The organism is Pseudobutyrivibrio sp. JW11 (assembly GCF_900115355.1).
Taxonomy (GTDB): domain Bacteria; phylum Bacillota; class Clostridia; order Lachnospirales; family Lachnospiraceae; genus Pseudobutyrivibrio; species Pseudobutyrivibrio ruminis.
Genome location: NZ_FOWB01000009.1, coordinates 1 through 115,343 on the forward strand (window position 1 = coordinate 1; position 115,343 = coordinate 115,343).

At 39.5% G+C, this 115,343-nt stretch carries 102 protein-coding genes, 1 tRNA gene, 1 pseudogene and 2 riboswitches (1 of these 106 running past the window's edge); of the genes and pseudogenes, 91 read left to right on the forward strand and 13 right to left on the reverse strand.

Going from position 1 to position 115,343, the window contains the following annotated elements; translation table 11 throughout:
• Positions 1-350 precede the first annotated feature (350 nt).
• The 3 genes from BM102_RS09020 to BM102_RS09030 all read left to right on the forward strand — a co-directional run bounded on the left by BM102_RS09020 (position 351) and on the right by BM102_RS09030 (position 3,459).
• The gene (locus BM102_RS09020; RefSeq protein ID WP_090481191.1) at positions 351-1,598 is read left to right on the forward strand and encodes a 3-isopropylmalate dehydratase large subunit; all 1,248 of its coding nucleotides are present in this window, start codon (positions 351-353) and stop codon (positions 1,596-1,598) included.
• Between the two features lie 114 nt (positions 1,599-1,712).
• Complete coding sequence (locus BM102_RS09025) at positions 1,713-2,207, forward strand: LeuD/DmdB family oxidoreductase small subunit (protein ID WP_090395500.1); 495 nt, start codon at positions 1,713-1,715, stop codon at positions 2,205-2,207.
• Positions 2,208-2,217: 10 nt separating this feature from the next.
• Entirely contained in the window at positions 2,218-3,459 is a 1,242-nt protein-coding gene (locus BM102_RS09030) for a 3-isopropylmalate dehydratase large subunit (RefSeq protein WP_090395508.1), read from the forward strand.
• On the opposite strand, the gene BM102_RS09035 is transcribed toward BM102_RS09030, so the two are convergent.
• Positions 3,456-4,394, reverse strand: coding sequence for a CobW family GTP-binding protein (locus tag BM102_RS09035; protein WP_090481194.1), 939 nt, complete (start codon positions 4,392-4,394; stop codon positions 3,456-3,458). The genes BM102_RS09030 and BM102_RS09035 overlap by 4 nt on opposite strands.
• A 134-nt stretch (positions 4,395-4,528) precedes the next feature.
• Here BM102_RS09035 and BM102_RS09040 point away from each other — a divergent pair, with 134 nt between their 5' ends.
• The 13 genes from BM102_RS09040 (at position 4,529) to BM102_RS14335 (ending at position 15,194) form a co-directional block, all read left to right on the forward strand.
• Complete coding sequence (locus BM102_RS09040) at positions 4,529-5,449, forward strand: carbohydrate kinase family protein (protein WP_090395501.1); 921 nt, start codon at positions 4,529-4,531, stop codon at positions 5,447-5,449.
• 45 nt (positions 5,450-5,494) lie between these two features.
• On the forward strand, positions 5,495-5,668 hold the full coding sequence (locus BM102_RS14330; protein ID WP_155952487.1) for a hypothetical protein: 174 nt from the start codon (positions 5,495-5,497) through the stop codon (positions 5,666-5,668).
• A gap of 48 nt (positions 5,669-5,716) precedes the next feature.
• Complete coding sequence (locus tag BM102_RS09045) at positions 5,717-6,331, forward strand: cyclodeaminase/cyclohydrolase family protein (RefSeq protein ID WP_090481196.1); 615 nt, start codon at positions 5,717-5,719, stop codon at positions 6,329-6,331.
• A gap of 12 nt (positions 6,332-6,343) precedes the next feature.
• Positions 6,344-7,198 carry a bifunctional 5,10-methylenetetrahydrofolate dehydrogenase/5,10-methenyltetrahydrofolate cyclohydrolase gene (locus BM102_RS09050; RefSeq protein ID WP_090481199.1) on the forward strand — a complete coding sequence of 285 codons (855 nt, stop codon included), beginning with the start codon at positions 6,344-6,346 and terminating at the stop codon, positions 7,196-7,198.
• 84 nt (positions 7,199-7,282) lie between these two features.
• Complete coding sequence (locus tag BM102_RS09055; RefSeq protein ID WP_090481202.1) at positions 7,283-7,936, forward strand: PilZ domain-containing protein; 654 nt, start codon at positions 7,283-7,285, stop codon at positions 7,934-7,936.
• A gap of 17 nt (positions 7,937-7,953) precedes the next feature.
• Complete coding sequence (locus BM102_RS09060) at positions 7,954-8,856, forward strand: hypothetical protein (RefSeq protein WP_143085481.1); 903 nt, start codon at positions 7,954-7,956, stop codon at positions 8,854-8,856.
• 100 nt (positions 8,857-8,956) lie between these two features.
• Positions 8,957-9,415 (forward strand): HD domain-containing protein, encoded by a 459-nt coding sequence (locus BM102_RS09065; RefSeq protein ID WP_090481208.1) that lies wholly within the window; start codon positions 8,957-8,959, stop codon positions 9,413-9,415.
• A 121-nt stretch (positions 9,416-9,536) separates the two neighbouring features.
• Positions 9,537-10,733 (forward strand): efflux RND transporter periplasmic adaptor subunit, encoded by a 1,197-nt coding sequence (locus tag BM102_RS09070; protein WP_044937644.1) that lies wholly within the window; start codon positions 9,537-9,539, stop codon positions 10,731-10,733.
• A 2-nt stretch (positions 10,734-10,735) separates the two neighbouring features.
• Positions 10,736-11,428, forward strand: coding sequence for an ABC transporter ATP-binding protein (locus tag BM102_RS09075; RefSeq protein WP_033154381.1), 693 nt, complete (start codon positions 10,736-10,738; stop codon positions 11,426-11,428).
• Positions 11,425-12,936: an HlyD family efflux transporter periplasmic adaptor subunit gene (locus BM102_RS09080; protein ID WP_090481211.1), complete on the forward strand. Its 1,512-nt coding sequence runs from the start codon at positions 11,425-11,427 to the stop codon at positions 12,934-12,936. The genes BM102_RS09075 and BM102_RS09080 overlap by 4 nt, the downstream gene beginning before the upstream one ends.
• 10 nt (positions 12,937-12,946) lie before the next feature.
• Positions 12,947-14,200 (forward strand): ABC transporter permease, encoded by a 1,254-nt coding sequence (locus BM102_RS09085; RefSeq protein WP_090481214.1) that lies wholly within the window; start codon positions 12,947-12,949, stop codon positions 14,198-14,200.
• Positions 14,201-14,217: 17 nt separating this feature from the next.
• On the forward strand, positions 14,218-14,973 hold the full coding sequence (locus BM102_RS09090) for an exodeoxyribonuclease III (protein WP_090481217.1): 756 nt from the start codon (positions 14,218-14,220) through the stop codon (positions 14,971-14,973).
• A 53-nt stretch (positions 14,974-15,026) separates the two neighbouring features.
• Positions 15,027-15,194: a hypothetical protein gene (locus BM102_RS14335; RefSeq protein ID WP_167541227.1), complete on the forward strand. Its 168-nt coding sequence runs from the start codon at positions 15,027-15,029 to the stop codon at positions 15,192-15,194.
• 34 nt (positions 15,195-15,228) lie between these two features.
• On the opposite strand, the gene BM102_RS09095 is transcribed toward BM102_RS14335, so the two are convergent.
• The 5 genes from BM102_RS09095 to BM102_RS09115 form a co-directional block, all read right to left on the reverse strand.
• Positions 15,229-15,606: a thioesterase family protein gene (locus BM102_RS09095; protein WP_033154376.1), complete on the reverse strand. Its 378-nt coding sequence runs from the start codon at positions 15,604-15,606 to the stop codon at positions 15,229-15,231.
• Between the two features lie 760 nt (positions 15,607-16,366).
• Positions 16,367-17,173, reverse strand: coding sequence for an ABC transporter ATP-binding protein (locus tag BM102_RS09100; RefSeq protein ID WP_090481220.1), 807 nt, complete (start codon positions 17,171-17,173; stop codon positions 16,367-16,369).
• Complete coding sequence (locus BM102_RS09105; RefSeq protein WP_090481223.1) at positions 17,173-18,165, reverse strand: FecCD family ABC transporter permease; 993 nt, start codon at positions 18,163-18,165, stop codon at positions 17,173-17,175. Before BM102_RS09105 ends, BM102_RS09100 begins: the two co-directional genes overlap by 1 nt.
• A complete protein-coding gene (locus tag BM102_RS09110) occupies positions 18,162-19,160 on the reverse strand; it encodes a FecCD family ABC transporter permease (protein ID WP_090393712.1) in 999 nt (332 codons plus the stop codon). Before BM102_RS09110 ends, BM102_RS09105 begins: the two co-directional genes overlap by 4 nt.
• Positions 19,153-20,211, reverse strand: a complete 1,059-nt coding sequence (locus BM102_RS09115) for an iron-siderophore ABC transporter substrate-binding protein (RefSeq protein ID WP_090481226.1) — start codon at positions 20,209-20,211, stop codon at positions 19,153-19,155. Before BM102_RS09115 ends, BM102_RS09110 begins: the two co-directional genes overlap by 8 nt.
• A gap of 207 nt (positions 20,212-20,418) precedes the next feature.
• On the opposite strand from BM102_RS09115, the gene argS reads away from it, so the two are divergent.
• The 24 genes from argS (at position 20,419) to BM102_RS09235 (ending at position 49,028) form a co-directional block, all read left to right on the forward strand.
• The gene (gene argS / locus BM102_RS09120; RefSeq protein WP_044937660.1) at positions 20,419-22,179 is read left to right on the forward strand and encodes an arginine--tRNA ligase; all 1,761 of its coding nucleotides are present in this window, start codon (positions 20,419-20,421) and stop codon (positions 22,177-22,179) included.
• Positions 22,179-23,513 carry an RsmB/NOP family class I SAM-dependent RNA methyltransferase gene (locus BM102_RS09125; protein ID WP_090481229.1) on the forward strand — a complete coding sequence of 445 codons (1,335 nt, stop codon included), beginning with the start codon at positions 22,179-22,181 and terminating at the stop codon, positions 23,511-23,513. The genes argS and BM102_RS09125 overlap by 1 nt, the downstream gene beginning before the upstream one ends.
• Entirely contained in the window at positions 23,503-24,369 is an 867-nt protein-coding gene (locus tag BM102_RS09130) for a YitT family protein (protein WP_090393715.1), read from the forward strand. The genes BM102_RS09125 and BM102_RS09130 overlap by 11 nt, the downstream gene beginning before the upstream one ends.
• The gene (locus BM102_RS09135) at positions 24,369-26,933 is read left to right on the forward strand and encodes a translation factor GTPase family protein (protein WP_090481231.1); all 2,565 of its coding nucleotides are present in this window, start codon (positions 24,369-24,371) and stop codon (positions 26,931-26,933) included. The genes BM102_RS09130 and BM102_RS09135 overlap by 1 nt, the downstream gene beginning before the upstream one ends.
• A 112-nt stretch (positions 26,934-27,045) precedes the next feature.
• Positions 27,046-29,205 (forward strand): EAL domain-containing protein, encoded by a 2,160-nt coding sequence (locus tag BM102_RS09140; protein WP_177194946.1) that lies wholly within the window; start codon positions 27,046-27,048, stop codon positions 29,203-29,205.
• A 50-nt stretch (positions 29,206-29,255) separates the two neighbouring features.
• Positions 29,256-29,441: riboswitch (cobalamin riboswitch) on the forward strand.
• A gap of 145 nt (positions 29,442-29,586) precedes the next feature.
• Positions 29,587-31,182: a sirohydrochlorin cobaltochelatase gene (locus BM102_RS09145; RefSeq protein ID WP_090481237.1), complete on the forward strand. Its 1,596-nt coding sequence runs from the start codon at positions 29,587-29,589 to the stop codon at positions 31,180-31,182.
• Positions 31,183-31,188: 6 nt separating this feature from the next.
• Positions 31,189-32,721 (forward strand): ABC transporter substrate-binding protein, encoded by a 1,533-nt coding sequence (locus BM102_RS09150; RefSeq protein ID WP_090481240.1) that lies wholly within the window; start codon positions 31,189-31,191, stop codon positions 32,719-32,721.
• A gap of 2 nt (positions 32,722-32,723) precedes the next feature.
• Complete coding sequence (locus BM102_RS09155; protein ID WP_090481243.1) at positions 32,724-33,740, forward strand: FecCD family ABC transporter permease; 1,017 nt, start codon at positions 32,724-32,726, stop codon at positions 33,738-33,740.
• Entirely contained in the window at positions 33,733-34,536 is an 804-nt protein-coding gene (locus BM102_RS09160; RefSeq protein ID WP_090481247.1) for an ABC transporter ATP-binding protein, read from the forward strand. Before BM102_RS09155 ends, BM102_RS09160 begins: the two co-directional genes overlap by 8 nt.
• Positions 34,524-36,065, forward strand: coding sequence for a cobyric acid synthase (locus tag BM102_RS09165; protein ID WP_090481250.1), 1,542 nt, complete (start codon positions 34,524-34,526; stop codon positions 36,063-36,065). The genes BM102_RS09160 and BM102_RS09165 overlap by 13 nt, the downstream gene beginning before the upstream one ends.
• Positions 36,066-36,078: 13 nt before the next feature.
• Entirely contained in the window at positions 36,079-36,711 is a 633-nt protein-coding gene (locus BM102_RS09170) for a precorrin-8X methylmutase (RefSeq protein ID WP_090481253.1), read from the forward strand.
• A gap of 16 nt (positions 36,712-36,727) precedes the next feature.
• On the forward strand, positions 36,728-37,846 hold the full coding sequence (cbiD, locus tag BM102_RS09175; protein ID WP_090481258.1) for a cobalt-precorrin-5B (C(1))-methyltransferase CbiD: 1,119 nt from the start codon (positions 36,728-36,730) through the stop codon (positions 37,844-37,846).
• A complete protein-coding gene (gene cobM, locus BM102_RS09180) occupies positions 37,843-38,601 on the forward strand; it encodes a precorrin-4 C(11)-methyltransferase (protein WP_090481261.1) in 759 nt (252 codons plus the stop codon). Before cbiD ends, cobM begins: the two co-directional genes overlap by 4 nt.
• Position 38,602: 1 nt before the next feature.
• Positions 38,603-39,604, forward strand: a complete 1,002-nt coding sequence (locus BM102_RS09185) for a cobalt-precorrin 5A hydrolase (protein ID WP_177194947.1) — start codon at positions 38,603-38,605, stop codon at positions 39,602-39,604.
• A 12-nt stretch (positions 39,605-39,616) separates the two neighbouring features.
• Positions 39,617-40,366: a precorrin-3B C(17)-methyltransferase gene (gene cobJ, locus BM102_RS09190; RefSeq protein WP_090481268.1), complete on the forward strand. Its 750-nt coding sequence runs from the start codon at positions 39,617-39,619 to the stop codon at positions 40,364-40,366.
• Positions 40,366-42,408: a precorrin-6A reductase gene (gene cobK, locus BM102_RS09195; RefSeq protein ID WP_090481271.1), complete on the forward strand. Its 2,043-nt coding sequence runs from the start codon at positions 40,366-40,368 to the stop codon at positions 42,406-42,408. Before cobJ ends, cobK begins: the two co-directional genes overlap by 1 nt.
• Positions 42,409-42,422: 14 nt before the next feature.
• A complete protein-coding gene (locus BM102_RS09200) occupies positions 42,423-43,772 on the forward strand; it encodes a cobyrinate a,c-diamide synthase (RefSeq protein ID WP_090481274.1) in 1,350 nt (449 codons plus the stop codon).
• A complete protein-coding gene (locus BM102_RS09205; RefSeq protein ID WP_090481277.1) occupies positions 43,759-44,844 on the forward strand; it encodes a nicotinate-nucleotide--dimethylbenzimidazole phosphoribosyltransferase in 1,086 nt (361 codons plus the stop codon). The genes BM102_RS09200 and BM102_RS09205 overlap by 14 nt, the downstream gene beginning before the upstream one ends.
• Positions 44,841-45,401 (forward strand): bifunctional adenosylcobinamide kinase/adenosylcobinamide-phosphate guanylyltransferase, encoded by a 561-nt coding sequence (locus tag BM102_RS09210; protein WP_090481280.1) that lies wholly within the window; start codon positions 44,841-44,843, stop codon positions 45,399-45,401. The genes BM102_RS09205 and BM102_RS09210 overlap by 4 nt, the downstream gene beginning before the upstream one ends.
• Positions 45,398-46,159, forward strand: coding sequence for an adenosylcobinamide-GDP ribazoletransferase (locus BM102_RS09215; RefSeq protein WP_090481283.1), 762 nt, complete (start codon positions 45,398-45,400; stop codon positions 46,157-46,159). Before BM102_RS09210 ends, BM102_RS09215 begins: the two co-directional genes overlap by 4 nt.
• 4 nt (positions 46,160-46,163) lie before the next feature.
• A complete protein-coding gene (locus BM102_RS09220; RefSeq protein WP_090481286.1) occupies positions 46,164-46,496 on the forward strand; it encodes a bifunctional adenosylcobinamide kinase/adenosylcobinamide-phosphate guanylyltransferase in 333 nt (110 codons plus the stop codon).
• A complete protein-coding gene (locus BM102_RS09225) occupies positions 46,493-47,071 on the forward strand; it encodes a histidine phosphatase family protein (protein WP_242942922.1) in 579 nt (192 codons plus the stop codon). The genes BM102_RS09220 and BM102_RS09225 overlap by 4 nt, the downstream gene beginning before the upstream one ends.
• Positions 47,013-47,975 carry an adenosylcobinamide-phosphate synthase CbiB gene (gene cbiB, locus BM102_RS09230; protein ID WP_044937694.1) on the forward strand — a complete coding sequence of 321 codons (963 nt, stop codon included), beginning with the start codon at positions 47,013-47,015 and terminating at the stop codon, positions 47,973-47,975. Before BM102_RS09225 ends, cbiB begins: the two co-directional genes overlap by 59 nt.
• A gap of 12 nt (positions 47,976-47,987) precedes the next feature.
• Complete coding sequence (locus BM102_RS09235) at positions 47,988-49,028, forward strand: pyridoxal phosphate-dependent aminotransferase (protein WP_090481291.1); 1,041 nt, start codon at positions 47,988-47,990, stop codon at positions 49,026-49,028.
• On the opposite strand, the gene BM102_RS09240 is transcribed toward BM102_RS09235, so the two are convergent.
• Complete coding sequence (locus BM102_RS09240) at positions 49,025-49,933, reverse strand: tRNA modification radical SAM protein MnmL/YtqA (protein WP_090481295.1); 909 nt, start codon at positions 49,931-49,933, stop codon at positions 49,025-49,027. The genes BM102_RS09235 and BM102_RS09240 overlap by 4 nt on opposite strands.
• Positions 49,934-50,251: 318 nt before the next feature.
• Between BM102_RS09240 and BM102_RS09245 the strand changes: the two genes are divergently transcribed.
• The 6 genes from BM102_RS09245 to gltA all read left to right on the forward strand — a co-directional run bounded on the left by BM102_RS09245 (position 50,252) and on the right by gltA (position 57,962).
• Complete coding sequence (locus tag BM102_RS09245; protein ID WP_033154356.1) at positions 50,252-52,372, forward strand: PTS sugar transporter subunit IIABC; 2,121 nt, start codon at positions 50,252-50,254, stop codon at positions 52,370-52,372.
• Between the two features lie 18 nt (positions 52,373-52,390).
• Positions 52,391-53,224 carry a PRD domain-containing protein gene (locus BM102_RS09250; RefSeq protein WP_044937940.1) on the forward strand — a complete coding sequence of 278 codons (834 nt, stop codon included), beginning with the start codon at positions 52,391-52,393 and terminating at the stop codon, positions 53,222-53,224.
• 175 nt (positions 53,225-53,399) lie between these two features.
• On the forward strand, positions 53,400-54,497 hold the full coding sequence (locus tag BM102_RS09255) for a CobW family GTP-binding protein (protein ID WP_090481299.1): 1,098 nt from the start codon (positions 53,400-53,402) through the stop codon (positions 54,495-54,497).
• A 36-nt stretch (positions 54,498-54,533) separates the two neighbouring features.
• On the forward strand, positions 54,534-55,490 hold the full coding sequence (locus BM102_RS09260) for a TIGR03943 family putative permease subunit (RefSeq protein ID WP_090481302.1): 957 nt from the start codon (positions 54,534-54,536) through the stop codon (positions 55,488-55,490).
• Between the two features lie 196 nt (positions 55,491-55,686).
• Positions 55,687-56,577 carry a sulfide/dihydroorotate dehydrogenase-like FAD/NAD-binding protein gene (locus BM102_RS09265; protein ID WP_090481305.1) on the forward strand — a complete coding sequence of 297 codons (891 nt, stop codon included), beginning with the start codon at positions 55,687-55,689 and terminating at the stop codon, positions 56,575-56,577.
• Positions 56,577-57,962: an NADPH-dependent glutamate synthase gene (gltA, locus tag BM102_RS09270; RefSeq protein WP_090481308.1), complete on the forward strand. Its 1,386-nt coding sequence runs from the start codon at positions 56,577-56,579 to the stop codon at positions 57,960-57,962. The genes BM102_RS09265 and gltA overlap by 1 nt, the downstream gene beginning before the upstream one ends.
• A 344-nt stretch (positions 57,963-58,306) precedes the next feature.
• Here gltA and BM102_RS14590 read toward each other — a convergent pair whose 3' ends face one another.
• Entirely contained in the window at positions 58,307-58,435 is a 129-nt protein-coding gene (locus BM102_RS14590; protein ID WP_256377539.1) for a hypothetical protein, read from the reverse strand.
• Between the two features lie 199 nt (positions 58,436-58,634).
• On the opposite strand from BM102_RS14590, the gene BM102_RS09275 reads away from it, so the two are divergent.
• The 6 genes and pseudogenes from BM102_RS09275 (at position 58,635) to BM102_RS09300 (ending at position 67,395) form a co-directional block, all read left to right on the forward strand.
• A complete protein-coding gene (locus BM102_RS09275) occupies positions 58,635-59,195 on the forward strand; it encodes a TetR/AcrR family transcriptional regulator (protein ID WP_177194948.1) in 561 nt (186 codons plus the stop codon).
• A 3-nt stretch (positions 59,196-59,198) separates the two neighbouring features.
• On the forward strand, positions 59,199-61,658 hold the full coding sequence (locus tag BM102_RS09280; RefSeq protein WP_090481314.1) for a glycoside hydrolase family 2 protein: 2,460 nt from the start codon (positions 59,199-59,201) through the stop codon (positions 61,656-61,658).
• 11 nt (positions 61,659-61,669) lie between these two features.
• Positions 61,670-63,136, forward strand: a complete 1,467-nt coding sequence (locus BM102_RS09285; protein WP_090481316.1) for a DUF6937 domain-containing protein — start codon at positions 61,670-61,672, stop codon at positions 63,134-63,136.
• A gap of 16 nt (positions 63,137-63,152) precedes the next feature.
• Positions 63,153-63,680, forward strand: a pseudogene (locus BM102_RS14705) (MFS transporter); the annotation flags it as partial.
• A complete protein-coding gene (locus BM102_RS09295) occupies positions 63,660-65,000 on the forward strand; it encodes an MFS transporter (protein ID WP_143085484.1) in 1,341 nt (446 codons plus the stop codon). The pseudogene BM102_RS14705 and the gene BM102_RS09295, both read left to right, overlap by 21 nt.
• A gap of 52 nt (positions 65,001-65,052) precedes the next feature.
• Positions 65,053-67,395 carry an alpha-galactosidase gene (locus BM102_RS09300; protein ID WP_090481320.1) on the forward strand — a complete coding sequence of 781 codons (2,343 nt, stop codon included), beginning with the start codon at positions 65,053-65,055 and terminating at the stop codon, positions 67,393-67,395.
• 111 nt (positions 67,396-67,506) lie between these two features.
• On the opposite strand, the gene BM102_RS09305 is transcribed toward BM102_RS09300, so the two are convergent.
• Both BM102_RS09305 and BM102_RS09310 read right to left on the reverse strand, forming a co-directional pair.
• A complete protein-coding gene (locus BM102_RS09305; protein ID WP_090481323.1) occupies positions 67,507-69,231 on the reverse strand; it encodes a methyl-accepting chemotaxis protein in 1,725 nt (574 codons plus the stop codon).
• A 101-nt stretch (positions 69,232-69,332) separates the two neighbouring features.
• Positions 69,333-69,408, reverse strand: a riboswitch (cyclic di-GMP riboswitch).
• A 138-nt stretch (positions 69,409-69,546) separates the two neighbouring features.
• Positions 69,547-70,824 (reverse strand): chloride channel protein, encoded by a 1,278-nt coding sequence (locus tag BM102_RS09310; protein ID WP_242942924.1) that lies wholly within the window; start codon positions 70,822-70,824, stop codon positions 69,547-69,549.
• Between the two features lie 104 nt (positions 70,825-70,928).
• On the opposite strand from BM102_RS09310, the gene BM102_RS09315 reads away from it, so the two are divergent.
• The 19 genes from BM102_RS09315 (at position 70,929) to BM102_RS09400 (ending at position 91,996) form a co-directional block, all read left to right on the forward strand.
• Positions 70,929-71,870 carry a diacylglycerol/lipid kinase family protein gene (locus BM102_RS09315; protein WP_090481326.1) on the forward strand — a complete coding sequence of 314 codons (942 nt, stop codon included), beginning with the start codon at positions 70,929-70,931 and terminating at the stop codon, positions 71,868-71,870.
• Positions 71,871-72,010: 140 nt separating this feature from the next.
• A complete protein-coding gene (locus BM102_RS09320) occupies positions 72,011-73,123 on the forward strand; it encodes a DUF5692 family protein (RefSeq protein ID WP_090393745.1) in 1,113 nt (370 codons plus the stop codon).
• Between the two features lie 150 nt (positions 73,124-73,273).
• Positions 73,274-74,035 (forward strand): MBL fold metallo-hydrolase, encoded by a 762-nt coding sequence (locus BM102_RS09325; RefSeq protein ID WP_090481328.1) that lies wholly within the window; start codon positions 73,274-73,276, stop codon positions 74,033-74,035.
• Position 74,036: 1 nt separating this feature from the next.
• Positions 74,037-74,873 (forward strand): DNA-3-methyladenine glycosylase 2, encoded by an 837-nt coding sequence (locus BM102_RS09330; protein ID WP_090481331.1) that lies wholly within the window; start codon positions 74,037-74,039, stop codon positions 74,871-74,873.
• A gap of 3 nt (positions 74,874-74,876) precedes the next feature.
• Positions 74,877-75,806 (forward strand): cobalamin biosynthesis protein CobD/CbiB, encoded by a 930-nt coding sequence (locus BM102_RS09335; RefSeq protein ID WP_090481334.1) that lies wholly within the window; start codon positions 74,877-74,879, stop codon positions 75,804-75,806.
• Positions 75,807-75,904: 98 nt separating this feature from the next.
• A complete protein-coding gene (locus BM102_RS14345) occupies positions 75,905-76,066 on the forward strand; it encodes a hypothetical protein (protein WP_177175544.1) in 162 nt (53 codons plus the stop codon).
• 19 nt (positions 76,067-76,085) lie between these two features.
• On the forward strand, positions 76,086-78,737 hold the full coding sequence (gene alaS, locus BM102_RS09340) for an alanine--tRNA ligase (RefSeq protein WP_330388606.1): 2,652 nt from the start codon (positions 76,086-76,088) through the stop codon (positions 78,735-78,737).
• 252 nt (positions 78,738-78,989) lie between these two features.
• Positions 78,990-79,163 carry a 30S ribosomal protein S21 gene (rpsU, locus tag BM102_RS09345; RefSeq protein WP_028236498.1) on the forward strand — a complete coding sequence of 58 codons (174 nt, stop codon included), beginning with the start codon at positions 78,990-78,992 and terminating at the stop codon, positions 79,161-79,163.
• Positions 79,164-79,263: 100 nt separating this feature from the next.
• Positions 79,264-80,853 (forward strand): peptide chain release factor 3, encoded by a 1,590-nt coding sequence (locus tag BM102_RS09350; protein WP_090481340.1) that lies wholly within the window; start codon positions 79,264-79,266, stop codon positions 80,851-80,853.
• On the forward strand, positions 80,853-81,911 hold the full coding sequence (locus tag BM102_RS09355; RefSeq protein WP_090481343.1) for an acyltransferase family protein: 1,059 nt from the start codon (positions 80,853-80,855) through the stop codon (positions 81,909-81,911). Before BM102_RS09350 ends, BM102_RS09355 begins: the two co-directional genes overlap by 1 nt.
• Before the next feature lie 168 nt (positions 81,912-82,079).
• A complete protein-coding gene (gene recA / locus BM102_RS09360) occupies positions 82,080-83,138 on the forward strand; it encodes a recombinase RecA (RefSeq protein WP_044937726.1) in 1,059 nt (352 codons plus the stop codon).
• A 2-nt stretch (positions 83,139-83,140) separates the two neighbouring features.
• Positions 83,141-83,734: a regulatory protein RecX gene (locus BM102_RS09365; RefSeq protein ID WP_090481347.1), complete on the forward strand. Its 594-nt coding sequence runs from the start codon at positions 83,141-83,143 to the stop codon at positions 83,732-83,734.
• A gap of 160 nt (positions 83,735-83,894) precedes the next feature.
• A complete protein-coding gene (gene rny / locus BM102_RS09370) occupies positions 83,895-85,433 on the forward strand; it encodes a ribonuclease Y (RefSeq protein ID WP_044937730.1) in 1,539 nt (512 codons plus the stop codon).
• Between the two features lie 130 nt (positions 85,434-85,563).
• Positions 85,564-86,370, forward strand: a complete 807-nt coding sequence (locus BM102_RS09375; RefSeq protein WP_143085482.1) for a hypothetical protein — start codon at positions 85,564-85,566, stop codon at positions 86,368-86,370.
• Positions 86,371-86,373: 3 nt separating this feature from the next.
• The gene (locus tag BM102_RS09380; RefSeq protein WP_090481353.1) at positions 86,374-87,099 is read left to right on the forward strand and encodes a hypothetical protein; all 726 of its coding nucleotides are present in this window, start codon (positions 86,374-86,376) and stop codon (positions 87,097-87,099) included.
• Between the two features lie 24 nt (positions 87,100-87,123).
• The gene (locus BM102_RS09385) at positions 87,124-87,663 is read left to right on the forward strand and encodes an NUDIX hydrolase (protein WP_090481356.1); all 540 of its coding nucleotides are present in this window, start codon (positions 87,124-87,126) and stop codon (positions 87,661-87,663) included.
• 57 nt (positions 87,664-87,720) lie between these two features.
• A complete protein-coding gene (locus tag BM102_RS09390; RefSeq protein ID WP_090481360.1) occupies positions 87,721-88,776 on the forward strand; it encodes a hypothetical protein in 1,056 nt (351 codons plus the stop codon).
• A 346-nt stretch (positions 88,777-89,122) separates the two neighbouring features.
• Entirely contained in the window at positions 89,123-89,812 is a 690-nt protein-coding gene (locus BM102_RS09395) for a hypothetical protein (protein ID WP_090481363.1), read from the forward strand.
• A gap of 39 nt (positions 89,813-89,851) precedes the next feature.
• A complete protein-coding gene (locus tag BM102_RS09400) occupies positions 89,852-91,996 on the forward strand; it encodes a bZIP transcription factor (protein WP_090481365.1) in 2,145 nt (714 codons plus the stop codon).
• Between the two features lie 43 nt (positions 91,997-92,039).
• Here BM102_RS09400 and BM102_RS09405 read toward each other — a convergent pair whose 3' ends face one another.
• A complete protein-coding gene (locus BM102_RS09405; RefSeq protein WP_090481368.1) occupies positions 92,040-93,071 on the reverse strand; it encodes a 3-deoxy-7-phosphoheptulonate synthase in 1,032 nt (343 codons plus the stop codon).
• Positions 93,072-93,095: 24 nt separating this feature from the next.
• Positions 93,096-93,950: a shikimate dehydrogenase gene (locus BM102_RS09410; protein WP_090481371.1), complete on the reverse strand. Its 855-nt coding sequence runs from the start codon at positions 93,948-93,950 to the stop codon at positions 93,096-93,098.
• 128 nt (positions 93,951-94,078) lie between these two features.
• Here BM102_RS09410 and BM102_RS09415 point away from each other — a divergent pair.
• From BM102_RS09415 to BM102_RS09470, 12 genes are all read left to right on the forward strand, one after another.
• Positions 94,079-94,152, forward strand: a tRNA-Arg gene (locus tag BM102_RS09415).
• Positions 94,153-94,187: 35 nt separating this feature from the next.
• Entirely contained in the window at positions 94,188-95,453 is a 1,266-nt protein-coding gene (locus BM102_RS09420; RefSeq protein WP_090481374.1) for an SH3 domain-containing protein, read from the forward strand.
• Positions 95,454-95,528: 75 nt separating this feature from the next.
• Complete coding sequence (locus tag BM102_RS09425; RefSeq protein WP_330388608.1) at positions 95,529-96,251, forward strand: pseudouridine synthase; 723 nt, start codon at positions 95,529-95,531, stop codon at positions 96,249-96,251.
• A 17-nt stretch (positions 96,252-96,268) separates the two neighbouring features.
• Positions 96,269-98,272: an NAD-dependent DNA ligase LigA gene (ligA, locus tag BM102_RS09430; protein WP_090481378.1), complete on the forward strand. Its 2,004-nt coding sequence runs from the start codon at positions 96,269-96,271 to the stop codon at positions 98,270-98,272.
• A 52-nt stretch (positions 98,273-98,324) separates the two neighbouring features.
• On the forward strand, positions 98,325-100,040 hold the full coding sequence (locus BM102_RS09435; RefSeq protein WP_090481381.1) for a GGDEF domain-containing protein: 1,716 nt from the start codon (positions 98,325-98,327) through the stop codon (positions 100,038-100,040).
• The gene (locus BM102_RS09440) at positions 100,033-101,712 is read left to right on the forward strand and encodes a GGDEF domain-containing protein (protein ID WP_090481382.1); all 1,680 of its coding nucleotides are present in this window, start codon (positions 100,033-100,035) and stop codon (positions 101,710-101,712) included. Before BM102_RS09435 ends, BM102_RS09440 begins: the two co-directional genes overlap by 8 nt.
• A gap of 68 nt (positions 101,713-101,780) precedes the next feature.
• Positions 101,781-102,704 (forward strand): homoserine O-acetyltransferase MetA, encoded by a 924-nt coding sequence (gene metA / locus BM102_RS09445; RefSeq protein WP_090481385.1) that lies wholly within the window; start codon positions 101,781-101,783, stop codon positions 102,702-102,704.
• Positions 102,705-103,005: 301 nt separating this feature from the next.
• Positions 103,006-103,242 carry a helix-turn-helix domain-containing protein gene (locus tag BM102_RS09450; RefSeq protein WP_090481387.1) on the forward strand — a complete coding sequence of 79 codons (237 nt, stop codon included), beginning with the start codon at positions 103,006-103,008 and terminating at the stop codon, positions 103,240-103,242.
• Entirely contained in the window at positions 103,235-104,347 is a 1,113-nt protein-coding gene (locus BM102_RS09455) for a PDDEXK nuclease domain-containing protein (protein ID WP_330388612.1), read from the forward strand. Before BM102_RS09450 ends, BM102_RS09455 begins: the two co-directional genes overlap by 8 nt.
• A 573-nt stretch (positions 104,348-104,920) precedes the next feature.
• Positions 104,921-105,547: a hypothetical protein gene (locus tag BM102_RS09460; RefSeq protein ID WP_090481393.1), complete on the forward strand. Its 627-nt coding sequence runs from the start codon at positions 104,921-104,923 to the stop codon at positions 105,545-105,547.
• Complete coding sequence (locus tag BM102_RS09465) at positions 105,528-105,851, forward strand: hypothetical protein (RefSeq protein WP_090481396.1); 324 nt, start codon at positions 105,528-105,530, stop codon at positions 105,849-105,851. The genes BM102_RS09460 and BM102_RS09465 overlap by 20 nt, the downstream gene beginning before the upstream one ends.
• Positions 105,852-105,896: 45 nt before the next feature.
• On the forward strand, positions 105,897-106,424 hold the full coding sequence (locus tag BM102_RS09470) for a hypothetical protein (protein WP_090481399.1): 528 nt from the start codon (positions 105,897-105,899) through the stop codon (positions 106,422-106,424).
• A 506-nt stretch (positions 106,425-106,930) separates the two neighbouring features.
• Here BM102_RS09470 and BM102_RS09475 read toward each other — a convergent pair.
• The gene (locus BM102_RS09475; RefSeq protein ID WP_090481401.1) at positions 106,931-107,656 is read right to left on the reverse strand and encodes a MerR family transcriptional regulator; all 726 of its coding nucleotides are present in this window, start codon (positions 107,654-107,656) and stop codon (positions 106,931-106,933) included.
• A 175-nt stretch (positions 107,657-107,831) separates the two neighbouring features.
• Between BM102_RS09475 and BM102_RS09480 the strand changes: the two genes are divergently transcribed.
• From BM102_RS09480 to BM102_RS09515, 8 genes are all read left to right on the forward strand, one after another.
• Entirely contained in the window at positions 107,832-108,143 is a 312-nt protein-coding gene (locus BM102_RS09480; protein WP_090481404.1) for a glutaredoxin-related protein, read from the forward strand.
• Between the two features lie 41 nt (positions 108,144-108,184).
• Positions 108,185-108,823: a hypothetical protein gene (locus BM102_RS09485; protein WP_090481407.1), complete on the forward strand. Its 639-nt coding sequence runs from the start codon at positions 108,185-108,187 to the stop codon at positions 108,821-108,823.
• 88 nt (positions 108,824-108,911) lie between these two features.
• Positions 108,912-109,535, forward strand: coding sequence for a hypothetical protein (locus BM102_RS09490; RefSeq protein ID WP_090481409.1), 624 nt, complete (start codon positions 108,912-108,914; stop codon positions 109,533-109,535).
• Positions 109,536-109,626: 91 nt separating this feature from the next.
• Positions 109,627-110,556 (forward strand): AEC family transporter, encoded by a 930-nt coding sequence (locus BM102_RS09495; RefSeq protein ID WP_143085483.1) that lies wholly within the window; start codon positions 109,627-109,629, stop codon positions 110,554-110,556.
• A gap of 209 nt (positions 110,557-110,765) precedes the next feature.
• On the forward strand, positions 110,766-111,839 hold the full coding sequence (locus BM102_RS09500; protein ID WP_090481413.1) for a LacI family DNA-binding transcriptional regulator: 1,074 nt from the start codon (positions 110,766-110,768) through the stop codon (positions 111,837-111,839).
• A gap of 242 nt (positions 111,840-112,081) precedes the next feature.
• Complete coding sequence (locus tag BM102_RS09505) at positions 112,082-113,698, forward strand: ABC transporter substrate-binding protein (RefSeq protein WP_090481415.1); 1,617 nt, start codon at positions 112,082-112,084, stop codon at positions 113,696-113,698.
• Positions 113,699-113,758: 60 nt separating this feature from the next.
• Positions 113,759-114,703 carry an ABC transporter permease gene (locus tag BM102_RS09510; protein WP_242942925.1) on the forward strand — a complete coding sequence of 315 codons (945 nt, stop codon included), beginning with the start codon at positions 113,759-113,761 and terminating at the stop codon, positions 114,701-114,703.
• Between the two features lie 13 nt (positions 114,704-114,716).
• Positions 114,717-115,343, forward strand: partial view of a carbohydrate ABC transporter permease gene (locus BM102_RS09515; RefSeq protein ID WP_090481418.1) — the 5' portion only. 264 nt of this gene lie beyond the right edge of the window; the window shows 627 of its 891 coding nt (coding positions 1-627); the start codon lies at positions 114,717-114,719; its stop codon lies beyond the right edge, outside the window.

The following is a 115,343-nucleotide window of genomic DNA, read 5'->3' on the forward strand; positions in this document are numbered from 1 at the left end:
ATTAAGATATTAAAGTGTTCAATCGGCTTGGTAAAACCCATGATCATGGAGCATCGACACCCTCGCATATAAGAATCCAGCTTAAGATGGACAGATGCGAAACCACACTGCTAGATGGTAGTCCATGTACTTAAGCAAACAGCCAGCCGGTTTGAAGTTAACTTCCATGTCAGGGGAACAGACTTATTATGAAGTAACCATTTCTGGTTCAACAGGGGGAAATAGAACTATTACCTGATTGACACTGGGACAATTATATCATGGGCTTAACTAAGCCTATTGAACAGATATTTATTAAGTTATCAAGGTACATTTAATGTATCTAAAATATTATACGAGGAGGATTAGATATGGGAATGACAATGGCAGAAAAGATTATCGCTGCAGCTGCAGGCAAAGAGAGCTGCAAGGCTGGTGATATCGAGACAGTTACACTTGATAGATTGATGAGTAATGATGGAACTACTCATCTGACAATAGACATGTATAACAACCTTAAGCATCCACGTATTGCGGATGTGGATAAGCTTGTGTGGGTTATTGATCACAATATTCCTGCTGATAGCCCTAAAACAGCAGCAAGTCATAAAAAGATGAGAGACTTTGCCAGAGAGCATGGAATTACTTTTTATGAGGGAGAAGGAGTGTGCCATCAGGTTATGATGGAGAAACACGTACGTCCAGGAGAGTTGATTTTTGGCGCAGATTCCCATACATGTGCTTACGGTGCATTAGGCGCTTTTGGTACGGGTGTTGGTTGTACAGATTATCTGTACGCTATGGTTACTGGAACTTCATGGTTATTGGTTCCAGAGACAATTCGCTTTAATCTTCATGGAAAGCTTAATAAGGGGGTATACGCAAGGGATTTAATTCTTACCATCATTGGTAGAATCTCTGCTAATGGAGCCAACTATAAAGCAATGGAATTTGCAGGAGAGGGATTGCATGACCTTTCAATTGCTGACAGAATTTCAATCTGCAATCTGTGTGTTGAGGCAGGTGCAAAGACTGCTCTTATGGAGGTTGATGATGTTGCAATGGAGTATTTAAAGGCCCATAGACGTGAGCCCAAAGCACTGTTCTCATCAGATGAAGATGCAGTGTTTGCGAAAGTTTTTGATATTGATTTATCTGAGATTCAGCCAATAGTTGCAAAGCCTCATTTTGTAGATAGCGTTGTACCAGCATCTGAATGTGAAGGTACAAAGATTAACGAGGCATTTCTTGGTAGCTGCAACAACGGACGTATCGAGGATTTAAGAGTTGGTGCAGAAGTAATCAAAGGAAAGCATGTTGCAGAGGGAGTTAGATTTTTAGTGGTACCTGCCAGTCGAGAAGTGTACAAGCAGGCTCTTAAGGAAGGGCTTCTCGATATATTTATGGCAGCTGGAGCAATGGTTATGAATCCTAATTGTTCAGTATGCTGGGGCGCATGCCAGGGTGTCATCGGTGAAGGTGAAACACTTATTTCTACAGGCACTCGTAACTTTAAGGGGCGTGCAGGTCACAAGGATTCATTTGTATATCTTTCATCAGCGGCAACCGTAACTGCATCCGCGGTAAAAGGATTTATAACTACTGCAGATAAACTATAGATCATAATCTAATTAACAATCTATTTGCTCTCTGTATGAGACATGTAGTCGAAGGAAGAGAGTTAATGATTGTTAATGTAAGATTATGTGCATAGACTAGATTGGAGAGAATTTATGAGTGATAAATTTACGGCGAAAATATGGGTCCTTGGGGATGACATAGATACAGATATAATCTTACCTACAGAGTATTTGGCGTTTAAGACGGTGGAGGAAATGAAGCCTTACGCCTTTAGTCCACTTAGGCCTGATTTGGCATCACAGATTCAGCCAGGAGATATGATTGTAGCTGGCAACAATTTTGGATGCGGCTCTTCAAGAGAACAGGCTCCAGAGGTTGTAAAGGCCCTTGGGGTATCCTGTGTAGTTGCAAAATCTTATGCAAGAATCTTTTTCAGAAATGCCATTAACAATGGTCTGCTATTAATTGAAAATCAGGATTTGTATGATGAGGTTAAAGAGGGAGATATTGCTGAGGTTACACCAGGCAAGGAAATCGTTGTAAATGGTAAATCCTACGAAATAGCCTCACTTCCAGATAATCTTCTGGAAATACTCGAAGCAGGCGGCTTGGTAAAAGCTATGAGAAAGCGTAATGGATTGGATTAATGGTGAAAAAATGGGAAAGACATTAGTAGAGAAAATAATTGGAAATAAAGTAGGACACGATGTAAAACCTGGAGACATTGTCACTGTAGATGTTGACTGGTGCATGATAGATGACATCATGGTTCCATTTGCTGTTCAGAAGTTTGAGGAGATGGGCTTTTCAAAAGTTAAAAATCCTGACAGCGTTGTTCTTATATATGATCATTTCCTTCCTGCTACTCAGGTAGATGACACTCGTCATTTCAGAGAAGGTGATGAATTTGCGAAGAAATATGGCATCAAAAATGTCCACAGAACAGATGGAATATGTCATCAGCTTATGACAGAGGCTGGATACGTAAAGCCAGGTGATATTGCTTTTGGAACAGACAGCCATACAGTTACATATGGTTGCGTTGGCGCCTTCTCAACAGGTATCGGATATACGGAGATGGCAGGCATACTTGGAACAGGTCAGCTTTGGATAAAAGTTCCTGAGACAATCAAAATAGAAATTGATGGTACGCTACCTGGAAATGTTACATCAAAGGATATCATTCTTAGAATTATTGGTGATTTGACTGCCTCTGGAGCTACATATCAGGCTATTGAATTTACTGGAAGCACAGTAGAGGCTATGAGTGTAGCCAGCAGAATGACTATGTCTAATATGGCGGTGGAAGCTGGGGCAAAATGCGGTTTGTTTGTTCCAGACGACAAGACATGTGATTACTGCAAAATACAATATGACGATAGTATCAAGGCACTGAAGCCAGATAATGATGCCAAATATTCAAGAATACTCAGATATAGAGCAGAGGATATGGTTCCTGTTTTGGCTTGTCCATCTTTGGTGGATAACATTCATCCGGTTTCTGAGCTTAAGGGGACAAAGGTAGATCAGGTATTCCTTGGCTCATGTACAAATGGCAGATTAGAAGATCTTAGAACAGCAGCTACAATTTTAAAAGGAAAGCATGTTGCACCATTTGTGAAAATGATTGTCACTCCTGCTAGCCGCAAGATTTATAGAGAAGCCTTAGCAGATGGCACCCTTGAAATTCTTTCTGACGCTGGCGCAATTATAACTACTCCAGGTTGTGGTTTGTGCTGTGGAAGAGGTGGAGGAATTCTTTCGGATAACGAAGTGGTGGTTGCCACAAACAATAGAAATTTCCTTGGAAGAATGGGAACTAGCAAGGTTCAGATATATCTTGCCAGCCCTGCAACAGCTGCAGCTACAGCAATTGCAGGCAAGATTACAGAAGCTTAATTATTTGCTTCCATGAATTCACGGATTTTACTTTCATTAAGGTTTTCACCAATGACAATGAAGACCTGCTGACCTACGGACATTGGTGTTAGTTCAAATTCATTTTTAGTGGCGTTGAACTGATACCAAGTGTCATCTTCATTAAAGAAGCCCTTTGCTCGAAGAATCTGGCCAAAGGATGAATCGGTCATAAGAGTATTAATCTTTTCCTTTAGATGTTCCTTCTTTAATGGAAGCTCAAGAAAATAAACTGTTTTATAACCACTGTCATCAGTGGTTAATTTTTTTATGTAAGATCTTGTAGCATAGCTACTATTTGAAATCATCTCAAAATCCCCGTCATCAAAATCTTCCCAGTTTTTATCGAGGACAAGAGAATCTACATTTATATTTAAGTTGGCTTTTTCTGCTGCAGCTTTTAAGTGGGACTTCGTATTTGCAATATGATCTAAATCAGTAAGCTGAGTTCTACTAAGAATTATTCGGCCGGCGTTTGCTATCTGGCTGGCTAAGAAGAAATCGGAATCCTCAGAAAGATTGTCCTCAAGTCTTGCATCAACGATAGTTAGAACTGTACCGATTTCATACCATCTATCAAGGGGCTCATCTCTTAGAACATCAAAAAACTCGTCCACATCAAAAATACCAGATGGCTCAATGATGATTCTGTCATAACCGCTCATAGCCATGGCAATAAGTTTTGTTTTGAAACGGCGTTTATGACAATCAGCGTCACATCCACCGGCTACCATTTCAAGCTCACAATTGTCTCCACGCAAATCATTTAGAAGAAGCATATCAACATTAACTGCGCCGTAATCGTTCTCTAATATTCCAATGCGTTTGCCCTGAGAAATGAAGTAATTTGCATATTTTTTAAGAAAGGTAGTTTTGCCGCTACCCAAGAATCCTGTAATTAAGTCTACTTTAATCATGGTATACCTCGTATCATAGTTATGTAACAATTTAGGTATATTATAAAGGACAACACATTGGTAGTAAATTATTGTTTAAAATTCTAAAAGCATGTGATAGTATTTATACATTGTTTAAAAAGGAGTAATTAATAATGGGAATTGTAGTACTAGGAGCAGTTTTTATTGATATTAAAGGTCACTCTACAGCAAGCTATATTCCAGCAGGTAGAAATGTTGGTACTGTAGAGGAAGTTCACGGTGGTGTTAGCCGTAATGTAGTAGAGGACATTGCAAATGTTGAGCTTCGTCCTACATTTGTTAGCCTTGTAGATGAAAGTGGTATTGGTACAGGCGTACTTGAGAAGCTTAATAATCACAAGGTCGATACAAGATTTGTTCGCCGTACTCCTGATGGAATGGGAAAATGGCTTGCAGTTTTTGATAATCACGGAGACGTAGTTGCATCTATTTCAAAACGTCCTGATCTTTCTGTAATCAATGATATTCTTGATGAAGAAGGAGATGAAATCTTCAAAGATGCAGATAGTATTGCTCTTGAGATTGATATGGAAAAGGATTCAATCAAAAGAGTATTCAAATATGCAGAGAAATATAACCTAAAGGTTTATGCAGCTGTATCAAACATGAGTATTGCTGTTGAACGCAGAGATTTCTTAAAGAATGTAGAGTGCTTTGTATGCAATCAGCAGGAAGCGGGCATCCTTTTCATGGATGATTATTCAGAGAAAACACCTCAGGAGATGGAAGAAATCCTTGCAAAGAAAATCCAGGGTGCACAGATCAAAAAGATGATTGTAACTCTTGGTGGTCAGGGAGCTGTTTACGCAGACATTGATGGAAATACAGGATTTGTACCTGCTAGAAAGGTAGATGTAAAAGATACTACAGGTGCAGGAGATTCATTCTTCGCCGGTGTAACAATTGGTCTTACATATGGCAAAACAATAGAAGAGGCTTGTGAAATCGGATCTACTTTAGCAGCATCTGTTATTGTTACTTCAGATAATGTATGTCCACGATTTTTACCTAGTGAGTTCGGCTTAGAAGTATGATAGAATAGTCATGAATAATTTAGGATAATTGATTGGGCTAGAGTAATGTTAGAAAATGATAATCTAAAATACAGACAGATGTATTTTGATATGGATGGTGTTATCAAGCAAGAGACATACGTATATCACAGAGAATTAACACCAGAGGAGCAGGAGAACTACGACAATTTAGTAGCTGATTCTGACCAAATGACTATTTTTGACTTTATTACTGATTAGACCTTGGATTACCAAGGTCTTTTTTGCATTATATAAAAGGAGAATACTATGAGTTTAACTAATTCAACATTACAGGAATTCACAGAGAAGCTTGCTTCAAAGACATCCGTACCAGGTGGAGGCGGTGCAAGCGCTATGGTTGCAAGCATTGGAATCGCTCTTGGAGATATGGTTGGCGAGTTCACTGTTGGAAAAAAGAAATACGCAGATGTGGAGCCAGAAATAAAGGATTTAATGGAAAAGGCTCAGGACATTAGAGTTAAACTCTTAAAATGCATCGATGATGATGCTATTGCCTTTGAACCACTTTCTAAGGCTTACTCTATTCCAAAGGAAGATCCTTCCAGAGATGAAATAATGGAAAAGTGCTTGAAAGATGCTGCACAGGTTCCATTTCAGATTCTTCAGCTTGCCTGTGAAGCAGTGGATTTACAAAGAGAATTTGCAGATAAAGGCTCAGTGCTTATGATTAGTGATGCAGCCACAGGTGTTGCAATGCTTCAGGGTGCAATCAAAGGGGCAGCTGTCAATGTAAAGATAAACACCAAATCTATGAAGGATAGAGAGTATGCTTCAGATTTAGATTCTAAAGTGGAAGCATTAGTTGATGAGTATGTAAGCAAAGCTGATGAAATATACAAAAGCGTTATGGAAAGATTATAAACTGGAGGTATCATGGCAAAGTTATTAAAAGGTAAAGAAGTAGTTGATGCATTAAATATAAAAATGGCTAATCAGGTGGAAGCTCTCAAAGAAAAGGGAGTTAATCCTACACTTGCTATCCTTAGAGTTGGAGAGAGAGCAGATGATCTTTCTTATGAAAGAGGCGCAATAAAACGCTGTCAGCAGGTTGGAGTGGAAGTACAGGTTGAGGCTCTTGAGGAGGATGTTTCAGAAGAAGCCTTTTTTGAGAAGCTTACTGAGTTAAACGAGGATGACTCTGTTCATGGAATTCTTATGTTTAGACCACTTCCAAAGCATATCGATGGTGAGAAAGCAAGAAATATGCTGAAGGCTGAAAAGGATGTGGATGGATGCACTGATTTATCTCTTGCCGGTGTATTTACAAACACAAATCTTGGTTTTGCACCATGTACAGCTGAGGCGGCAATGGAAATACTTAAGCATTACGAAATCCCTCTTTCTGGTAAGAAAGTAGCAGTTATTGGCCGTTCACTTGTTATTGGTAGGCCAGTTGCAATGATGCTTATGCACGAAAACGCAACTGTTACAATTTGCCATACAAGAACAGTTGATATTCCTTCTATTACAAAGGATGCAGATATTGTAGTGGTAGCTTCTGGTCAGATGGAAAGCATTGGAAAGGAATATTTGAGAGAAGGCCAGACTGTAATTGATGTTGGTATTAGCTGGAATGATGAAAAAGGCAAGCTTTGCGGCGATGTTAAGTTTGACGAAGCTGAACTAATTGTAGATGCTATAACACCAGTTCCAGGAGGCGTTGGTGGTGTTACCACAAGCATTCTTGTAAAGCATGTTGTTGAAGCGGCAGCAAAAAAGACTGTTTAATTTTCAAAATGTATGAATTTTTTATACAAAAACTCCGATTAATTATGTAGAATAGTTGTTATAAGGGGTTAAGGGAGACGAATTATGATTATTGAGCAGCTAAGGGCAGGACAGGAGGTCACACTAGAAGTACTAATTGGTGGCTCATCATTTGAATTGAAGACAGAGGTGGTTGGAACTAATGCTGAAACAGGAGCATTGGTTAAGCCATACGTGTATAACGGACAGGTTGTGGATTTTACAAATGGATCTCCACAGAGCATGACATTCTCACTTCATTGCATAGATCCACACACTGGCGGTAGAGTTGTGTGGAAAAATGTAGCTGTTAACGTTATCAAATTCAGAGGTGTGGATTACTATGCCATAGATGCCAAGGCTTTTGGTAAAATCGCAGCATCCAGTGAACGAAGAGAGGATGTTAGAGTGCATGTGAAAAAGCCAGGCTCTGCTCTTATGGAAGATGGTCGACGTTTCTCCATCTCAGTTTTGGATATTAGCGACAGTGGAGTTTCCTTTATTGGTAATGCTAATAGAGTCACAATAGGTGACGTTGTAGAGGTTAACTTTGCTGATAATGCTCATAATTCAGATTTTAGCTTGGCAGTAAAGGCTCGTGTAAATAGAGCTGAAGCTGAAAACAATGGCATATTGTACGCTGGTAAAATTTTAGAGAGAGATAATAAGCTTTTAGCATATCTATGCTTTAAAGGCATGGACGAAAAGTTAGATAGATAGCGATAGGGACGAATTATATGGCAGACGATAAGTTACGACAAGAGCTACTATATATGGTTCGACTTACTTCTAAATACGATTTCAGTCGTATGGAGGTTGTTGAAGGTATACTGAGGCTAGAAAATGAAAGACAAATTCTAGGCTCTGTTTTTGGTAAGAGATTCAAAACAAGAATATTTGATATAGCAGCTGGCCAAGCCGTAGATGAGAATTGTGTTATTTGCGGACAGCATGCTGATAATAAAGTAATATGCCAGCATTGTCTTTCAACAATAGGTGAAAGCGATTATGCTAAAAATAAAATCAAGAATAAAGAAAATAATAAAAAGCTTAGAATTCCGGATTTTAAGAAGCTAATAGATAAAATAAAGTCTATTAGCAAACAAGATAAAACAAAAGAAGAAATTAAAGAAAAAGTTCATGACAGGATTAGTCTTGGAAGAGTAAAACGTTATGTACAAGGTGTTTTGGTATTTTGTTTAACCTTGATTTTATTTATCCAGATTTGGATATTGGGATTATGGTTCACTATTCCAGACTATAATCCGACTGAAGAGGCTAGGGTTTCTTCAAATCAAGTGGTCCCTGTGGAGTCCGCAGATGATGCTTATGCTCAGCTACTATTGGATTTTCCTGAGGAGGAGGGATACACGGTTACATATTCCAGAGAGGATGCAGATTATGTGGGAAGGTTTTTGCTTAATCCTGGAGACTGTTGTTTGGAAATAGAAGATAATCTTACTGATGAAGAAAGATACGATTATTTCTTTAAAGAAGATGTTTACGTTTTCTATATTTCATTTTTAGAGGAGAATACAGGAAAGGTGGGGATTGCCGAGGTAAACCATGCAGGTTCTATCTTGATAGAAGGTTCGTTTAACGATGGACGACGTACGGATTCCTTCTACAAATTCAGATAGAATTATCATATTCTACATATTACATTCACAGCCTGGACATAATTCTTTGGTACTATTTCAACTGCGATTTGTAATGAATATGGTTATCTCGGAGGTTTTTATGAGACTTAGACCAGATGAAGAGGCAAGATTAAATAGTATCTTGGCGCCAATTAGAAGTGACTTGAGAGTTCAAAAAATGAAGAACTTCATTCAACATGGGAGAATAACAACTTTTGATCATGTGGAAAGTGTCACTAGACTTAGTTTTTGGATTAATAAAAGACTTCATATAGGAGCAGATGATAGAGTTCTTACAATAGGAGCTTTTTTACACGACTATTATTTATATGATTGGCATGTTACTGATGATGGACATGGACTTCACGGTTTTTCTCATTCAAACACTGCAAAAGAAAATGCCATTAACGACTTTGGGATAGGAAAAAGGACTCAAGATGTTATAGAAAGCCATATGTGGCCACTTAATATCACCAAGGTTCCCAAAAGTAGAGCAGCATGGATTGTATGTATTGCCGATAAATGCGTATCAACCCGAGAAACACTGCTTTGCAGATGAAAATTAAATCAAGAATATATTATGCTAGGGCCATTGTATTTGCTTGCAATGGCCCTATATTAATGCTATAACTGTATTAAGGGAAATAGAACAGTTAATGTTCATCGAAAGGACGAATGATATGAAAAAAAAGGTTATAGCTATTGTGCTTGCAGCGATAATTGCGGCTGCAGGAATTTTCGTGTGGAAATCAGGAATTATATCAGGAGGTGCAACTGGTTCTGATGATTCAGCGGAGGTATACGTTATGTCTTTGTCTGATATCATGGGAACTAACAGTGGATATTCTACTAATGTCTTTATGGGCGTTGTGGAAGGTCAGGAGTCTACAGGTATCACAAAAAGTTCTGACAGAGAGTTAGATCAGCTTTTTGTATCTGAGGGCGACACTGTTACAGTTGGAACACCTCTTTTTTCGTATAAAACAGATTCTCTGGTATCAGAGAATACTCAGTATGGCTTTGAAATTGAAGGCTACAACCTTAGTATTGCTGATTACAACAACGATATAACCAAGACTCAGGCAGAGCTTGATAAAATCAAGGGCAACACAGATGAGGATAAAACTAAAAAGGAAGAGCTTACCAATCAGATTAATTCATTAAATACAGATATTGCCATTGCTCAGAATAATATCGAGATGGTAAATGCAAAGATTGAAGCTAACAACAATAAAATAGCAAATTCTACTGTTACTTCTACAGTTGATGGCACAATCACAAAGATTGCAGATGATACAAATCCATACACAACAGACGGTTCTTTTATCACAATTCTTGCATCTAAGGAGATGAGAGTTAAGGGACAAATCAACGAGCAAAACGTATGGGCAATCAATGTGGATGAGCCTGTAACACTTCGTTCTCGTGTGGACAGTAGTCAGACATGGAAAGGAACAATTACCAAGATTGATACTGAATCAAAGCAGGAAAACAATGATTCGTCATATTATGGTGGTGGTTCTTCTGATTCTAGTTCCACAAAATATCCTTTTTACATTACACTTGAGGATAGTGAAGGCCTAATGATGGGGCAGCATCTATACATCGAACTTGGACAGACAGATGCACCAGAGATGGACTTTACAGATGGCACATATTTATATGATTACTATATTGCCTATGATGAAGAGGGCAATCCATTTGTATGGGCAGACAACAAGGGACGTTTAACAAAGGTTCCTATCGAGCTTGGAGATTATTATGAGGAGCAGATGGTATATTCTGTTTCTGGTATTGATAATGACACATTAATCGCTTTCCCAATGGAGGATTACTCTGAGGGAATGAAGACTGTTAGCGAATACGAGGGAGAATAAGAATGATTGTAAAACTTGAAAACATTTACAAGGTTTACGGTGAATCTGGCACAGAAACCTCGGTTCCAGCTTTGAACGATGTGTCACTTACTGTAAACGAAGGTGAATACGTGGCAATCATGGGGCCATCAGGTTCTGGAAAGAGTACTTTGATGAATGTTATTGGTTGCCTGGATAAACCTACATCTGGTGTCTATTATTTTGAAGATAAGGATGTTCTAAAGCTTAAAGATAGGCAGATGTCTGATTTAAGACTTCACTCTATTGGGTTTGTTTTCCAAAGCTTTTATCTTATGAACGAGGAGAATGCAATTGAAAATGTAGCCCTACCTCTTTCATATGCAGGAGTTCCTAAAAAAGAAAGAGAAAGAAGAGCGATTGAAGCTCTTACAAGGGTTGGCCTTGCGGATAGAGTAAAATTCCGTCCTGATCAGCTTTCTGGAGGTCAAAAGCAAAGAGTTGCCATAGCTAGAGCCATTGTTAATAATCCAAAGGTTCTTTTGGCGGATGAGCCTACAGGTGCCCTTGATCAAAAGTCTGGCGCCGCTATCATGGACCTTTTCGAAAAGCTCAATGAAGAAGGCACAACCATTATAATGATTACTCACGATGCCAATATTGCCAGCCATGCGAAAAAGACATACAGAATTGTCGACGGCAAGCTTTACCATGGATTAGAGGAGGATAAGGAATGAAAAAGATAATTAAACCTATCCTCATAATAGTTATTATTCTGGCCTTGGCTGGTGGCGGTTTGTATGGAGGATACAGATACAGCCAAAGCAAAAAGACTGCTGAGGTTGTTGCCGTAAGCATGTATGCCATGGATGGATACTGGGGTGATTCAATAACTAGTTACGGAGATGTAACCTCAGATAAGTCTCAGACCACTTACCTTTCATCAGGAACAGAGATATTATCTGTTAATGTTCAGCCAGGCGACCATGTTAACGAAGGCGATGTGCTAATGACAGTCAAGAAAGAAACACAGGACATTAAAGGCAAAGAGCTTGAGGTAGAAAAAGCTAGACAAGCTTACGTTGCTGATACAGTTACACTTGAAAGACTTCAGAATACAACACCTATTCCTGAATACATTTCAAGCTCACCAGATACCAGAACCAGAGAGCTTCTTGTTAGTAAAGAGTATAGATTAAAGGTGGGCTCTACCTTCGGTGAATACAAGGAAGACCATCTTGTTTATGAGGAATTCTATGATCAGTCTGGAAATCTTACATCTACTCTCTATTATGATGAAAAGGGTAATTCCCTGGATGAAACTGATGATTCAGACAAGATTAATGCTATCGTAAATGCGGACCATTCTCTTTTCGAATGTTACGATAATTATGAAACAACAGAAGTTACTGTAGGTACCTTCTACTACAATGCAGAAACAGGAGAGATGATTGGTCATGAAGGTGTTGATGGAGAAGGAAATGTTGTAGAACGATACAATGCTCCAGAAGGTTATACACCTACTCAGCTTAAAGATAAAATAGAAGAGGTTTCCAACACCCTCAAGAAACATGATCTTGATCTTAGAAAGAAGGAAAATGAGCTTGAGGTTATGAAGAACACCAATGACAATGGTGAGATTCTGGCAAAGGTTTCAGGTACAGTTTCCAAGGTTCAGAACAAGGACAATTACAATAACACTCAACCATTCATGATAGTTACCGCTACTGATGAGTACTATATTTCAGGCAGCATCGGAGAGTTTTATCTTGATAGTGTTAATGTTGGAGATACAGTTACTATTACTTCCTACGATACTGGACTTACAGCAGATGCTGTTATTACTTATATCAGTGATACTCCAAATACAGATAACAACAATTTCTATTCTGGAGATGGAAACACAAACAGCAGTAACTATGAATTTAAGGCTAGTTTCGATAGAAGCAGTGGTATTGAAATTGGCTCTGGGGTAGATATTACAATTACCCCGGCTGGACAGGAAGATACCGGACTTTATATTTCTACATATTTTGTTCGTAAGGATGCCAGCGGTAATTATGTTATGAAAATGGGCTCTGACAATAAGCTTGAAAAGGTTTATGTAAAGGTTGGAAAAAGCCTTTGGGGTTCAATGATTGAGATAAAAAGCGGTGTCACTATGGATGATTACCTTGCATTCCCATATGGAAATGGAGCAGTGGAAGGTATGAATTGCAAAATAGTGGATTCTTTTGCGTATTAAGGGAGGACTTATGTTAGAAAATTTACGATTGGCCTTTAGAGGCATATGGACACATAAGCTTAGATCCTTTTTGACAATGCTGGGTATCATTATTGGTATTGCGGCTATTATCGCCATAGTATCTACTATCGAAGGAACCAACCAGCAGATTAAAGAAAATCTTATTGGATCTGGCTCTAACACAGTTGATATTCAGCTTTATCAAAATGATTGGCCACTTGATTTAAGCTATAGCGAGGCACCATTTGGAGTTCCTCAGGTAAGCGATGATGCTTTATCTGAAATCAGAGACTTGGATGAGGTCAAATCTGCAAGTAAATATGCCAACAGACAGATTTATGATGGAGTTTATTACTTGAACAATTCAATGAATGGTGGATACGTAAAAGGCGTTGAAACAGATTATTTTTCAACAGCCAACCTTACAGTTAAAGAAGGTAGACTTTTCACAGTAGATGAGTTAAAAGATTATAAAAAGGTTTGTGTAATTGATGATGGCGTTGTGGAAGATCTTCTTCACAATGATGAGCCTATTGGAAAAATCCTTGAGATTCAGGGAGATTCATATGTGGTAATCGGAGTTGTTGCATCACGTTCAAACTTTGAGCCTACAATCAACTCAATCTCTGACTATGAAACATACATGCAGGATGAATCTGGAACAGTTTATATCCCCCTTTCAACCTGGCCTATAAGCTACAAATATGACGAGCCAGAAAATGTTTTAGTTAGAGCTAATTCTACTGATGATATGACAGCTGCAGGAAAGAAGACTGCAGATATTATGAATTCATACATCAATCCAACTGATGACACGATCAAGTATCAATCAAAGGATTTGCTGGAGCAGGCACAGCAGCTTCAGCAGCTTTCATCATCAACAAATTCAATGCTTATTTGGATTGCAGCAATCTCTCTTTTAGTTGGTGGTATCGGTGTAATGAACATTATGCTAGTATCAGTTACAGAGCGTACTGCAGAGATAGGTCTGAAGAAAGCCATTGGAGCAAGAAAAGGAAAAATCATGGGACAGTTCCTTACAGAAGCTGCCGTACTTACTTCTATGGGCGGTGTTCTGGGTGTTGCCAGTGGTATTGGACTTGCTCAAATCATTTCAATTATGAGTGGCACACCTGTTGCAATATCATGGCCAGCCGCTTTTATTGCGGTGATATTTTCAATGGTAATCGGTATTGTATTTGGTATTTTACCAAGTCATCAGGCTGCAAATCTTAATCCTATTGATGCATTAAGAACTAACTAATTTGACCCGGAGGTTATATGAGCAAATTTATTTCATGGAATGTAAACGGCCTTAGAGCAGTGGTAGGAAAAGGCTTTTGGGAATACTTTGATGAGGTGAATGCAGATATCTTTTGCCTTCAGGAAATCAAGCTTTCTGAGGGACAGTTTGATTCCGAAAAAGAAGGATATCACGTCTACTGGAATTATGCAGAAAAGAAAGGCTATTCAGGCACAGCTATTTTTACTAAGAAAGAGCCTATTTCTGTAAGCTACGGTATCGGAATAGAAGAGCATGACCACGAAGGAAGAGTTATTACTCTCGAGTTCGATGACTATTACTTTATCACATGCTATACACCTAATTCTCAGAATGAGCTTAAGCGTCTGGACTACAGAATGACATGGGAAGACGATTTCAGAGCTTACATGTGCGAGCTTAACAAGAAAAAGGGCGTAATACTATGTGGCGATTTAAATGTTGCCCATGAGGAAATTGATATCAAGAATCCTAAGACAAATCGTCACAATGCAGGCTTCACTGACGAGGAGCGTGGCAAGATGACAGAGCTATTGGATGCTGGATTTGTAGACAGCTTCAGACACTTTTATCCAGACCAGGCCGAAATCTATTCATGGTGGTCATATCGATTCCATGCAAGAGAGAAGAATGCAGGTTGGCGCATAGACTATTTCATAGTTTCAGAGGATATAAAAGATAGAATGAAGGATGCCAAGATACATACAGAAGTTATGGGATCAGATCATTGTCCAATAGAATTAGATTTTGAATAGGCATTAGGCAGGCAATATGCTATCATAGAGTATATCAGTGGGAGGTGCTTATTATGGCAGATAAAAAAGAAGGTACATTTGTAGTACATGTTAATAAATGCGAAAACGACACATGGCAGGGCCAGGTCACATGGGCTGACCGGGACGAAAAGCTTAGCTTCCGCAGTGCCATGGAATTAATGTCAATCATTGATGCTGCTTTAAATGCAGACGAAGAATAAAACTAACGGCTAGCCATTTGGCTAGCCGTTTTTATTACTTATTTGCCTTTGCAAGGAACTTTTCGTTATTGATGATAAATCTCTCATGAGTACCCATTCCAACAACACCGCTTTCATCTGAACATACAACCTCAAAAGAAAGCTTACGGCCATCAATCTCAATAAGAGTAGCCTCACAAATAATAGTTTTTCCAATAGCTGAAGGAGCCATATGACTAACATCTACCTTTGTTCCTACAGTACCTAGGCCTTCCTCAAGCTCTGGCTGAACCATCTTCCAGCAAGTCTCCTCCATAAGAGCAATCATTGCAGGCGTTGCAAACACCTCAAGAGCCCCACTAGTAAAAGCCTTCGCTGTATTATCAATTGTAACAACCGTCTCAGCGGTATTCTTCATCCCAATTTCCAACATAGTATAAGTCCTTTCCCAACAAATATAATTTCGCGACCTCCACTATAATACCACACATCACGCCCCGCAAACCTACTATTTACACATTTTTATAGTTTTTGTGTAGGGTCTGCCCTTCTAGATTTGTCCCGGCCCGCCCCGCCCGCAGCGCTGCCGCCCTCACTCTAGGGGGTACGTCACAGATTTTGGATTATCTAAATGTGTAGTCGCCCATATTTATTAGTAGGTGTTCTTACAAAGTTTTACAATTCTATCGGTAAGGTATGGGTGGAGACGGACAAACACTACACTAAGTAATCATCAGTCTTAAACTAGCTTTGTATTAATTACTATTTGCTTTGGAATGAACTTAGAAAAACAAAAAGAGATATTTGATATGGATTGGCAGCTGCCGCTAGGACGGCGGCAGCAGTGGTCACTTGAAACAGGACGTTGAATGTGCCACGGTGCCAATACATACAAATATCTCTTTTTAAATTTTACTTAGTAAACGGAGTAGCAAAAGTAATAATACAAAGACTAGTTAAGACTAGATGATTATATAAACTACATTGTCCGTCCCACCCATACATTACCTTCGAATAGTAAAAGCTTCGTAAGTACACCTACATATGGGCGACTTTACACATTAAGGTAATCCAAAAATCTGCTCCAATGATACCCCTAGAGTGAGGGCGGCAGCGCTGCGGGCGGGGCGGGCCAGGGGGGCTGAGAGGGGCAGACCCTACTACTATGTACGGTAAATGTGTAAATAGTAGGTTTAGGATCTCTGTAGGTTGTCGTGGGCGCTTATTGGGATTACGAAGGGGCTTAGGGACATTGGGTCTTCGATTACCACGCTGTCGATGCCGTATATTTGCTTGACGGAATCGGTGGTGATGATTTCGTTTGGGGTGCCTTCAGCTAAAAGCTTTCCGTTTTTCATTGCGAAAATGTAGTCGGCATATTTTGAGGATAGGTTTATGTCGTGGAGAACCATTACGATGGTGGTTTTCTTTGTGCGGTTAAGCTCCTTTAGAAGGTCCAGGATTTCTATTTGGTAGGCGATGTCTAGGTATGTGGTAGGTTCGTCTAGAAATAGAATGTCGGTTTGCTGGGCTAAGGCAAGGGCGATGAATACGCGTTGGCGTTGGCCACCGGATAGTTCATCTACAGTTCTGTCTGCAAGCTCGGTAATTTTCATTGCTGCCATGGCTTCGTCGATTGCTTCGTAGTCCTGGCAAGTAAGTGGCGCCATGAACTTGCGATGAGGATAGCGGCCTCTGGATACTAGCTCGGCTACTTTGATTCCTTCTGGAGCGATTAGTGACTGTGGTAGAAGACCGATTGTTTTGGCTATATCTTTGGTTTTTATGCAGAGAAGAGAGGTATCGTTTAATGTGACACTTCCACTGTTTGGTATTAAGAGTCTACAGAAAGTCTTTAAAAGAGTTGATTTTCCGCTTCCGTTTGATCCGAGGATAACGCTTATTTTGTTTTCTGGGATATGGATGCTGACATCGTTTAGAATGTTGCCATTTCCATATCCAACCTTTATATTGTTGGCTTTTAAAGTGTTGTGTTCCATTAAATGTTTCCTTTCTTATTCTGAGAAATAAGCAAATATATTAGATATGGCGCACCTAGAATGCCGGTGATTACACCAACGGGATATCTTGTGTTTAGCAAGTTTTGTCCTATAAAATCTCCACCAAGTACAAGTATTGCTCCCACAAGTCCAGAGGAGATGATGTTGGATTGATTTCTGCCGCAAATTTTTGCTGCTATAGGGCCTGATAAAAATGCAATTGATGCGATTGGTCCGGAAATAGATGTAGCAAAGGCGATTAAAAGCACGGAGCAGATTATTAATGTTGTGCGTACTAAATTGATACGTACTCCAAGGATAATTGCTACCTGGTCACCTAACGCCAGTGACTTCATGCCGTGGCGAAGAGCTATTATTGATAGAAGACAAACTACAACTACTATAAATAATAGTGGAAGAGAGTCCGTTACTATTCCGTTGAGATTTCCTGTCATCCATCTCATTGCTGTAGGCACGTCGTATTCAGCAGCTTTCATTACCATCCAATTAACTATGGCTGTAAAAAAGGCCTGAAATCCTATTCCTACAAGAACAAGTCTGCTAGTTGAAAAGCTTCCTACGTAAGAGATTCTGTAAATCAATATGGCCACCAATATTCCCGCAAATACTGAAATGATAGAAACGATATTTCTATTTAAATTAAGGAAAAGAATGCAGTATACTGCGGCGGCTGTGGAACCTGATGAAACTCCGATGATATCTGGGCTTGCCAATGGATTGTTTAATAGAGTTTGGAAAATATTTCCTGCAACGCCAAAAGCAATTCCGCAAAGTATGGCGGTAATTGTTCTAGGTAATCTCAGTTTTGCAATAATATATGAACCTTCTTCACTGAGTCCAAGGATAGTTTTTATTACCTGATCTAGAGAATAATTCTTTTCACCAATGGATAGATTACAAAAGGCTAGTACCAATGTAATGGCAAATAGAATACAAAGGATAAATATGTATTTTCTTCGTCGCTTTATCATAGACTTTGTACCTTGGCCTTTCTGATAATAAATATGAAAACAGGGGCACCGATTAATGCAGTCATAATTCCAGATTCCAGTTCTCCTGGACGACCGAGAATTCTTCCAAGCACGTCTGAAATGATGAGAACAGAACTACCGTAAATGCCACTGCATATAATAAGTGGAATATGATTACTTCCTACAATCATGCGAATAAAATGGGGAACCATTAAACCTATAAAGCTTATTGGGCCGGCCAATGCTGTGGTAGTTGCACATAAAAGAACACCACAAATAGCGGCAATCGCTCGGGTTCTATTAACATTGAGGCCAAGGGCGATAGCCGTTTCCTCTGATAAAAGAAGAGTATTTAAATTGCCGGAAAAGCATAAGCTTACTATTATTGCAAGAATGGTGATAGGAAGAATAAGTTTGATGTCATCATAATTAGTTCCACCTATGCTTCCTATTTGCCAAAATCTGTATGTAGTCATTACGCTGGAATCTGGCATAACTATTAAACTGATAATGGAAGATAGGGCGATGCTTGTTGCTGAGCCTGAGATTGCAAGCTTTATAGGGGTTGGTCCACCATAGCCTACAGATGCAAGCTTGTACACTATTAGGGCTGTAAGCATTGCACCAGCAAAGGAAAGTCCAATGTAGGAAATCTTTGACTGGATGTTAAAAAATGCGATGCCTGCAACTATAAATAAAGACGCACCTGCATTTACGCCTAAAATACTAGGGTCTGCTATAGGATTTCTTGTAATAGACTGCATTAATACTCCGGAAATGCTTAAAGAAGCTCCAGCAATTATTCCAAATAGAGTTCTAGGAATTCGCGTTTGAACAATATTTACTTCGTATACATCGGTATTGCGTCCTAAAACTGCATCCCAAACATGGGATAAACCTACGGACTTTGTGCCGTAGGTTATAGAAAGTGCTATCGCAATAAATAGGATTACAATACCTAAAACAGTTATTGATATAGCTTTATTTTTATTCATTAATATTATTTGCTGCCTCACTTAATAATGAAAGATAATCATCGATTGCATATGGTATAGAAAGAATTGATGGAGTAGTTGCTGCTGCAAGAGCGCTATTTGAATCAAGTAATACAACAGCACCATTTTTTACTGCTGGAATCTGACTCATAAGAGCGTCAGCCTGCATTGCCTCAAGAAGACCTTCATCTCCATAAACAATCATAATATCTACATCGTTCAATAAATCGCTGTTCTCGCGTGAGATAGTTACAGAAAAGTCTTCACTTGTCTCAGCAAGAGAAAGGATACTTTCAGGTGTTTCTAAGCCTAAGTCGTTAAGATATGCTGCTCTAGGATCATTTGGAAGATAAGCATAGAATGTACTCATATCATCCTGTGAAATCCAGAAGAAGCCTGCTGTTTTTCCTTCAAGCTCTGGATACTGCTCAAGCTTTTCTGAAATTAAAGCATCTGTTTCTTCAACAAGCTTTTCACCCTCAGCCTTCATGCCGATAGCTGTTGCATTTACAATAGTTTGATCTCTCCAGTTTGTTTTCCATGCAGTTTCGATGTAAGGAACTACAGGGGCAATCTCTGAAAGGAGATTGTATTCTTCCTCAGTAAAGCCTGAGTAAGAAGCAATGATAACGTCTGGTTCAGCCGCTGCAATAGCTTCATAATCCCAGCCTGTTTCATCGTCAAATACATTAGGATTTGTTTCACCTAATTCAGCAAAGGCCTCATCTGTCCAAAGGTGAAGTTTGTTGTCTGTCATAAGACCATAGTTTGCTGCAGAAACACCAACTGGAACGACACCGAGAGCTAATATTGCATCCTGATTAGCCCAAGAAAGTGTAACGACTCTTTCTGGCTTTGATTCAATAGTTGTTTCACCGAATGCATGCTCAATTGTGATTGGGAAAGCTGAATCATCACCAGTTACTTCAGTGTTTGCTGAGTCAGCAGAACTTGTATCTGAAGTTGTAGCTGTATCAGTGCTGCCACATCCTACAAGAGCAGTGCTAAATACAGAAACAGCTGCTATAAGTGATAATAATTTTTTCCTCATAATAAAAAATCCTCCTGTTGTAAATTGAGAAAAGTTAGCAAGAACTAACTGCGTGCTACTATATCACGTACGAATTAGTTATGTCAAACTAAAATTTGATTATGATAATATTTATCAGTACAGACTAATTTTTCACCCAATTGTATGCATAAATAGTTTGTGGTATAATTGAACACCGCAAGATTAAGATTATATACGGAGGACGAGATGAAAGAGATTCTTGGACAAATAAAAGAAGTCGTCATCGCCGGTTTTAAAGCAGCTGGTTACGATGAAAAATATGCAATGGTAACACTTTCAAACAGACCTGACCTTTGCCAGTTTCAATGTAATGGAGCAATGGCAGCAGCAAAGGAGTACAAAAAGGCTCCTATTGCAATCGCTAACGAGGTAGTTGAAAAGTTAGCTGATAATGCAATGTTTTCTAAGTGCGAGGCATGTCCTCCAGGATTTATAAATATGAACCTTTCTGATGAGTTTATTGCTGCATTTGTTAGTGGTATGGCATCAGATACAGAGCGTTTTGGTGTTGATAAGGTAGCTACACCAAAGAAGGTTATGATTGATTACGGCGGACCAAACGTTGCTAAGCCACTTCACGTTGGTCATCTTCGTTCAGCAATCATTGGTGAGTCAATTAAGCGTACAGCTCGTTTTATGGGTGATGAAGTTTACGGTGACGTTCATCTTGGAGACTGGGGTCTTCAGATGGGACTTATTATCACAGAATTAAAGCTTCGCAAGCCAGAGCTTGTATATTTTGATGAAAGCTTCGAGGGAGAGTATCCTACAGAAGCACCTTTCACTATTTCAGAGCTTGAGGAGATTTATCCATGTGCATCTGGAAAGTCAAAGGAAGATCCAGCATACAAAGAGGCTGCTATGACAGCTACATATGAGCTTCAGCATGGCAGAAGAGGCTATCAGGCACTTCTTTCTCACATTCTTAATGTTTCAGTTACAGACCTTAAGAGAAACTACGAGAAGCTTGATGTTACATTTGATCTTTGGAAGGGCGAAAGCGATGCTCAGCCTTACATCCCTGATATGGTTCAGAAGATGAAGGATGATGGCTTTGCTTACATTTCAGAGGGCGCATTAGTAGTAGACGTTAAAGAAGAAACAGATACAAAAGAGGTTCCACCATGTATGATTCTTAAATCAGATGGTGCATCTCTTTACAATACAACAGACCTTGCAACAATGGTATGGCGTATGAAGGACTACAATCCAGATTCAATCATCTATGTTGTAGATAAGCGTCAGGAGCTTTACTTCACACAGGTATTCCGTTGCGCAAAGAAGACAGGCATTGTTCCAGCAGATAAAAACCTTTATTTCGTAGGTTTTGGTACAATGAACGGCAAGGACGGCAAGCCATTCAAGACACGTCAGGGTGGTGTTATGAGACTTGAGTATCTCCTTCAGGAAGTAGAAGAGAAGATGCTTGAGAAGATTAAAGAGAATGGTACAATGGATGATGAACAGGCAGCAAAGACAGCATCAGTTGTAGCTCTTTCTGCTGTTAAATATGGTGACCTTTCAAACCAGGCTTCAAAGGATTACATCTTTGATATAGACAGATTCACATCTGCTGAGGGTAACACAGGCCCATATATCCTTTACACAATCGTTCGTTGCAAGTCTATTCTTGCTAAGGCTGGAGTGGACAGTGTTGATGGCGATATCTTGCCAGCTCACTCAGAGTCAGAGAGAGGCTTACAGCTTGAGCTTACAAAGTTCATGGCAGCCCTTACATCTGCTTACGAGGATATGGCACCACACAAGATTTGTGCATACATCTATGATTTAGCTAATGCATTCAATAGATTCTATCACGATACAAAGATTTTAGCTGAGGAGGATGCAGCTGTTAAGGCTAGCTATCTCAAGCTTCTCATGCTTACAAGAGGAGTTCTTGAGAAGTCAATCGATCTTCTTGGCTTCAAAGCACCGGAGCGTATGTAATGTCTGATCAAACATTTTTACCAATTGATTTCGTTAATCGCATGGAGCAGGACTTAGGTCCTGACTTCCATGCGTTTTTACGTTCTTATGATGAGAACAAAATATCAGCCCTTAGATTTAATCCAATAAAGGCAGACGATGCAGCAAAGGCTACCATTAGTCATATGCTGACAGGCTCAGTAGATTGGAGTCCGAATGGATACTATTATGATGAGGACCAAAGACCAGGTCTTCATCCTTATCATAGTGCTGGAGTTTACTATATTCAGGATGCTTCTGCGCAGCTTCCAGTAGAGATGCTTTCGCCAAATCCAGGGGATTTCTGCCTGGATTTGTGTGCTGCGCCTGGTGGTAAATCTACCCAGATTGCAGGATATCTCGACGGACAGGGGATTCTTGTTTCCAACGAGCCTATGAAAAATCGTGCAAAGATTCTTTCAGAAAATGTTGAGCGTCTCGGCATCAAAAACTGCATTGTTACATCTGAATATCCAGACAAGCTGGCAGAGCGTTTTGTGGAATACTTCGACAAGATTATGGTGGATGCACCATGTTCCGGAGAGGGCATGTTTAGAAAGAATCATGATGCTTGTAGCGAATGGTCGCTGGAGTCTGTTGAAATGTGTGCTGCAAGACAGGCAGAGATTCTAGATAGAGCGTACGAGATGCTTATCCCTGGTGGAAGGATGTGCTATAGCACATGTACTTTTGCCAGATTAGAGGATGAAGAAGCTGTTGCGGCTTTCATTTCAAGACATCCAGACATGAAGCTAATCAAGGAACAGCGTTTATGGCCACATCAGGTAAAGGGAGAGGGGCATTATGCAGCCTTACTTGAAAAGGCAGATGCTGATAATCGATATGAAGAATGTAAAGATAATAGAGAAACCTATTCCTTAAAGAAAATTAATGATAAAATATTAAATGACTATTTAATATTCATTAAAGAGACTATGACAAATCCAAAGGAATGGAGAGGCAACCTGCTATTACTTAACGATTTGCTTTATATGTTGCCAGAGGACTGTCCGGATTTTGATGGTCTTCATGTATTAAGAGGAGGCTTGTTCTTAGGTACATTAAAAAAGAACCGCTTCGAGCCAAGCCATGCTCTGGCTTTGGCACTTAAGCCATCAGAGGTGACTAACAGTCATAACTTATCATCAGATAGTGCCGAAATCGATGCATATCTTACAGGGCAATCTATCAGATGTGATGTAAAGGATGGATGGACTCTTATTACAGTTGATGGATATTCAATTGGGTGGGGAAAGGCTGTAAAAGGCCAAATCAAAAATCATTATCCGAAAGGACTTCGTAGGTATGATACATAAAATATACATGCACAAACAGGATATTTATGAGTATGTAATGTTTACAATAGCAGCTGCTGTTATGGTTATTGGAATTTACTTTTTTAAATTCCCAAATCATTTTTCATTTGGTGGTGTCAGCGGTATTTCTATTGTGCTGGCTGCACTATTGCCACATACTCCAGGAAATATCAACCTGGTTATTAATATCTTTTTGTTAGTGCTTGGATTCTTTGTTTTCGGAAAAGAATTTGGAATCAAAACAACATACATCACTTTGCTTGTTTCTATAGGACCAAGCCTTCTTGAAAAGATTCATCCAATGGATGGGCCACTTACTGACGAGCCAGTATTGGAGCTTATGTTTGCAATTGCTTTGCCTGCCTTTGCATCTGCAATTTTCTTTAATTTAGGCGCATCTTCTGGTGGAACAGATATAGTTGCAATGATTCTTAAAAAATATACAAGTATTAATATAGGCACAGCATTGTTCTTATCAGATGTATTTATTGTTATTTGTGCTTGTTTCGTATTTAATATTCAAACAGGTTTATTTTCATGTGTAGGCTTATTAGCTAAGTCTTTAGTTGTTGATGAAACAATCGAAAATATTAACCTGGTAAAATACTTTACAATCATTTGTTCAAATCCAGAACCAATTGTAAAATATATTACAGAGGAGCTAGGAAAGGGCGCTACCATTTACAAGGCGGAGGGCGCTTATGGTCATCAGGAAAAGACTATCATTCTAACTATTCTTAAAAGACAGCAGGCTGTTGATCTTAAGAACTACATTAGAAGAAATCATCCTGGTGCATTTATTGCAATTACAAATAGTAGCGAGATTATAGGTAAAGGCTTTAGAGGGTATAACTAATGAATACAACATGGGGAATACTTGCACATGTTGATGCAGGTAAGACAACATTATCGGAGGCGGTTCTTTACAACGCAGGAGTTTTGGCGTCCACCGGTCGAGTAGACAAGGGGGACGCCTTTTTAGATACTGATCAGCAGGAGAAGAATAGAGGGATAACTATCTTTTCGAAGCCTGCTGTTTTTGACGTGGAAGGGGGAAGTATTACACTTCTTGATACTCCAGGTCACGTGGATTTTGCAACTGAAACTGAGCGTGCTATTTGGGCGCTGGATTTTGCAATTCTTCTTGTAAGCGGCACCGATGGTGTTCAGGCACATACAAAGACTCTCTTTGATTTACTTTCTAAAAACAAAGTTCCAACAATCATTTTTATTAACAAGATGGATATGCCTTCTGTGGAGGCAGATTCTCTACTTCCTAATCTCAAAGAAAAGCTTAGTGGCAACTGCGTTCTTCTTTCAAATCACGAGGATATTGCTGCAGAAGATGAAGGGGCAATGGAAGAGTTTTTTGAGACAGGTGAGCTTTCTGATTATCGTATTTACGATATGATTATATCAAGGAAAATCTTCCCTGTTTTAACTGGTTCAGCCCTTAAGGATTCAGGCGTAAAAGAGCTTCTGGATTTTATGAAAAAGCTAAGTGAGTATTCAGGAGAGAAAAAGGAAAAGGGAACTGAATTTGGTGCAAGAATATATAAAATCGAAAGTCTCGCACGAGATACAAGACTTACCTTTGCCAAGATTACTTCTGGAAGCTTAAAGGTTAAGAACACACTTCCAAATGGTGAGAAGGTTGACCAGATAAGGCTTTATTCCGGGGCTAAGTACACTCAGAAAGATGAGGCAAAGGCTGGTGATGTGGTTGCATTAATCGGCCCTAAGGCTACATTTGCCGGCGAAGGAATGGGAGTGGAGGATAATAGGCCGGAGTTGACCTTAAATCCAGTATTGAAATATACACTTAATTTCACAGATGATACTGTGCCTCGTCTTGCATATCCAAAGCTTAGTGCATTTAACGATGAGGACCCATCTCTTAATGTTAGCTGGAATGATAAGCTGGAGGAGATAACCTTCAATTTGATGGGAGAAGTTCAAACAGAAATCATTCTCACTAGAATAGAAACTGAGCTTGGCATCAAGGGAGAGTTTGTTGAATCAGGCGTGTTATACAAGGAGACTGTTGCAGATAAAGTGGAAGGTGTAGGACATTTTGAGCCACTTCGTCATTATGCAGAGGCCCATATTTTGATGGAACCGTTAGAGCCAGGCAGTGGTATTCAGGTGGATGCAGATGTTTCTACTGATGATCTAGCGCTCAATTGGCAAAGACTTATAACTACCCATATTCTTGAAAAGGAACATTTGGGTGTATCAATTGGGGCGCCGCTTACAGATGTAAAGTTTACAGTTGTTGGTGGAAGAGCCCATATCAAACATACCGAAGGTGGAGATTTTAGAGAGGCTACCTATCGAGCAATTAGACAGGGCCTTATGGAGGTTGGAACAACTATCCTGGAGCCATATTTTAATTTTGAAATCAGTGTTCCGTCAGAACAAATCGGAAGAGTAATGACCGATGTGGAAAATATGAAGGGTTCCTTTGAGGTGCCAGAGGATAATGGTGGCCTTAGCATTATCAGAGGAAATGCACCAGCATCTCAGATTAGAAACTATCAGTCTGTTCTTGTGACATTTACAAAAGGACAAGGCCACATCAACCTTACATTTGCCGGATATTCAGAATGCAAAAATCCAGATGAGGTAATGGAAGCCTACGGATATGATCCAGAAGCAGATATAGATAATCCGGCTTCTTCTGTATTTTGCTCCCACGGGGCAGCTGAAGTTGTTCCATGGTATGAGGTGAAGGATAGATGCCATGTACCTTGCAGACAGGAAAAAAATGACTCAGCCCAGGATGATGAAATTCCTATTAATTCTAAGCGAATGAATCACAGCGAAGACGAATGGCTTGATCCAGATGAAATAGACAAAATACTTCAGCTCGCCACCCACAGTAATCAGGGTAAAAATCCTAAAAAGGGTTGGCATTATGGAGAAAGCACAAGACCAAGAAGAGTTGATTCAGATTACGTATACAAAGCGCCAAAGGAGATAAAGGCCAGGGATAAGTATCTGCTTGTAGATGGATACAATCTTATTTACGCTTGGCCGGAATTAAAGGAAGTGCTTGATGTCAATTTGGACGGAGCTCGAGGAAAGCTACTTGATATCCTTAGCAATTACAAAGCGATGACAGACTACAATGTAATTGCAGTTTTTGATGCCTACAGAGTGAAAGGACATGAGGTGACAGCATCTGATTATTTGAACATTCATCAGGTGTTTACAGCAGAGGCTCAGACCGCCGATGCATACATAGAGAGATTCACCCATGAACATGGTAAAAAATACGATATCACAGTTGTAACCTCTGATGGCTTAGAGCAGGTAATTATCAGAGGCGCTGGCGCAAGGTTGATATCTTCTCGAGAGTTTATAGACGAGGTGGAAAGAAAAGCCAGAGAGCTCCGAGAAAACTATGACATAAAATAATAGTTTACAAGAGGAATGAGTACCATTTTTAACAATTAATTCATATTCTTTATTTATAATCGTTGTATTGATGAGGCATAAGTATCTAGACTATCAGTTGAAGGGGGTAAAAATGACTAGATATCAGTTTCAGGATACAGAGAGAAAGGCACTTGAGAAACTTAATATTCCTCTTGTAATCTACCAGCTTATAGATAAAAGAGTTGTGACAATCCTTGTAACAGATGGAATGTGTAAGCTTATGGGAGATTCCCGAGAAAATATTACCAAGTTATTCGACGAAGATATGTATCGGGATACACATCCAGATGATAAGGCAAGGGTTGCAGATGCCGCATTGAAATTTGCTTTAGGCGGAGATAAATTCGATTGTGTTTACAGAACACTTTCACATATCATTAATGACTATGTAATTATACATTCTCATGGTGAACATTTCTTTACAGAGGATGGGACTATGCTTTCCAGTACCATATATATGGTGGAGGGCATGGGCGAAGATTTTGAAAATCCCCTTACAGAAAAACTGGCTTCTAATTTCAGAGACATGATGTCAAAGGAAAGTCTGATAAGAGATAATTTTTATGATACTCTTACAGGCTTACCAAACATGTCATATTTTCTTGCTTTGGCAGATGCAGGTAAGCAGGCGATAATAGATGAGGGCAAAACTCCTGGTATAGTTTTCTTTGACTTTACCGGAATGAAATATTTCAACGAGAAGTTTGGACTCAAGGAGGGGGACAACCTCCTAATTGCATTTGGTGATATTTTAAGAAAGTATTTCTCAAATGAAAACTGTGGAAGAATGGGTTCTGACCATTTTGCTGTGTTTACACAGATGGAAGAAATTGAAGCTACACTTCAGAACATTTTCAAAGATATGAAGCGGGCAAATGATGGCAAAACCTTGCCTGTCCATGTAGGTATTTACTCCATGGCATTTGAGGATGTTCCAGCCAGCAGCGCTTGTGACAGAGCAAAGATTGTTAGTGATAAGGAAAAGGGTGCTTACCTTTCTAAGTATGCTTTTTACGATGAGAACACACATGTTGTTGCTTCTCACTATGAATATGTAATTAATACCTTTGAAAAGGCTATAAGAGAAGGATGGATTCAGCCTTATTATCAGCAGATTATGAGATCTGTAAATGGTAGAGTATGCGACGAGGAAGCCTTGGCGCGCTGGATTGACCCTGCTAGAGGAATTATTCCACCTAATCATTTTATTTATGTTCTGGAAGACGCAAAGCTTATTCATAAACTTGATTTATACATATTGGAATGCGTATTAAGAGATTTGGAAGATGTTGTTAAGAAGGGCTTCCAGATAGTTCCTGTTTCTATCAATCTCTCTAAGTATGATTTTGAATTATGCGATATTGTAGATGAAATAACAAAGAGAGTAGAAGCTTCAACTATTTCTTCAGAGATGATTACCATAGAAATTACAGAGAGCGTCTCTACATTGGACGAGGAATTCGTTTCTGAGCAGATTAGAAGATTCCACGATGCAGGTTTTAAGGTTTGGATGGATGATTTCGGTAGCGGATATTCATCCTTAAATATGTTGCAAAAATTTGATTTTGATTTAATCAAGCTAGATATGCGTTTTATGCGTGAGTTTGGTATGTCCAAGAAAAATCATGTCATAGTAAAAGAGCTTATCCAAATGATTACAAAGCTTGGTATTGATACAATTGTAGAAGGTGTCGAGACAATAGAGCAGGTTAAATTTTTGCGAGAAGTTGGGTGTAGCAAAATGCAGGGATTTTACTTTGCAAAGCCAATTCCGCTTGATGAATGGTATACGATTTATGGCGCCAGAGTTGGCAATGTCATAGAAGTATTTGAGGAAAGCGATTACTATGCAACAGTTGGTAAAGTCAATATTGTAGAACCAGTTGTCAATGATGATTACAACTGGGATAGTAATGAGTTTTTTGGTCAGATTCCTACCGGTGTAGTAGAAATAAGAGAGGATAGCACTTATATTCTTAGATACAACCGCAACTTTGCAAAGTTCCTTATGAAGACAGGATATCTTGATGAAGTAGATTTAGGAAATGCTATGATTCAGCAGAAAAAGGAGCCTACAAAGGATTTTATGGATGCAGTGAATAAATGCAATAATATCGACAAGTGGGTTCATATAGAAAATATGCAGGATGAGGATTATTACACCAGCTTCTTTATCAGAAAAATAGCAGTCAACCCAATTCATGGATATACAGCTTATGAAGTGGCTATTTTATCAATCGCAAAGGACTGATGAAGGTTTGACACTCCAATATAAATGTGGTATTTTCTTTAAGAAATTTATATCGTTCATAGGATTTAGGTGCCCATAGTATTTAGGTACGTATGGGTGAAAAGGGAATCTGGTGAGAATCCAGAGCGAAGCCGTCACTGTGTTAGGGAGTTCGCTTTCATATCACTGAGTATTCTTGGGAAGAGAAAGCGTGCGATGATCGAAGTCAGGAGACCTGCCTATTTCTTGTAATTATGATTTGCGGGACTCGAATCATTATTCGCATGAATCCGAGAGGCTAATTGCCTCATGTTTTTGTGTTTTGATAGAGGCTGCTTTATGCAGCCTTTTAATTTTGTGAGTTCCTAAATATATACATGAACGGTTTTATAGGAGGAAATCATGAAAAAGAGAAGTTTACAGATTTTAGCACTTTTCATGTCAGCAGCATTTGTATTTGCAGCTTGTGGTAAGACTGCTGATGTAGCTGAAACTACAGAAGAAAGTGTAGAAACAGAGGAGGTTGACGATCAGGCTGCAGCAGATAACGTAGCAGCACTTATCGATGCAATCTACGTTCAGGAAAGAACAGATGAGACAGATGCACAGTGTGCAGCTGCCAAGGAAGCTTGGGATGCTCTTACAGATGCTCAGAAGGAGCTTGTAGAGGGTGAGTATGCAGACCCTGATTACTTCGGAAGAGATACAGGTGATGCTTCTAAGGATGATCCATTAAACCAGGATGATATTGGTGAGAATGAAATCCTTGTAGTAAGCTTTGGTACTTCATTTAATGATAGTCGTGTAGCTGATATTGGTGGAGTTGAAAAGGCTATCGCAGCAGCATATCCTGATTGGTCAGTAAGACGTGCATTTACAGCACAGATCATTATCAACCACATTCAGGCTCGCGATAATGAAAAGATAGATAATGTAGAGCAGGCTCTTGAAAGAGCAGTTGCAAATGGTGTTAAGAACCTTGTTGTTCAACCAACACATTTGATGCACGGCGCTGAGTATGATGAATTAACAGCAGCAGTTGAAGAATATGCTGATAAGTTTGAATCTGTAAAGATTGCTGAGCCACTTCTTGGTGAAGTAGGAGCAGATGCTACAGAAGTAAATGCAGATAAGGAAACAGTTGCAAAGGCTATTACAGCTGAGGCAGTTGCTGATGGTGGTTTCGAAAGCAGAGAAGCAGCAGCTGAAGATGGTGTTGCATTTGTATTCATGGGACACGGTACAAGCCACACTGCAAAGGTTACATACAGCCAGATGCAGACACAGATGGATAAGCTTGGCTATGAAAACGTATTTATCGGTACTGTAGAGGGTGAGCCAGAAGAGACTTCTTGCGAGAACATTATTGCTGCAGTTAAGGAAGCTGGTTACACAAAGGTTGTTCTTCGTCCACTTATGGTTGTTGCTGGTGATCATGCAAACAACGATATGGCTGGTGATGATGAGGATTCATGGAAGTCAATGTTTGAAGCAGATGGTTCATTTGAATCAATCGATTGCCAGATTGCAGGACTTGGTGAAATCGCAGATGTTCAGGCTATCTACGTTCAGCACACATCTGATGCAACAGGTGTTGAGCCAGTAGAGTCTGCACATACAGATGAGCTTAAGGACGGCGAGACATATCTTGCTGATTTTACAACAGACAGCAGCATGTTTCATGTAAATGAAGCAGAAAATGGTAAGGGTGAGCTTACTGTTAAGAATGGTAAGATGTCTATCCACGTATCATTAGTTTCAAAGAAAATTGTAAATCTTTATGTTGGTACAGCTGCAGATGCAGAAAATGACGAAGCTAACTGGCTTCAGCCAACAGAGGATGAGGTAACATATTCAGATGGAACAACAGAGACTGTTTACGGTTTCGATATTCCTGTAGAAGCATTAGATAAGGAATTTGATTTGGCTATTTTAGGAGAAAAGGGAACATGGTATGACCACAAGGTTTCAGTTTCAAACCCTGAATTAGCAGAATAATAATTTATGAAAAAGAAATTCATTTTTGCTGCAGTGCTGGCTATTAATTTAACAGCCTGCAGCTTTTTTAATAGTAACGAAATAGAAAATACAACAAATGAGATTACAGATGGCGAGTATAGCTGTAATGTTACTCTTACCGGCGGAAGCGGAAAAGCTACTGTAGAATCTCCTGCCAAGGTTTTAGTGGAGGGAGAGGAAAAGACTGTTCAGCTTGTATGGTCAAGCTCTCACTATGACTATATGCTGGTTGATGATGTCAAATACGATAATGAAGCAGCAGTAGATGAGAATTCCGTATTTACGATACCATTTTCGGAATTTGATGAGACTTTTATTGTAATCGGTGACACTACAGCTATGAGCACTCCTCATGAGATAGAGTATGAACTGACCGTTTATGCTCCAGGTGAAGAGGTGGAAAGTGGAACAAAAGAATCTACAGCTACAAAAGCAGATTCGGATGATTCCTACAGCTTAGGTAATCTTAAATTTAAAGAATCACTTGAGCTGGATTACGCTAAGGATTTTACTGTTGATTATTATACCGACGACAGCAATGGAGAGTATGCATTTATAACAATAACAGGTGCAAGTGTTAATCAGTATTTCTTAAGACCATTACAGGATTCTGATGCAGAGATTTCTGGATTATCTGATAACATCCAGGTTCTTTCTGATATTGATAAAACATATCTTGTTTCCACATCGGTAATGGATTTGATAGTTAATACAGACAGCCTTGATAGCATTAAGTTTTCTGGCACTGATTCAAAAGATTGGTATGTAGATGAGGCAGCTTCTGCTATTAAAGCAGGGGATATTTTATATGCAGGAAAGTATTCAGCTCCTGATTATGAGTTACTTGTATCAGATGGTTGCAATTTTGCCATAGAAAACACCATGATATACCACAATCCAGAAGTGAAGGAAAAGCTTGAAAGTCTGGGAATACCAGTTATGGTAGAGACTTCAAGCTACGAGACATCTCCTTTAGGAAGACTTGAGTGGATAAAGCTGTATGGAGTGTTGTATGGCAAGCTTGATGCTGCAACAGAGGTCTTCGATGCTCAGGTTGCCCGTACAAAGGCTGTTATGGATATGGAGGAGACAGGGCTTACAGTGGCATTCTTTTCTGTAAATTCCAATGGTCAGATTACAGTTAGAAAAAATGGTGACTATATTTCTTCCATGATAGATATGGCAGGTGGCACCTATGTGCCAGAGAATCTTTCTAATTCTGAAGATGCTCTATCAACTATGAAGATATCAATGGAGGATTTTTATATTGGGGCAGTAGATGCTGATATTCTTATTTATAACAGCACAATAGAGGGAGAGCTTGAAAGTGTAGATGATTTAATTGCATCTGCACCATCCTTAGCAGATTTTAAAGCCGTTAAGAATAAAAATGTTTACTGTTTAAGGGAAGGCTATTTCCAAAAGACCACAAGTGTGGCAGAATTTATAGAGGAGCTGCATTTAATACTTACAGATTCCTACAAATCGGGAGAATGTTTTTACAAACTGAAGGAGTAGCTATGAACTCAGAAAAAAAGAGATTCACATGCCTTTTTATTTCAATGGCATTACTATTATTAATTTGCTTTATTTTTAGTCTTGGAGTTGGCAGTGCGGATATTACCGTTAGTGAGATTATCAAATCCCTGATATCTCCAGGCGATGTTCAGTTTGGAAAAATTATCATATCAATAAGACTTCCTAGAATTATTGCCGCATTAATTCTAGGGGGTGCACTTTCAGTATCTGGATATTTACTTCAGATTTTCTTTGGCAATCCTATTGCCGGTCCATATGTACTTGGAATTTCATCAGGAGCAAAGTTATTTGTTGCCATTTGCATGGTTGTTTTGGTTGGACAGGGAGTTTATATAAGCTCCCTTATTATGGTGGTTGCTGCATTCGTAGGCTCTATCATTGCAATGGGAATAGTAATGCTGTTGGCAGGCAAGGTTAGAAACATGTCACTGTTAGTGGTATGTGGAGTAATGATTGGATATATTTGCTCTGCGATAACAGAGTTTATTATTACATTTGCAAATGATTCCAACATCGTCAATCTGCACAACTGGTCACTTGGTAGCTTTTCAGGTATAAGCTGGGAACATGTAATTATATCTGCAATCATTGTTACAGTGACTTTAGTGCTTTCATTTGTTATGTCAAAGCCAATTGGGGCATATCAGCTTGGTGAAGCCTACGCCAGAAATATGGGCGTTAATATTAAATACCTCAGAGTTGTATTGATTTTACTTTCTAGTATTTTATCTGCAACCGTAACAGCATTTGCTGGACCAATTTCATTTGTTGGTATTGCAGTACCTCATATTATGAGAGGTGCAATGAAGACAGCAAAGCCTTTAATTATGATTCCTGCATGCTTTATGGGAGGAGCCATAATTACTTTACTTTGCGATTGTATAGCACGTACTGCATTTGCACCTACTGAGGTTAGTATCAGTGCAGTGACAGCTGTATTTCTTGCTCCAGTTGTTATTTATATGTTGGTTGCTAGGAGGGCTCTAAGCCGTGGATAAAAAACTTAGTACGATTGCCCTTGAAGTGGGATATAAAAAAGGACAGCCTGTTGTAAAGCAGGTTTCTTTTGATGTAAAGGCTGGGGAGATAATAGCGGTAGTTGGAGCAAACGGAGCAGGCAAATCAACAATACTAAAAACAATCACAAGACAGCTTAATAAGCTTGATGGTAATATTCGCATTTGCGATATGGATGATTCTGAGATTAACGAGGAAACTATGGCAAAAAAGGTTTCTATGGTTACTACAGAACGAATTCATCCAGAGCTTATGACTTGCTACGATGTGGTGGCCACTGGCCGCTATCCATATACAGGTAGACTGGGGATTCTCAGTGATGATGACAGAGAAGCTATCGCATATGCCATAAAGCTAGTTGGCGCAGAAGCCATAGTAAGTGAAGATTTTTCTAAAGTCAGTGATGGTCAACGACAGCGAGTAATGCTTGCAAGAGCTATATGTCAGGATACTGACATTATGATTTTGGACGAGCCTACTTCCTTCTTGGATATTCAGTTTAAGCTAGATATTCTATCTATTATTAGAAGGCTTGCCCATGAGCAGAATAAAGCTGTTGTAATGTCTATCCATGAACTGGAATTTGTACCGGCAATAGCAGATGCGGTAATTGGTATATACGATAATAGTGTTTATAAAATAGGTTCGCCTAAGGAGATTCTCACAGGAGAAAATCTTGAAGTTATGTATGGCATGGCAGCAGGCGAGGGAAAGATTATGGCAGACGGCTTGTGGCAGTATGCCCAGGCTCTTGAGAGGTTGATATGTCAAAAGTAATAATGGTCCAGGGGACTATGTCAAATGTAGGTAAAAGCTTGCTTGTAGGGGGACTATGTAGAGTCTTTGCACAGGACGGATTGAAGGTTGCTCCTTTTAAATCTCAGAATATGGCTCTTAATTCCTTTGTAACAGAGGATGGATTGGAGCTAGGTAGAGCACAGGCAATGCAGGCAGAATGTGCAGGGGTTGCTCCTAGCGTATATATGAACCCTATACTGCTCAAACCAACAAATGATGTAGGCTCACAGGTCATTGTAAATGGTGAAGTAGTTGGTAACATGAGTGCCAGAGACTACTTTGCATATAAAAAGCAGTTAGTGCCAGATATTATGACTGCCTACAATAAGCTTCAAGAATGGGCAGATGTTATTGTAATAGAAGGGGCAGGTAGCCCAGCAGAAATCAATCTGAAATCAGATGATATTGTGAATATGGGCATGGCAAAGCTTGTGGATGCACCAGTTATCCTCGTTGGGGATATAGATAGAGGTGGTGTATTTGCGCAGCTCCTTGGCACACTAGAGCTTTTGGAAGAGGATGAAAGGGCCAGAGTAAAGGGCCTTGTAATAAATAAGTTTAGAGGGGATAAGAGCCTACTGGATTCCGGAATCACTATGATAGAGGATATGGGAAAGGTGCCGGTAGTAGGTACAGTTCCATATGTTCATCTTATGATAGATGATGAGGATAGCCTTAGCGAGAGGCTTGATAATAAATGGGATAGCAGCTCAGAGTCTTTAATAGATATAGCGGTTATTCGACTTCCTAGAATTTCAAATTTCACAGATGTTGCTCCATTTGAAAGCATTAATGGTGTAAAGGTTAGGTTTGTAAATAATCCTAGGGAGATAGAAGGAGCAGACCTGGTAATTATCCCTGGTAGCAAGAATACCATTTCTGATATGAAGTGGATGAGAGAATCGGGAATGGAAGCTGCAATTAATCGTTTCTCTTTAAATGGTCCAGTTGTTGGAATATGCGGTGGCTTCCAAATGATGGGAAATACCATATTGGATCCAGAGGGCGTGGAGAATGAATCAGAGGATGGGCTTGCATTATCTTCAATCAGAGGCTTAGGATTGCTTCCTCTAATAACCACATTACAGTCAGCTAAGCATCGCTCTCAGACAGAAGATTGCTTTGATGACCTTACAGGTATCTATGAATCATTATCAGGTGAAGAGTTCATAGGCTATGAGATTCACAATGGTATAACAAACATAGATTATGATGCTATAGAAGATACTTTTTCTAAGGAAGAGTCTCCTGATTTGGTAGAGCGAGATGATGAGGGGAATATCATCCTTGTACAAAATGGCAACATCCTTGGAACCTACGTGCATGGTATTTTCGATAATGGAGATTTGGCATACAGGCTGGTAGAGGCGCTTGCGTCAAAAAAGGGAGTTGTGCTCCAGGCTCAGGATTATGATTTTAATGCAATAAAGGAAGCTGAGTACGATAAGCTTGCAGATGTTGTAAGAAATAATTTGGACATGGATTTTATATATAGTCTTATTAAGTAAAGCAGGTAAATATATGGAGATAGAATACGTTTTACCAACGGAAATAGAAAAACGCAGTTTTGAAATAATAGGTAGAGAGTTACAGGCTATGGGTATCACTTTGGATAAGGAGCAGGAACCTATCACAAAAAGAGTGATACATACTAGTGCAGACTTTGATTATGCCAACACTATGCGCTACTCAGATGGTGCCATAGAAAAAGTAAAAGAGCTAATACGAAATGGCGCTCATATAGTTACAGACACCAATATGGCTTTGTCAGGTATTAATAAAAAACGTCTAGCAGAATATGGCGGTCAGGTTCATTGCTTTATGGCAGATGAGGATGTGGCAAAGGAAGCAAAGGAACGTCAGGTTACCCGTGCTACTGTATCTATGGAACGAGCTGCCAGTTTAAATTTACCGGTAATATTTGCAATAGGCAATGCACCAACAGCATTAATATCTTTGTATGAGCAAATGACCGAAGGCAAATTCACTCCAGAGTTTGTAATAGGAGTGCCAGTAGGGTTCGTTAATGTGGTTGCAGCCAAAGAACTATTCTTAAATTCAGATGTGCCATACATTATTAACGAAGGCAGAAAGGGCGGCAGTAACATAGCGGCGGCTATCGTAAATGCCATATTGTATAATATAGATAAATAATAAATTGAGGTGAAGAATGAAAAAAGGCTTTACCACAGGAAGCTGTGCAGCTGCAGCAGCAAAGGCAGCTACATATATGCTTTTAACAGGAACTAAAAAAGAAAAAATCAGTATAGAGACTCCTGCAAAGATAATGTTTGATGCAGATATAGTAGACATTACTTTAAATGAGAATCAGGTGAGCTGCAGTGTTGTAAAGGATGGTGGAGATGATCCCGATGTTACAACAGGTAGTCATGTGGTTGCAGCAGTATCTATTGAGGATAAGGGAACGGAATGCAGTACTGATTCCAGCCTCTCTATCATTATTGATGGAGGCGTGGGGGTAGGAAGAGTTACCTTACCAGGGCTGGACCAACCGGTAGGTAATGCAGCAATCAACCATGTCCCAAGGGAAATGATAATAAAAGAAGTATCAGAGGTATGTAAGCTTCTAGACTTCAATGGACGTTTAAAGATCATAATATCGGTGCCAGAAGGAGAAGAGCTGGCAAGCAAGACCTTCAACCCAAGGCTTGGTATTGTTGGAGGAATATCCATACTTGGTACAACCGGCATAGTAGAGCCTATGAGTTCAAAGGCATTGATAGATACTATTAAGGTAGAGCTCAATCAAAAGAAGGCTCTTGGTATGAAAGATGCAATTGTAACCCCAGGCAACTATGGTCTAAAGTTTATGGCCGATAATTATGGGTATGATCTTGATAAAAGTGTAAAGTGTTCCAATTTTATTGGTGAGACTGTTGATATGGTTTGTGACCTGGGATTTGAAACAATGCTTATTACAGGACACATAGGTAAGCTTGTAAAGGTCGCAGGGGGAATAATGAATACCCATTCCCATGAAGCAGATTCACGAATGGAGATTCTTGCCAGCTGTGCTATACGAGCAGGCGCGGATGCAGCAGTAGCTATCAAGATATTAGATTGCCTTAATACAGAAGAGGCATTACACATAATAGAGAATGCAGGTCTTTTGAAGGAGACCATGGATATTGTACTTGAGAAGATTTTGTTCTATCTGAACTTTAGAGCACAAGGTCGTATAGAAATCGAGTGCATTTTATATTCAAATGAGTTTGGCTTATTGGCAGAATCAGAAAGGGCCAAAGCTATATTAGAGGAGATTAGATGATTTATTTTGTTGGAGCAGGATGCGGTGCAGCAGACTTAATTACTGTAAGAGGTATGAACCTTTTAAAGAGTGCTGATGTTATCGTATATGCGGGATCACTTGTTAATCCACAGTTACTGGATTACGCTAGTGAGGACTGCCAAATATTTAATAGTGCCACCATGACATTAGATGAAGTTATGGATGTGATGGTAAAGGCCACAGAGGAAGGTAAAAACGTAGTTCGACTTCACACTGGAGAGCCAAGCATCTATGGTGCCGTTCAGGAGCAGATGCATGTGCTGGATGAAAAGGGACTTGCCTATGAGAGCTGCCCAGGTGTTAGTGCATGCTTTGGTGCAGCAGCTAGTTTGAATCTTGAATATACACTTCCAGAGATTAGTCAGTCTCTTATTATTACAAGAATGGAAGGCAGGACTCCAGTTCCTAAAAAAGAATCAATCGAAAGCTTTGCGGCACATGGAGCATCAATGGCCATCTATCTTAGCAGTGGAATGATGGATGAGCTTTCAAAGCGTCTTATTGAGGGAGGGTACTCAAAGGATACACCTGCTGCCATAGTGTACAAGGCATCTTGGCCAGATGAAAAGAAATTCATTTGTACAGTAGGTACTTTAGCTGAAACAGCAGATGCAAATGGTATCAAAAATTTAGCAGTAGTTTTAGTAGGGGATGTTATTTCTAAATCCGGATATGCGTTATCAAAATTGTATTCAGCAGATTTTGAGACTGGATTTAGAAAAGCAAGGAGTTAGGATGAAAGCAAGAATAATTGGGGTTACATATTTTACAAATAATGGAAAAAGTATTTCGGAAAAGCTTAAGTCAGGATGTAAGGATTTAATCATCGAGGAAAAGCCTGAGGATATAGACCTATCAGTGTGGACGAAGGAAGCCTTCGAGTGTCACATACCACTGGTTTTTATCTGCGCTGCCGGAATAGCAGTGAGAACAATAGCGCCATTTGTAACCAGCAAGCTTTCCGACAGTCCCGTAATTGTTATAGATGAGCTAGGCAAAAATGTAATTCCAATTTTGTCAGGTCACTATGGTGGAGCAAACGATATTGCAAACACATTGGCAAGGGCACTTAATGCAGGTCTGATTATTACAACTGCAACAGATATTAATAACGTATTTGCGATAGATGTATTTGCCAGAGAAAACGGATTCAAAATAATAAATAAAGATGGAATAAAGGATATCTCCAAAAAGGTTTTAAACGGTGGAAAGATATCCATCAAAACAAAGATAGACAACAATATTGTAGGCCAGGTTCCTAAAGAGGTAGAAATAATAGAAAAGGGAAAGGCTGATGTTACTATTTCAGATGAGGCATCTGCTGGCTTTACACTGATACCAAAGCGATTAGTACTTGGCATGGGATGCAAAAAGGGGAAGAGCTTTAAAGAGCTTCTGACATATGTAACCTGCGAGTATTCAATCGAATATCTCAGGGAAAATCTCTATGCAATTGCCACCATCGATGTAAAGGAAAATGAAATCGGTTTGATAAAGCTTGCTCAGTTTTTTGGAGCTAAGTTTTTAACATACACATCAAAGGAGCTTGAACAGATAAAGGGAGATTTCCCAGACTCAGAATTTGTAAAAGATACTGTTGGGGTTTCAAATGTTTGTGAGCGTGCAGCAGTGCTTGGAGCAGGGCTATCAACCAGAGACTTGCTACTGGAAAAGACTGCTGACAATGGTATTACTCTTGCAGCAGCAACTAGAAAGACAATAGACTTAAAGTTTTAATCAGGAGGATTAATGACAGGACATATTTATATCATTGGCATGGGGCCAGGATACAAAGAAATGATGACAGACGAAGCATATCAGGCTATGAAAAATGCTGATGTGATTGTTGGATATACAGTATATATTGATTTGGTAAAGGAACATTTCCCTGATAAGGAGTTTTTCACTACACCGATGAGACAGGAAGTTGAAAGATGTAAAGCCTGCTATGATTTTGCAAAGGACGGGAAGATAGTTGCTTTTATTTGCAGTGGAGATGCAGGAGTCTACGGTATGGCGGCGCCAATGTACGAGCTATTACCTGAATATGAGTCTCAGAATATCACTGCAGATGACATTAGTGTTATTCCTGGAGTGACAGCTGCAATCTCAGGTGCAGCCCAGCTTGGGGCACCAATTAATCATGATTTTTGCGTAATTAGTCTCAGCGATTTACTTACACCATGGGAGACCATCGAACGCAGACTTATAGCTGCAATTCAGGGGGATTTTGCAATTGCAATTTATAATCCTTCAAGCAAAAAGCGACATGACTATTTAGAAAAGGCATGTCAAATCATGCTGGATGCGGGAGCAGATAAAAACAGAGCCTGTGGCTATGTTGAAAATATTGGTAGAGAAGGCACAAAAACTGTTGTCTGCACTCTTGAGGAGCTTAAGAATGCTCAGGTGAATATGTTCACTACTGTGTTTGTTGGAAACAGTAAAAGTGAAATTATCCAGGGGAAGTTAGTTACAAAAAGAGGGTATGAAATCTAATGAAAAAGGTAATCATTTTTGGTGGAACAACAGAGGGAAGAATTCTTGCTGAATCATTAGCTCATGAGCAAATTGGTTCGGTTTATTGCGTTGCCACTGAATATGGCAAGCAACAGCTCGAGTCTTCTGAATACATTCAGGTTAGATGTGGAAGAATGGATTTCAAGGAAATGGCTAAGCTGTTTTCGGAGGTAAATCCTGACGCCATTATAGATGCCACACATCCCTTTGCAGAAGTAGTTAAGCAGGAAATCGAATCGGCGATTTTCGCATACAAGGATGTACCTTTTTTCAGAGTTGTTAGGGATGAAGAAAATGTAGATTACAGCAACTGCACATTTTTTGATACCACAGAAGAATGTGCCGCTGCTTTGGAAAAAATAAATGGAAAAATTTTCCTTACAACAGGTAGCAAGGAGCTGGCTGTATTTTGCAAAAATGAATCAATAAGAGAACGAATCATAGCAAGAGTGATTCCTAGTGAAGAGAGTATTCGCATCTGCAGTGAAAATGGGCTGAAGGGAAGTCAGATCATTGCAATGCAGGGGCCATTTTCGGCTGGAATGAATCTTTCATTTCTACGGGAAAGCGAAGCGAAAGTACTTGTTATGAAAGAGGGAGGAAAGGCAAGCGGAGAGGCTGCTCGTATTGTTGCCGCAAATAAAGCACAGATTCCTACCTACATCATCAGAAGGCCAGAAGAAAAGGTGAAAGGTTATTCACTTTTTGAGACGAGAGATAAAGTACTTCAGCTTTTTGGAATCAAATCAACTGAATATGGCGTAGTAGAGGGAGTTGATACCAAAATCTATGTTACCTTAGCAGGCTTTGGCATGGGATTTGGTTCAATTACAGCAGAAGTAGAACAGGCTATCCTTGAAGCAGATTATATTTTTGGCGCTCCAAGAATGCTTGTAGGTATAGAAACAGATAGCAAGAAATTCCCATATTATCTAGCCAAAGATATTGTACCTAAGCTAAGTGAGCTGGCTGCTGATATAAAGTTTGGTACGAAAAAAGCAGTTGTATTATTCTCAGGAGACACAGGCTTTTACAGCGGAGCTAAAAAGCTAAAGGAGGCACTTGATAAAGAGCCACTTCTCAAAGCAAACATTCTACCTGGAATATCATCAATTAGTGCCTTGGCTGCCAGAATTGGTGAGTCGTGGCAGGATGCAAAGCTTCTAAGCACCCATGGTGTTGAAGAACAATTGTGGATGCCTCTACTTACTGAGCAAATAAAACATAATGAAAAAGTGTTTGTCATAACATCAGGCAGTAAGGATGTTAGGGCAATAGGTGAAATCCTAAAGAATCTTGATACAGCTGGAACTCCAAGATTTTCAATACTTGTTGGAACAAATCTTTATGCTGATGAAAAGGTTCAAAGACTTTCAATAGACAAGTGTGGCAACTTTAATGAAGATGGACTTTCCACTGTATTTATTAAAAATAACAAACCGGAAGCAAAGGTCCTTACTCCAGGACTTTTGGATGTAGCTTTTGATAGAGATAAAGTGCCTATGTCCAAGGAAGAGATTAGAGCTCTTTCTATTTGCAAATTGCAGATTACAAAAAATGCTGTTTGCTACGACATTGGAAGTGGAAGCGGTTCTGTTGCTGTTGAAATGGGATTATTAGATTCATCGGTTCAGGTTTACGCAGTAGAATTCAAGCCAGAAGCATGCCAGCTTATTCAAAAGAATATTGATAAGTTCGGTTTGAAAAATGTTCATTTGATTTCTGGTATCGCACCAGATTCACTTCATGATTTGCCAGCACCAACCCATGTTTTTATTGGCGGAAGTGGCGGCAGACTTGAGGATATTTTGCAGGTATTGATGAAGTATGAAAAGCCAATCAAGGTAGTCATCAATTCCGTTACAATCGAAACTATCGCAGAGATTAATTCTGTGATCAAGAAGTATAATTTTAATGATGTTGATGTAGTACAGATTGCAGTAAGTAAAGCTAAAAAGGCAGGAGACTACAACATATTACAGGGACAGAATCCTGTTTACATTGCTACATTTACACTATAGATATTGGAGACAAAATGACAATTCCAAGAATAATGATTGCTGCGCCAAATAGCGGCTCCGGCAAAACTACAATTACATGTGGATTGCTACAAGCTCTGAAAAATGCAGGGAAGAATCCCTGCTCATTTAAGTGCGGTCCGGACTACATTGATCCTATGTATCACAGGCAGGTTCTTGGCATTTCGGCTGGCAATTTAGACACCTTCTTTACGGATAAGCAAAAGACGGTTTCTATTTTTGCTGAGGAGGCCGAAGGCGACATCGCTGTTATTGAAGGAGTAATGGGGTTATTCGACGGAGTTGGTGGCATACAGGAAATGGGCTCCAGCTATGATGTTGCTCATGCCATGGAATGTCCAATTGTTCTTGTGGTTGATGCCCGAGGAGCAGGCAAATCAGTGCTGGCTCAGATAAAGGGCTTTTTAGATTACGATAAATACAATCTGATAAAGGCAGTAATCCTGAATAAAACATCGCCAAGCTTTGGCAGGATTTTAAAGCCACTCATCGAGGAGGAGCTTGGAATAACATGTCTTGGAGTGATGCCTAATGACAGTCAGATTCTTGTTTCAAGCAGGCATTTAGGATTAGTTCTTCCAGAAGAAATTCCAGGCTTAAAAGAGCAGCAAAACAAAGAGGCTGAGCTTTTAGCGGAAAACATTTCTATGGATGAGCTTTTGAAAATAGCTGGTGATGCTAATGAATTGGTTGAAAAGGATAGCCATGGTGAAATAGAATATAACGTAAATACGAATCCTATAAGACTGGCTGTGGCAAGAGATGAAGCTTTTTGTTTTTACTACAGAGAAAACCTCAGGATGCTTCAAAAAAATGGCGTTGAATTGGTAGAGTTTTCACCTCTAAAAGATAAGTCTCTTCCAGAGAATATATCAGGCTTGTTGCTAGGAGGCGGATATCCGGAAAACTATCTTGAACAGCTTTCGGCAAATACTCAAATGAAGGCTTCTATTAAAGAAGCACTGGAGTTTGGAATACCTACACTGGCAGAGTGTGGCGGATTCATGTATTTGTTAGATGAAATACAGGATAAGGAAGGCGTAAGCTTTCAAATGGTTGGCGCATTAAAGGGGAAGGCTTATTGGACTGGGAAGCTGGTTCGATTTGGCTATGTTACAATCGATGATAATAGTGGTATGGAAATAAAGGGGCATGAATTTCACTATTATGATACAGATAATAATGGTGAGGATTGCGTTGCTACAAAGCCTACCGGAAGCAGGTCTTGGGCATGCATTCATCATAAAAATGGAAGTTACATGGGCTTTGCTCATTTGTACTATCCATCAAATCCTAAGTTCGTATCAAATTTTGTGGAGGCTATGAAAAATTATGGGAGAAACTAGATTTTTAATTGACGACATTCTTGAAAACAAAATTAAGCTAGAACCAGTCAACAAAGATGCTTTTGCAAAAATGAAAAAGGAATGGGACAGAGTTTCAAAGCCAATTGATAGCTTTGGAGCTTTCGAGAATATCCATTCAAAAATTGCTGCAATTCAAGGCTTTGAAAGTCCAGATTTATATCATATGCGTCTTGTCGTGTTCTGCGGAGATCATGGTGTCGTTGAGGAAGGCGTTAGCCAGACAAGCCAGGATGTTACACGTATCTGTGCCACTAATATTGGCAAAGGGCTTACAACTGCTGGCACAATGGCAAAATCTCTTGGTATAGATGTTGTATCTGTTGATGTGGGAATAAACAGTCCAAAGGAAGTTCCCTACACATTAAATAGACGAGTTAAATATGGAACATGCAATTTCCTAAAGCAACCGGCAATGTCAGTGGAAGAATTCTGTCGTGCTGTTCAGGTTGGTATGGACCTTGCCAAGGAAAGCAAGGAACAAGGATTTACATGTCTTCTTGTGGGAGAAATGGGAATTGGCAATACCACATCGGCTGCTGTAATGGCAGGGTATTTGCTTGATTTAAATGCAGAGGCTGTAACCGGTCGCGGGGCAGGTCTTGATGATGAAGCCTTCAGCAAGAAGCGTGCAGTAGTTTCTATGGCGCTTTCAATGTACAGTGGATTATCACCAGTAGAAATCTGCAGTAACTTTGGCGGATTGGAGTTGGCTGCAATGACAGGTATGATTTTAGGCAGCGCCCTCTACAAAATCCCGGTTATTTTGGATGGTATGCTCAGCATGGTTTCTGCTTTAGTGGCAGACAGACTTCTTGATAACACAAAGGATTACATGATTCCTTCTCATATCAGCAAAGAGCCAGTTGCAATGAAGCTTGCATCTAAGCTTTCTTTGGAGCCAGTCATCGATGCAAAGATGGCGGTTGGCGAAGGGGCAGGTGCAGTGATGGTAGTGCCAAGTCTTCGTCTTGCAGATGTAGCTTTTCATGATGCACTTAAATTCGGTGATTCCGGAGTTGATCAATACGAAAACTTTTCAGAGGCAAAATGATTACATTAGTTTATGGTGGAAGCAGTAGTGGTAAATCTGAATATGCAGAGAACCTTGTTTGCTCCACAGGATATAAAAATAAATATTACCTTGCGACTATGAAGCACAGTGATGATGCTAAGGATAGAATCATGCGTCACAGAAATCTCAGGCAAGGCAAAGGCTTTGTAACTTTAGAGCATGATGTGGATATCGTAAATGCCATATCTGAAATCGACAGCATTGACTCGGGAGATTTCTCTACAAACAAGGCTGACTTAGATGGAGAAATAGTTCTACTGGAATGTATGTCTAATCTGGTGGCCAATGAAATGTTTAGAGATGGCGAGATTAATTCAGCAGATGCTTGCGTCGCCAAGATACTTTCTGATGTGAAGGAGCTTGAAGAATGCGTTTCTTCCCTTGTGATTGTTACAAACAATGTATTTGAAGATGGCATATCCTATGACGTTGGTACAAAAGAGTACTTAAGAGCGTTAGGTGCTATCAATCGAAAGCTTGCTGCAGTTGCAGAAGAAGTATACGAAGTAGTTGTAGGAATAGGAATAAGATTATGAAAATTATAAAAGCATTTATTGTGGCTTTTTCCATGTATTCGAGAATACCAATGCCAAAGTTCAATTGGGAATCAGAGGATATGAAATATCATCTGATATTTTTCCCATGGGTAGGAGCTGTAATTGGTGGGCTTGAATATTTACTATATATTTTCTATGAGACACATCAGATTCCAAGCCTTGTGATGGCGTTGCTTGCAATCGCCATTCCGTTGGGGGTAACAGGTGGCTTTCATCTGGACGGATTCATGGATATGGAAGATGCCATGAGTTCATGGCAAACCAGGGAGAAACGCTTAGAGATTTTAAAAGACCCTCATATTGGAGCCTTTTCTGTAATTAACGTAATTACGGTAGGGATACTTTTTTTGGCAATGATTTTATTGATGTCAAAAGAAGCATTTACAATTTGGTGTTTTAGTTTTTTTGTTTCAAGAGCATTAAGTGGCATCTGTGTTGTTCGCTGCAAAAAGGCAAAGGAAGATGGATTGCTACACACAGAAGCTAAAACTGCAAGTGATAAGGTTGTTTTTGTAGCATTACTTATTCAGCTTATCTTAGTTATTTTGTTTAGCATATATTTAAATCCTTTATATGGCATTTTTATGGCAATAATGGGAATTGAAATAGCAATTATAGATATGAGAAAAGCTAAAAGACTGCTAGGCGGCATAACCGGAGATGTTATGGGGTGGTTTGTTGTAAATGCAGAAGTTTTAATAGCTGTTGTTCTTGGCATAACAAGTGTTAATTGGTGATTATATGGTTTTAATAGTAGGCGGAAGCTATCAAGGGAAAACAGAATATGCCACAAGCAATTTTCCAAATTGCAGATTCTTTAATCAGCTTCATCTTTTTATTAAAAAAAGAATGGATGAAGGCATGGGACAGGAAGCTATTTTAAAAGAAATCTATGAAGCTATTTCAGAAGGCGACTGGGTTCTTATAGCAGATGAACTGGGAAATGGCGTTGTTCCAATGGATGAAAAGGATAATGAATGGCGTGAGGTTTCCGGACGCATTCTAATCGAGCTTGCAAAGGAAGCCGAAGAGGTCCACAGGGTAGTGCTTGGTATTGGTCAAAGGATTAAATGATGGATAGAACAATTACTCTTATTAGACATGGCCGTACATTAGGCAATCTCCAAAAAAGATATGTGGGTATTACTGATGAGGCTCTTAGTTCAGAAGGGGAACTTGAAATAAAAACAAGAGCTTATCCCAAAGCAGATATTGTTTTTTCGAGTCCTATGATGCGATGCCTTCAAACAGCAAAAATTATTTATCCAGATATGGAACCAATTGTAATTACGGATCTTAGAGAGACGGATTTTGGCAGATTTGAGGGAAAGAACTATCAGGAGCTTTCAGGAGATAAGGAATATCAATCCTGGATTGAATCTAATGGAGAAGCTCCTTTTCCTGGTGGAGAAAGCAGAAGCCAGGCTTCATCAAGAGCTATGAAGGGCTTTGAAAAGCTTTTAGTACAAAGCCAGGATTATGCAAACATTTCGGTTGTTGCTCACGGTGGCACAATCATGGCCATTTTAAGCAATATATTTGGGGGAGATTATTATTCATATCACGTAGAAAACGGCGAGGGATACACATTTGATTTATCACATGACGGCCTTTATAGTGGGCTTTGTACTAGACCTTTTAATAGGTGATCCTTATTGCTTGCCACATCCTGTAAGATGGATTGGAAAGCTGATTGATTACCTTACAAACAAACTCCTTAAGCAGGAGTACACATCTAAAAAGAAAAATAGAAATGGTTTGATTCTGGTTATTCTTGTAATTCTTGCTACGGTATTGATATCAGCCGCTATTTTAGTGGTTTCTTACACGATTAATTCATATTTTGGAATTATAATAGAATCTGTAATGAGCTATCAGTGTCTTGCTTCCAAGAGCCTCTATACTGAAAGTATGAAAGTATATCATGCTTTAAAGGAGAGAGGGCTTGAAGCTGGAAGAGAGGCAGTGTCTATGATAGTCGGACGAGACACAGCTTCTTTGGATGAAACTGGTGTGACAAAGGCTGCAGTGGAAACTGTGGCAGAGAACACATCAGATGGTGTGATTGCTCCGATGGTTTATTTAGCTATTGGTGGACCGGTTTTGGGTATGGCTTACAAAGCTATCAACACCATGGATTCCATGATAGGTTACAAAAATGACAGATTCTACGACTTTGGAAAATACGCTGCAAAGCTGGATGACATTGTAAATTATATTCCTGCTAGAATCAGTGCACTTTTGATGATTTTGTCCTGCCTATTTTTGGGGCCAGGCTATAGCATGTCAAATGCATTTAGGATTTTCAAAAGGGACAGATACAATCATGCCAGCCCAAATTCCGCACAAACTGAAAGTGCTTGTGCAGGAGCTCTTGGAATTAAGCTAGCTGGCCCAGCAAGCTATTTTGGAAAAATTGTAGAGAAGCCATTTATTGGAGATGGACTCAGAGCTGTAGAGCTTGAAGATATTAAAAGAGCGAATAAGCTGATGCTTGCTACATCGGTGGTTTGCGAATTATTATGTGTTGTTATTTTAGTTTTATTGTTGTAAGGAGATTTTGACATGCATGGAGGAGACATCTACAGAAACAACATACACTTCGACTTTTCAGTTAATATAAACCCTCTTGGAGTTCCTTCGGAGGTGCAATGGGTATTAACTGAAGCAGCATTACATGCTAATAAATACCCTGATATTTATCACGAGCAGTTAGCAAGGGATACAGCTGCTATATTTGATTTATTAGAAACCGAAGTTGTTTTTGGAAATGGTGCATCCGAATTGATAATGGCTATATGCCATACATTTACACCTAAAAAGGCTATGCTTTTAGCGCCTAGCTTTTCAGGATACGAACATTGTATTATAGGAGCAGCACCGGATTGTAATATTATTTATCATTACCTCAGAGAAGAGGATGATTTTGCAGTAAAGGAAGATTTACTAGATAAAATCAAGGATGAAAAGCCAAACATCCTATTTCTGACCACACCGAATAATCCTAATGGCTTGCTTATAGAAAAGACATTGCTGGATGAAATTATTTCCCTATGTGAAAAGCAGGGGACAGTAGTTGTAGTGGATGAATGTTTCTTAACACTTACAGGAAAAGAAAAGGAATTGTCATTGGCTTACAATATACGAAATTATAAAAATGTTATTGTGCTTAGAGCTTTCACAAAAACCTTTGCAATCCCTGGTGTAAGAATAGGCTATGCGCTTTGCAGACAATCATTAGCTGATGCAATTAAGAGGCATTTGCCTGAGTGGAATTTATCTATATTCGCCCAGATGGCTGGGGCCGAGTGTTTGAAGCATCAGGATTACATTTCAGAATCGGTTAGAATAATTAATGATGGAAGAACGTATTTATCTGCAGGACTAAGGGATTTAGGATTTAAAGTTTATCCATCAGATTCCAATTACATTCTATTCAAGTGTGATATATCAGATTTAAAAGAAAAGCTTTTAGAATTCAATATTTTGATCAGAGATTGCTCTGATTTTAATGGACTTACTAAGGGCTTTTACAGAGTTGCTATAAAGCAGCACAACGAAAACGAAGGGCTGCTTTCAGCAATAGAAAGTATAGTTAAGGGTTAACTATCAAGTTCCTTAATGTATTTTCTCATAGTGTTCATTACAAGCTTCTTATTGCCACTCCAAAGGGGTGCGATAAGGAGCTTTTTTGGTCCATCTCCAGTGAGTCTGTGAATAACTGTCTCCTTTGGAAGAACCTTGAGACATTCACCTACAACCTGGCAGTACTCCTCAAGTGTGAAAACATGAAAAGGATTCTCATTATAGATATCAGCAAGCTTTGTTCCAGTTAAAATATGAAGAAGCTGTAGCTTTATTCCAAATAAAGCAGGAGAGAGCTGGCTCAAGTATTTTACAGATTCAATCATGTCATTTGTGGATTCTCCTGGAAGGCCCAAAATCACATGGACTACAACTTTAAGTCCTGCATCAGTAAGTCGTTTGTATGCATCTTCAAATACATTTAACTGGTAGCCTCTGTTAATGTATCTAGCTGTATCTTCGTGGATAGTCTGTAATCCCAGCTCTACCCAAACTTCCTTTTTCTGATTTAGCTTACCTAAAAAGGCTATCATTTCATCAGAAAGACAGTCTGGACGAGTTCCAATAGATATGCCAACGATATATGGAAAGCTGATTGTTTCTTCAAAAAGCTTCATTAAGCGTTTTTCATCACCATAAGTGTTAGTGAAGGATTGAAAATAGGCTATATATTTTCGCTCAGACTCTGGGATTTTAGTTGATATTTTTTGATCCACCCTAGATTTGGCTTGGATAATCTGTTGCTCTATGTCTGTATTATAAGAGCTGGCAAAATCACCTGAGCCTCCTTCAGAACAGAAGATACATCCACCGGTGCTAATTTTTCCGTCTCTGTTAGGGCAGGAGCAGCCAGATGAAAGTGACAGCTTGTAGATCTTTGTATTGTATTTTTCCTTTAGATAATCAGATAAACTTGTATATTCCATACTCTGATTTTATAAAGTTAAGTGGATTCTTTCAATAAAAATAGACAAGTAAGCGAAAAAATAGGAACTTAAACGTTTACGAAACTTTTACGAAACTATTGACAGCGAATCAATTGCATGCTATCTTACTGTCTTGTAGTGTGTAACTTGTAACCAATCAAGGCACGAACTATGCATAAACTTATTGTATTTATGTGGGTTCGTGCCTTTTTCTATGCCCATAAATCCTCAAATGTTGCCAAATTGGTGATTTGAGATTCATTAAAAGGCTCATTCACATAGATACGGGAAAATGTATAGTGAAAAGGAGTACTTTAAATGAAAGACAAAATTTTTGCAGTATTGCAGCGTGTTGGTAGATCATTCATGTTGCCAATCGCAATCCTTCCAGTAGCAGGTTTGTTACTTGGAATCGGTGGTTCATTCACAAACGAGACAATGCTTGAGACTTACCACCTTACAAAGGCATTAGGCCCTGGAACAGTTGGAAACGCTATTCTTACAGTTATGTCTGATGCAGGTAATATCGTATTTGCTAACTTACCAATCATCTTTGCTATCGGTGTTGCAATCGGTATGGCAAAGAAGGAGAAGGAAGTAGCAGCTTTAGCAGCAGCAATTGCATTCCTTATCATGCATGCTTCAATCGGCGCTATGATTACAATTCACGGTGGCCCAGAGGCACTTCTTGAGGGTGCAACAACTTCAGTTTGTGGTATCACTTCATTACAGATGGGTGTATTCGGTGGTATGATCGTAGGACTTGGTGTTGCTTCACTTCACAACAAGTACTATAAGATTCAGCTTCCACAGGTATTATCATTCTTCGGTGGTACAAGATTCGTACCTATCGTTTCAGGTTTGGTATACACATTAGTTGGTATCGTAATGTTCTTCGTATGGCCATTCGTACAGCAGGGTATCTACGCAGTAGGCGCTGTTGTTCTTGATTCAGGTTATTTTGGAACATGGGTATACGGTCTCATGGAGAGACTTCTCATCCCATTTGGTCTTCACCACGTATTCTACCTTCCATTCTGGCAGACAGCTGTTGGTGGAACATTAGAAGTTGGTGGACAGGTAATCGAAGGTGCACAGAACATCTTCTTTGCGCAGCTTGCTGATCCTACAGTTGATCACTTCGCAGTATCTGCAACAAGATTTATGTCAGGAAAGTTCCCACTTATGATTTTTGGTCTTCCTGGAGCAGCTCTTGCTATGTATCGTACAGCTCTTCCAGAGAAGAGAAAGGAAGTTGGTGGACTTCTTCTTTCAGCAGCACTTACATCTATGCTTACAGGTATCACTGAGCCAATCGAGTTTACATTCTTATTCGTAGCTCCAGCTCTTTACGGTATCCACTGTGTATTTGCAGGTGCAGCATACATGCTTATGCATATGTGCGGTGTTGGTGTTGGTATGACATTCTCAGGTGGTCTTATCGACTTAACACTTTTCGGTATTCTTCCAGGCAATGCTAGAACAAGCTGGATTTGGGTACCTATTGTCGGAGTAGGTTATTTTGTAGTATATTATTTCTTATTTAGCTTCCTTATTAAGAAGTTTGATCTTAAGACACCAGGTAGAGACGCAGAAGAGGAAGTTAAGCTTTACAGACGTAGTGATTACAATGCAAAGAAAGAGTCAGTTTCTGATGAGACTTCTGCAAAGATCACAAACGGTCTCGGCGGCAAGAAGAACATCTCTGATGTTGACTGCTGCGCTACAAGACTTCGTTGTACAGTTTTCAAGCCAGAGCTTGTAAACGATGCTTTACTTAAGAGCACAGGTGCTTCAGGTGTAGTTCACAAGGGTAACGGCGTTCAGATTATTTACGGACCACACGTTACAGTTATCAAGTCAAATCTTGAAGATTATCTTGAGACTGCTCCAAATGAAGAATATAATGGGGCTAACGAAGCGGTAGCTGAAGAGGCTAAGGCAGAAGAGACAGCTGAGCCAACAGGAAAGCTTGTTAAGACAGTAGTTCTTGGCAGCCCACTTACTGGTACAGCAGCTGATTTATCAGAGACTCCAGATGAGGTTTTTGCACAGAAGATGATGGGTGATGGCGCTGTTATCACACCAGCAGATGGAAAGGTTTACGCTCCAGCTGATGGTACAGTTGTATTCGTATTCGATACAAATCACGCAATCGGATTCAAGACAGATGATGATGTAGCTATGCTACTTCACTTTGGTATTGATACAGTTAAGCTTAAGGGCGAAGGCTTTAACGTACTTGTTAAGGCTGGACAGCAGGTTAAGAAGGGTGATGTATTGATGGAAGCTGATTTAGATTTCATCTCAAAGAACGCACCTTCAATCGCTACTCCAGTTCTTTGCACAGAGCTTAAGAGTAATCAGAAGCTTCGTCGTATCGGCGATGGTTCAATTAAAGCAGGAGAGGATTTACTCGCAGTAGACTTTTATGAGTAAATGTATTTAGGAGATCAGATGTATAGAGTTGAAAAAGTTCTAAATCACAATGCGCTGATTGGCATCTTGGATAATACGACCCAAGAGTACCTTATTATGGGCAAGGGAATTGGCTTCGGCAAGCATGTTAGTGAAACGATAGAAGTATCAGAAGAACATAAAGTTTATTCCTTGAAAGAATCTACCGAACGTGGTGGAAAAAAGGAATTAGCAACTAGTATTGACCCTGTATATCTTGAAATCGCAAATGAGATTCTGGACAGAGCAGAGGCAGCATTTAAGACAATCGACAGAGACGTTATGTTGCCTTTGGCTGACCACATTGAATTTGCCGTTAAACGTAGCAAAAACAATGAGCAACTTAGAAACCCCTTAACGGACGACATTAGAGTTTTGTTCCACGCTGAATTTAAAGTGGCAGAAAACGCTAAAGGTCTTTTGAAGGAGCGTCTTGACGTAGAGCTTACTGACGACGAAATCGGCTATATAGCTTTGCATATACATTCATCTATTATGGATCAGGCAGTTTCGTCTGCTATGCAAATGGCTGAGGCTGTCCGAGAATGTGTCACCATGGTAGAGAAAGAAACGGGAAAAAAGATAGACACAACTTCATTGTCCTATAATAGGTTGTTGAATCATATAAGATACATGATTGCCCGAACTATGAATGGCGAGGTGATTAAACTTGATATGAACGATTATATCAACGCCTCTGCTGCTAATTCATTTAAGATGTCTCAGAAGATATGTAAAGAGCTAGGAAAGAGCTTGGGGAAAGAAATTCACCAGGCGGAAATCGGGTACTTAGCAATGCATATCGAAAGAGTCGCTCTTGATGAAATGAACTAGATACTTTAGGTTGCCTAGAAATAGGCAACCTTTTTTTGTATCCATTTTCCAAAGAATATATAAATAATTGCACACAATTAATACAATGATAACTATAGAACTTTTCACAATTCTGTGCTATTATATTTCGTTAGTGGGTTTATAATATATTCTTTGGAAAAGAGAGGTTTTTAATATGACAAAGATTGATATAATTTCAGGATTTTTAGGTGCAGGAAAGACTACTTACATCAAGAAAATGCTTGAAGAGGCATACAAGGGTGAGAAAGTAGTTCTTATTGAAAATGAGTTTGGTGAGGTAGGTATCGATGGTGGCTTCCTTAAGGATGCTGGTATCACTATTTCAGAGATGAACTCAGGATGTATTTGCTGTTCACTGGTTGGTGACTTTGATAAGAACTTACACGAGGTTCTTGAGAAGTTCTCTCCAGACAGAATCCTTATCGAGCCATCAGGCGTAGGTAAGCTTTCAGATGTTATGACATCTGTTATCAAGCTTGAGGAGACAGCAGATGTTAAGCTTACAGGTCTTGTTACAGTTGTTAATGCACTTAAGGCTTCAAAGCAGATGAAGGCCTTTGGTGAGTTCTTCAACAACCAGATCGAGTTTGCTACAACAGTTGTACTTTCACGTTCACAGACAGCTACAGAAGATCAGCTTGAGTTCTGTGTAAAGCAGATTCAGAAGCTTAATTCAAAGGCTGCTATCATTACAACTCCATGGGATGAAATCTCAGGAGAAAAGCTTCTTTCAGTTATGGAAGGACAGGACAACCTTGCTTCAGATATGAAGCATCTTGCAGAGGAAGCTCACGAGCATGAAGAGGAAGAGCATGAGCACGAGCATCATCATCACGATCACGACCATGATCACGAGGAGCACGAGCATCATCACGACCATGACCATGATCACGAGGAGCATGAGCTTCACCATCATGAGCATGATGAGAACTGCACATGCGGTTGCCACGATCATGATCACCATCATCACCATGCTGATGAAGTATTCGATACATGGGGAATAGAGACTCCTCACAAGTTCGAAAAGTCTACAATCGAAAAGGCTATGAAGGCATTTGCTGAAACAACAGACTACGGTACAATCATCCGTTCAAAGGGTATGGTTGAGGATGTTAACGGTGGTTGGATTTACTTCGACTTCGTTGACGGTGAATACGAGCTTAGAGCTGGCGAGCCAGACTACACAGGACGTCTTGTTGTTATCGGTGCAGATGTTGATGAGCACAAGGTTGAGGAGCTTTTCGGTCTTTAATCAGTAGTTCGTTAGATTTAGTTAATAGAGGTTAATATGGCAAAAGATATACCAGTTTATGTCTTCACTGGATTTATGGATAGTGGAAAAACTACCCTTATCCAGGAGACATTATTTGAAAATGACTTCACTCAAGGTGGAGACGATAAAATCCTCATTTTGTCTTGTGAGGATGGAGATGTTGAATATGACATCGAAAAGCTTAGGACTATCAATGCAAAGGTTGCTACAATAGAATCTGAGGATGAGTTCAATCTTGAAAATCTTACAAAGATTTCAAAGGAATATGATCCAGATGTAGTTTTCCTTGAGTACAACGGCACATGGGGTGTGGATCACATTTATGATGAGCCACTTCCAGAAGGATGGGTACCAGCACAGTCACTTGCTACTGTTGATGCAACTACATTTGAAAACTACCTTAATAACATGCGTACCATGATGATGGAGCAGCTTTTTAAGGCAGAAGTAGTTATCTTTAACAGATGTAATGATGCTACACCAAAGTCTAAGTTCCGTGGACAAATCAAATCAATGAACAGACCAGCACAAATCGTTTATGAGCGTGCAGATGGATCAATTGATGATTCACCAGAGGAGTTGCCATTTGATTTAAATGCAGATGTAATCGAGATTTCTGATGCTGATTATGCTTTGTGGTTTATGGATTGTATGGATTCGCCAAAGAAATACGATGGCAAGACAATCCACTTCACTGGTTTAGTTTACAATCCAAATGATGGCAAGCTTAGAAGAGATGTATTTATTCCAGGTAGATTTGCAATGACATGCTGTGTTGAGGATATTCAGTTCCTTGGCATGAAGTGTAAGTGGGATAAGGCATCTACTTTAGGCCACAGAAGCTGGATTGATATTACAGCTACAATCAAAGTAGAATTCGCAAAAGAATACAAAGGAAAAGGCCCTGTTCTCTATCCGGTATCGGTAGAGCCTACAGAAAAGCCAGAAGACGAATTGGTTTATTTTAGTTAAATATAGTTACAGTCAATGTAACCCCACACAACATTCATAATAAAGTCAATTATCTATGATGTGTGGGGTAATCTTTTGCATAATAATAATTTTAAATATTTAAACTTTTATAAGCACAAATTTGCTTTAGCACTTTACAAAGCTAAAGAAATGATATACATTATATAGAAATGTGAAAAGGGAAGGAGTCTATTTTATGTATCAAATCTTAAAGAAGGAAATGCTTTCAGATAAGATTTACCTTATGGTAGTAAAAGCCCCTAGAGTTGCTTCAGGATGTCTACCAGGTCAGTTTATCATTGTTAAAATTGATGAAGAAGGAGAAAGAATTCCTCTTACAATATGTGATTACGATAGAAACGAAGGCACAGTTACTATTGTATTCCAGACAGTTGGTGCTTCAACTGAGCGCATGGCTTTACTTAACGAAGGAGATGCATTTGATGATTTCGTTGGTCCTTTAGGTCAGCCTTCAGAGCTTTGCATCGAGGCAAACCTTGAAGAGACAAAGAAGAAGAAAATTGTATTCATCGCAGGTGGTGTTGGAACTGCACCAGTATATCCACAGGTTAAGTGGCTCAAGGAGCATGGTGTTGATTCAACAGTTATTATTGGCGCTCGTACAAAGGATATCCTTTTCTACGAGGATGAGATGAGAGCAGTAGCTACAGAGCTTTATCTTGCTACAGATGATGGAAGCTATGGATTCCACGGTAATGGTTGCCAGCAGCTTCAGGCTCTTATTGATGCAGGAAAGAGCTTCGACCATTGTGTTGCAATCGGTCCTATGATTATGATGAAATTTGTTTGCCTCCTTACAAAGGAGCTTGGCATCCCTACAGTTGTATCTATGAACCCAATCATGGTTGATGGTACAGGTATGTGTGGTGCTTGTCGACTTGTAGTTGGTGATGAAGTTAAATTCGCTTGTGTAGACGGTCCTGAGTTTGATGGTCACTTAGTTGATTTTGATCAGGCTATGGCTCGTTCTAAGCAGTACAAGACTGAAGAAGGAAGAGCTCTTCTTAAGCTTCAGGAAGGCGACACTCATCACGGTGGATGTGGAAATTGCGGAGGTGACAAATAATGGCAGATATGATGGTTAGAGTACCTATTTCTGAGCAGGATCCAAAGGTTCGTGCTACAAACTTTGATGAGGTATGTCTTGGATATACAGAGGAAGAGGCAGTTGCTGAAGCAAGCCGTTGCTTAAACTGCAAGAATCCTAAGTGTGTAGGCGGATGTCCTGTTTCTATCAATATTCCTGCATTTATCGAGCAGGTTAAGAATCGTAACTTTGAGAGAGCATACGAAATTATTTCTGAGTCTTCAGCACTTCCTGCAGTATGTGGCCGTGTATGTCCTCAGGAATCACAGTGCGAAGGTCAGTGTGTTCGCGGAATCAAGGGTGAAGCTGTAGCAATCGGTAAGCTTGAGCGTTTCGTCGCTGATTGGGCTAGAGAAAACGGCATCAAGCCAAAGAACACATCTACTCCAAATGGTCACAAGGTTGCAGTTATTGGTTCAGGCCCTTCAGGTCTTACAGCAGCTGGTGATCTTGCAAAGGCTGGATACGATGTTACTGTATTTGAAGCACTTCACGAAATGGGTGGTGTATTAGTATACGGTATTCCTGAGTTCCGTCTTCCAAAGGACAAGGTTGTTAAGGCTGAGGTTGAGAACGTAAAGGCTCTCGGCGTTAAATTCGAAAAGAACGTAATCATTGGTCGTTCTATTACAATTGATGAGCTTATTGAGCAGGAAGGCTTTGAAGCTGTATTTATCGGCTCTGGAGCAGGTCTTCCAATGTTTATGCATATTCCTGGCGAGCAGGCAAACGGAGTATTCTCTGCTAACGAATTCCTTACAAGAAACAATCTTATGAAGGCATTCAAGGAAGGCTATGACACTCCAATCGCTCGCGGAAAGAAAGTAGTAGTTGTTGGTGGTGGTAACGTAGCAATGGATGCAGCTCGTACAGCACTTCGTCTTGGAGCTGAGGTACACGTTGTATACCGTCGTAGCGAAGCAGAGCTTCCAGCAAGAGCAGAAGAAGTACATCATGCAAAGGAAGAAGGCGTAATCTTTGATCTTCTTCAGAATCCTGTAGAAATCCTTGTCAACGAGGAAGGTGCAGTTCGCGGATGCAGGATTATCAAGATGGAACTTGGTGAGCCAGACGCTTCAGGTCGTCGCAGACCAGTAGAAATCCCTGGCAGTGAGTACGAAATCGATTGTGACACAGTTATCATGTCACTTGGTACTTCACCAAACCCACTTATCTCCAGCACAACAGCTGGACTTGATACAAACAAGAAAGGCTGCTTAATTGCAACAGAAGATGGCGCAACCACAAAGACTGGCGTTTACGCCGGTGGTGATGCCGTAACTGGTGCCGCAACCGTAATCCTTGCTATGGGAGCCGGCAAAACAGCCGCAGCTGCCATCGACAAGTACTTCCAGTCAAAATAAACTCAAATTCCCATGCCCCTGGTAACCCCAGGGGCATTTTTGCACCCCGCCATAGTATATTTACCGCTAGCCCGGCCCTGCCCATCTATCGGCCCTGCCACCCAGGCCCCTGCACGATTTTGCGAAGATTATAGATTTTCTTAGTGGGCAAAGGGAGCTTTTAGCAGGTGTCCTTTCACTGGTTTTGCAATGCGAAGCCAATGTATGTAGAGGGCAGACATGTATAAACACATTATTATCTCCACACAAATTTAGGATAATTGAGCTCATACTCCGTTTGCCAAGAAAATAAGAAAGGGACTCCCGATTGGGAGTCCCTGTTGTTTTTGTAGTGAAAACAGTTCTTAGTCGAACTGTCCAAAGGCGTACTTGAAAAATGAAACTGGTTCAACGCCTTCCTGCTTCTTTCTTGCGCAGTATTTTTCGTAATCAGCATACACGCTGTACATTTGGAATGATACTTCTTCGAACATTCTAATTTCCTCCTAAAATCTCTCTTTATCTTTGTTACAGCAGATATATTAAACCCATATTTGTCATTTGTCAACAAAAACAATTTGAAGATATTGTGAAAATTGTATAAACGGAATTGTATTGAGATAGTTTCCAGACTTTAGTATAATTTAGCTATAGGAAACTGAATATATAAATTATAGTTTTTGGGAGTTTATGATGAACGAACGAATATTAGAGGGAGCCTTAAAGGTTTTCAGAGAAAAAGGTCCGAAATTTACAATGGATGATATTGCTTCAGAAATGAAAATGAGCAAGAAAACCATTTATACGATTTTCACAGATAAGAATGAGCTTATGTGTGAGATGATGAATTTTGCTTTTGACCTTATTAAAGAATCAGAGGATAAGATTTATTACGATAATAGTCTTACTAGAATAGAGAAGATTCGCAGCATTTTGTCTGTTTTGCCTGAGTCGTATTATGGCTTCGAGTATACAGCGATGCATCAGTTGGCTACAAAGTATCCTAAGGCATACGAGATTATGCAGGAGAGACTGGATAGCGGCTGGGACAAGACACTTGATCTTTTGCGAGGCGGCATTGCTGAAGGCGAAATTAGAGAAATAGACTTAAGTATTTTCAAGCTTATGTATGAAGCTTGTGTTGAACAGCTTTTAATGGGGGATTTCCTTCAGGGAAGTTCAAAAGATTATCCAACAGCTTTGGCGGAAGTTGTTGATGTAATGGTAGACGGTATAATTGTAAAGGGAAAATAATAAATGGCACAAAGAGTTTATTTAGACAGAAAGTGGAGATTTAATGAAAAATTTGATGAGGAAATGATAAGCCTGCCTATGAAGGAAAGCACGCTTATCAATATTCCTCATACTGTAAAAGAGACACCTTTTTCATATTTTGATGAAGGTATCTATCAAATGGTTTCAGCTTACCAAAAGAGCATTTTTGCTCCTGCTCAGTGGGCTGACAAACTTCTTATTCTTACATTTGAAGCAGTTGGACATTGCTGTGACGTCTATATCAATGGTCGTCATATGAAGCATCATGAGTGTGGCTATACAGCATTTTCAATTGATGTATCAGATGTTCTTAATTTTGGCGAAGAGAACCTTATCACAGTAAAGGTTGATTCCAGAGAAAGTCTTAACCAGCCTCCATTTGGTTATGTAGTTGATTATATGACTTATGGTGGTATCTATAGAGATGTTTATTTCGAAGTCAAAGAACAAACCCATTTTAAGAGCCTGTTTGTTCAGCCTTCATTGCTTGAGCGAGTTTCTACAAGCAAGAGAACTCCAAAGCAAATCAAAATGATGAAGGTTCAGGGTATTCTTAAAACTGAATGTATCCTTTCTGAAAACATTTACGAGCTTGCTGTTGATGAGCATGTTTTTATTAAGCAGTATTTAGACGAGGATTTGTTGATATCTCAGCCTGTTGGTGGCCTTGAAAAAGTAGAGGATGGATATCTACTGAATCTTACAACAGCACCTACTACTGTTAAGCTTTGGGATGTTGAAAGCCCACATCTATATCAGATTAAGACACAGCTTGTTATTGATGACAATGTTGTAGATGAGCATGTTGAAACTATCGGTTTCAGAAGCTCAGAATTCAGAAAGAATGGCTATTACCTAAACGGCAGAAAGCTAAAGCTTAGAGGATTAAACAGACATCAGTCATATCCTTATGTTGGATATGCAATGCCAGAGTCTATGCAGCGTTTGGATGCAAAGATTCTAAAAGAAGAATTGGCACTTAATGCTGTTCGTACTTCACATTATCCTCAGTCACATTATTTCATTGATGAATGTGACAAATTAGGATTGCTTGTATTTACAGAGATTCCTGGATGGCAGCACATTGGTGATGCTGATTGGAAAAACATCGCTGTAGAAAATACAAAGGATATGGTTCTTCAGTATCGCCATCATCCTTCAATAATCCTTTGGGGTGTACGTATAAACGAATCTCAGGATGATGATGAGTTCTATACTAGAACAAATGAGGTGGCTCACAAATATGACCCTACACGCCCTACAGGCGGCGTTAGAGCCCATGCAAAGAGCTCGTTGCTAGAAGATGTCTATACATACAATGATTTCGTTCATTCAGGCGCTAACAAGGGCTGCTCGAAGAAGTCAGATATCACATCAAACGATGAAAAGCCTTATTTGGTTAGTGAGTACAATGGTCATATGTACCCAACAAAGACTTTCGATGCGGAGGAGCACAGACAGGAGCATGCAATGAGACATGCAAATGTTCTTGATGCCATTGCTGGAGAGCCTGATATTGCAGGTTCATTTGGATGGTGCATGTTTGACTACAACACACATAAGGACTTCGGTTCCGGCGATAGAATCTGTTATCACGGTGTAATGGATATGTTTAGAAATCCAAAGCTTGCAGCTTCAGTGTATTCAGCTTTTTCAGAGATGGACACTGTGCTTGATATCACTACAAGCTTTGATATCGGCGAGCATCCAGCCTGCAACAGAGGAAAGTCATACATCATTACAAATGCAGATTCTGTAAAGATGTACAAGAACGATGTGCTTATTAAAGAATACTTCCCATCAGATAGCAAATATGAAAACCTCAAGCATGGTCCAATTCTCATTGATGACTTTGTTGGTGATGCAGTAGAGCAGGATGGAGAATTCACAAAGGGACAGGCAAAGCTTATTAAAAAGGCTTTAAATGATGTTACACTTGGAGGATTCAAGATCACACCATCACTTGCTTTGACAGCATTTAGACTAGTTGTTTTCCATCATGTAAGCCCAAGCAAAGCGGTGCCAATTTACAACAAGTTTATTGGTGACTGGGGCGGAGAATCTAGAGAATACAAATTCGAAGCTATCAAGGATGGTCAGGTAGTTAAGACTGTTAAAAAGGCAGCTGTTACAAAGGCGCATATTAATGCCAAAATCAGCCATACACTTTTAACAGAGCTTCACACATATGATGTGGCTCAGGTTCGCATCACAATAGCTGATCAAAATGACAATCAGCTGTATTTCTTTGGTCAGCCGGTTTCTTTTGAGGTTGAGGGGCCTTTTGAGATTATCGGACCAAAGGTGGTATCACCAATGGGGGGTTCCACAGGAGTATATATCAAATCTATAGGTGAAGATGGAGACGGAAAGCTTACAATTTCATGTGATGGATTGGAGCCAGTTGAAATCGGTATATCTGCAGAATGTTTAATTAATTAAGGGGTAAAAAGATGCAAGACAAAAGTAAAGTAATTTTTGGAAACGTAATCTCAGATAAGGATTACAAAAAAGCGTGCAAAACAAAAGAAAAGAACATCAAGAAATATGGTGATGATTCAAACGTGGATTACAATATCGTAATTGCGAAGAATGATCACATTGGAAATTCTCTTGGTGTATATGACGTTCTCTTAAAGGACGGCGAATCAAAGGAAGCTTTTGATACTGAGAAGGGTGTTATCGTTGGTAATATCCGTATGGGATTTGGTCATTATCGTATTTCCATGGCTATGGCATCAGCTGCAAAGTCTATGGGCTACACACCATATTGGATGGATTTAAATGGCTATCCACAGACTACCTGCACAAAGGTTATCAGCGCTCAGAATGATTTGTATTCACTTGGTTCAAGACTTTCAAAGAACAAGCTTTTCAACAAGTTTATTTGGGAGCCAGCAAACTATGAGTGGTTTAGAAAGCTTTCTTACAACTCTTCAGACCAGAAGAATGCTGAGCTTATGGCTACAGTTTACAAGAATGTTCCAAAGGAGATTCCTGTTATCGGAACACATGCATGGCCAGCTCAGGCTGCTGTACATGCAGGGATGAAGTATGTTGTAAATGCTATTCCAGACAACTGGCCAATGGCCCTTCATTTTGCTGAAGGAGCAGTTCATGCTATTCAGTGTAAGAATGCATATATGGGATACAGAATCTGCAACGGTATGGCAGGAGATGCAGTTTGCAAGCCAATGCCAAATGATTCTTTAGTATACACAGGTCACTATATTGACCACGAGCTTGTTTCAAATATCGAAACAGATTGCCAGGCTCGTCTTGATAGAAAGAAGAATGGCAAGCCAATGCGTTTCCTTCTTACAATCGGTGGCGCTGGTGCACAGAAAGAAATCTTTGCAGCAATCATCAAGTATTTATTGCCAGAGATTAAATCACATCGTGCAGCTTTATATGTAAATGTTGGCGATTACAAGAATGTATGGGATGATTTGATGGCAGAAATCCCTCAGATGAAGGATGTAGTTACAGAGCACTTCAATGAGTTTGATGCTACAACAAAGTTCGCTGAGGAAGCTTTGACAGGTGATGTTGAGGGAATCCACGGATTCTATCACGAAAACATTTTTGAAGCAGTTTACTGCACAAACTTACTTATGCGTAGCTGCGATGTACTTGTTACAAAGCCATCAGAGCTTGCGTTCTATCCAGTACCTAAGCTTTTCATTAAGCGAGTTGGAAAGCACGAGATGTGGGGCGCTATTCACTCAGCAGAAATGGGTGATGGAACACTTGAGTGTAGAGACATTCCTCATACACTTCAAATGATAGATTTATTTATGCAGGACGACAGACTTCTTACAGATATGTGTGAAAGCATCAAAGTTAACAAGACTATTGGGGTTTATGACGGTGCTTATAAGGTCGTTGAGCTTGCCATGGGGCTTAAGAATAAGAACTAATTAGGAGGAGAGTATAATGGCAGAAAAAAGAAGTTTATCGGGAGTTGAAAAATTTGCCTATGGTATAGGAGCTGTTGGAAAGGACATGGTTTACATGCTTTCAGCTTCATACGTACTTTACTATTTCCAGGACATCATGGGAGTCAATGCAATTGCGATGGGTATTATCCTTTTGGTTGCCCGTGTATTTGATGCATTTAATGATCCAATCATGGGTGTAATTGTTGCAAAGACAAAGACTCGTTGGGGAAAGTTCCGTCCTTGGCTTTTAATTGGAACTATTACAAACACAGTTCTTTTGATTTTAATGTTTTCTGCACCACCAGCAGCTACAGCTAAGGGACTTGTTGCTTACGCAGCTGTTACTTACATTATGTGGGGCGTTACATACACTATGATGGATATCCCTTACTGGTCAATGGTTCCAGCTTTTACAGATAGCGGTAAGGAGCGTGAAGGTTTATCAGCACTTGCTCGTTCATGCGCTGGTGTTGGTTCCGCACTTGTTACTATCGTTACAGTTATGGCTGTTGCAGCTCTTGGTTCAAAAGCAGCAGCAAACAGCACAGACAATATTTTAAAGACATTTGATTCTAGCAATACTAACTTCAGTGTGTATGTTGTAGAGCGTGATGCAGACGGAAATCCTACATCAAACACAAGCACAGTTATTGGAAATGATATTGTTCTTAATGTAACAGGTATCCAGAAGGTATTTGACGGTGTTGTAGATGAAGAAAACGGCTACAACGGCGTTGTATCTTTAAATGGTGACAACACAAATTATAGCTTTACATATGGTGATACTACTTATGTAGAGGGAGATGATTGTGATATTAACGTTGCTATGGATAGCGTCGACTCAGGAGCTGTTGCAGTTGCAATTTATGTTCCTAGTGATGCATTCAACCAGCTTATGAATGGTGAAGTTGATCTTAGCAAAATGACAATTGATATGACTTCTACAATGGAAGTTGAGCGTCTTGGTTTTAAGTACTTCTCAATCATCATCGGTGCATTATTTATTCTCTTTATTGGCATCACATGTGCATGTATTAAAGAGAAGTCTACAGTAGATATGCAGACAGCATCAATTGGTCAGATGTTTAAGGCTCTTATCCAGAATGATCAGGCTATGACAATTGTTATAACAATCGTTCTTGTAAACACTGCACTTTACATTACATCAAACCTTTTGATTTACTTCTTCAAATACGATTTAGCAGGAAGCAATTGGCAGGGAAATTACACATTATTCAACACATTTGCAGGTGGTATGCAGATTCTTGCAATGATGATTTTATTCCCTCTTCTTAGAAAAGCCTTTACAACACTTCGTATTTTCTATATTTGCGTAGCAGCAGAAATAGTAGGATACATCGTTCTTCTTGTAATGGCACTTAGCGGAGTTACAAACGTATTTATTTTCTTCTTACCAGGCTTCCTTATCATGTCTGGCGCAGGAATTCTTAACGTTGTAGTCACAGTATTCCTTGCAAATACAGTAGATTACGGTGAGCTTAAGAACTATCGTAGAGACGAATCAGTTATTTTCTCTATGCAGACATTCGTTGTTAAGCTTGCATCTGGTATTGCAGCTCTTGTTGCATCAGTTTGTCTTGCTATTTTCAATATCCAGAAGGATAGTGCAGCAACACTTGATGTGGCTGGTCTTCAGGCAAAGGTTGCAAACAGTGGACTTCTTGAGTCTATTGATGCAAATTCAGTAATCGGACTTAGAATGATTATGACAGTCGGACCAACAATCGTTCTTGTTATTGCATTCTTGTTCTTTAGAGCAAAATACATTTTGACTGATGAAAAGCTTGCTGAGATTTCAGACGAATTAAAAGCTCGTAAATAAAATATATGTTAAGATTAATCTTGTAATTTTTACAGGAGTTGGAGGTTTTTAGATGATTAAAGCTGATGGAAAGGTATTTTTCTTAAATACCAAGTCAACAACATACGCATTTCGCGTAATGGAAACAGGTCAGCTGGAACATATGTATTACGGAAGGCTCATCAATTGCGATGAGCCATCTGTGCTTAAAGAAAAGCGTGCATTTGCTCCAGGCAATACTATTACATACGATGATGCACACCAGGATTTAACATTAGAGGATGTTAGACTTGAGCTTTCTGCAATTGGTAAGGGCGATTTAAGAGAGCCTATGCTAGAAGTAATTTGTGCTGATGGAAGCACATCATTGGACTTCGTTTATGATTCATATGAGGTTATTTCAGGGAAGCCTGAGTTCAAGACTTTACCAAGCTCATATGACGAATCAGGCAAGGTAGAAACTCTCAACGTAACCATGAAGGATAAGAATCACGGATTCACTTTGATTCTTTCATATTCAGTGTTTGAAGAGTGCGATGTAATTACTCGTTCTGCCAAGTTTATAAATACTTCAGATGAAAGCGTTCGCCTTACACGTATGCTTTCTATGCTTATGGATTACGATCATCCAGGCATGAAAATCACATCATTCCACGGTGGCTGGACACGTGAGATGAACAAGAGTGATATTGTTCTTCCAGCTGGTAAGTTTGTTAATGCATCATTTACAGGCACTAGCTCAAACAGATGCAATCCTTTATTTATGATTTCTGAGCCAGATTCGTGTGAAGAGTCTGGAGATGTTTGGGGATTTAACTTACTTTACTCTGGTAATCATTACTCAGCTACAGAGGTTTCTTCATTTAAGAAGACAAGAGTTGTATATGGAATCAATCCTCAGAACTTTGCATGGGATTTAGCAGCAGGAGAGGAATTTGAGGCACCGGAAGCAGTTCTTACATATTCAGCAGCTGGTTTCAGACAGATGAGCCTTAATATGCATGATTTCGTTCGTGAGCATATTACACGTGGCCCATGGAAAAAGAAGGAACGCCCAGTCCTTATCAATAGCTGGGAGGCTTCTTATTTCGATTTTACAGAGGGTTCACTTTTAAAGCTTGCAAAGACAGCTAAGAATGCTGGCGCAGAATTGTTCGTTATGGATGATGGCTGGTTCGGCGATAGAAACGACGATCACAGAGCCCTTGGCGATTGGGATATTGTTAATAAAAAGAAGCTTCCAGGTGGCTTGGAAGGTCTTTCAAAGAAGGTAAACGACCTTGGTCTTATGTTTGGTCTTTGGGTTGAGCCAGAGATGATTAACGTTGATAGTGAGCTTTACAGAAAGCATCCAGATTGGGCTATCGATATTCCAAACATGGATCATTCAGAGGGACGTTTCCAGCGATTGCTTGACCTTTGCAACCCAGAGGTTGTAGATTACATGATTGACAGAATGAGCGAGGTATTTTCTACACCTGGTCTTTCATACATCAAGTGGGATATGAATAGAAACTTCTCAGATTACTATTCAAAGTATCTCCCAGCTGATAAGCAGCTTGAGGTTAGCCATAGATATGTTCTTGGCTTCTACAGATTGTTAAAGACATTGGCTGAGCGCTTCCCAGAGATTCTGATGGAAGGATGTGCTTCAGGTGGAAACAGATTCGACCTTGGTGTGCTTTGCTATTATCCACAGATTTGGGCAAGTGATAATACAGATGCTGTCAGCAGACTTGCAATTCAGGATGGATACTCATATGGATATCCACAGTCTACATACACAGCACATGTTTCTGCATGTCCAAACCATCAGACACTTCGTGTTACACCGCTTGAATCACGCTTTGCCGTAGCAAGCTTTGGTGTACTTGGATATGAGCTCAATCTTAACGATATGAAGTCAGAAGATATTGCAGCTGTTAAGGCACAAATCGAGCTTTACAAGCAGTATCGTAAGACATTACAGTTTGGCGATTTCTATCGCCACAGAGCGGACAACATTTATCAGTGGAGCATCGTTGATAAGGATAAATCTACATCTGTTTCAATGCTTATGCAGCGAGAAATCGTAGCAGGAGACCAGTACTTGAAGCTTGAGATGGCTGGCCTTGATCCGCAGACAAAGTACCACTTCTTTGGACGCAAGCTTGAATATAACGTAAAGGGATTTGGAGATTTGGTAAATACAGTTTCTCCAATTCATATTAAGCAGGATTCACTTGTACATAATCTTGTTGCAAAGTTTGTAAAGATGCCTGGTGAAATAGAAGATTACGTGGCTTATGGAAACACACTTAATTCTAACGGAGTTAAGCTTGTACAAAGCTTCGTAGGTACCGGCTTCAATGAAGAAGTTCGCTACTTCCCAGATTTCGGAGCACGCCTGTATTTCGTAGAGAAAGCTGACGATTAAATATGTATTAAAAAGAGCCTGTAACTATCAAGCTCTATGTGTTACTCAAGGAGAACTTTCCATGTTCGACGGAGTAATACATAGGCTTGAGAGTGTAACAGGCTCTTTTCCTTATGCTATATTAAAATAATTCATCTTATCGTTGAGGCTTACGGCAAGGTCCTTGAGCTCGGCTGCGGCCTCATTTATCATAGCGAATGTTGTGTTGAGCTCTTCCATAGAAGCAGTTGTCTCCTGTGAAGATGCTGCATTCTGCTGAGAAATAGCAGAGAGCTCTGAAATAATATCATTGAAGCTTGCCTTAAGGTTGTTAAGAAGTTCAACCTTATCAGCAATTGTCTTTGTACTAATATCAACGCTGTTTACGTTGCTAACAACTCCATCCATATCTGTCTTTGTGCTGTTAAGCTGAGCGTTTTGCTTGTTGAATGCTACGTTAAGCTTTTCGATAGTATCAACACTCATCTGTGATTCTTCTACAAGCTTATCTACGATTCCATTAATTGAAACAGCTGCATCCTTTGACTGGATAGCCAGGGAACCAATTTCAGACGCTACAACGGCAAATCCTCTACCGTATTCTCCAGCTCTGGCAGCCTCGATAGAAGCGTTAAGAGAGAGAAGATTGGTCTGCTCTGAAATAGATGTGATAGCACTTGAAGCATCAGCGATGTTTTTAACAGCATCGTTTGTAGCCTGAATCTGGCTATGGATTTCTGTCATGGCTACCATAACCTGTTCGTTCTGAAGCATAAGCTCGTTGATTGCATCAACAGTGTGGTTCGCATCTTCAAGCATTTCTGTAGCAGCCTTTGAAAGCTCCTTAACACTTGAAGTGATATCATCAATGCTTTCACCCATTTCTGTAGTGTTTGATAATGAATTTTCAACGTTTTCAGCCTGAGCTACTGCGCCCTTGCTGATATCTTCTACAGCGTTTGCAACCTGATCTGCTACATGAAGGGCAGTATCAGCTGATGTTGCAAGGTTCTCACCAGATTTTGTAACTTCTTCTGAAAGATCAAGAGTTGTCTGGATAACATCTGTAAGTTTATCGCGAAGCTCTGCAGAGCTTTCTGCGATTACACCAATTTCATCAGTTCTGTCAAATGTCTGGTTATCTATGTAGAATGAAAGCTCACCGTCTTCAAGCTTCTTTAATCCGTCTACGATATCCTGAATAGCTTTTGTAGATCTATGTACTAACCATTTTCCAATAGAAAGGTTAAGGAAGAAGAAGAAGACATAAACTCCCATGATGATTAAGCGAGCATGCCACAAAGCAGCTTCTACTGAAGTTGTATCTCTACCTGCAAATACCATACCTACAATTGAACCGTCGGAATTAGTAAGAGGTATGTAGTATGCGTACCATTTTCCTTCGATGCCATCTATAGAAAAGTTTGTTGCAAGATATTCTTCTCCGTTTGTGAGAACTTTTTCCACTACAACATCTGAGGCTTTTGTTCCTTCCATACGCTCACCAGTCTCAGAATCAACAAGAGAAGTGATGTAACGGGTATCTCCGTAGAAGACTGTAAAATCCATTCCGGTCTTCTCGTGCAAGCTATCAAGCTGTGCCTGGAAATCATCGTGTACAGCAAAATTTGCTTTAAGAATAGTTCCATTTGAAGCAACTGACCAATCACCATTCCATTCGTGGTCCATTGCATCCATAAGGAATACTGCAGATGCATGAAGCTCTTCCTCGAAAGAGTCATAATATGCTTTCTTGACGAAAGTGATACCAATAATGGCGATTGTTGTGGCCATAAGTAATGCTAACGCAGAAGCTAATAATAATATCTGGCGCACTAATTTCTTGTTCTTTTTCATGTTAAACCTTTCCGATTGCAATACAATCAAACTCGACAATAAAATAAGCATGGGACATATAATATGACACCATGCTTAGAATTCGAGTGTATATTTTAAGTAGTTGCAACTGGCTGACATTTTAAAGTCCCTATAGTTTTGCGTCGCAAGCTTTCGCTTGTTTTGCCCATATAAAGTGTTTGTTCACAAATATTTCACAATTTGCTTGAAAACAGTCACAATTATATATGCTGATTTTTAGATTGGCAACTACTTTTGTTAATTGTTTATCATTTTTGACAGTTTTGCATAATTGAATTGGTTTATAGAATAATTTTATTGTACATGCTTATCAATATAATTGCTTCTGTACTTGCTGTATACAATCTTCTGAGATTTGTAAAGGCCTGTATAGCCTGATACCCAATAGCTGAATGCTACGGCCAATAAGAAGTAAGGCATTGGCTCGTAACCAAAGAGCTCGAAGCAAATCAAAAGGCTGGAGATAGGGCAGTTGGTAACACCACAAAACAGAGCGCCCATTCCTACAGCAGCCATTAGAGCTGGAGGAAATCCTATTAAACCACCGATTGCTGCTCCAAGTGTGGCACCGATGAAAAGAGTAGGAACAATTTCACCACCTTTATAGCCGCAGGACAATGTAAGGGTGGTAAATACCATTTTTAAAAGGAAAGCTCCTAACCCAATGGATGCGCCTGTGAAGCAGGACATTATTATAGAAGAACCTGTGCTGTTGTATGTTTGATTTCCAACCAATAATGTAAGAACCAAAACTGAAGTACCACCGACTATTGCTTTAATATATGGATTGATGATTTTGCCGCTAAGGAATTCTTCGTATTTGTGGAGCATAGTGCAGAATAATATAGAAGCAAATCCACATATTATTGCAAATATACAGATGATGATTGCTGTTTTTATTGTAAACTTTGGAATAACCTCAATTGGGTAAATTTCAGCGCCAAGTCCAAAGTATGCAGCGATGTATCTTGCTACAAGGGAAGAAATAACGCATGGAACAAGTGCTGCGTAGTGCATGATTCCAACTGAAATAACCTCCATGGAGAAAATAGCAGCTGCCATTGGTGTGCCGAATAAAGCAGAAAATGCTGCGCTCATACCGCACATAATCATTGTCTTTTTGTTGGTATCACTAAGGTGAAGGACACGTCCAATACCATTTCCGATGGCACCGCCCATCTGTAAAGCCGCTCCCTCACGACCTGCAGAACCACCTACCAAGTGAGTAATTAATGTAGCTATAAAAATAAGTGGAGCAAGTCTAAATGGAAGACGCTCATCTGACTGAATAGCAGCAATAACAGTGTTTGTTCCGCTGTCTTTTACCTTAAGAATCTTCTTATATATAAATGTGATTATAACTGCGCCAACTGGCAAAAAATATATAAGCCATGGATTGGATTCACGGACAGATATAACTTTTCGCATGCTAAGTCCAAAGGCGGTAGCAAATAATCCTACTAGAACACCTATTACGATGGATGCGATTGTCCAGCTGAAAACAGACATTGCTCGATGACCATTGTGATCGATTTTGTGAAATAACGTTTCTTTAAATTCTCTATTATCCATATTTTCCCTCTTTGAATTTTATATATTGTATGCTAACACAAATACATTGACTTTGCCTGATAAAATATACAAAATTATCTTAGAAATATTATTTGGGAGACAATATGGAAAACGTATTTATTGTAAACAAAGCGAGTAGAACAGGAAAAGCTGAAGGTGTTTGGAATAAGATAGAAGAATATCTTAAAAGTGAAGGTGTAGATTACGAGGTTCACTTTACAGCCAAGGCTTATGATGCAACTGAATTTGCAAAGAATGCCACATCTTCGGGAGAGGATGTTCATTTATTTGTTATGGGCGGAGATGGCACTTTAAATGAAGCTCTTAATGGAATAGTAGATTTTGAACATACCTTATATACACCGCTACCATCAGGCTCTGCCAATGATTTTGTTAAGGGCATCGGATTGGAAGGAAGCACCCTTGATATTTTAAAACGAGCCCTTAAGGATGATGGGTTCAAAAGCATTGATATAGGAAAGGTTACATATAATAAAGATGGAGAAGAGCAAAGCAGACTCTTTGGTGTTAGCTCTGGTATAGGGGTGGATGCCTATGTTTGTTTGCAGGCGCTCACTAGTAAGCTTAAGACTTTCTTGAATAAATTTGGTCTTGGCTCAGCTACATACGGCCTTCTTACTGTTGGTGACATTTTTACAATGCCATTTTCAGATGCAGTTGTTACTACCTATTTTGATGGAGAAAAAGAGGAGCGAAATATTAAAAGCACCATCTTTGCGGCGGCTATGAATTGCCCGGCGGAGGGCGGTGGCATTCCTATGGCTCCAAAGGCCACAGTTGACTCCGGATATCTTACAGCTTTTATTGCTCATGACATAAGCAGAATAAAATGCTTCGGTTTGCTACCATTTTTGGTTGCAGGTAAGCATGAGGGGAAGAAGGGATTTGATTTATTAAAATTTAATAAATTGGAGATATCTATGAATGACCAAATGTGTGTACACGCAGATGGAGAACATGTTGGATTTTATAAAAAAATCACCTTTGAATGTTTGCCCTCAAAGTTGAAAATTAGGGGTTTTTAAGGAATACAAATTCTTAAAAATGTATTAAATTTTTATTAAGTAAATCATTGTTATTTTCTTGACGACCAAGTATAATAGAAACCGAGGGAAAGAGAAGAAGTTTCTCTTTTAATTTCTAATAATTATTAAGGAGGATGGATATGTTTTTCCAAATCACTAATCTTTGGCAGATCCTTGGCTGGTGCCTTGTATTTGCAGGATTAATTCTCATGAACGAACTCGGCCGTCGTACAAAGGTCGGCGGAATGATTATCTTTGTAATCATCCCATGTATTCTTACAGTATATTTCATTCTTGCACACGTTGGTTTATTCGGCGGTGCAGCAAACCCAACTGTTGCTTATATGGATGGTTGGTTCCACTACTTCAAGCTCTACGCAGCAGATATCGGATGCGTCGGCTTCATGATGATCAAGTATAAGTGGGGCATTGGTAAAGAAAAATGGTTTGCTTGGTGGCCATGGTTCATCGTAGCAGCAAACATCATGATTGCTAATGTTTCAGATATGGAGTCTGCTCTTGCAGCATACTCAATCACAGGCGACCTTTCAGGTGCTTGGTGGTGCTCAAACGAAGGTGTATTCATCTACGGTGGATGGTGGAACGTTGTTAACGCTCTCGCAGGTATGATCAACATCTTCTGTATGACAGGTTGTGTAAAGCTTTACACATCAAACGACAAGAATCAGGCAGATATGATTTGGCCAGATATGACAATCTGGTTCATCATCGCATATGATGTATGGAACTTTGAGTACACATATCTTAACCTTCCTACACATACATGGTACTGTGGTGTTGCACTTCTTCTTGCTCCTACATTTGCTAACGCACTTTGGAACAAGGGTGCATGGATCCAGAACCGTGCTAACACACTTGCAATCTGGTGTATGTGGGCTCAGGTAGTACCTCTCTTCCAGTTAAAGGGTACATTCGCAGCTGTACTTCCACGTGTATACGGTGGCGCTACAGAGGCTGGTGTTACAACAATGGATCTTTATGAGAAGGCTATCGCTCTTTACAACGCAGGCCAGGGCAAGACAGCAGCAGCAAACGAAGCTATCGCAGCAATGGGTATCACAGCTGATCCTTCAATGCAGGGATTCGTAGCTATGATGGCACTTGCAATTAACGTTGTATGTATCTCTGTTATCATCAGAAACGCAATCAGAATCGGTGGAAACCCATATTCAAACTGCGTATTCGAAGGAACAAAGGACTTCGACGAGGCTATGGCTCGTGCAGCAAAATAATTCATGAGACTTTAAGGCATCCGCTTAGGCGGGTGCCTTTTTTGTGCTCATCAATATTTAGTGAATGGTATTTTAAATTCATCTAAATATAGGTATAATATTCACAAGAATATGAAAGATTGCGAGTGAGCAGCATGTTGGGAGAGAATAATGTATAAAGTTTACTATATAATGCATAGTAGCTTCCTGGTGGAGCTTGATGATAGATATTTGTTATTCGATTATTTTGATAAGTCGGTGGTGGCAGATACTGTTCAGTTTCATGGTTGCCTGCCTGAGCTTGATCCTAATAAATATCTCTATGTTTTTGCGAGTCATAGTCATAAGGATCATTGGTGGTTAGAAAATCTTCGTCTTGCAGATTCAAGAGACAATATCAAGTTTATATTGTCGAAGGACATTAGATTAGGCCGCAACTATCTTATTAGAAATGGCTTTGATTTATCCATAAAGGACAAGATTCAGTTTGTAACATCCATGAAGAAGTATCAGATGGATGATATGACTATAGAAACCCTTCGTTCTACAGATGCGGGAGTGGCATTCGTAATCAGCGTAAAGGGCATGAACATTTACCATGCGGGGGATTTAAACTGGTGGAATGCTGAAGGTCGAGGAGAGCTATACGGCGAAGTATACGGTCGCGAGTACAAGCGAGCTTTAAAATCTATTTTAAACAAGCATTTTGATATAGGGTTTGTTCCATTAGATTCTCGAATGGGGGAGGATGGATATTTCCTTGGCTTGGATTACTTCATCAAAAACATCGATTGCGACAACATCTTCCCGATGCATATGTGGGGAAATTACAAATGGATTGAACGATTCAAAAGTCGTCCAGATATTGCAAATCTTAGGGAGAGAGTTGTGGATATAGACAGGGAAAATATGATTTTTGAGATAGAGGACTAGAATGGTTTTTAGCAAGAGTCTTACAGCGGAAGAATTTAATCCAGAGATTATCATGAATTCTGGCCAGGTTTTTAGAATGAAGAAGGAGACTGCCGGTGCTGATGGCATGCCTGACACCTATAGTGCCTGTTCCGGTGATAACGATGTGTATTTCTACCTAAATAAGGAGAAGGACACATGGGATTTTGCCTGTGAAGAAAGTCAGTGGGAATTCTGGTGTAGATATTTCGATTTCGACACAGATTACACTTCTTACAACAATATCATCCGCAAAAGCGATGATAAGTTTTTAAAGGATTCATTGAAGGATGCTTTCGGAATGCGTATCCTCAGGCAGGATTTGTGGGAGGTTTTCATATCTTATGTGATTTCTCAGAATAACAACATTCCTAAGATTAAGAAATCCATCCAGATTCTGTGTGACAGATATTCAGATGGAATTCATTTTCCAAAGGCTGATGTGCTGGCGTTTATTCCAGAAGCAGAGCTGATGGATGGCACAGCCCTGGGCTATCGCGCAGACTACATAAAAGGAATATCGGAAAGAGTAGCAGCGGGAATGCTTGATATTGAAGCTATTAGCAAGCTACCTTACCAGGAGGCTATGGATGCCCTGCTTAAAATCAAGGGCGTAGGGCCTAAGGTGGCAAATTGCATTATGCTTTACGGATTCCATTTTATGGAAAGCTATCCAATTGATACATGGATGAAGAAGATTATCTCGGAAGATTACAGTGATTACACAAAAGATGCTTATCTTGATTATATAAATAAAGAGTATCCTGGCTTTCAGGGGTATGTTCAACAATTACAGTTTTATCATAAGAGAAAAGGCTGAGTAATGTTTAAATATCATATTATTGCACTTTTATTAGGAACCATATTGGATTATGTATTTGGAAATATATATTGCATGTGGAATCCTTTCGACACAATTAAAGATTGGGTGAAGTTTTTGGACAGAGCCTTGCTGGGAGATGAGATTATCCTTTTGGAGAAGTCAAAGCAGCGCAACCTTGGGGCTTGGTTGATTATTCTCGTTGTATTTCCAGTATTTGCCGGCATTACCTTTTTTACAATGCTTACATATGAAATCCACCCATGGTTTGGTTTGCTTTTTGAGGCCCAGGCCAGCTACTTTTGTTTGAATTTCAATAGATTATATTATGGTGGCCTTGGCGTAGTTGCAGATTATTATGGAAACGGTGTAGCTGCAATGAAGCACACTGCCAGCATTTTGATTGGACGTCAGGTGGAAGTTGATACAGAAGAAGGCATAACATCCGATACTATTACCTACATTGCAAACGAAGCGTCGGATAGCGTGCTGTCACCATTGTTTGTAATGTTTTTGTTTGGTCCTGTTGGCGGATTTGTCTACAGAGCCCTTGATATTATAGAAGGCCAGATTGGCACCTTCGAAACAGGCACATACAACGCTAGATACGATTATTTTGGTCAGCCTATTGTAAAGCTTAATTCAATAATTGATTATTTGCCATCAAGATTTAGCGGTGCTCTTGTAGTGTTTTGCGCAAGACATACTTTCGGCGGATTCAACGGCAAAAACGCCAGATTCATTCATCTACGAGATAGAAAAAAAGCTATTTCTGCTTTTGCAGGAGCTTTGGAAATCGGGTTGGATGATGGCAAGATAGGAGATTTTGATAAGCCAATCCAGGCATCAGATATAAATAAAGCAGTAAATCTACTGAAAAATAGTTTTATGGTATGCCAGGCATTTTTCGTGATTTTATTGTTATTTTTCTGAATTACGGGTGGAATTTAAAAATACTTTGGATTATAATTTAACCAAGTATGTAATATAGGTTTAATTGGCTATAAATATTGTGATTAGGAGGAATTGCTATGTCTGCATTTTTATCTAGTTTTGCAAGTTATCTGATTAAAATGATCATACTAGTTGCTATAGGTGTTTGTGGCGGTTTTATTGGAATTAAGCTCCGCCAGTCTAGCGACAGGAAGAAGGGTGTTTCTGAGCAAGTAACAGAGGCTTCTTCCGAAGAATAATATTTGGAGGACTATTGTTTTGAATACCGGTGTTAATGATTTACGACGCGCCTACTTGGAGTTTTTTGAGAGCAAGGGTCACCTTTGCCTCAATAGTTTTTCTCTTGTACCACATAATGATAACAGCTTATTGCTTATCAATGCTGGTATGGCACCACTTAAGCCATACTTTACTGGACAGGAGATTCCACCTCGTAGACGCGTTACAACATGTCAGAAATGTGTTAGAACAGGAGACATTGACAATGTAGGTAAGACGGCTCGCCATCTTACTTTTTTTGAGATGCTTGGTAATTTCTCATTTGGTGATTATTTCAAGCATGAGGCAATTGCCTGGTCATGGGAATTCCTTACAGAGGTTCTCGAACTAGACAAAGACAGACTTTATCCTTCTATCTACGGAGAGGATGAAGAAGCCTTCGAAATCTGGACAAAGGAAATCGGTGTAGCTCCAGAACGCATCACTCGTTTCTATCGTGATCCAGAGACAGGCGAATGCGACAATTTCTGGGAGCATGGTGCTGGCCCTTGCGGTCCTTGCTCAGAGATTTACTATGATCGTGGAGAAAAATACGGATGCGGCAAGCCAGATTGTAAGGTTGGTTGCGATTGCGACCGCTACATGGAGGTATGGAATAACGTATTTACTCAGTTTAATGGCGATGGCCATGGCGGCTACGAAGAATTGGAGCAGAAGAACATCGATACAGGTATGGGTCTTGAGAGACTTGCTGTAGTTATGCAGGATGTTGATTCTGTTTTCGATATCGACACTATGAAGGCAATCCGTGACAAGATCTGCGAGATGTCAGGAAAGAAGTATCAGGTAGATGCTCTTGACGATGTTTCAATCCGTCTTATCACAGATCATATCCGTTCATCTACATTCCTTGTATCTGATGGTGTTACACCTTCAAACGAGGGTAGAGGATACGTACTTCGTCGTCTTATCCGTCGTGCAGCAAAGCATGGTCGTGCACTTGGAATCCAGGGCACATTCATGGCTAAGCTTGCAGAGACAGTTATCAATGAATGTAAGGATGGTTATCCAGAGCTTTGGGAGAAGAGAGAGTACATCTTCAAGACTCTTACAGCTGAGGAAGACCAGTTCAATAAAACTATCGACAAGGGTCTTGAAATCCTTGCTGGTATGGAAGAGAAGCTTGTTGCTTCTGGTTCAAAGGAGCTTTCAGGAGAGGATACATTCAAGCTTTACGATACTTACGGATTCCCTGTAGATCTTACAGCAGAAATCCTTGAGGAAAAGGGATTCAGCTACGATGCTGCTGGATTCGAAGCTTGCATGGAAGAGCAGAGACAGAAGGCTCGTGCTGCTCGTAAAGAGACAAACTACATGGGTGCTGACGCATCTGTTTACGATGATATCGATTTAAATGTTACTTCTGAGTTTGTAGGCTACGACAAGACTACATCAGAATCAACAGTTACTGTTCTTACAACAGAGACAGAAATCGTTGATACTATCGCAGAAGGAACAGTTGGAACAATTATCGTTCCTGAGACACCATTCTACGCTACAATGGGTGGTCAGATTGGTGATACAGGTATCATCTCTACACCAAACGGTGAGTTTGAAGTAAAGGATACTATCAAGCTTAAGGGTGGCAAGATCGGCCACGTAGGTCAGATGGTTTCTGGTATGATCAAGGTTGGCGATAAGGTTACTCTCAAGGTAGACGATGCTCGCCGTGCTCGTATCTGCAAGAACCACTCAGCTACTCACCTTCTTCAGAAGGCACTTCGTGAGGTACTTGGTACACACGTAGAGCAGAAGGGTTCTTACCAGGATGCTGACAGAACACGTTTCGATTTCTCTCACTTCTCAGCAATGACAGATGAGGAAATTGCAAAGGTTGAAAAGATGGTAAATGACAAGATTGCTGAAGGCCTTGAGGTTACAACAGCTATCATGTCAATTGACGAAGCTAAGAAGAGCGGTGCTATGGCTCTCTTTGGTGAGAAATATGGCGACGAAGTACGCGTAGTAAAGATGGGAGATTTCTCTACAGAGCTTTGCGGTGGTACACACGTTGCAAATACATCAGAAATCTCAGCATTCAAGATTCTTTCAGAGTCAGGTGTTGCTTCAGGTACACGTCGTATCGAGGCTATCACAGGTGCTGCTGTATTCGAATACTATGCAGATATCGAAGCTAAGCTTAATGCTGCAGCTGCTGCTCTCAAGTGTCAGCCAGCAGATGTTGAGGAAAAGATTGCACATCTTCAGAAGCAGCTCAAGGAGGCAAACTCAGAGCTTGAGTCTATGAAGGCAAAGGCTGCACAGGCTGCTGTTGGTGATGTTATGGATTCAGTTGAAGAGGTTAATGGAGTTAAGCTTCTTGCTACTTCAGTTGCTGGAGTAGATATGAACGGACTTCGTGACCTTGGCGACGACCTTAAGACAAAGCTTGGCGAGGGCGTTATCGTTCTTGCATCTGATTGCGATGGCAAGGTAAACCTTGTTGTTATGGCTACAGATGAAGCTCAGTCAAAGGGTGCACACGCTGGTAACCTTGTAAAGGCCATTGCACCTAAGGTTGGCGGTGGCGGCGGTGGTCGTCCAAACATGGCTCAGGCTGGTGGAAAGAATCCAGCAGGCATCCCAGATGCCCTTGCCGAAGCCAAAACCGTATTAGCAAGTATGGTCTAAGAGTTGTATAAATTGCGTCTTCAAAATCTAGGCAAGCGCGAGGAGGAAGGCTCCATATGAGATAGGAAGGAACCCCGAAGGGGGAGGTTGCCTAGCGAAATATGGAAGGTGGCCTCCGGGAGCATGTAAGAGTAGGTAGACGCAATAATATAAAAATATAGTTGACAAATACTTGATTTATGCTAAAATGCTTGTTAGTGCTTTAGAGTATTAAGTACAAGTCCCCAGATGGAGGGAGGTTAGGAATAGACTATGTCATATGTTACAGTTAAAGAAAACGAATCATTAGACAGCGCTCTTCGTAGATTTAAGAGAAACTGTGCTAAGGCTGGTATCCAGCAGGAGATTCGTAAGCGTGAGCACTATGAGAAGCCTTCAGTAAAGCGTAAGAAGAAGTCTGAGGCTGCTAGAAAGCGTAAATTTTAATTAAAATTTATGTTTAAGAATTTATGAAATCATGGCCTGTACCAGTTTTGGGTACAGGCTATTTTTCGGTTTACGTAAAGTATATTATTTTGGAGGTTATATGGCACGTTCAGTTGAAGAAGAGATTAAGAGACGTCGTACTTTTGCAATTATTTCCCATCCCGATGCAGGTAAGACTACCCTTACAGAAAAATTCCTTCTATATGGAGGACAAATCAATTTAGCTGGTTCAGTAAAGGGAAAAGCTACAGCAAGACATGCAGTATCTGACTGGATGGAAATCGAGAAGGAGAGAGGTATTTCCGTTACTTCTTCTGTTTTGCAGTTCGAGTACGATGGCTATTGCATAAATATCCTCGATACACCTGGACACCAGGATTTCTCCGAGGATACATATAGAACACTTATGGCTGCTGATTCTGCAGTCATGGTTATCGATGCATCAAAGGGTGTTGAGGCACAGACTAGAAAGCTTTTCAAGGTTTGTGTTATGAGACATATCCCTATTTTCACGTTCATCAACAAGATGGACCGTGATGCAAACGATACTTTCGAGCTTCTTGACGATATCGAAAATGAGCTTGGAATCGCCACAGTTCCTGTTAACTGGCCAATCGGCTCAGGTAAGGGATTCAAGGGTGTATATGATAGAAATGAGCGCACTGTGCGTATGTTCTCTGACACACAAAAGGGTACAAAGCAGGGTGAGGAGCGTATTCTTTCTATCGATGATCCTGCTCTCAAGGATGAAATCGGACAGGAAAAATACGATCAGCTTATGGAAGAGCTTGAGCTTATCGATGGAGCTGGTGCTGAGTTTGATCAGGAGCTTGTTACAAAGGGTGAGCTTTCACCAGTATTCTTTGGATCTGCTCTTACAAACTTTGGTGTTGAGACTTTCCTTGAGCACTTCCTTAAGATGACATACAGCCCACTTCCTAGAAAGAGTGATGCTGGCGAGATTAGCCCATTCTCTGAGGATTTCTCAGCTTTCGTATTTAAGATTCAGGCTAATATGAATAAGGCTCATCGTGATAGAGTAGCATTCCTTCGTGTTTGCTCAGGTACATTCGACGCCACAAAGGAATATTTACATGTTCAGGGTGGTAGAAAGGCTAAGCTTTCAGCACCTCAGCAGATGATGGCTGATGAGCGTAAAATCGTAGATAAGGCTTATGCTGGCGATATTATTGGTGTATTCGATCCAGGTCTTTACAGCATTGGTGATACATTCACATCTGCTAAAAAGCCATTTAAGTTCGAGGGTATCCCAACATTCGCTCCAGAGCATTTTGCCCGCGTACGTCAGATTGATACAATGAAGCGTAAGCAGTTCATGAAGGGAATCACACAGATTGCCCAGGAAGGTGCAATCCAGATTTTCCAGGAGTTTAATACAGGTATGGAGGAAATCATCGTAGGTGTTGTTGGTGTTCTTCAGTTTGATGTATTAAAATATAGATTGAACAACGAATACAACGTTGAGATTGCTCTTGAAAACTTACCTTATGAGCATATAAGATGGATTGAAGGAGACTACGATTTAGATAAGATTTCTGGTACATCTGATATGAAGAAAATCAAGGACTTAAAGGATAGACCACTTCTTTTATTTGTAAATTCTTGGTCTGTTGGAATGGTTCAGGATAGAAACGAAGGATTAGTTTTATCTGAATTCGGTACAAATTAATGACTATAAACGAAGCTGCTATTGATAGAAAAAATAACCTTAACATAATTCGACTTATTGCCAGTCTTATGGTTGTGTATATGCATGCCTTTGCGATTTGCATTGCTGATCAGTCAAAGGATGTGTTTTACACACTTACCAACCACAAGGCTTTGGCTGGTGGAATTGCGGTGTACATTTTTTTCATCATTAGTGGCTTTTTAATTTGCAGAAGTTTCGACAGAACGAAGAGCGTAGTGAAGTATTTCAAGGCTCGTTTTCTTCGTATTTGGCCACTGCTTTTTGTGGTTGTGATGATTATGGCGTTTGTGCTGGGCCCAATTCTATCGGAATATAGCTTTGAGCAGTATATGCAGGGTGATATTCTTGGTTTCCTAAAGAATATTTTCTTTATTCATGACACCACCACTTTGCCAGGCGTGTACAATTACCACTATAATCACAGCTTAAACGGCTCTTTATGGACTTTGATGTACGAAGTAATGTGGTATGTCATTGTGGCCGTCATTTCGCCTCTATGGAAGCGATTCAAGGCATCTGGAATACTTATGGTTGTGGCTTTAGGTGGCATCTATATTCTTTACACATACAACAGCCCTGGGGACATCGGTCCACTTACAGCAAGCTTCATGCTGAATTTTTCTAAGCTTGGTATGTTCTTTGCAATGGGAATGTGCTATTACCTGTTCGGGGATTATATCAAGATTTCCTGGAAGATAGCACTGGTTGCTATTGCAGGGCTTGTTCTTGGAATTTTATTTGCAGATTTCATTATCACATTTTGCATTTTTGGATCTTACATTATTTTTTATCTTGCATTCCAAAAGCGTTTTGTGGCCACATGGTACGATAAAGTAGGAGATTTGTCCTACGGAATATACATTATGGCGTTCCCAATCCAGCAGACATTAGTGGAGTGCATCGGCACACCTACAGAAATTTACCACACCATGTCTATGGATCCTTATTTAAATATGTTGTACACATTACTAATCGTTATACCGCTGGCTTGGATAAGCTGGCATTGCATCGAAAAGCCTTGTTTGAGGCTAAAATAAAGCTTGACGATGTTTTTCATACCGTGTATATTATTGGGCAGTGACTTATGTCACTGTCTTTTATTTTTTTCGAATTTTTTTATCCCATTTTTTGTTGACATTTATAAACAGGTTCACTATTATTATATTAAAGAAACGAACAGTTGTTCCGAACGGAGGTTTTATAAAATGGCAAACGAAGATAAGCTTAAAGCATTAGATGCTGCGATTTCGCAGATAGAAAAGCAATATGGAAAGGGCTCAGTTATGAAGCTGGGTGAGGGAGCTAACATCCAGGTAGAAACAGTTCCTACTGGCTCAGTCAGCCTTGATATTGCACTTGGACAGGGTGGTTTCCCTAAGGGACGTATCATCGAAATCTACGGTCCAGAATCATCTGGTAAGACTACACTTGCACTTCACGCAGTTGCTGAGGTTCAGAAGCAGGGTGGTATCGCAGGCTTCATCGATGCAGAGCATGCTCTCGATCCTAAATACGCAAAAGCAATCGGTGTAAACATCGATGATTTATATATTTCACAGCCTGATAACGGTGAGCAGGCACTTGAAATCACAGAGACTATGGTTCGTTCAGGAGCTATGGACATTATCGTTGTGGATTCAGTTGCAGCCCTTGTACCAAAGGCAGAAATCGACGGAGATATGGGTGATTCTCACGTAGGTCTTCACGCACGTCTTATGTCACAGGCTATGAGAAAGCTCACAGGTATTGTTGCAAAGACAAACTGTGTAGTTATCTTTATCAACCAGCTTCGTGAAAAGGTTGGTGTTATGTTCGGTAACCCAGAGACTACTACTGGTGGTCGTGCTCTTAAGTTCTATGCATCAGTTCGTATTGATGTACGTCGTATCGAAGCATTAAAGCAGAACGGCGAGGTAATCGGAAACAGAACACGTGCCAAAATCGTTAAGAACAAGGTAGCACCTCCATTCCGTGAGGCAGAGTTCGATATCATGTTTGGCGAGGGAATCTCTCGCGAGGGTGATATCCTTGATGTTGGTACAAACCTCGACATCATTCAGAAGTCTGGTGCTTGGTATGCATACCTTGGCGAAAAGATTGGCCAGGGCCGTGAGAATGCCAAGATGTACTTAAAGCAGAATCCAGAGGTTCGCGAGGAGATTGCAGAGGCAATCCGCGAGCACTATGCAGAAACTGACGAGAGCGAAGTTGGCCTTGTTGGTGGTGAAAAAGAATCTGATATTCCTACAGAGGTTATTGAATAATCATGGAAGTATTATCTCTTGTTAAATTAACAAAGGGAAGAGCAAAAATCTGTCTCGCTGGCGGGGCAGATTTTGTTCTATATAAAAAAGAATACGAAAGCTACGGTATCGAAGAAGGGGCGGATTTACCGGAGGATAAATACCAGGAAATCATTACCGAAATCATCATTCCTCGTTGCAAGAAGCGTGCCCTTCACCTGCTGGAAAAGCAGGACCGTTCCGAGAAAAATCTTAGGGATAAGCTTCGTGAAGGTGGATACTCTTCGGATGTAATTGACATCGCTATCGACTACATCAATGAATACGGCTATTTGGACGACGCCAGGATGGCAGCTAGCCACATTCGTTTCTATCAGGATTCCCGTAGCAAACAAAGGCTCAAGCAGGACTTAATTGGCAAGGGCATTTCTAGCGATGTTATCGACAGAGTTTTGGAAGAGGAGTACACCGGGGATGAGTCAGCTCTTATAGAGCGTATCCTTGAGAAAAAGCATTACGATAAGGAAAATGCCACCTACGAAGACAGAGCCAAAATCTATCGCTTTTTAATGGGCAGAGGTTTCTCGTCAGATGCTATCAACAGGGTACTAAAATAGACCTTAGGCTCCACTATATATGGTATACACATGCTTGACATAGACCATTTATACAGTTAAACTAAATGTGTTGATGTTTATAAATGAGGGCATTATAGCTTTTATTTTATATTCCAATTAGAAAATTAAATAAGGAGGTGCTCCTGTGAACGCAGTAACGATGATTATTGTTGCACTTGTCGTTGCCGTTGTTGCAGTTGTTATCACTCTTGCTGTTTCAAACAAGATTCATGAGACACAGGGCAGAAACAAGATTGGTTCTGCAGAGGAGAAGGCTCGTGAAATCATTGATGAGGCAGTTAAGAATGCGGAGGCTAAAAAGAGAGAGGCTATGCTCGAGGCGAAGGAAGATGCCATGAGACAGAAGAACGATCTCGACAAAGAAATCCGTGAGCGCCGAGCAGAAATTCAGAGAAGTGAGCACAGATTATCTCAGAAAGAAGATAACCTTGATAAAAAGCTCGATGCAGTTGAAAAACGTGAGGCTGAATTCGCTCGTCAGGAACAACAGCTTAACAAGCAGCGTGAGGAAGTTGCAAAGCTTAATCAGCAGCGTGTGCAGGAACTAGAGAGAATCTCAGGACTTACCTCCGAACAAGCAAAAGAACAACTTTTAAAATCTGTAGAAGAAGATGTCAAATTAGACGCAGCAAAACTTATTAAGGAAAGCTTAGCTCAGGCAAAGGATGAGGCTGATAAAAAGGCACGTGAGATAGTAGTTAGTGCTATTCAGAAGTGCTCAGCAGATCATGTTGCAGAGACTACTATTTCAGTAGTACAGCTTCCTAATGATGAGATGAAGGGAAGAATCATTGGTAGAGAGGGTCGTAACATTCGTACTCTTGAAACTATGACTGGCGTAGAATTAATTATTGATGATACACCAGAAGCAGTTATCTTATCTGCATTTGATCCAGTAAGACGTGAGATTGCACGTATTGCTTTGGAGAAGCTCATTGTAGACGGACGTATTCATCCAGCTAGAATTGAGGAGACAGTAGAAAAGGCTAAGAAAGAAGTAGAACAGCAAATCCGCGAGGAAGGCGATGCAGCTGCACTTGAGGTTGGTGTTCAGGGTATTCACCCAGAGCTTCTTAGACTTCTTGGAAAGATGAAATTTAGAACCAGCTACGGTCAGAATGTATTAAAGCATTCAATTGAGGTTGCTCAGTTATCAGGATTACTTGCTGCAGAGCTTGGTCTTGATGTTAGAGTAGCAAAGCGTGCAGGTTTGTTGCATGATATTGGAAAGGCAGTAGATAGAGAGCAGGAGGGTACTCACGTACAGCTCGGCGCAGATCTTTGCCGCAAGTACAAAGAGTCTCAGACAGTTATCAATGCTGTTGAGGCACATCATGGCGATGTAGAGCCAGAAACTCTTATAGCTTGTATTGTACAGGCAGCTGATACAATTAGTGCAGCTCGTCCAGGTGCAAGACGCGAGGCTATGGAGACATACACAAACAGATTAAAAGAACTTGAAGAAATTTCTAACAGCTTTAAGGGTGTTGAAAAGTCTTTTGCTATTCAAGCAGGTAGAGAGATTCGTATCATGGTGGTTCCTGAACAGGTTACAGATGCCGATATGGTCATCATGGCGAGGGATATTTCAAAGCAGATTGAATCACAGCTCGAATATCCTGGACAGATTAAGGTTAACGTAATTCGTGAATCACGAGTTACAGACTACGCAAAGTAAAAACTTAGCGGGTGGATATCCACCCGCTTTTTTTGAACCCATTTTTAGGAAAATATTAAATTAGGGGTTGATTTAATCAATACAAAGTATTAGAATACTACCATAATGAAAAGCAACAGGGAGAATATGAATGAGTACTAGATTGAAATGTGCGATTTTGCTTTTATTATGTGTCTTGATGACTTCGGGAGCATATTATTTTAGTATGAAATACACTAATCCTCAGCATGGCACGTCGGGCTATGTAAAGGATTTGATGCCGCCTGATTACGATATGGATTTTGATGTGGAAGCCAATAGAGGAAAAGTAGTTGAGGCATCTGTAGGGTCAATTTATTATTATGCTAATGGCGCAAGTCCTACTGATGACATCTGTTATCAGGGATGCGTCAAAGATAAATATGATGAGCAAGAGGAATATTTTCCTCGTTACTATATAGTCATAAGTGATTCAAATATGGATTCTTCAAATGAGATTGTAGTCAGGATAGACGATGAACTTTACGACGAATTAGAAGTTGGTGATTATGTTCATGGAATTGGAACAGTTGAGTATTCATATGATTTAGAAAATCATTATACAGATGTATGGGTGACATCTAGTTCATATAGAGCTAAGAAAGGTAAAGATGACCAATATCCTTCTAAGTATGGTTATAAATCTGTAAAAGAGTTACAAGAGATGATAGGGCAGCCTGTTAATCGGCCTGTATACAAGACCACAGGAATTTTGCTTTTGGTGGAAGAGGAATATAGAGTATATCCGGATTTGGATAGCTTTAAGCAATCCCCAGGTGTGTATGTGACTGTCCAAGGTAACCGATACAGCGGAAGCGACGATTCCCTATATTCACTGCTGGGACAGGAGATAACAGTCCAAGGAATAATGGGATACGATGATGACATTTATATGTACAAAGGATTTTTGGTTGAATAATAAATGAAAATAGCAAATAGATTAAAGAATATATTATTAATAGTAGTATGTGTCTGTATATGCATCGTAGCAATCCAATTTATTATATTAAAAGTGGCACCACCATACAGGGTGTTGTGTGCAAGAGCATATTTTCAAATCAGATATGGTGAGCATACAGAAGATGCAGGACAAAATCGCAGAAAAGAATATTTACGTTTGGATGATGGAAATCTAATATCTTATAAAGAAAACTGGATTGGTATTGTAACTAGTGATAATTACAAAACTTATGCAAGCGGCAAGGAATTGGCAAAGGAAGTGCAGGCGGTGGCAGATAATTATTTTGAAGATTGCCATGTAGTCTATAGCCCTTTTGCGGATTATGCCATTAATATGGATGATTTCTGCACAATCTTATTGCAAATACCTGAGCAGGGGCCTAATTCTGATGAGGATACAGTAAAGGCTTGCCTGCAAGAATGTGGCGGATTGAACGCTGACATCCAATACGAAGTAAGCTGCACATTGTTGCCTCAAAACATATATGACGGTACAAAGGATATTACGATTTATCCTGCCGATGGATTTGTAGAATATGGGAATTATAGTAATTCCGATATTTACATGAGTATGATAGAGGAATTTGGAACAGCAGATTTTATTTCAATACGTTTAAATGGCTTTATTTGTGGCTATGTTGAATCAGAAGATGGTGAGCCACATACAATGTTTGAAGAATATGATTAATATTAGAATATAAGGAGAATGATTATGGAGAAAATTGAAAGAGTAAAGAGAGAGCTAGTACATAAGGGAGCAATCCTTGATATTTACGAGGATACTGTTAGGCTTCCTAATGGAAAGGAAGAAAAGTGGGATTTTGTCAGCCACAGAATGGGGGCAGCTTGCGTATTGGCTGTTCATCCTAGCGGCAAAATCATCATGGTGCGCCAGTACAGAAACGCACTTGATAGATTTACACTTGAGGTGCCAGCTGGAAAGCGTGATTCAGTAAATGAAGATACCAGCATTTGCGCAGCCAGAGAGCTTGAGGAGGAGACAGGATTCAGAGCGGGAAAGCTTGAAAAGCTCTTATCACTTAAATCTACAGTAGCATTCTGCGACGAATTTATTGATGTTTATTTGGCTACAGATTTGAAAGAAATCGGAGAGCAACATTTGGATGAAGCAGAAGATATTGATATCGAGCTTTATGACTTGGAAGACCTTCTTGTTATGTGCTATTCAGGTAAGCTCCAGGATGCCAAGACTGTTGCTGCTATCATGGCCTACGCAGCAAAAATGAACTAGATATCTTCTTTAAGGAAGCGCTTTTGCTTCCTTAAGTTTTAATATGGGAGAAACAATATGTATGAAAGAGATGAGAATAAAGCTGGAGTTCACCGAGTTTTTATATTTTTAGTAGGATTGCTTGGCGTGGGAATTTTTTTATTCGGAGCTTACAATACTGTGCTGACTTATTTATATCTAAAATGGGGGCTTTGGAATAACAATTACTTCGCATTTACGATAGGCATTTATGGCATCATATCCATTATTGGATTGATTACAATATGGAGTGCAGTCAAGCTTCGTCATAAGCTACTTCCTAATGAAATTGATATTGAAAGAAATCTTGAAAAATCAGAAAAGATTGCAGATATTAGAGAAGCCAGGGAGAAAAAAGCAGCGGAAAAGCAAGCAGAAATCGATGCTAAGAATCGTGAGAAAAGAGCAATTCTTGCCCAGGAGCGAGCTGCTAAGTATCAGGAAAATCTTCGCAAGGAAGTAGAAAACGAAAAGAAGAATGCTGAGCGTGGCAAGAAGCCGGAGTTTACAAATTATGTGGCTCGTCACTACAGCGATAAGATGGAGCTGATTTCTACAAGTAAAATGTATCTTTGGTATTATCTTAGGATTATTGCTGGATTAACGTTGATGGTTGGAACAGTGGTGTTTGGAGTTAAATACACTAGCTTTGCTGGCTCAACATACAATGGCATGTTCTACTTTATGCTGTTTTTGATGGTTGTATTCTTTTGGACAGGGCTTCTTATGTTCTTTGGCGCAATAGGAACGCTGGCTCGTCTAAAGACTAGTTACATTGTTAGCTATAAGGATAAGCTTTATGTCTTTAGATTGAAGTGGATCAGAATTGAAGAGGCTGCGTCAATTGAAGGCGTACTTGCTCATTCTGTCGTTGGTAAGCTTATAAATTCATTTGCAGTTTATGCAGCTATAGGTGAATACAGCGATAAGTTTAGACAAGTTATCGATTCAGAAAATATTAATGACAAGGTGATGGGCATGATGGGTGGCTATGAGTTTGATAGCTTGGTAGAGCTGCTGCCAATTAACAGCAAAGCCATGCCTGTAAGTGTAAGAAAGCTTTATTATAAAGCATATGTGAAAGCAGTAGGATAGCTTCTTAGGGGAGATGCTTATATAAAAAACTGGCGCATACCTAAGTGGGCAAGCAAATAGGTATACGCCATTTTCATTTCTGAAGTGGGCAAGCAAATCAGAATATGAAAAAATGGTGCCAAAATAGAATCCCCGCTTAGGGACTCTATTCTGACACCATTGTCTGAAAAAATATTACTATATCAGATAATTAAATGCAAGAATAAAATGCCTATACACTTTGTATGGATGACATCTTGAATATAGGTTAAAAAATGGTGAAATAATTTTAAGTATCTACTATAATTGTTTAGTATGGCAATAAAGTGTTGTAATTGGGGCACAAATAGACTGTGGAGTTTGTAAAATGATGAGAAATAAAACAATAATAGTATCTTTGATAAGCATAATAATGTTAACCTCCTGTGGAAAACCAGAGAGTGTTCATAAAGAGGCAGAAGATAATAATTTTAAAGAGAACGTAGTAACAGAAAATAATCAGCAAGAAGACGTTCAGGAAGAAGTTGTAGAGGATAATGCTACAAAGTCATTTAAGGATTATTTTTATGCAGATGAGGATAATGAGTACACATATAAAGTTATAGAATTCTTAGATGAGGATGTTTCCGAGGTTTCAGTTGAAGTTAAGAAATTAGATGAATATGACAATGGAAATGTATACGCAGTAAATATTGAGTATGATGACTGTCCAGGCAGATATTATTGGGGAACAAGCGATAGATTTAATATTGGTACTTTTTATGTAACAGAAGAGAGTATCTATGTGTTGTTTGATAGAACAGATACGCCAACTGAAGAGGATTTTATTGAAAGTGGATATATTATCTGTTCACAAGATATGGAACAAAACGTAGATGGTCAGTTAACAAGAATTACAAATGATGGTGATACATGTACGTGCTTATTAAGTAATACATTAACCGAAAGCGGATTTTATTCTGAATATGAATGGACCAAGGGAAAAGGTTTGACATATTTCAGGTCAGGATATGGTGCAGAGGGTGAACCGATTGAGATTAAGATGCAAAATGAATAAAAACCAAAAAACAATTTAAATATATAAAGAGGGAGCAAAATGGAAGATTTACAAAGAATTCAGGAGCTGGAGGACAGAGTCCAGAAGCTTGAAGCTGAAGTGAAGGAGCTGAAGAGTGCTGTAACTGTAAAGCCTGCAGTAGAAGCCATAGTTAGGCCGCAGCCCCAGCCTCAGCCAATCATGCGGGACAGCCACCCGGGCCAGTACTACAATCAGTACATTCCACCAGTGCAGCCAGCGCCACAGCCAACACAGCAGTACTATCAGCCACAGCCGGCCCCACAGCCAGCACAGCAGTACTATCAGCCACAGCAGGCAAGGACACAGGTCAGCAAGCAGAGCATGGAGTCATTTATTGGAAAATATGGCATGGCCATTGGCGCATCGCTGCTTATTTTCATAGCCATAGTTATGTTTGCTGTTTGGATTATTCCAGTGCTGGGAGATGCTGTAAAAATCGCGGCAATGTTTATTTTCAGCGGAGCCTTTATAGTGGCGGGAGAGCTGAATGCTAAAAAGAAGGGCATAAATAAGTGGAATACATCACTGACAGGATGTGGAACAGGTGCTGTTTTCGTTTCGCTGTTTGTGACCTATGGTTACTTTGAAGCAATCAACATCATTGCACTATATGTGCTACTTGTATTATGGGCGGCAGCGTTGTGTTTTCTAGGCAGAAAGAAGTCATTCGTATTTACCATAATCGGCCAGACAGGAATATTTGTAGCTGCTGTATTTAGTGCTATTCAAATGCATACCTTGGATGAATGCCTGGTAGTTCTAGTGATGCTTGTTCTTGCGGAAGTGTCATTCTTTATAAATGACCTATTGGTAAAGAATTACTGGAGTTCATTCTCTACATGGTGTGGAACGATTATCGCATTTACGTTAGTTACAATCAAATACCTGGCAGGTGTCTATGGATTTGGTGGCAATGAAGTAAATCCAGTGGACATAATAATATTAGTCTTCACACTTGTGGTAATCATGTATTCATCACTGGTGCAGATTTTATTTTTGGAAAACGAAAAGCATACCATTACCTTTGTAATTCAAACAATCCTAACACTATTCCCAATGGAATTTTTGCTGATTTATTCATTAAATGGATATATTGGAAATCTGGAATCAGAGAGAATAGGAGATTTGCTAATACTTACAATTGCACTTATCGATTTCTTTGTTGTTGAAAGATTCGTTAAGCTTGAAGCTGCAAAGATTGCTGCATACACAGCGGAAATTATTTTTGCATTATTCATCTTTATTGCAAACTTTAATATCGTGGTTGCCGACCAGAAATACTTAGCAATTGCAGGTGGAATTCTTGCAGTATTGATAGAGATAGGAGCATGTGTATATTCAAGATTCAAGCGCAATTTGGTTGCCAGATTCTACAGCCTAACAATGATTATATTGATTATTACAGCTGATTTTGATAATTCGATATTTGGACTGATATTGGTTGTTACAATGCTTGCGTTTGCAGTAGCAGAGAGAATTACCGAGAAAGAAGAGCATGTCAATGTGGTCTATGACAATGTGTTTTACTTGTGGATTATAGGAATGATTGCATATACAGTTCATTTAATTAATGAAATCCATAGAATTTCTGGATCATTTGAATTGTTCTGTATTATCATGGCAGCACTGCAGATATTTGCTTACAAAAAGAAATTTGCTGCTATTAAAGTGTCATATGAAAAGACTTGCAATATCATGTTCTATATTGTTAATGTCTTCCTGGTTTTATTATATACAACCGAAATGATGATATTTACAAAATCGCCATTTGCAATTCTTTACGGACTATTGATTGCTGCGCTCATATCAATCAATGTAAAGAATTTGCTGGAAAAATATTCATGGGCAGGAGCATACGTTGCTTTCAAGTATACCTATGTATGCCTGATGTTCTTGCTTGCATATGAATCATACGGCATCATGCTAAGCGTGGCATTCCTTGTGATAGCGCTGGCATCGATTATCCTGGGATTCAGGATGAAGTACAAGTCCATGAGACTGTACGGTCTGGTGCTTTCAATTGCAAGCATTGTGAAGCTTGTGTTGATTGATGTGAACTATGAGGATTTGCTGCTTAGAGCAGTGGGATTTTTGATTTGCGGATTCCTTTGCTTCGGAATCAGTTATATATACAACAGACTGGATAAACAAGAGATTCAATAAAGAAAACTCAAGTCGGATTTAATCTGACTTGAGATTTTTTATTTTAGTTTCGTTCTGCGATTGTATAAAGAAGATGACGTGTGTCTTCCCAACCAAGGCATGGGTCTGTGATGGACTGGCCGTAGGTCTGATGGTCGGAGATAGGCTGGCATCCTTCGATAAGGTAGCTTTCTATCATGACACCTTTAACAAGATTCTTGATATCTTCTGAATGATTTCGATTGTGCATTACTTCCTTCACGATACGAATCTGCTCTTTGTACTGCTTGTTTGAGTTTGAGTGGTTGGCATCGATGATGCAAGCAGGATTAACAAGATCCATTTTCTCGTACATGTTGTGAAGTCTGATTAGGTCTTCGTAGTGGTAGTTCTGCACGCTGTTGCCGTGCTTTGATACGGCACCGCGGAGGATGGTGTGAGCTAGTGGATTTCCTGTGGTGGTCACTTCGTATCCTGAGAATGTGAAGTGATGTGGATGCTGAGCCGCATATACGGAATTGAGCATTACAGAGAAATCGCCAGATGTAGGATTCTTCATACCTGATGCTACGTCGAAGCCTGAAACAGTGAGACGATGATGTTGGTCCTCAACTGAGCGGGCGCCGATTGCTACGTAGGAAAGAAGATCATCAACGTATCCCCAGTTTTCAGGGTAGAGCATCTCATCTGCGGGAGTAAGCTCTGATTCTGTCATGGCACGGATGTGCATCTTTCTCATGGCGATAAGGCCGGCCACCATATCAGGAGCTTCGTTTGGATCTGGCTGGGAAGCGATTCCCTTGTAGCCACTGCCGGTGGTACGTGGCTTGTTGGTGTAGATTCTAGGAACTACCAAAACTCTGTCTTTTATATTCTCAGCAACTCGTGCAAGCTTTTCGATGTATTCGCAAACTGCGTCCTCGTTATCAGCAGAGCATGGACCAATTATGCAAAGAAAACGGTCGTCTTTTCCAGTGATGATGTCGGCCACTTCTTTGTCACGCTGCTTCTTGATTTCCTGAACCTTTGGTGGAACAGGAAGCATCTCCTTGATTTCCTCTGGAGTAGGCATTTTCTTAAGATAATTGAAACTCATTATATTCCCTCACTTCTATTGATTTTAGTCAAAACATGTCTCTTTAATTAAGTCGATTGGCATATCCTTGCCAGTCCAAAGCTTAAAGGCAGCAGCCCCTTGATATAGAAGCATGTATTTGCCGTTCATTGTCTTGCAGCCGCAGGCTTTTGCATCCTTTAAAAGTCTGGTTTCAGCAGGATGATAAATAACATCGCAAACTGTAAGACCAGGATGTAAAAACTCCTTTGGAACAAGGGAACGGTCGTCATCGCCCATACCAACATTTGTACTATTAATAAGGATATCACTTTCTTGAAGAGAAAAATTCAGAATATCCATGTCTTCCATGTCGTAAACAAAAAGATCGCAGTTGGTAGATTTTGTAAGTCGGTCTGCAAAATCTACAACCTTCTGGAAGGATCCGTTCCTTCTTTTGAAGATATTAATTTTTTCAACGCCTTCAATGGCAGCCTGTGTGATGATAGAAGATGCGGCGCCACCAGCACCGAGAATAGTGATAGTAGTACCAGTGTATTTGATTCCGCAGTCTTTCATAGATTGAAGAAAGCCTATGCCGTCTGTAGTGTAGCCCACCAATTTGCCATCCTGACAAACGCAGGTGTTTACTGATTGAGCAAGCTCGGCTGCTTCATCGATTTCATCCAGAAGTGGGATGATAGCGGTTTTTAAAGGCATTGTCAGATTGAAGTTACAGCAGTTGATTTTTTTCAAACCCTCAACAGCTGTAGGCAAATCTTCCTTACTTACATCAAAGGCCATATATGAAAAATCAAGCCCTAAAGCATCAAAGGCTGTATTATGCATCGCCGGTGAGATGCTGTGTGAAACTGGACTGCCGAGTAAACAAATTAAATTAGTTGAACCTGTAGGATTCATATACAGTTACCTCCTTGTGTAAGATTTTTCATATACTTTATCACTTTTATTAACTAAAGTACATAAATTTTTGACGAAAGGTGTATTTAGTTTGTAAGTTGTGTTAAAATAAATCGGCAAGTAAATACGTAGGCGTAGCGTAGCTGGATAACGCATCGGACTCCGACTCCGAAGACCGCCGGTTCGAATCCGGCCGTCTACAGTTGTTCGGCAAACTATTTGCAGCATGGAGGGCACATGAACTTACAAGATTTAAAAACAAAACTTAAAAATATAATCGAGATTTCAAAGGATTTTATTATTAATTATAAAAGATACTTTTTAGCAGGTGGAATTTTCATCGTGATGGCGCTGGTTCTTTTCCTTGGAACAAGCAACAGCGGTGGCGATAGTAAGTCCACATCAGGAGTTTACAAGAGCTTCAAAAAGAATAACAATTCAGAGCTGACTACTCTTATCAATAACTACTACACAGCTTATGCAGAGGGAGACACAGACACAATCGCCACTCTTGCAACACCTATTAGTGATCAGGAAATCAGCTACATTGCTTTCTACAGCCAGTACATCGAGAGCTTCAATGATGTTCAGATACTTACAAAGCCAGGCCTCACAGATAATTCTTATCTTGTTACTACACAGGTTGAGCTCAAGTACAACGATATCGATACAGCAGCTCCTGGGCTCGATTTCTTCTATGTTGAAACAAACGAAGACGGAAAGCTTTACATCAACAACATTTACGGTTCATTCAACCAGAACAACAACATCTACGAGATGGATACAGAAATCTCTGATCTTATCGCAGTTTACATTCGTCAGCAGGATTTGCTTGATTTAAAGGCAGAGGTTGACGAGGCATACGAGTCAGCACTTGAAAGTGATGCAAACCTTTCAGCACTTATGTCAGACACATTGCCAGCAGCTATCATCCAGTGGAACACAGATTACACTGCTCAGGTAGAGGCAGCAGCTGAGGAAGCTGCAAAGGCTGAGGAAGAAGCGGCAGCAGCTGCAGAGGCTGAGGCACAGGCAGCAGCAGATGCCGAGGAGGAAGCAAATTCTTACACAGGCACTACAAATGCAAAGGCAAATGTTCGCTCAGCAGCAGATGCTAGCAGCGACAAGCTTGGTTCTCTTGAAAGTGGCACTGAAATCACTATCTACGGTGAAGAGGGAGACTTCTACAAGTTTGATTACAACGGAACAAAGGCATACATTACAAAGGATGCAGTTAATGTAGGTGACACTGAGGAAGAGACTACAGAAGACACAGAAGAGGAAGAGACAACTACAACAGCTGCAGCACTTACAGCTGGTGATAAGATTACACTTACATCTACAGTAAATATTCGTTCAGCAATGGATTCATCTGCATCAAAGGTTGCAGTTGCTTATGCAGGCGAAGAGGTAGAGGTAGTTATGAGCTATGCCGAGGGCTGGACAAAGGTTAAGTACGGCAAGAAAGAAGGCTACATCAGAACAGACCTTTTACAGGAGTAATTTAGATTAACGATTAATGATTAATTTTAATGGAGACCAAGTTTTATTGGTCTCCATTGTATTATGGAGGCATACTTGGAAGAGAGTATTAGATTAAATAAATATTTAAGCGATGCCGGAGTTTGTAGCAGGCGAGCGGCAGACAAGGCTATAGAGGAAGGCCGAGTTCTGGTAAATGGCAAGCCAGCAGAAATGGGCATGCGAATAAGCTCAGCGGATGAGGTTCTTTTCGATGGCAAGCCTGTTTCAAATGCAGATAAAAAGCCGGTGCTTATCGCATACAACAAGCCTGTTGGGATTGTTTGCACGGCGGAAAAGCGCGAAAAGAACAATATCATCGACCATATCAATTATCCAGAGCGCATTTATCCTATTGGTCGTTTGGATAAGGATAGCAATGGCCTGATTCTTCTTACAAATCAGGGTGATTTGGTTAACAAAATCATGCGTGCTGCAAATGCTCACGAAAAGGAATATATTGTCACTGTTGATAAAGATATAGACAGCGATTTTATTAAGAAAATGTCTGCTGGCGTATATTTGGATGAGCTGGAAGTAACCACAAGAAAGTGTCAGGTTGAAAAGCTTTCCAAAAGGACATTTAAAATCATTCTGACTCAGGGGTTGAATCGACAGATTCGTCGAATGTGTCAGATGCTTGGCTACAGGGTTCACAGCCTGAAACGAGTGCGCATTATGAATATTGAGCTTAAGGACCTGCAGGAGGATACCTACAGGGATGTTACAGAAGCTGAGCTAAAAGCGCTCAACAAAATGCTTGAGGGCTCAAGAAACTAGGTAAAAGGGGTAGAATAATGGAATTAAATGAATACAAGAAGCTAATCGACGAAATCGATTATCACATGGATAGATACTACAATCAAAATGAGCCGGAAATCAGCGACTATGAGTACGATCAGCTGATGCAAAAGCTGAAGGCGGCAGAAGCAGAGCATCCTGAATGGGTGACACCTGATTCACCTTCTCAGAAGATTGGTGGCGTTGCCATGCGTGAGGCAGGCGTAAAGGTTACTCACGATGTGCCAATGCTTTCTATCGAAGATGTGTTTGACAAGGCTGATGTTACTGCCTGGATAGCAAAGGTAAAGGCTGTTCATCCTGATGCTAAGTTTAGTGTTGAGGCCAAAATCGATGGTCTTAGCATGACTCTTCGCTATGAAAAGGATTCAAAGGGCAAGCTAAAGCTTAAGATGGGAGAGACTCGTGGTGATGGACTTATCGGCGAGGATGTTACCGCAAATGCGTTAGTTATTCCAGATGTAAATCAGTACCTTGATTTGCCATACGATAGCCTTCAGCTTCGCGGTGAGGTGTATATGTCACACGAGGATTTCGACAGATACAATGAGACTCAGGAGCTTAACGGCGGCAAGCTTGCAGCCAACCCACGTAACCTGGCTGCCGGTACACTTCGTCAGCTGGATGCAAACATCACCAAGGAACGTGGATTAAAGATGTTTGTATTTAACGTACAGCAGGGCCCAGAGGAGCTTACAAAGAGTCACTGCGACGGCATGGATATGCTTGAAAAGGCTGGGGTTGCCACTGTATTCCACAAGAAGTGCGAAACAGCTGAGGAGGTTCTTGCAGTTATCGATGAAATCGGTGATTTGAGAGGACAGTTCCCATTCGATATTGATGGCGCAGTTGTAAAGATTGATCAGGTTTCATACCGCAACGATTTCTCTACCAGCGCTAAATACACTAACGGCCACATCGCCTACAAGTACCCACCAGAGGAAAAGGAAACAAAGCTTCTTGATGTGGAGCTTTCTGTTGGTAGAACAGGCCGTGTTAATCCTACAGCTATCTTTGAGCCAATTCGTTTATGCGGTACTACAGTTAGCCGTGCTACACTTCACAATCAGGATTTTATCGATGATTTGGATATTGGTATCGGAGATACGATAGTAGTTTACAAATCTGGTGACATCATTCCAAAGATTAAAGAAGTGGTTCATTCTAAGCGTCCAGATGGCACAGTTACTTACAAGATTCCTAATGTTTGCCCTGTATGCGGTGGCCCAGTTTCCAGAGACGCGGACACAGCAGATATGAAGTGCCTGAACCCAAGCTGTCCAGCTCAGTTGGTTCGTCACATTATCAATTTCGTATCAAGGGATGCAATGGATATTAAGGGCTTCGGCGAGGTTTATATTGAGGACCTTGTGAGCCAGGAATATATAAAGGATATTGCGGATGTATTTGCTCTCAAGGACAAGAGAGATGAGCTTATTGAAAAGGGAATCATCGGCAAGGAAAAGAACACAGACAAGCTTCTTGGAGCGATTGAGGCTGCAAAGCAAAATGATGCCTACAGATTGTTTACAGGCTTTGGTATTCCTAATGTTGGAAAGGCAGCTGCAAAGGCTCTTCTTTCCCAGTTTAAGGACATTGAAAAGATTATGAGCCTTACTGTAGAGGAGCTTATCCAGGTCAACGATATCGGCGAAATTAGCGCCAATTCAATCTATGATTATCTTCACGACGAGGTGAATATCGATATTATCAATCGTCTGAAGGCAGCTGGCGTAAACATGGTAGAAGAGGAAAAGGAAGGTGCAAGTGATAAGTTTGCAGGACTTACATTTGTTATCACCGGTACTTTGCCTACTATGGGTAGAAAAGAAGCTCAGGAGCTTATCGAGCTCAACGGCGGTAAGTGCTCCGGTTCTGTTTCTAAAAAGACTAATTATGTATTGGCAGGCGAGGCTGCAGGCAGCAAGCTTGATAAAGCCAATGCTTTGGGGGTAAATGTTATAAGTGAGGAAGAATTACTTTCCATGTTAAATAGTTAAATGGTAACCATTTTTCTATAAATTAAACACATATGGATATTATAATGTGTGTATGTTTGATTTATCCCGTATTAATGATTTGAAAAAATACCTGGTGCTTCCACTGCTAATAGCATTCGTAACAGTAGTGCTTTTAGTATTTGGAAGCTCTAGATTCACAGTGAATTCAGAATCCAAGATCAGTCCTATCGATGAAGGCTGGTCTGTTTTTCGTGGGGTTGATGTTCAGCGTGATATAAACTTAGGCGATTACTTCATAGGTGATAGTAAACAAGGTGAAACAATAATTACAGTAAATGAAATTACAGTTGAAAACACAGGGGCAACCCTTATGTTTCTCAGCAAGCTCAACACAGTAGATGTGTATTTGGATGATGAACTGATTTATACATACGGCAGAGAGTATTTGAAAACAGGAAGCTTTGTGCCAAAGAAATATAATATTGTGACTCTTAATACAAGGCCAGGAGTTCATAAGCTTATTATGGTGTATACCTTTACAGAGAACAATTCTATAAGAAGGTTTATGCCTGTTTTTTACGGCCAAAAGAGCGATTTAATAAAAACATTTTACAGTCACCACAGAATATCTATTTTCATTGGGGCCTTTCTTGTGATGTATTCCTGCATTATTTTTGCATTGTGGGTTTATTTGTTGCTCACAAGATATAATGATATCGAAATTTTGGTGGGAGCAATTTTTGCAAATCTGCTAGGAGTATATATATTTGCCAGAAATGACATCTTTTGTTTTATAGGCAATCGAGAGATGTTCTTCTCAATGGTAGAGTATACTTCTTTCTACTTGATTCCATTGGGATTCAGTATGCTAATCTATTCTATTCATAGTAATAATATTCAAAATAAGATACGTGTAATTGCGGCTGTTAATATAATTTTCCCTATTGTTATATGGATTTTGCACATTTTTAACATTGTACATGTAAACCATTTTTTAAATGCTGTGGGTGTACTTGATATTATCGAAATGTTTATAATTCTGCCATCTCTTATTAAAAACCTGGTAGTTTACAGAAGAGAACATGCTGATAGTGACGTAATCGTAGGAATGGACGCTGAAATATATCTGTTTATCGGTTTCATAATAATGATGGTAATGTCACTTCTAGAAATTGGAACCAAGCCTAGCGTTAAGGTTAATGAAAGTGTGTATATTTCCCATACAGGACTATTTACTACTATTAATTTCCTTGAGCTTGGCATGCTGTTTTTCATCATGTGTCATTTTATCTACTACTTCATGAACAGCGTTAATCACATCAGTGCAAATCGCATTAAGGAACAATTGGAAGGTTTGGCCTATACAGATGCTTTGACAGAGCTTAAAAACAGAGCGGCTCTCAGCCAGTTCTTTGGGTCACTAAGAGGAAACTTTGGAATTGTTAGTATCGATTTGGACCGACTAAAGTACGTTAATGATAATATGGGCCATATGGCTGGCGATAGGATGCTTATCATATTTGCTCATATTTTGAAAAAGGCATTTGGACCGGCTGATATTATTGCAAGAACAGGTGGAGATGAATTCATCGTAGTTTTCCAGAATTCAAATGAGTTGCTTTGCAAGAAATGCGTTGATGCTATGTCTCAGGAGATTGCCAAGTATAACGAAATGAATGACGAATTCACGCTTTCAGCATCAGTAGGTTTTGCTTTTAATCATGAAGTTAAGGGCGGCAGATATCAGGATGTATTTTATCTTGCTGACCAACGCATGTATAAGATGAAGGAGGCTCACCATGGGTAAAAAGATTTTATGTCTAAGCATAGCCATGGCAACATTTTTGATGTTGATGACGGTGGGCCATTTCTTCTTGAAGCCTCATAATTACGACAGCGTTGTTGTGTTAGATGAGGGGTGGAGAGTTTACTACAATGACACCGTATATGAAAATGTGGCATTGTCAGATTTAAGAAAAATACTTGGTAATGGCACTCACAAAGGGGATGTTATACATATGGTGCATCCTGATGTAGAAGTGAACAAGTTTGTGTCACCTACCATTATGTTTGAGTCCAGATTCAGCGCTTGGATTTTGTACAGCAGCACTATAGAAATAGACCGGGGATTTCTGGATTCATATAAGGCTGGAAAGTTTATAGGATGTGAGAATAATTTCGTAAATCTTCCAAACACAGATAGGCCAGTGAATATTTCTATTTCACTTATTGTGACAGAGGATGGTGCCTACAATTACTTTGAAGCGCCAGCGTTGGCTGGTTATTATACATTGCTTTTATATAGCATTCATAATAATATGTTTATTTTTATGTCGGCGGCATTTCTTGTCATATTTGGACTTATGTTTTTTGCTGTAGGTTTGGGATTCAGAAGTGATATGCCTGAGATAAACATGCAGATGTATTCATCACTTGTGTTTATTGCCCTGGGAATATGGCTTTTGACTCAGTTCAGACTTTTAGATTTGTTTGTGGAGACAAATGGTCATCAGACAGAGATAGAATACATTTCTTTGTACATGATTGTACCGCTGATGTATTTGGTAATGGGGTCTATGAGAAATTATCTTCATAAGACTTTGTTCCAGTTCTTCCTAACAATCGGAGCAATCATACCTCTTGTTTTGATAGGCTTGCATTTTGCAGGTATTGCTCATATTAATCATTATCTGTTTATTTATCAGATAGACGCTATGGTCCTGATTGTATTCATGTTTGTAATGATTCTAGTTAGGGATGCAGGTTCAAATCTGATAACACAGACACAGTACATACAGATTATGGGACAGGCTATGCTGGCCATATCCTTTATCTTTAATGTTTTCTTCTATTACATGGAAGTGCTGGGATATTCAAAGCAGATAATGCTTTCGAAAAAGGCTGTGCCTCTTGGGGCAATCAGCATGGTATTTGCAACTCTGGTGAACTACAATATCTTCATTTCAGAGTCAATCGCTAGAAAAAAAGAGTACGAATCTCTGGCGCATTTGGCATATGCAGATGAGCTTACAGGCATAGCAAATAGATCAAAGTATGAGAAATACATTAAATCATTATCAGAAAAAGAGGATGATTATTGTATCGTCAGCATTGATTTAAATGGATTGAAGGAAGTAAATGACAATCAGGGACATTTGATGGGAGATAAATATCTCTTTGAATTTGCCGGCGAGCTGGGAAATTGCTTTGGCAAAGAAGGCTTCATCGCCAGAATAGGTGGCGATGAGTTTGTAGTCATTCTTACCGGAGAAAGCATGTCACAGGTGGATTATCTGATAGATAGAATGAAGCATGCACTTGCGACTCTCAACGAAAAGGACCCAATCATCAATCGAAGTGCAGCTATCGGATATGCGTATCGCCACGAATGCGAGGGCAAGGATGCAAATGCGGTATATCTGCTGGCAGATGAAAGAATGTACAAGAATAAACAATTGATGCATGGCACAAGAAGGTAGGTTGTGTTATTATTAGAAATTATAAATTGAGAAGGATTTTTTAATAATAACAGAGGAGAATAATAGGTATGCCAATCAGAACACAAAACGATCTACCTGCAAAGGCAATACTTGAGCATGAGAATATTTTCGTCATGGACGAAAATCGTTCTACACACCAGGACATCAGACCTATCAGTATTGGGATTCTTAATCTGATGCCATTAAAAGAAGCCACAGAGCTTCAGTTGTTACGTTCTCTTTCAAATACACCTTTGCAGGTGGATGTGACTTTCCTGACTGTGGGAAGCCACGAAAGCAAGAACACAAGCAAGACTCATCTGAACAACTTCTACGAAAAGATAGAAGATGTGTATGACAGATATTTCGATGGACTTATCATCACAGGGGCGCCACTTGAGCAGATGCCTTTTGAAGAGGTGGAATACTGGGATGAGATGTGCAAAATCTTTGAGTGGACAAAGACGCATGTGACTTCCACACTGCATCTGTGCTGGGGATGCCAGGCGGGGCTTTACTACAGATACGGTATCGATAAATACGATTTGGATGAAAAGAAATTTGGCGTGTTCCCACACCAGGTTTTGAACCGCAAGATTCCACTTGTGCGTGGATTTGACGATGTTTTCTATGCACCACACAGCCGCCACACAGGCGTGCGCACTGAGGATATCGAAGCCTGCGAGGATTTGGTAGTGTGCGCAAAGGGCGAGGAAGCCGGGGTATTCCTGTGTATGTCCAAGGACGGCAGCAACATCTTCGTGATGGGCCACCCAGAGTACGACCGCTACACACTAGACAGCGAATACAAGCGCGATTTAGGCAAAGGCCTTGAAATCGCCATGCCAGAAAACTACTACCCAGACGACGACCCAGAGCAGAAGCCGCTGCTTCAGTGGCGAAGCCACGGGAATATTTTGTATTCGAATTGGCTCAATTATTACGTGTACCAGAACACACCTTATGAGTGGAATAAGATTAGCGAGAAATAAAGGAAAGAAGGAGACTTCTGCCGGAGACGGCAGAAGTTTTTACTTTAATGAGATTGTGCCGACGGTGTCGGCACTTTTGTTTTATCACAAGAAGCCTGTCAGCCCGCTATCTTACGTTGGGTTGTGATAATTACTTTGCTGTGAGGATTTGGATTGAGCTTATGAGTGGAATAAGATTAGTGAGAAATAAAAAGGAAACTTCTGTGGTCGACCATAGAAGTTTTTTTATTACTCATTGTGTATATTCATATATAATGATATTATTTACTCAGTGAGTAAATTGAAAAGGAAGACATAATGCATGGAAGATAATGTATTTAGCGAAAAAATAAAAGAATTAAGAGAATCTACAGGATTAAACCGTAAGGAGTTTTGTGAAAAATTTGAAATTCCTTACAGAACGATGACAGAGTGGGAATTGGGCCACAGAAATGCTCCTCCATATGTTCTTCGATTGCTAGCATATTATGTAGAGATGCATGCAAAATTGGGTGAGAGAGATTTAGATAGTAGAAGAGAGGTGGATGGAGATGAATAATATTATCAAATATGTTAATACAGACGATTATTTGGAAGATGTTTGCACTATAATTGACAGTTCACAAAGTTATGCATACAAATCAGTTAATGCAATTCTTGTTATTAGAAATTGGTATATTGGTAAACGAATTGCTGAGGAAGAATTAAAGGGGAGTTCAAGAGCTGAATATGGTACAGAATTGGTTGATAGCTTAGCTAAAATTCTCACGGAAAAATATGGAAAAGGTTTTACACGACGAGCTATCTATCAATATATAAGTTTTTATCGCAAGTTTCCTCAAATTGTGTACTCGCAGGGTACACAATTTGGTGCTGATGAAAATGTGTACTTGCTGAGTACACAAACTGAATTGCTTTCATGGACGCATTACAGAACTTTATTGCAAGTTGAAGATGATGAAGCACGATTATGGTATGAGAAGGAGGCTTATAACCAAGTCTGGAGCGTGAAAACTCTTCAAAGGAATATATATTCACAGTATTATTATAGAATTCTTAAAACACAGGATAAAATTGGTGTAGAAAACGAGATGAAAGAGTTAACGTCTAAATACCAAAAAAAGCTTGAATTTATAAAGAATCCTGTTATCGCAGAGTTTCTTGGTATGCAAGAAAACACCTCTTATTATGAGTCTGATTTAGAACAATGTATTATTGATAACTTACAGAAATTTCTTATGGAACTTGGAAGGGGATATGCTTTTGTTGCAAGGCAGCAACATATTCATACAGAGAAGGAAGATTATTATATAGATCTTGTTTTCTACAATTACATTCTAAAGTGTTTTGTGTTAATTGATTTAAAAACAACAAAGATTACTCATCAGGATGTTGGGCAGATGGATATGTATATTCGCATGTATGATGAATTAAAGAAATCTCAAGATGATAATCCAACATTGGGAATAGTATTATGTTCAGAAACAGACGAGGATATTGCAAAGTATTCTGTGCTTCATGAAAATGAGCAGCTGTTTGCATCGAAATATAAATTATATTTACCAACAGAAGAAGAATTACGAGCTGAGATTGAAACTCAGAAGGAATTCTATTATTTACAAAAGAAGGATGAAGAAATGGAGCGCAATGGAGCACGGTTTTGAAAAAAGGATGCTATTGTTATTACGTGTACCAGAATACACCATATGAGTGGAATAAGATTAGCGAGAAATAAAGATTGAATTGAATTAAGTGCCGCTGCCTTTTTTGGCGTCGGCACATTTGTTTTATCACAAGAAGCTTGTCAGCCGGCTAACTTACGTTGGGCTGTGATAAATTTTGGCTGATATGACTTAGGATTTATCACAAGTGAACGAAGACAAGAGGCTGCTGAGACTTCTTGTGATAAAAATCAGCCGAAATCCTCATATTTTTATCACAAACCAACGACAGCATGCGGCTTCCGAGTCTTCATGTGATAAAATCTAGTGCAAATCTTCATTTTTTTATCGCAGCAAGTCTGTCAGCCCGCTAACTTTCGTTGGGTTGTGATAATTACTTTACTGTGGGGATTTAGATTGAGCATATAAGTGGAATGAGATTAGAAGGAAATATAGATGGCTTTGTCAGATCTGGAGAAGTTTTTGATGTGGTAAAAGTTTAGAAATTGCATTTCTTCTCGCTGCACTTCATGTATAATGGAATGCAGTGAGGAGAGATATTTAAGGAGGCTTTTTATGGAAACAGAAATAGATTACGAATATCTCAAAAAGCTTATTGCTGAGTATGGTGTCATTAAAGATAAAGTATCATTTTTAGATGTAACTGATAGTGATTTTGAGATTTCTTATATAGCGCAAAAGAATGATATCAGAATTAGCATTCTTAATGGACTCCATGCAGTATATGAGAGAAAGAAGTATAAGCTTAATGAGAAGCCTAGTATTAGAAAAGGAAGTAAGAAGTACCTTAAGTTTTACAAAAAGGATAATCGATTAGTTCGTATCGATTCTTATTCTAATGGAAGGATTGATGTAATTTTTATTGCACATTATGAGGATGATAAGGTGATGTTATATCCATTTTCTGAGCGTGGAGGATTTTATCCAACATACGCTTATGTCACAAAATATGAGAATGGTTTAGTTGCTGAGGAATATAGTGTAGTAGATAGTCAAATCGTATATGAAAAATATTGTTATGATGAAAGCGATAAAGTTGGCTATATGAGTGTGAACTATGTTCCAAGTGGGAAATATCCTGTTTTATCAAAGGAATATGGAACTATCATACTTCAACCGGAGATGGATTATAGAGTAGATGATTATACTTGGTGGAGGCAAAATGCAGCAATTAGAATGTAAACAATGTGGACACTCTTATTTAGGGCCTACTACTGGAAATGACATTTATCTATGTCCAAAATGTAATGCTTATGTAGGATGCCTTTGCGATTATGGATTTGGTCCTATAGTTCCTTGCAATATCTTTTTAGGCGAAAAGGAAATAGCAAAGGTTGAATATCGCAATCGCACGAAAACTGAATATCAGCTCAAGTCAGATACTTATGGAATAAATATTCCACTTACAAAAGGATATAAGAATTTAGAAGTATATGACGAAGCAAAAAAGATTATTACAGAAGCGATAAAGGGGATTAACTCATGAATGGACGACATTTTCTTTATTTATGGAGGATTAGAAAGAACATAGATGATTATCAAGGCAGAGCATATAGAAATGCCGATTTCGGGAACATATAATGAGCGAATCTATGACATTGAGAGTGCATGGAATACAGCGGACTGGTGTTGGATTCAATTTGAAGAGGATAATAGAGAAACATGGTGTGGGGAGTTCAGAGGAAAGTACCTTTCTTGTGCAATCGTAAAGGATTACAATTTTGTTGCTGTATTAACATCATGCCATCTATATTATGTCGATTTAATAAGTCATGAAGTGATTGATCATGCTGAGAATGGGTTATATAGAAGCCTTTATGTAATTCCAAATGGAACAGTTTTAATTACGGATGGTTATGGTTTAGAGATATTAACTGGAAATCACACAAATCAAATGAGCCAGATTGAATTACCAATGCATTGTGATTCTCTTGAGTTTGATAAGTGTGAGGGGAATCTTCTTCGAATAACATGTGAAGAGTTTTGTGTGTGGGATTTTTATGAGTTGTTTTTAGATTGTGAGTCTTTATCCATTGTTGATTGTAAACGAATAAAGTAGTTGTGTTTGGAAGACAGAAAAGAGAATTGGTAGCAGAATAAGAACCTTACATAGACCAGTACCGCTGGGGACGCCCAGATGATTCGTACTGGTCTATTATTATGCCCAGATTGTGGGGACATTGCCCCCACAATCTGGTGAAATAAGTAAAAGCCTTAAAGGATAAAGAACTATAAAGTGAAAATTTTGCAACAGGGTGTTGCAAAATTAGTGTACCCCATAGGGCTAGAAAAATCAGTTGATTTAAGTGCCGCGGCCATATCATTTTGGTGTCGGCACTTTTGTCTCTGTGAAGGTATAATCTTGGGCTGATATGGGAGGTAGCTATACCCTTTTATTATTTATGAGGGACTAATATGAAGTCAAAAAGGTATAACTAGAGTGGAAATTTATATGAGGTTATACCTTATAGTGGGTGATGAGACATTGTATTGAAGATAATAGAGGTGGAGAAGAATAGAATATTTATATCAAGAACAGGAGGCACTTCGGTGCCTCCTGCCTGGTTACTTTACATATTCTGCAATGGCACGGCTGACAAATTCAGCAGTACCTTTTCCACCGGCTTTATCGATGTTTGTTTTGAATTCGCCTTCTGCGGCGTACATCTTACCAAGACCTGCAAGAATTTCATTAGTGCATTCATAGAAGTTTTTTGTGATGTAGTTTTGGATGTCCTTTACCATAGCTTGAGCTTCGGCAGATTTAGGGTCAGAATCCTTAATCTTGCCACATTTCTCAAATAATTTCATGAAATCGCTCCAAAGCTTTTTCTCATCATCCTTAGAACGGGAAGCTGACTTCTGTTCATATTCTGAAAAAGCCTTGCTGTCTCCCCATTGCTCTTTTGCTTTTCTTGTGTATTCTTCTAACTTACTAGTATCAAATGCTGTAAAATCCATAATATTATTTCCTCCGTTTTGTATTCCACGGGCGAATTGTATAAGGTTTTCCAGATGTTCTTTTTTCATCGTAAGAAGTTCAATCTGTTGCCCCAAGGCCTTCTGTTTGTCAAAATCAGGCCGCGTAACGATTTCCTTAATTTCTTTTAACGGGAACTCCAGCTCTCTGAATAATAAAATCTGTTGCAAACGTTCCATTGCTGCATCGTCATACAGCCGATACCCTGATTCAGTGTACTCTGCCGGCTTTAGTAGTCCAATTGAATCATAGTATTGCAGTGTGCGTATACTCACGCCTGCTAATTTGCTTACTTCATTTACTGTCATCATTGCTTTTCCCTCCGTGGTAATTATACAATAAACTATGACGTAGCGTTAGGGTCAATGATTTTTTGAAATATTTTATCTGGTCCATTTTGTGGTTGTGGTGTAGCTGCAGAAGTTTTTTATTTTACCCAATTAAGTGTATAATGCATTTATAAATTTTTTAATAGGAGGACATACTATGATTAAGATATACGGAATGCACACATGCCCTTACTGTGACTATTTGCAGCCACAGATTCAGGGAAAGGAAGATCAGTATAAATATATAGATATAGGTCAGCATGTTCAAAATATGCATGAGTTTATGGATATGAGAGATAACAGACCTGAATTTGACCATTCAAAGGAAATAGGAGATATAGGAATTCCATGCTTTGTATTTGAGGATGGAAGAATCAGCCTTGATCCAGCAGATGCCGGACTTGTTGAATATGATGGTACATCATCTTGTTCTATCGAGGATCATAAAGCAGGCAAAAAGGGCTGTTAGTTAAATGGCAAAATAATACGTGGCATAAAGGGAGAAAAGTGATGAAATTAAAAAGAATTTTGAATACTGTACTATCCATATTTGGAATTGTTTTGATGTGTTTAATAAATTGGGAGGCTGTAGCATTATTTTCCAATTATGGATTGAAATGGAGTGATCTTCCAGTATATGCTGTGACAGAGTTTAGCTTCACTTTAACTATTGTTTTGCTATTCATCTTTCTTGATTTTACAAAAAGGCAGATATTATCAAAGCTTGGATTGCTGTTTCTGGTAATTGATTTAGTATACAAAGCTTTTGTTTTTATTCCTAATCAACTGGTTGAATCCGAAGCTTATAGTGAAAGCTATGCAATCGTTAAATCGCATGTATACTTTGAATTGATTTGCTCGATTTTAATAGCTGGTTTATTTATCCAGTATATTTTTGTAAAGAAAAAATCGAATGCATTTATGAAATTTAATATTTTCCTTGCCCCAGTACTATATGCTGCTCCTTATATACAATGGCTTTTTATTACGCCAGTTAACGTTTCTTTTAAAGACTTGATGGAGCTGATATCTGGTGGTTACACGGGAGAGATGTGCATGGTGTTGATTGCAGCGGGGCTGGTTTTGTATACGAGGTATAGGCTGGATTCTGAGGATGGCAATCAGGCGATATTGCAAACTGAAATCTGAGGTTTTATAATTTAATAAGGTGATTGTTGAAGGATTCAACAGTTGAGTTGCCACGGAAGGCTTGAGGTAAATCCAGAAAGGCAATACTATGGCAATTAATCTTCAAACGTATCTAGACAGAATTTCATCGCTTGGAATGGTTCAACTTCCAACGCAATCAGATGTAACCCAAAATCTTAATACGGACACAAGTGTATCTGATAAGGATTCCTATATCCCTAGTGTAAATAATGCTGAGGCTGCTATTCCTAGTTCAAATTATGGAGCAGATGGAAGGATGGTAGATCTAAGCCAGGCTTTTAGAGCAAATGCGGATAGTATCCAAATGACTATGGATAGGTTAGGCTTGTCATTGGAAGATTTATCTGATGAGGAAAATATGAGCACTCTTGCTACAGCTATGAATGATGGTGCTGTTGCGCTTGGTGTTCCTACTGTGGAAAATATGAGTGATGTTGTGGCAAATCTGGTTCAGAAAGCTAGAGGGGTAAGCGAAGTATCTGCTACTGAAACAGCGGCAGTTGAAGAGAATCAGGGAGCCTCTACAGAAAACAGAGCTTCTGGTTCATCTGGTTCCTCTAGTTCTGAGGACGAAACTACAGTAGAAGTTGTAGTGATTAATGGTATCAGGTATTTGGAAACAACCAGGGTTGAAAATGGTGTTGAGATAAAAACAAGAAAAGTGCTTGATGTAGCAGAGGACTCTGAGTAATCAGAGTCCTTTTTTTAGATATGTCGCCTCTTTTTTCTTTGAACACTATATTATAAACTAATATATATTGAACTCACGGGAGGATTATTCGGTGATAAGTATCTTACTTGCGAAGAAAATAGCAGAATTTTTTATTTTTATCATTTTGGGATTTTTAATTGTTAGATGCAATATTTTGAAATCGACAGACTCAGAGGTAGTTACAAAACTTTGCATCTATCTTATGACTCCTGCAATAATTATTAATGCCTTTCAAATAGACGCTACCGGTAATGTTATAAAAGGATTATTATTAGCAGTATTTAATGCTGTCATTATTCATATTGTCTGCATTATAATAGCCAAATTATATGGAAGACTTACAAACGCAACCGAAGTAGAAAGAGCATCTATTATATATTCTAATGGTGGAAATCTAATAGTACCTATAGTCGGATCAGTTCTCGGTGATGAATGGGTTGTTTATTCTGCAGCATTTGTTGCTGTCTTTAATATATTCGTATGGTCCCATGGAAGAGGAATGTTTGCTAAAGAAGATGGCATTCCATGGAAGAAAATATTACTTAATGTAAATATTATCTCTATAGGAGTAGGATTATTTATGTTAGCTTTCGACTATAAATTTACAGGACTTGCATCTTCAGTGATAGCCTCCCTAGCAGATATGGTTGGTCCGGTATCAATGATTATAGTTGGAATGGTTTTAGGGGGCATGAAAGTACAAAACATCTTTTCTAACAATAGAATCTGGGGCGTAATATGCATGCGTTTGATTATATGTCCTCTTGTTATTCTTTTAATAATGAGCTTATTACCAGTTGAATCTTTTGTTTCAGGAGGAGATACAGTTATGCTTGTCTCTTTTTTGGCAGCATGTGCTCCATGTGCTGCAACAATAAATCAATTTGCCATTTTGTATTCAAAAAATGCTGAATACGCAAGCGCAATAAATATTTTGTCTACTTTGTTATGTATTCTTACCATGCCTATAATGGTTTATTTATTTCAGATTAATCACTAATATAGAGTTCAATTTTTTTATTTATAATTAATCAGTATGTATTATTTCGATTTCTTCAGGGGTACAGCCGTAATCATCAATTAACATTTGTCTTATATTTTCAACGCAAAATCAGAGCAGAACTAATTTGGAAAAACGTTTTACTTTTTGATTCTTTATGATAGAATGAAAATATCTAATTTAAAAATAATTATTGGGGAGAGGCATAAATGGTTCGAAAAGATATGGAAAACTCGATTACCATAAAGGATATAGCGGCGAAATGTGGGGTTTCTATATCTACAGTCTCCAATGTTCTTAATGGACGAACAAACAAAGTGAGTTCAGAAGTCTATCAAAGAATAATGGACGTGGTAAAAGAGACAGGCTATAAGCCAAACTATCTTGCTAAAAAGCTTAGAGCTAGTTCTACTAAAACAATCGGTGTTATTGTTGAGGATTTGATACTGTTTTCTACCGCGCCTATTATCGAAGGTCTTATGAAAAAGGCCGAGGAAAAAGGCTATGACGTTGTTATAGAAAATATGCGTCTTTTTGGCAGATGGAATGATGGCTGGATGAACGACAATGGCAAGTTTCAATCTGCCTTTGGTACTGTGATGAACAAAATGGAAGCTCTCAATGTGGATGGCATAATCTACATTGCAGGGTACGAGCACATGGTTGATATTCAAAAAAAGCCTGAAAATATCCCTTTTGTCATGGTCTATGCAAGTGCTACAGATTCAAGCATTCCTAGTTTTAGGCTTGATGACGAGGCAGGTGGCTACACCTCCTACAAGTATCTTCATGATATGGGCCACAGGAAAATAGGTATTATTACTGGCGAGGATTCAAACTACCATACTGTAAATAGAATTAGAGGAATTCAGCGGGCTATGTTTGAGGCTGGAATGCTCTTTGATCCTTCTTTAGTGGTATATAAGACCTGGAATAAAAAGGGCGGCTACGAGGGAATGAAGCAGTTGGCTGACAAAGATATCACCGCTGTTTTATGCTTGTCAGATTTGATTGCCACTGGTGTATATCAGTATTTGCTAGAGCACGATTTAAAACCAGGCAAGGACCTGTCCATTATTGGCTATGATAACCATGAAGCATCAATGCTCCTATATCCAACATTAACAACAATCACCTTGGCTCTTGAAGAATTAGGCTCATCAGCCGCTACATGGATTATAGATAAATGCGAGAAACGTGGCGAAGAAGCTGATAATAAAAAGCTACAGTTTAACATTGCAGGAAAACTTATAGAAAGAGAATCTGTTCAAAGAATAGGATAATAGCAAAGTTGATTTGGGCTATCCATACGAAAGTATGGATAGCCTTTTTTTAGTTAGAACGTGTAACGTTTTAGTTTTAAATGTGAAAATTTGGTGAAAAATAACAAAATGTTGGTCAATATAACGGAATATTATACAATTGACTATTATTATTGATGAAAATATAATAAAAAACATAAGGTAAAACGTTACACCGATTTGGGGTGTATAAAAACTATTTATTTTTTTGGGAGGAGAATACAATGGGATTAAAAAAACGGTTATTATCATTGGCTCTTGCTGCTTCAATGATGGCAACCATGGTTGGCTGTGGCAGCAATACTGACAGTGCAAGTGCCTCAGAGAGCGCTCAGGTAGCCGAGGAAGCAAAGGCAAATGGAGAAGATGCCGCTGCTGCTGTTATTGAGGCAAGAAAAGCCAAGGCTGCTGAAACTGGTGAGTACCAGAAGGTAGTTGTTTCTTTCTTTGACTGGACAGGTGCTCCAGCAGGAATCGACAGAATTAATGAAGCAATCAGCCAGCACACTAGAGAGACATTAGGTCTTGATGTTGAACTTCTTATTATTGATTCGGCTGCTTATAGTGATGACATTAAGCTGATGCTTTCATCTGGCGAGCAGGTTGATTTGTTTTCAACATGTGGCCCTGGATATATGACATGTGTAAACAATGGATACACTTTAGATCTTGAAGAAAACGATTTACTTGCAACATATGGTGCAGAGCTTAATTCTTTAATTAGAGATGACTATTTGGATGCATGTAGAGTTGGCGGCGTTTTATATGGTGTTCCACCTATTAAGGATTATGCAATCCAGACAGCTACAATCCTTGTTGGTACAGAATATCTTGAAGGCGCAGGCTATGACGTTTCAAAGTTTGAAACAGATGACTTGGGATATTACAAGGCAACTTGGGATGATGTAGATGAGATTTTTGCAGCAATCCATAAGGCTTATCCAGACAAGACTGTTTTCTCAACACAGGACAATCTCCTTACACAGGGTAGCTGCGTTGATAATGTTGGAGGTGATTATTTCGGAACACTTCTTGATCCTGCTAACAGCCTTAAGATTGAAAATGTTTACGAATCAGATTTGTTTAAAGAGTGGGCAGATAGAGCTTATAGATGGAATCAGGCTGGATACATTTCTGGCGATGCTATGAGCGACAAAACAGGTGCATCTGCAAGAATTAAGTCTGGCTCATTTATGGCAATGATGTCACAAAGCAAGCCAGCTTATCAGAATCAGATTAATGGTGAGTGTGGCAGAGATATGACAATCTTTGATGTTGGCGAAGCATTTATGTCTTCATCAGCTGTTTCATCATTCCCATGGTGCATTAATCAGTCTACAGAGGACCCAATCGCAGCAATGCAGGTACTTACAGCACTTTACACTGACCCAGAGCTTGCAAACTTAGTTTGCTGGGGCCAGGAAGGCGTAGAGTACAAGGTAAATTCTGATACATCAATTAACTGGGCTGACGGTGTAAATGCTGACAACTCAGAGTACTATCCAAACGTACTTTGGATGATGCCAAACCAGTATGCAGCTCATGTTTGGGAAGGTGATCCTCTTGATGTAGGTCAGCAGACAGCAGACTTTAACGACAATTGTGCAGTTAAGTCAAAGGCTCTTGGATTTACTTGGGATAACACAGATTACACAACAGAGTTTACAGCTCTTAAAAACGCATACGAAGAATTCTATGCACAGGTAATGTACGGTTTCGTTGAGCCTGAAAAAGGTTTGAAGGAACTCAATGATGCATTATATGCAGCAGGTTTACAGGAATACATGGATGCAAAGCAGGCTGCACTTGATGAGTGGGCTTCAGAGAACGGTATTAAATAATTGGTTTGAAAAGAGCCGGCTGACATTTAGCCGGCTCTACTAATAAAAGATGGTGAATATATGAGCAAAGAGAATAAGAATCCAGCTGAAAAAAAGAAACTAAAAAAACGTCTTAAAAGGTATTTCCCCATATACATCATGGCTTTACCAGGCCTGATTTATCTATTCATAAACAATTATATGCCACTACCAGGCCTGGTATTGGCGTTTAAAAAGTACAACGCTAGAAAGGGAATATTCGGATCCGATTTTGTGGGATTTAAGAATTTTAAATATCTTTTTGCCACAAGAGATGCATTTGTTATTACCAGAAATACTATACTTTATAATCTGGCGTTTATTATCGTAAATACGATACTTGCCATTTTTGTGGCCATATTGATCGCAGAAATGACATCCAGGATGAAAAAGATATATCAGTGTCTGATACTTTTGCCTTATATGGTATCAATGGTAATTGTTAGCTACCTGGTATATGGCTTTTTGTCAAATGACAATGGATTTGTCAACAACACAATACTTCCATTGTTTGGGAAAGAACCTATACAGTGGTATATGGAAAAGAAATACTGGCCGTTTTTGCTAACCTTTGTTAATGCATGGAAAGTCATTGGTTATAATTCAATCATCTATATTTCAACAATTCTAGGAATTGATAAAGGAATATACGAATCGGCAGCTATCGATGGTGCCAGCAAGTGGGTGCAGATAAAAAAGATCACAATTCCGCTATTAAAACCTACGGTTATTATGATGACATTGCTTGCAGTAGGAAGAATATTCTATTCAGACTTTGGACTTTTCTATCAGGTTCCACAGAATCAGGGCGCATTGTTTTCTGTAACTAATACAATTGACACTTATGTATATCGAGGACTGCTTGAGCTAGGGGACATGTCAATGTCTGCAGCAGCTGGTTTATATCAGTCCATAGTAGGATTTATTCTGATTATTTTAGCTAACTACTCAGTCAGACGAATTGATCCTGATAGCGCATTATTCTAAGGAGGAATGAAAAGTGAAGGACGAAAAAAGATTTCAAATTTTTGCTCACATAGTATTAATCATTTTATCCTTATTGGCAATTCTTCCAATGATTTTGATGGTAATGAGCTCTTTTACTGATAACGACGTGCTGATAGCTGAGGGATACAAATTCATTCCAAGCAAATTTTCAGCCTATGCCTATGAGTATATTTTCAATACAGGTAATTCTGTAATCAGAGCATATGGGGTTTCAGTGGTTCTTACAGCAGTTGGAACAGCTTTGTCGCTGGCTATTACTACTATGCTTGCATACGCAATTTCAATCAAGGATTTGCCAGGTAGGAAATGGATAACATTTGCAATAGTGTTTTCTATGCTGTTCAATGGTGGCTTAGTTCCAACATATATGGTATATACGAATATTTTTAATCTGAAAAACACTTTTTTGGCATTGCTATTGCCAGGACTTTTGATGAATGCTTTTAACATTATGCTTATGAAATCATATTTTGTTTCTAGCATTCCAAGTGAAATCTTAGATGCGGCTTACATTGATGGTGCATCTGAGACAATGACATTTTTCAAAATAGTTATTCCACTATCAAAGCCTATCATGGCAACAGTTGCGTTGTTTGCTGGCATTGGTTACTGGAATGAC

What these genes read in the sequence shown, in the direction of transcription:
- BM102_RS09020 (WP_090481191.1), top strand. Translation starts at nt 351, where the DNA reads ATGGGAATGACAATGGCAGAAAAGATTATCGCTGCAGCTGCAGGCAAA.
- BM102_RS09025 (WP_090395500.1), top strand. Translation starts at nt 1,713, where the DNA reads ATGAGTGATAAATTTACGGCGAAAATATGGGTCCTTGGGGATGACATA.
- BM102_RS09030 (WP_090395508.1), top strand. Translation starts at nt 2,218, where the DNA reads ATGGGAAAGACATTAGTAGAGAAAATAATTGGAAATAAAGTAGGACAC.
- BM102_RS09035 (WP_090481194.1), bottom strand. Translation starts at nt 4,394, where the DNA reads ATGATTAAAGTAGACTTAATTACAGGATTCTTGGGTAGCGGCAAAACT.
- BM102_RS09040 (WP_090395501.1), top strand. Translation starts at nt 4,529, where the DNA reads ATGGGAATTGTAGTACTAGGAGCAGTTTTTATTGATATTAAAGGTCAC.
- BM102_RS14330 (WP_155952487.1), top strand. Translation starts at nt 5,495, where the DNA reads ATGTTAGAAAATGATAATCTAAAATACAGACAGATGTATTTTGATATG.
- BM102_RS09045 (WP_090481196.1), top strand. Translation starts at nt 5,717, where the DNA reads ATGAGTTTAACTAATTCAACATTACAGGAATTCACAGAGAAGCTTGCT.
- BM102_RS09050 (WP_090481199.1), top strand. Translation starts at nt 6,344, where the DNA reads ATGGCAAAGTTATTAAAAGGTAAAGAAGTAGTTGATGCATTAAATATA.
- BM102_RS09055 (WP_090481202.1), top strand. Translation starts at nt 7,283, where the DNA reads ATGATTATTGAGCAGCTAAGGGCAGGACAGGAGGTCACACTAGAAGTA.
- BM102_RS09060 (WP_143085481.1), top strand. Translation starts at nt 7,954, where the DNA reads ATGGCAGACGATAAGTTACGACAAGAGCTACTATATATGGTTCGACTT.
- BM102_RS09065 (WP_090481208.1), top strand. Translation starts at nt 8,957, where the DNA reads ATGAGACTTAGACCAGATGAAGAGGCAAGATTAAATAGTATCTTGGCG.
- BM102_RS09070 (WP_044937644.1), top strand. Translation starts at nt 9,537, where the DNA reads ATGAAAAAAAAGGTTATAGCTATTGTGCTTGCAGCGATAATTGCGGCT.
- BM102_RS09075 (WP_033154381.1), top strand. Translation starts at nt 10,736, where the DNA reads ATGATTGTAAAACTTGAAAACATTTACAAGGTTTACGGTGAATCTGGC.
- BM102_RS09080 (WP_090481211.1), top strand. Translation starts at nt 11,425, where the DNA reads ATGAAAAAGATAATTAAACCTATCCTCATAATAGTTATTATTCTGGCC.
- BM102_RS09085 (WP_090481214.1), top strand. Translation starts at nt 12,947, where the DNA reads ATGTTAGAAAATTTACGATTGGCCTTTAGAGGCATATGGACACATAAG.
- BM102_RS09090 (WP_090481217.1), top strand. Translation starts at nt 14,218, where the DNA reads ATGAGCAAATTTATTTCATGGAATGTAAACGGCCTTAGAGCAGTGGTA.
- BM102_RS14335 (WP_167541227.1), top strand. Translation starts at nt 15,027, where the DNA reads ATGGCAGATAAAAAAGAAGGTACATTTGTAGTACATGTTAATAAATGC.
- BM102_RS09095 (WP_033154376.1), bottom strand. Translation starts at nt 15,606, where the DNA reads ATGTTGGAAATTGGGATGAAGAATACCGCTGAGACGGTTGTTACAATT.
- BM102_RS09100 (WP_090481220.1), bottom strand. Translation starts at nt 17,173, where the DNA reads ATGGAACACAACACTTTAAAAGCCAACAATATAAAGGTTGGATATGGA.
- BM102_RS09105 (WP_090481223.1), bottom strand. Translation starts at nt 18,165, where the DNA reads ATGATAAAGCGACGAAGAAAATACATATTTATCCTTTGTATTCTATTT.
- BM102_RS09110 (WP_090393712.1), bottom strand. Translation starts at nt 19,160, where the DNA reads ATGAATAAAAATAAAGCTATATCAATAACTGTTTTAGGTATTGTAATC.
- BM102_RS09115 (WP_090481226.1), bottom strand. Translation starts at nt 20,211, where the DNA reads ATGAGGAAAAAATTATTATCACTTATAGCAGCTGTTTCTGTATTTAGC.
- argS (WP_044937660.1), top strand. Translation starts at nt 20,419, where the DNA reads ATGAAAGAGATTCTTGGACAAATAAAAGAAGTCGTCATCGCCGGTTTT.
- BM102_RS09125 (WP_090481229.1), top strand. Translation starts at nt 22,179, where the DNA reads ATGTCTGATCAAACATTTTTACCAATTGATTTCGTTAATCGCATGGAG.
- BM102_RS09130 (WP_090393715.1), top strand. Translation starts at nt 23,503, where the DNA reads ATGATACATAAAATATACATGCACAAACAGGATATTTATGAGTATGTA.
- BM102_RS09135 (WP_090481231.1), top strand. Translation starts at nt 24,369, where the DNA reads ATGAATACAACATGGGGAATACTTGCACATGTTGATGCAGGTAAGACA.
- BM102_RS09140 (WP_177194946.1), top strand. Translation starts at nt 27,046, where the DNA reads ATGACTAGATATCAGTTTCAGGATACAGAGAGAAAGGCACTTGAGAAA.
- BM102_RS09145 (WP_090481237.1), top strand. Translation starts at nt 29,587, where the DNA reads ATGAAAAAGAGAAGTTTACAGATTTTAGCACTTTTCATGTCAGCAGCA.
- BM102_RS09150 (WP_090481240.1), top strand. Translation starts at nt 31,189, where the DNA reads ATGAAAAAGAAATTCATTTTTGCTGCAGTGCTGGCTATTAATTTAACA.
- BM102_RS09155 (WP_090481243.1), top strand. Translation starts at nt 32,724, where the DNA reads ATGAACTCAGAAAAAAAGAGATTCACATGCCTTTTTATTTCAATGGCA.
- BM102_RS09165 (WP_090481250.1), top strand. Translation starts at nt 34,524, where the DNA reads ATGTCAAAAGTAATAATGGTCCAGGGGACTATGTCAAATGTAGGTAAA.
- BM102_RS09170 (WP_090481253.1), top strand. Translation starts at nt 36,079, where the DNA reads ATGGAGATAGAATACGTTTTACCAACGGAAATAGAAAAACGCAGTTTT.
- cbiD (WP_090481258.1), top strand. Translation starts at nt 36,728, where the DNA reads ATGAAAAAAGGCTTTACCACAGGAAGCTGTGCAGCTGCAGCAGCAAAG.
- cobM (WP_090481261.1), top strand. Translation starts at nt 37,843, where the DNA reads ATGATTTATTTTGTTGGAGCAGGATGCGGTGCAGCAGACTTAATTACT.
- BM102_RS09185 (WP_177194947.1), top strand. Translation starts at nt 38,603, where the DNA reads ATGAAAGCAAGAATAATTGGGGTTACATATTTTACAAATAATGGAAAA.
- cobJ (WP_090481268.1), top strand. Translation starts at nt 39,617, where the DNA reads ATGACAGGACATATTTATATCATTGGCATGGGGCCAGGATACAAAGAA.
- cobK (WP_090481271.1), top strand. Translation starts at nt 40,366, where the DNA reads ATGAAAAAGGTAATCATTTTTGGTGGAACAACAGAGGGAAGAATTCTT.
- BM102_RS09200 (WP_090481274.1), top strand. Translation starts at nt 42,423, where the DNA reads ATGACAATTCCAAGAATAATGATTGCTGCGCCAAATAGCGGCTCCGGC.
- BM102_RS09205 (WP_090481277.1), top strand. Translation starts at nt 43,759, where the DNA reads ATGGGAGAAACTAGATTTTTAATTGACGACATTCTTGAAAACAAAATT.
- BM102_RS09210 (WP_090481280.1), top strand. Translation starts at nt 44,841, where the DNA reads ATGATTACATTAGTTTATGGTGGAAGCAGTAGTGGTAAATCTGAATAT.
- BM102_RS09215 (WP_090481283.1), top strand. Translation starts at nt 45,398, where the DNA reads ATGAAAATTATAAAAGCATTTATTGTGGCTTTTTCCATGTATTCGAGA.
- BM102_RS09220 (WP_090481286.1), top strand. Translation starts at nt 46,164, where the DNA reads ATGGTTTTAATAGTAGGCGGAAGCTATCAAGGGAAAACAGAATATGCC.
- BM102_RS09225 (WP_242942922.1), top strand. Translation starts at nt 46,493, where the DNA reads ATGATGGATAGAACAATTACTCTTATTAGACATGGCCGTACATTAGGC.
- BM102_RS09235 (WP_090481291.1), top strand. Translation starts at nt 47,988, where the DNA reads ATGCATGGAGGAGACATCTACAGAAACAACATACACTTCGACTTTTCA.
- BM102_RS09240 (WP_090481295.1), bottom strand. Translation starts at nt 49,933, where the DNA reads ATGGAATATACAAGTTTATCTGATTATCTAAAGGAAAAATACAATACA.
- BM102_RS09245 (WP_033154356.1), top strand. Translation starts at nt 50,252, where the DNA reads ATGAAAGACAAAATTTTTGCAGTATTGCAGCGTGTTGGTAGATCATTC.
- BM102_RS09250 (WP_044937940.1), top strand. Translation starts at nt 52,391, where the DNA reads ATGTATAGAGTTGAAAAAGTTCTAAATCACAATGCGCTGATTGGCATC.
- BM102_RS09255 (WP_090481299.1), top strand. Translation starts at nt 53,400, where the DNA reads ATGACAAAGATTGATATAATTTCAGGATTTTTAGGTGCAGGAAAGACT.
- BM102_RS09260 (WP_090481302.1), top strand. Translation starts at nt 54,534, where the DNA reads ATGGCAAAAGATATACCAGTTTATGTCTTCACTGGATTTATGGATAGT.
- BM102_RS09265 (WP_090481305.1), top strand. Translation starts at nt 55,687, where the DNA reads ATGTATCAAATCTTAAAGAAGGAAATGCTTTCAGATAAGATTTACCTT.
- gltA (WP_090481308.1), top strand. Translation starts at nt 56,577, where the DNA reads ATGGCAGATATGATGGTTAGAGTACCTATTTCTGAGCAGGATCCAAAG.
- BM102_RS14590 (WP_256377539.1), bottom strand. Translation starts at nt 58,435, where the DNA reads ATGTTCGAAGAAGTATCATTCCAAATGTACAGCGTGTATGCTGATTAC.
- BM102_RS09275 (WP_177194948.1), top strand. Translation starts at nt 58,635, where the DNA reads ATGAACGAACGAATATTAGAGGGAGCCTTAAAGGTTTTCAGAGAAAAA.
- BM102_RS09280 (WP_090481314.1), top strand. Translation starts at nt 59,199, where the DNA reads ATGGCACAAAGAGTTTATTTAGACAGAAAGTGGAGATTTAATGAAAAA.
- BM102_RS09285 (WP_090481316.1), top strand. Translation starts at nt 61,670, where the DNA reads ATGCAAGACAAAAGTAAAGTAATTTTTGGAAACGTAATCTCAGATAAG.
- BM102_RS09295 (WP_143085484.1), top strand. Translation starts at nt 63,660, where the DNA reads ATGGCTGTTGCAGCTCTTGGTTCAAAAGCAGCAGCAAACAGCACAGAC.
- BM102_RS09300 (WP_090481320.1), top strand. Translation starts at nt 65,053, where the DNA reads ATGATTAAAGCTGATGGAAAGGTATTTTTCTTAAATACCAAGTCAACA.
- BM102_RS09305 (WP_090481323.1), bottom strand. Translation starts at nt 69,231, where the DNA reads ATGAAAAAGAACAAGAAATTAGTGCGCCAGATATTATTATTAGCTTCT.
- BM102_RS09310 (WP_242942924.1), bottom strand. Translation starts at nt 70,824, where the DNA reads ATGGATAATAGAGAATTTAAAGAAACGTTATTTCACAAAATCGATCAC.
- BM102_RS09315 (WP_090481326.1), top strand. Translation starts at nt 70,929, where the DNA reads ATGGAAAACGTATTTATTGTAAACAAAGCGAGTAGAACAGGAAAAGCT.
- BM102_RS09320 (WP_090393745.1), top strand. Translation starts at nt 72,011, where the DNA reads ATGTTTTTCCAAATCACTAATCTTTGGCAGATCCTTGGCTGGTGCCTT.
- BM102_RS09325 (WP_090481328.1), top strand. Translation starts at nt 73,274, where the DNA reads ATGTATAAAGTTTACTATATAATGCATAGTAGCTTCCTGGTGGAGCTT.
- BM102_RS09330 (WP_090481331.1), top strand. Translation starts at nt 74,037, where the DNA reads ATGGTTTTTAGCAAGAGTCTTACAGCGGAAGAATTTAATCCAGAGATT.
- BM102_RS09335 (WP_090481334.1), top strand. Translation starts at nt 74,877, where the DNA reads ATGTTTAAATATCATATTATTGCACTTTTATTAGGAACCATATTGGAT.
- BM102_RS14345 (WP_177175544.1), top strand. Translation starts at nt 75,905, where the DNA reads ATGTCTGCATTTTTATCTAGTTTTGCAAGTTATCTGATTAAAATGATC.
- rpsU (WP_028236498.1), top strand. Translation starts at nt 78,990, where the DNA reads ATGTCATATGTTACAGTTAAAGAAAACGAATCATTAGACAGCGCTCTT.
- BM102_RS09350 (WP_090481340.1), top strand. Translation starts at nt 79,264, where the DNA reads ATGGCACGTTCAGTTGAAGAAGAGATTAAGAGACGTCGTACTTTTGCA.
- BM102_RS09355 (WP_090481343.1), top strand. Translation starts at nt 80,853, where the DNA reads ATGACTATAAACGAAGCTGCTATTGATAGAAAAAATAACCTTAACATA.
- recA (WP_044937726.1), top strand. Translation starts at nt 82,080, where the DNA reads ATGGCAAACGAAGATAAGCTTAAAGCATTAGATGCTGCGATTTCGCAG.
- BM102_RS09365 (WP_090481347.1), top strand. Translation starts at nt 83,141, where the DNA reads ATGGAAGTATTATCTCTTGTTAAATTAACAAAGGGAAGAGCAAAAATC.
- rny (WP_044937730.1), top strand. Translation starts at nt 83,895, where the DNA reads ATGATTATTGTTGCACTTGTCGTTGCCGTTGTTGCAGTTGTTATCACT.
- BM102_RS09375 (WP_143085482.1), top strand. Translation starts at nt 85,564, where the DNA reads ATGAGTACTAGATTGAAATGTGCGATTTTGCTTTTATTATGTGTCTTG.
- BM102_RS09380 (WP_090481353.1), top strand. Translation starts at nt 86,374, where the DNA reads ATGAAAATAGCAAATAGATTAAAGAATATATTATTAATAGTAGTATGT.
- BM102_RS09385 (WP_090481356.1), top strand. Translation starts at nt 87,124, where the DNA reads ATGGAGAAAATTGAAAGAGTAAAGAGAGAGCTAGTACATAAGGGAGCA.
- BM102_RS09390 (WP_090481360.1), top strand. Translation starts at nt 87,721, where the DNA reads ATGTATGAAAGAGATGAGAATAAAGCTGGAGTTCACCGAGTTTTTATA.
- BM102_RS09395 (WP_090481363.1), top strand. Translation starts at nt 89,123, where the DNA reads ATGATGAGAAATAAAACAATAATAGTATCTTTGATAAGCATAATAATG.
- BM102_RS09400 (WP_090481365.1), top strand. Translation starts at nt 89,852, where the DNA reads ATGGAAGATTTACAAAGAATTCAGGAGCTGGAGGACAGAGTCCAGAAG.
- BM102_RS09405 (WP_090481368.1), bottom strand. Translation starts at nt 93,071, where the DNA reads ATGAGTTTCAATTATCTTAAGAAAATGCCTACTCCAGAGGAAATCAAG.
- BM102_RS09410 (WP_090481371.1), bottom strand. Translation starts at nt 93,950, where the DNA reads ATGAATCCTACAGGTTCAACTAATTTAATTTGTTTACTCGGCAGTCCA.
- BM102_RS09420 (WP_090481374.1), top strand. Translation starts at nt 94,188, where the DNA reads ATGAACTTACAAGATTTAAAAACAAAACTTAAAAATATAATCGAGATT.
- ligA (WP_090481378.1), top strand. Translation starts at nt 96,269, where the DNA reads ATGGAATTAAATGAATACAAGAAGCTAATCGACGAAATCGATTATCAC.
- BM102_RS09435 (WP_090481381.1), top strand. Translation starts at nt 98,325, where the DNA reads ATGTTTGATTTATCCCGTATTAATGATTTGAAAAAATACCTGGTGCTT.
- BM102_RS09440 (WP_090481382.1), top strand. Translation starts at nt 100,033, where the DNA reads ATGGGTAAAAAGATTTTATGTCTAAGCATAGCCATGGCAACATTTTTG.
- metA (WP_090481385.1), top strand. Translation starts at nt 101,781, where the DNA reads ATGCCAATCAGAACACAAAACGATCTACCTGCAAAGGCAATACTTGAG.
- BM102_RS09450 (WP_090481387.1), top strand. Translation starts at nt 103,006, where the DNA reads ATGGAAGATAATGTATTTAGCGAAAAAATAAAAGAATTAAGAGAATCT.
- BM102_RS09455 (WP_330388612.1), top strand. Translation starts at nt 103,235, where the DNA reads ATGAATAATATTATCAAATATGTTAATACAGACGATTATTTGGAAGAT.
- BM102_RS09460 (WP_090481393.1), top strand. Translation starts at nt 104,921, where the DNA reads ATGGAAACAGAAATAGATTACGAATATCTCAAAAAGCTTATTGCTGAG.
- BM102_RS09465 (WP_090481396.1), top strand. Translation starts at nt 105,528, where the DNA reads ATGCAGCAATTAGAATGTAAACAATGTGGACACTCTTATTTAGGGCCT.
- BM102_RS09470 (WP_090481399.1), top strand. Translation starts at nt 105,897, where the DNA reads ATGATTATCAAGGCAGAGCATATAGAAATGCCGATTTCGGGAACATAT.
- BM102_RS09475 (WP_090481401.1), bottom strand. Translation starts at nt 107,656, where the DNA reads ATGATGACAGTAAATGAAGTAAGCAAATTAGCAGGCGTGAGTATACGC.
- BM102_RS09480 (WP_090481404.1), top strand. Translation starts at nt 107,832, where the DNA reads ATGATTAAGATATACGGAATGCACACATGCCCTTACTGTGACTATTTG.
- BM102_RS09485 (WP_090481407.1), top strand. Translation starts at nt 108,185, where the DNA reads ATGAAATTAAAAAGAATTTTGAATACTGTACTATCCATATTTGGAATT.
- BM102_RS09490 (WP_090481409.1), top strand. Translation starts at nt 108,912, where the DNA reads ATGGCAATTAATCTTCAAACGTATCTAGACAGAATTTCATCGCTTGGA.
- BM102_RS09500 (WP_090481413.1), top strand. Translation starts at nt 110,766, where the DNA reads ATGGTTCGAAAAGATATGGAAAACTCGATTACCATAAAGGATATAGCG.
- BM102_RS09505 (WP_090481415.1), top strand. Translation starts at nt 112,082, where the DNA reads ATGGGATTAAAAAAACGGTTATTATCATTGGCTCTTGCTGCTTCAATG.
- BM102_RS09510 (WP_242942925.1), top strand. Translation starts at nt 113,759, where the DNA reads ATGAGCAAAGAGAATAAGAATCCAGCTGAAAAAAAGAAACTAAAAAAA.